Consider the following 115,343-nt stretch of genomic DNA (forward strand, 5'->3'; position numbering starts at 1 on the left):
AGCGACGTCGAGACCAACACCGAAACCAACACCGGCAACGACGTCGAAAGCGACGCCGAATCCGACGGACCCGACATGAGCGGCGGCCTCTTCGGGTCCGACACCGACAGCGACGTCGAGACCAACACCGAAACCAACACCGGCAACGACGTCGAAAGCGACGCCGAATCCGACGGACCCGACATGAGCGGCGGCCTCTTCGGGTTCGACAGCGACGTTGAGACCAACACCGGCGCCAACGCCGAGTCCGACAGCGACAGCGAGTCCGACAACGACGTTTACGTGGATGCCGAGTCCAACCCCGGCACCAGCAGCGACGTCGACTCCGACACCGACTCCTTCTTCGACGCCGAGTCCAACCCCGACACCGACGCCACCACGGACGGCACCCGTGGCGCGCCCCCGGCGAACGGCAACACCGACGTCAACCCCGACACCGACGTCAGGCCGAACACCGACACGAACAAGTCCGCGGACACCGACGCGCCGTCCCCGAACACCCAGCAGACCACCGGCAACGGCCCGGCGCCGACCAGGGACGCACCGGCCACCCCGCCGCCCGCGCAGAACGCCCCGCCGGCACCGCCCGCTCCCCCGGCACCGCCCGCTCCGGCCTCGAACCTGAACCCCGACGGCACCCGCAAGGACGTGCCGAAGGTCGGTGCGCCGCCGGCGATGACGCCGCCGACCCCGGAGTCGCACAAGGGCAAGGAAGTCCTCACCGACCAGTCGTGGCGCCACGACCCCGCCAGGACCGCGGAATGGTCGAACCCGAACAACCCGGCCGACCGCAGCACGTGGGCGGACCGCCGCAACGACACCGACGTGCGGACCGTCAACCAGACCGTGCACGACGTCCGCACGGACAGCACGCCGTCGAACATCAAGTCCTACCAGGGACTCATCAACTACGACCTGCGGCGCATCGAGACCAGCCCCGGCAACTTCGTGCAGGAGTACACCGTCAAGGTGCACATCGACCCTGCCGCGAACATGACGCCGGAGGCCATCGCGCAGGTCAAGGAGAACGCCACCAACGGCGTCAACTCCATGCTGAACCAGGGCCACCGGCTGCCCAGCGGTGACCAGTTCCACCTGAACCTCGAGTTCACCGACAACAAGGCCGACGCGCACACCAGCATCAAGGTCGACCCGAACACCACCAACCCGGACCAGACCCACTGGGGCACCGACACGAGCCCCGAGGTCCTGGCGCACGAGACCCTGCACTACCTGGGCATCCCGGACGAGTACAAGGACTCGAGCCGCGTCTTCCAGCAGCACGACACGAACTCCGGCGTGCACCAGAACGACGGCGGCATGATGGGCGCCGACATCCACCTGGACGACCCCGGCATCCGGCCGCGTCACCTGTGGCTGATCGAGAACAACGCCAACAGCCAGGTCGCGGTGCCCGACACCACGATCAACCCGGCCGGTCCCGCGACCGTGCCGCCTCCCGCGGACTGGACTCCCAAGCCCGCCGCGGACAGTACGCCCGCACCGTCCACTCCGGACACCGACAACAACACCCCCGGCCCCGACGTGCAGACGCGTCCGATGCCCTCGGACACGCCGAACCTGCCCGGTAGCTGGGACGTCGACTCCGACGTGGACGCCGACGTGCGGCCCAACAACCAGACGCACCTGCCGAACCTGGACAAGGTCGGTCTGGTCGAGTCGGTGCTGCGCAGCGCCGCGTTCCAGAACACGCCGGTCCCGAACGCGTCACCGGTGGTCGGCACCAGCGACGTCAAGTCCACTGTGGACGCCGTCCTCGACGACGTTCGGCAGAACCCGCAGAACCACAACCACCCCGGCCTGAACCCGCCCGCCCTGTCGAACTGGGTCGCGAGCCAGGTCGACCCGGACACGCTGGCGAAGTTCCACCCCGACCTGGAACCGAACGTGCCCGGCCTCACCGGTGACGCCAAGGTGGACCAGTGGCGGGCGAACCTCGCGAACGACCTCGCGAACGGGACGCCGAAGCGCTGGGACGTCGTCAACGCCGGCCTGAACACCGACGGCATGAAGCCCGGCGACGTCGACATGGTCAACCACGTCACGCAGGAGGTGAAGCAGAACGGCGCGCTGCCGACGTCGCCCGACCTCGTCACCCACGCCCTGCAGACGCCGTCCTGGGCCGACTCCCACGTCGGCTCGCACCTGCCTGACACGGTCGCACAGTCGTTGGGCGTGCAGCTCGTCGTCGACAACAACGGCGTGCAGACCGTCCACGGCCCCGCGGGCGCGCCGCAGGTGCAGGTCTCCTCGCAGAACGGCACGTTCGGCGCTCTCGGCGGCCCGACGCCGCAGGAGGTCCGCGCCGGCATGGAGGCCTGGCTCGGCGGCAAGTCCTCCGCGGAGGTCAACCAGACCGTCGGCGACCTGTACAAGGGGCGCCAGGACAAGGGCCTGTACGACGCGGCGCAGAAGATCCAGCTGATCAAGCGCGCGGCCGCGCACCCCGGCGGTCCGCAGGTCTTCACGAACGACCTGATGCAACGGTCGGCGGACCTGCAGAACCGGATCGACGACGCGAAGTCCAAGGGCTCCTGGAAGCCCGAGGCGATGCAGAACCCGCAGGAGCAGGCGCAGACGGCCGCCATCAAGGAGCAGGTCGCGACCCTCACCGATCTGCTGAACAACACCAACAGCCAGATCGACACCCTCAACGCCGAGGGCCCGAACGTGGGCATGACCCACATCATCGACACCCAGGTCGCGGGCCCGAACGCGGACGGGCTCGCGAGCATCAAACCGAGCGTGCTCCCCCAGCTCGACGCCCACCTGACCCAGCAAATCGCGGCGGCGGAGAACGCCGGGTTCGACGCGCAGAGCCTCAAGGACCTGCAGACGCGGGTGCAGAACGAGGCGGACGTCCGCAAGGTGCTCTCCCACGCCTCGACGCGCGGTCTGGACGGGTTGTCCACCCAGCTGGAAGACGCCAAGGTGGCGTTGGAGAACTACAGCGCCGGCAAGTCGGCGAACACCGGCGTCAAGGGTCTCCTGACCCGCATGTTCGGCGGCGAGGTCGACACCTCGGTCGACTTCGACCAGAAGATCGCCGAGGCCGAGGCCCAGGTGCAGCGGACGGAGCACAACCTGTCGTTCGTCGGCAACCCCGACTACGACAACCGCTTCGCCAAGGCCGCGGACATGTACGCGAACATCCAGGCCACGCAGGCCAAGATCGAGCAGATGAACGCGGACATCGAAGCGCGCGCGGAACGCCTGCGCGACCTCGATGCCAGGACCCGGGAGTTCAACAACCGCCAGTTCGAGCTGGAGCTGGAACAGCGCCGCCAGGAGCTGGCGAACGAGGCCGCCCTCAACGGTCCCGACTCCGACGTGCAGTCGGACGTGCAGTCCGATCTCGACGTGCAGTCGGACGTCGACGTGCAGTCCGATCTCGACGCGCAGCCGGGCAACCGCGGGCTCGACCCGCGACAGGAGTTCGCGGCGTTCAGGGCCTCGCTCTTCGGCAAGACCCCCGCCGAGCTCGCCGACCTCGCCGTGCAGCACCGCAACGACCCGTTCCACGTGCAAGAGATCAACCAGATGTCCCGCAACCTGGAGATCGCGCAGAAGCCCGGTGGCATCCAGCAGCATCTGAGCGACCTCCAGACCGAGATCAACGACAACCACCGCAAGGCGACCGACCTGAAGCACGTCACCGACGCGCTTCCGGACATGTTCAAGTCCGAGCTGATGCGCACGGACCAGGCCGAGCGCCAGGCCCAGCAGCAGGAGCTCAGGCAGCAGCAGTCGCAGCTCTCCAACGAGCTGATGACGCTGCAGTACGACCGCAAGGACGCGCTGACGACGTACGCGCTGAACCTGCCCCCCGACGATCTGGACGCTCCCGGCTGGCAGTCGGTGACGCCGCAGGACGTCGAGGTCCTCCAGGACCACGTCACGGACCTGATCCGCGACGCACGCATCGGTGGTCAGCCGACCCCGGAGCTGGATCGGCTGTACGGCCAGCTCCAGGACCTCCAGCTCACCGACGCCGCAGTGCCCTACCGGCCGGAGACGCCGCCGGCCGGAGTGGACGACGCCTCGTCCGTCCACTCGGACAACGACGCGCCGGCCCAGCCGGCCGGCGACGTCCGGGACCGCGCGGCCGACCAGAACCAGCAGGTCGGGCAGGCGCAGCCCGCACCGGCGCCCGCGCCCCGTGCCGAACCGGGCCCGTTCATGCAGGACCCGTCGGCGCGACCCTCGAACCCGGACGTGGACCTCGTCGTCCCCGGCGGCTTCGGTCCCGTCCAGGAGGGCACGCCGGCGCGGTCGTTCGCGGCGTCGCTGTACGGCCTGGACACCCCGGCGCTGCGTGAGATGCAGCAGAACTCGGCGTACAGCAACAACCCGGACCGTGCGGCCGCGATCCAGAACGCGATCGACATCTCCCGCCACGCCGGTCCCCCGCACATCTACGACCAGCGAACGCAGATCGCCGAGCAGGGCCTCGCCAAGGCCAAGGCCGACAGCACCCGGTGGAACGCCGCCGACATGGTGCCCGACGCTCTCAAGACCCAGTCGATGCTGGACGACCAGGCAGCCCGCCGCGAGCGGGCAGGCCGCGACGTCCAGTGGCAGCAGAACCGGGTCGACCAGTTCACGAACAACCGCGACGCGGCACTCACCACGTACGCGCTGCAGCAGCCCGCCGACCCGAACTCCTACGGCTGGCGCCAGTTCAGCGACGCCGACATCGCGTCCGTGCAGACCCACCTGGACCAGCAGATCCAGGACGCGCAGGCGGGCGGCCACAACACCGGCCACCTCGAGGCCCTCCGCGAGTTCACCAACGAGGTCCAGGCAGCGCGCCAGGAGGCGGACGCGGACACGCGCCCCGCTCCGCCCGCGCCCGACACGGACACGCGGTCGGCCCCCGACGCGGACACCAACGCCGACGTCGAGACCCGTCCCGCGCCGCCGAAGCCGACGCCGAACCCGGTCATCCCGATGACCACCGTGGCGCCGCAGCCGGTCGGCCAGGTGCCGGACACGAACCTGCCGAGCTTCTTCCAGGACAACAAGGCACTCGGGTCGATCACGCCTACCGAGGTGCGCGGCGCGGACGCCGTCGTGGCCGAGATCCAGGGCCTCAAGGCGGACGACCAGGCGCGCATCAAGAACGCGATCGAGAACGACTTCGAGACGTTCCTCGACGGTGGCCGCAACTTCCAGGTGAAGATCGGCAACGCCTGGTTCGAGGCGAACATCCGCGCCGAGATGCACGCGAACGCCGACACCAACGTCGCGACCGACGCCGACACCAAGGTCGACAAGAACTACCAGGCCGCCACGTCGACCACCACGACGAACACCATCTCCACGTCGAACGACGTCGGCGCCTCGGCCACGGCCGGTGTCGCGATGGGCCCGTACGGCACGGCGGGCGGCAAGGCCGCGCTCGCGACGCCCGCGGTGTCGCAGTCGAACACGAACAGCACCACCGAGCAGCGCGCGATCAAGGGATCCGACGACGGTTCCAAGAAGGTCACCGTCCCGGTCTCCTACGAGATCACGCTGACCGACGCGTCCGGCAACCCCAAGCAGTTCTCGACCCTGAGCACCGGCCCGGACGTCACGCTGCAGATCCCCGCGGACCTCAGCACGATCACCGACTCCGGCAAGACGTCCGACGTGAAGAAGCCGGACGACGCCGCGTGGGGCACGAAGCTCGAGAACGCCGTCCCGGAAGCCGTGGTGGTCAAGGACTCCGGCAAGGCGTTCACCGACGTCGCGGCCGGCCTGCACCCGTCCATCACGAAGGTCGGCTCGCCCGGCCGCGAGGCTCTGCAGAACTTCCTGAGCCCCACCTCGATCCGCAACAACCTGCCCTCGATGCTCGGCGGCTTCGTCACGTCCCCCGACCTGCTGAGCCCGCACGCCAGCAAGGCCGGCGCGGTGCAGATGACCGCGACGCTGAAGGAAGCGAAGCTGGTCGGCACGCACGACACGGCGCCACTGGACCTGAAGGACACCTCGTCCTGGGGCAGCAGTGTGTCCGCGTCCACCAAGACCGGGTTCGACGCCACCGTCGGAGGCGGCGGCAACATCGGCGTGCCCGGCCAGGTCGGCGGCACCGTCGGCGCGACCGCGACGTACTCCGCGCGCACCGCGGAGGGCGTGAACGCGGGGTCGAGCAGCAGCCACAAGACCGGCATCGGCGTGAAGAACGAGACCGGCATGTACGAGGTCACCGCCGAGGTCGAGGTCCGCACCCCGTCCGGTGAAAGCGTGAAGATGGAGGTCACCACGCACATGCGCATGGGCCTCCACGAGGCCGGTGCGGTAGGCCTGCCCACTCCGGACGGCACCAGGAACTCGATCACCGACCCGGCCACCGCCGGCACGAAGTTCCTGCCGCCGTTCGTCGCCGACACGATCGCCGCCGGAAACGCGAAGGTCGGCGAGTTCACGCCGGCCAACAAGGTGCAGGGCCAGGTCGAGGGCGCGCTGAAGGACATCCCCGGCATGGCCAAGTTCCTGCCGAAGTGGAACAACCCGGACGCGAACCCGCGCAGCAGCAAGGGTCAGGGCTTCGCCGACGTCGCCGAGCAGCTCGCGAACCAGCGCAAGATCGCGGCGACGCTGTCCCCGGCCGCGTTGAAGGCCAACATGGACAGTCTGCTCGGGCCGGGCGTCTCCGTGCAGCTGAAGAACTCCGGCAAGACGACCAACACCTACGTCAACGTCACGGTCAAGGCGAAGGTCAGCAACCCGAAGCACCTCGGCCAGGCCGACGCGCGCCCGGTCAGCGACTCGACCACGACCGGTCCGAAGCTCGACGCCAGCACCAGCACCACCAAGGGCTGGACCGGTGGCGTGCAGGGCAGGGTCAACATCCCGGTGAAGACCGGCGTCGCCTCGCTCACCCCGATGCCGCAGGCCGGTGTGTCCTACAGCCACTCGTGGACGGACAAGACCGCGGCGGGACCGGCGGTCAGCGCCACGTCGTCGAACCCCGGCAGCCCGGACGCCCAGGTGTTCCAGCAGGACGTCGAGTTCGAGGTCGAGATCACGACCTTCACCCGGCCCCGCACGTGGGTGCGCAACGTCGTGCCGGGAGCACCCGGCCAGCAGGCGCCCGAGGTGACGACGGTCGCCAAGACCGGCGCCGGCCTCGACAAGATCGACGGCAAGGTCAACCTGTGGGTGTCGGACGGCTCGACGCTCAAGAACGACCCGGGCGACGGCTTCAAGCCCGGTGACCCCAAGCCCACGCAGCTCGAGAACTCCCCGACCGTCAAGGACCTGCTCAACCCGAAGGACGCGCGGCCGAAGTCGCCGGAGTTCCTCAACGTCGAGGCGGTCGCGAACACGACCGCGTTGCGCGACCAGGCGATCGACGCGCTCAACCGCGCGGCCAACGGCGACTCGTCGCTCACCACGCCGGGCACCGCGTCCCGTGCCCAGATCGACAAGATGTTCGCCCCGGAGAACATCAAGGCGAACCTGCAGCGGCTCATCGAGACCGGCGTGCAGGAACAGGGCCTGAAGTACGACCGGCGCGTCACCGACCGTTCCGGCGCCATCGGCATGTCCGTGAAGCTGGGCGAGGCGAAGCTGGTGTCCATTTCGGACACCACCGGCTCCGACAACTCGGTCAGCGGCGGCTACAAGGCCGGTTCGTCGTCCTCGACCAGCCGGTCCGTCGACCTCACCGCGGGCATCAACATCCCGGTGCGGCCGAACGTCACCCCGCCGCCCGCGGGCACTCCGTCGAACCCGAGCGGGTCCGGCGGTGCCGCGGTGACCGGCAAGATCACGCCGTGGTCGGACAGCAAGACCACGTCGAACGAGGTCGGCGGCAACGTCGACCGCGGCCGGACCACCCCCGGTGACGCGCGGACCGTGCTGGTCCAGGTCGACGCCGAGTTCACCATCGTCGGCGAGAGCCGCGCGGGGAACTTCCTGCACGGCGGCACACCGAACGCCGAGGGCGTCAAGGTGGACATGCCGAAGTCGGTGTTCGTGCGGGTGTCCGAGGACGTCGCGCGCGAGATGGGCGTGCTGCCCAAGGTCGAGTCGAGCGTGCCCAAGCCGGACTTCCCGAAGATGGCTCCGCCGTCGACGGTGGCGACCAACGAGCCCGGCGCACTCGGTCTGTCCAATGTGGAGTCGGTGCCGAACCTCTCCGGCGTGGTCAACAACCTCACCGGCGAGCTCTCGGCGAAGACCAAGAAGTTCGGCAGCGACTCGCTGATCCCGGACTCGGTCCTCAAGGACTCGATGAGCAACCTGCAGCGCATCGTCGACCTCAACTCGCCGGCCAGCGTCAAGGCGATGATCGACAGCGCGCTGGACGGCGGCGTTCCGCTGCTGGTGCACCAGCCCGGCACGTTCGGCAAGGACTCGTACCAGGTCACGTTGCGCGCCAAGGCGGGCACGCCGCAGTTCGACCAGGTCGTCAACGACGGCGTGGACATGTCGCACAACGCCGGCGGCTCCCGCAAGGAGAGCGACGGCGTCGGCCGCGGCTCCGGCTGGGGTGCCGGCATCAGGGCACCGGGCCTGGCCTCGCCGGGCAGCGCGAACCCGGCCGTCTCGGGCACCGCGGGTGTCAGCGCGGGCGCGAACATCGGTGGCAGCAAGAGCAGTTCGGTGACGACCTCGACCAACGAGGCGTTCAGCCAGACCCGCACGGCCAGTGGCCCGGCGGCGCAGTACACCGTGCCGGTCGAGTTCGAGCTCGTCGTGGAGAAGGGCAACAAGCTCGTCGCGAAGGCGGAGAGCGGCCCGCAGGAGATGAAGGTCCGCACGCACGCGGACAACCAGAAGATCTCCCAGCCGACCACCGGTCACGGGAATCCGCAGCCGTACATGTCCGCCGCCAGCAAGCGCAGCGGCGAGTTCGGCACTCCTGAGGCGACGTTCGCGTTCCAGCAGGACACCCGTGCCTCGCAGCTGCCGCCGACCGCGTCGGTGGAGAACCTGCGCGGTGCCAAGGACCTGCGCGACGCCGCGGTGAAGGCGATGACGGACGCCGGTGCGGGCAAGGGCCTGACCGGCAAGGGCACTGGCTCGCTCAACGCCCTGTTCTCCACGCTCAGCCCGGAGAACCTGCAGCCGCACCTGCCGTCGATGCTGTCCGGCCCGCTCGACGTGCCCGGCCTGAAGGAGGCCGCGCTGACGTTCGGGCAGGACGCCGACGTCAAGGTCTACGCGAAGCTCGTCAACCCGCAACTCGGGTCGCTCAGCGACGATGTCAAGATCGAGACCCCGCTCGCCACGAAGACCACCGAGACCTCCAGCGAGGCCAAGGTGTCCGAGACCGCCGACGTGTCGGTCGGTCTCGCGCAGGGCGGCGCGGCGGTCAAGCAGGGCACCGACCCGAAGGACACCGTCAACTTCGGCACCGGCGGTGTCGAACTGCGGCACGCGGGTGAGGACTCCTCCGCGGTGTCCGGCGGTCCCGCGCAGGCCCAGGGCGGCAACGTCAAGCCGAAGGACGCCTCGCGCACGGGTCTCGTGCAGTTCGACGTCGAGTACCGCGTCGTCGCGACCATCGGCGGCAAGACCTCCGTCGTCGACCTGTCCGTGCCGAACTCGGCCGGCGTGCGCGTGCCGGCCGCCGAGATCAAGAATGTGCTGAAGCGCGATCACGATCTCAGCGACTCCTTGAAGGACGCCCAGACCGACGTCAAGAAGGCGGCCGACGACTGGCGGACCGCGGAGAAGGACGTCGAGAAGGCCCGCCACGACGCCCAGGACGCGATCAACGAGGCCGCGGCCGTGCTCGCGCGGACCGACCAGAAGCTGGGCGAGGCGTCGACGGCGCTGAACACGGCGATCGACGCGCACCTCGACGCCGAGGCCAAGGTCGCGCCGGTCCAGACGGCGTTCGACAACACGATCAGGGACGCGGGCCGGACCCGTGCCGCGATCAAGGACCTCAACGCGCAGGCCGTGTCGCTGAGCCAGGACGCGCAGATCGCCGACAACGCGGTGAACGACGCGCGGGACAACGGTGCGCCGCAGGCCGAGATCGACCGGCTCACGCAGGAGGCCGACGCGGCGCACACCGCGCTGGCCGACGTGCAGCAGCAGATCGCCGACGCGCGCGCGGAACTCGACGTCCAGCGTCAAGCCGCCACGGACGCCCGCACCGACCTGCAGGGTCCGAAGGAGGCCGCGGCCAAGGCCGAGGCCGCCCGCACGGCCGCCGAGGACGCGCGCCAGAAGCTCGTGAACGAGCAGACCGCGGCCGAGCAGGCGATCAAGGACGCGGAGACGAAGCTCGACGACGCCCGGCGCGAGGCGGACGCCAAGCAGAAGCTGTGGTGGGACGCCAAGGCCAAGGTGGACAACGAGGTCGACGCGTTCAACACCGCGGCGAACACCCCGCCGCCGGTGCCGCCCAAGCCGACGACGACCACCACGACGACCTCGAACGTCGACGAGCGGCCGTTGCCGCCTCTGCCGCAGGAATCCTCCGTGGCCGAGACCAGCCGCAGTGGCGCCGAGACTCGTCCCGCGCCGCCCGCGGCACCGCCCGCTCCCCCGGCGCCGGACACCAGGACCGACGCGCCGAAGAAGATCAAGAGCGGTGGCGCGCCGCCGAGGATGACCCCGCCGACCCCGGAGTCCCACCAGGGCAAGGACGTCCTCACCGACGAGTCGTGGCGGCACGACCCCGCGAAGACCGCGGACTGGTTCGCGCCGAGCAAGCCGGCCGACCCGAGCACGTGGGCCGATCGCAGGGCCGACGCGAACGTCAAGACGGTCGACGTGGTCGTGCACGACGTCCGCACGAACAGCACGCCGTCGAACCTGAAGTCCTACAAGGGCCTCATCAACTACGACCTGCGCCGCATCGAGACCTCGCCCGGCAACTTCGTGCAGGAGTACACCGTCAAGGTGCACATCGACCCTGCCGCGAAGACCGACCCCGAGACCGTCGCCGAGGTCAAGCAGAAGGCGACCAAGGGCGTCAACGATCTGCTCAACCAGGGCTTCCGGCTGCCCAGCGGTGACCAGTTCCACCTGAACCTGGAGTTCACCGACAACAAGGCCGACGCGCACACCAGCATCAAGGTCGACCCGAACAACCCGAACGTCGACCAGACGCACTGGAACGCCAAAGCCACCAAGGAAATCCTCGCCCACGAGACGCTGCACTACCTCGGCATCCCCGACGAGTACAGCGACACCACGCGCGTGTTCCAGCAGCACGACACCAACTCCGGCGTGCACAAGAACGACGGCGGCATGATGGGCGCCGACGTCCACGGCAAGGAGCCCGGTCTGCGGCCGCGGCACCTCTGGCTGGTCGAACGCACGGCCAACAGCCAGGTCATGGTCCCGGACACCAGGCTGGACGCGCCGGGCCCGGCCATCACGCCGCCGAGCACGACGCCGGACTCCACACCGGACGGGGACACCCGTCCGGTGGCGACGAAGCGCGATCGTTCCCCCGAGAGCGACAGCAACCCTCCGGTCGACGACCGCACCACCAAGAAGAAGCCGGAAGCCGACCGCTGGACCAACACCGAGGCCGGGCCGAGCAACACCGACACGGCGATGGACGTCGACTCGGACGTCCAGAGCGACTCCGACCTCGACAACCTGGCCGCGGAGCTGGACAGGCTCTCGCTGGGCGACGTCGACTTCGCCTACAACCCCGCGTTCGCGAAGCTCGCCAACGGTGTCGAGGTCGAGCTGCCGACCAGGGAGAACTACCTCGGCAACCTCAAGAAGAGCGTCGAGGAGGGCAGGCGCCCGTCGTTCGTGGTCAACATGATCGTGAGCCACAGCGCGCTGAACGACCCCAAGGCCGACATCAACAAGGTCATCGACGCGATCACCAAGGACGCCGGTCCGCTCGGCAAGGACATGGTGTTCGTGATCGGCGTGAACGGCCCGACCGGCGCGGACGCGATGATCGAGAGCCAGATCGCCAAGGCGAACAACGACGTGGCGAGCCGGAAGGAACCGATCGCCCTCGTGCCGCTGCCGACCTTCGTCCCGAAGGACGGCTTCCCGTTCGGCCGCATGCGCAACGGCACGATGCACAGCTCTGCCACGCAGTTCGCCATCGGCGCGATGAACGGCAAGGGCACGCATCCGTACATCTCGTTCCAGGACTTCGACACCGGCTCGCGCCAGGTGCAGACGCCGGACGGCGCGCCGCCGAAGGACATCTTCACCCACGTCGCCGAGTCCATGGGCTCGGACGCGGGCCCGATCCGTCCGCTGCTGTACTCGGGCGGCTACCGCGTCGGTGACCCGGCGAAGCTCGTCACGGACACCCAGGCGCGGATCGACGCCGAACGGGCGTCGGTCAAGAGCGATCCGAAGCTCACGCCCGCGAAGCGCAAGAAAGCGCTCGACGCGCTGAAGGTCGCGCAGGACTACCTCGCGAAGCCGGAGTTCGCCGAGAAGTTCCAGCAGGCGATGAGCGACGACATGGACGCGCGGAGCCGCCAGAAGGACTCGGCGCCGCTGCTGCCCTACTCGCCGGAGCCCAACCTGTTCATGGACGCGGCCGTCGCGGTCGTGGACCCGGACGTCAAGTTCAGCGACGGCGGCAACGAGTTCGGCGACCTGAGCGACTCGATCAACGAGTTCGCCGGCAAGGAGCTCGTCGACCTCCACGAGAACGAACTGCCCGCCCCGCCGAAGCCCAGCGAGTCGCTCGCCGAGGCCAAGGCCCAGTTCGAGGCGGACATCGCGGCGGAGGGCCGTACACCGACCCCGGCGGAAACCGTGACGCTGCAGCGGTTCCAGGCCGCGATCGACAAGGCCGAGGCGGACGTCGCCCAGCTCAGGTCCGAGGTCGAGGCGACCTACAAGGCCCAGCGCCCCGATCTTCCGCAGGCCACGATCGACTCGGCCGTCGAGGCGGTGGTCAACGGCTCCCTCACGAAGAACACCATCGAGTCGGCCATCGACGTCGACATGAAGAACAACCGCAACCCGTACCGCGGTGAGAACTTCACCAGCGACTTCGTCAAGGGCGCGGTCGGCACCGACCTGTCCCGCCTCGCGCTCGGTTTCGCGAAGACCGAAGGCAAGCAGTGGCCGCAGTCGCACGTCGCGCTCACCTCGGTGACGAACCGCGCGTACGGCGGCCTGCCGGACGCGGACGGCAAGGTCGACAACAAGGCGGACCGGGCGGCGAAGGCCGACGCGTCCGGCGCGAAGATCCGCGACGGCTACGGCGACAAGAAGCCCAGGGCGAACGGCGCGCCGAACCCCGGCAACAAGCCGCACTCGCGGCGCGAGGCCCAGCAGATCACCCAGCACACCTACAGCTACGACCCGCAGACCGGTGTCCGCACCGAGACGGGCACGTCCGGCGGCTGGCAGCCGTCCAAGCTCGACGCGCTGCACCTCGGCTGGGAGGACAAGAACACCCTCGGCGGCGCGATCTCCGCACCGATCCCCGGTCACGGCCACATGGGCGTGGACCCGCAGGTCGACCCCACCACCGTCTACCCGGAGAAGCCGGTGGTGGAGACGCCGGCCAAGGACGAGGACAGCGACAGCGACAGCGACAGCGACAGCGACAGCGACAGCGAGGCCGAGGAGAAGGCTCCGACCAAGAAGGCCAAGACCGAGGACGACGTCCAGCACATCGTTCCCGGTGACAAGCAGCAGAAGATGGCCACGATGCTCAACCTGGCCATGTCGGCCAACACGAGCAACATCACCCGCACGTTCGGCACGCTGGAACACGGGATCCTGCCGATCGCCGAGGCACCGCGCCCCGACGGCCTGTTCAACACCGTGCACGGCGTCCTGACGAGCCAGGCTCCGCCTGCGCCTGCGGCCGGTTCCAGCAAGAAGGGCAAGACGAAGGCCGCTCCGGCGATCAAGACCCCGGCGGAGCTGCGGGCCGGCGCGGTCCAGAAGGCCTCGATCTCGTCGCCCGCGATCAACAAGGAGATCGCGAAGTTCCGCCAGGAACACGGTCTCGACAACGGCCACCTGGTCACCGCGCTCGTCGAACCGGGCCCGCCGTCGGTCACCGACCCCGAGGCCGACCCGTTCGCCTTCGCGTACCCGGCCGACGTCGCCAAGCTCGCCAAGGCGGAGGAACTGGCCGCCAAGCTGCTCGCGACCGAGATCGGCCGTCCGCTGACGATCCACGGCCCGACCGGGCCCACGACCGTCGAACCGTTCTTCGAGCCCCGGCCGGAGACCAACTCCAAGTCGTCCGCCGCGGCCGTCAAGAAGGCGAACACCTGGACGAAGCCGGTGTTTCCGGCTCCGCTGGAGATCGACGCGCACCCGCAGGAGAACGGCAGGAGCAGGTTCACCCGGCACGACCCGGCGAACCCGCCGCGGCCGCTCGACGAGCCGATGGACCAGGACACCCGCCAGGCTCCTCCGCCGCCTCCTGCACCGTCCACTCAGGACGCTCCGGTGTGGACGGCGCCGGAGACCGAGGTGGAGACCGAGGTCGAGACGCGGCCGGCACCGCCGCCCCCCACGCCGAACCCGGCCATCCCGATGACCGTGATCGCGCCGCAGCCCGTCGGCCAGGTCATGCCGGGCACGCAGGCCCTGCCCGGCTTCTTCCAGGACAACAAGGCGCTGGGCACCATCGCGCCGACGGACGTCCGGGGCGCCGAGAACGTCACGAACGCGATCGAGAACCTCAAGCCCGCCGACGCCGCCCGCATCCAGCAGGCGATCACCGGCGACTTCGAGTCGTTCCTGGACAAGGGCCGGAACTTCCAGGTCAAGATCGGCAACAACTGGTACGAGGCGAACATCCGCGCCACCATGCAGGCGCAGACGGCCGTCGCACCGGTGGACGCGCCGGGCGTCAAGGTCGACGCGACCGCGCAGTCGGGCAACTCGTCGTCGGCCACGCACACCGTCGCCACGGCCAACGACATCGGTGGCTCGGCCTCGGCCAGCAACGGGTTCGGCGCGTACGGCTCGCTCGGCGGCAAGGCGCAGTTCGCCACGCCGGCGCAGTCGCAGAGCATGGCGTCGTCGCTCACCGACCAGCGGATCATCCGCGCGGGCGAGGGGTCGACGCAGGCCACGGTGAACGTGTCCTACGACATCACGCTGACCAACGCCAGCGGCGGGCTCAGGCCCGTCGCCACGGTCGACACCGGCACCGACGTCACGCTGCAGATCCCGAACGACCTCGCCACGATCACGAACTCGGGCAACACCTCCGCCGCGGTCACGCCGCCGGACGCCCAGTGGGGCGCCAAGCTCGAACACCCCGCGCCCGAGGCGGTGTCGGTCGACAACCCGGCGAAGGCGTTCTCCGACGTGGCGCGCAAGCTGCACCCGTCGATCGTCAAGGTCGGCTCGCCCGGCCGGGAGGCGCTGCAGAACTTCCTGAGCCCCACCGAGATCCGCAACAACCTCGGCGCGATGCTCGGCGGCGCCTACGTGACGTCGCCGGACCTGATCAGCCCGCACGCCAGCAAGGGCGCCGCGGTGCAGATGAAGGCGACGCTGCAGAGCGCGCAGCTCGTCGGCACGCTCGGCACCGGTCAGCTCCGCCTCCACGAGACCTCCGCGCACAGCAGTGGGGTGTCCTCGACGACCAAGTCCGGTGGCGACCTCAACGCCGGTGCCGGCTTCAACGCCGGTCTGCCGAACGTGGTGGGCGGTCAGGCCGGTGTCACGGTCGGCTACGCCGCGCGCGTCGCGGAGAACGTCAACGCGGGCATCAACACCGCGCACAAGAGCGGCATCCAGCTCAAGGGCGACACCGGTCTGTACAAGGTGACCGCCGAGGTCGAGGTCCGCACGCCCAGCGGCGAGAGCGTCAAGATCCCGGTCACGTCCTACCTGCGCGTCGGTCTGCCCGAGGCGGGTCAGATGGGCCTGCCGACGCCGGACGGCACGCGCGACAAGATCGTCGACGAGACCAACAAGGGCCAGAAGTTCCCGCCGCCCTACATGAGCGACGCGCTCGCCGCGGGCAACGCCAAGGTCGGTGAGTTCGCGGTCGCGTCGGAGGTCCAGACGCAGATCGAGGACGCGCTGCGGGACATCCCCGGCCTGGGCAACTTCCTGCCGAGCTGGAACGACCCGAACGCGAACCCGCGCAGCAGCAAGGGCAAGTCCTTCTCCGACGTGGCCGAGCAGCTCGCGAACCAGCGCAGGCTGACCTCGCAGCTCTCGCCGGCGGCGTTGCGGACCAACATGGACAGCCTCATGGGTCCCGGCGTCCAGGTGCAGCTCAAGAGCAGCAGCAAGTCCACCAACACCTACGTCAACGTGACCGTCAAGGCGAAGGTGACCGGCACCGAGCACCTCGGTCAGGCCGACGCGCGCAACGTCCGTGACGCGTCGTCGACCGGCCCGAAGCTCGACAGCGCGACCAGCACCACCAAGGGCTGGAGCGGTGGCGTCGAGGGCAAGGTCGTCATCCCCGCCGAGACCAAGGCCGCCAAGCTGACGCCGGCGCCGCAGGCCGGGGTGAAGTACAACCACTCGTGGACCGACAAGACCTCGGCCGGTCCGACGGTCAACAGCACCTCGCTGAGCGTCGGCAGCCCGAACGCCCAGGTGTTCCGGGGCGACGTGGAGTTCGAGGTCGAGATCACCACGTTCACCCGGCCGCGGGCCTGGGTGCGGCGGGTCGTGCCCGGCGCTCCCGGTTTCCACTCGCCGGAGCAGCACACGGTCGCGAAGACCGGCGACGGCGCCACCGACCTCAAGCCCATCAAGGGCCCGGTCAACCTGTGGGTGTCGGACAGCTCCACTTTGGACTCCGACCCTGGCAAGGGCTTCGAGCCGGGTGCTCCGGAGCCGAAGACGCTCAAGGACGCGCCGACCGTCAAGAAGCTCCTGAGCACCAGGCCCGCCGAGAAGGCGCCGGACTTCCTGCACGTGGAAGCCGTGGCGAACACGACGGCGCTGCGTGACCAGGCCATCGACGCGCTCAACCGCGCGGCCGGTGGCGACTCGGCGCTGACCGTGCCGGGCACCGCGTCGCGCGCCCAGATCGACAGGATGTTCTCTCCGGAGAACATCAAGGCGAACCTGCGCACGCTGACCGAGACCGGCATCCAGGAGCAGGGCCTCAAGTACGACCGCCGGGTCACCGACCGGACTGGCGCCATCGGCGTCAAGTTCGGGCTGAGCAACCCGAAGATCGTGTCCATTTCGGACAACACCGGTACCGAGAACGCCAGCACCGGTGGCTACAAGGCCGGTCAGTCGTCGTCGACGAACCGGTCGGTCGACGTCACCGGCGGCATCAACGTGCCGATCAAGCCGAACACCACCGCCCCTCCCGCCGGTGAGCCCACGCCCGCCAGCGGTGCCGGTGGCTTCGCGGTGGCCGGCAAGGTCACGCCGTGGTCGGACTCGAAGTCGACCGGCAAGGAGGTCGGCGGCAGCCACGACCGCAACTACGTGACGCCCGCGGGCGGCCGCACCGTGCTGGTGCAGCTCGACGCCGACGTCACCGTGGTCGGCGAGAGCCGCGCGGCGAACTTCATCGCCGGCAGCACGCCGAGGGCCGAAGGTGCGACCGTCAGCCTGCCGAAGTCCGTCTTCGTGCGGGTGACCGAGGACGTGGCGCGGGACATGGGGCTGCTGCCCGACGTGCAGCCGACCGTGCCCAAGCCCGAGTTCCCGAAGATGGCGCCGCCCGCGACGGTGGTCGAGGGTGAGCCCGGCGCGCTCGGTCTGTCCACTGTGGAGAGCGTGCCGGACCTGTCGAACGTGGTCGAGGACCTCTCCACCAAGGTCAACGCGAAGACGGCGAAGCGCTTCGGCGATCCGCTGCTGCCGGACTCGGTGCTCAAGGACTCGATGAGCAACCTGCAGCGCCTGGTCGACTTCAGCTCGCCGGCCAGCGTCAAGGCGATGATCGACAGCGCGCTGGACGGCGGTGTTCCGCTGCTGGTGCACCAGCCCGGCACGTTCGGCAAGGACTCGTTCCAGGTCACCCTGCGGGCCAAGGCGGGCACCCCGGAGTTCCAGAACGTCGTCAACGACGGCGTCGAGATGGAGTCGACGATCGCCGGCTCGCACAAGGTGACCGACGGCCAGGGCCGCGCCACCGGCTGGGGGCTCGGACTCAAGGCGCCGGGCCTCGCCCAGCCGGGCAGCGCGAACCCGAACGTCTCCGGCACCGCGGGTGTCATGGCGGCGGCGAACATCGGGCAGTCCAAGAGCAGTTCGGTGTCCACGTCCACGACGGACCAGTTCGCGAGCTTCCGCGCGGGCAGCGGACCGGCGGCGCGCTACACCATGCCGATCGAGTTCGAACTCGTCGTGGAGAAGGGCGACAAGCTCGTCGCGAAGGCGGAGAGCGGCGCGCAGGAGATGACCGTCCGCCTGCACGCGGACAACCAGAAGGTCGACGGCTCGGCCGCGCCGCAGCCCTACACGAAGGACCAGAACTCCCGCACCGCCGACCAGGGCACCCCGCAGGCCGTCTCCGACTGGCAGCAGGAGGGCAGCCCCTCCGCGCTGCCGCCGGGCGCGTCGGTGGAGAACCTGCGCGGCGCGCAGGACCTGCGTGAGGCGACGATCCAGGCGCTGAAGGACGCGGGCGCGAAGAAGGGCCTGACCGGCAAGGGCACGGGCGCGTTGAACAGCCTGCTGTCCACGCTGAGCCCGGAGAACCTGCAGCCGCACCTGCCCGGCATGCTGTCCGGCCCGTTGAACGTGCCGGGCCTGCACGAGGCCGCGCTGACGTTCGGTCAGGACGCGGACGTCAAGGTCTACGCCAAGCTGGTCGACCCGACGCTGGGCTCGCTCAGCGACGGTGTGGCGCTGGAGAACCCGAAGTCGCAGGTCACCGCGACCAGCACGGACTCGAAGGTCACCGAGACCGGCGACCTGTCCGTCGGTCTCGCGACCGGTGGCGCGGGCGTCAAGCAGAACACCGACCCGAAGGACAACGTCACCTTCGGCACGAGCGGTGTCGAGCTGCGGCACGCCGGTGAGGACGCCACGGCGAACTCCGGCGGCCAGACCGACAACAAGGTCAACAACCTCAAGCCGAAGGCCACGACCGGACTGGTGCAGTTCGGTGTGGAGTACCGCGTGGTCGCGACGATCGGTGGAAAGACCTCCGTCGTCGACCTGTCCGTGCCGAACTCGGCCGCGGTCCGGATGCCGACCTCGGACGCGCAGACGGTGCTGGGCAAGAACTTCAGCCCGGAGCTCACGGCCGCCCAGGCCGAGGTGAAGACCGCCGCGGACGCCTGGCGCACCGCCGAGGTCGAGGTCGACACCAGGCGGCACGACGCGCAGCAGGTGATCAACAACTCGGCCGCGGTGCTCGCCAGGGCCGACTCCGCCTTCACGCCCGTCCAGATCGACTACAACAACGCCATCCAGGCGCACCTGGACGAGCAGGCGAAGCTCCCGGACCTGGAGACCAGGGCCGAGAACGCCCGTCTCGAGGCGCAGCGCACGGTCGACGCGATCTCCGAGCTGTCGCCGAAGGTCGGCGGCTTCGGGGCGCTGGCGATGACCGCGCAGTTCGAGATCGACGACGCGAAGTCTGACGTCGAGGCCAAGGCCACGACGCTGCGGACGCTGGAGAGCCAGCTGGCCGCGACGCCGGGCAACGCGGCCCTGCAGGGCCAGGTCGAGGCGGCGCGGCTGGCGCACGCGAACGCCCAGACGACGTTGCGCACCGCGGAAGCCGCGTTCACCAGTGCGAAGGCGGGAATGCAGGACGCCCAGCACCGGCTGGACGCTGCCAACGCCGCGATCGGCGGCCTGCGCGCGGAGGCCGCCGCCCGGCGCGCGGACCTCGTGGCGCAGCAGCAGGTCGTGACCCAGTTCGAGGCGGCCCGCATCGCGCAGCAGGCCCGTCACGACCAGGCGGCGGCCCAGCTCGCCACCGACCACGCGGCGCAGAAGGCACTCGTCACGGCGGCCGAGACCAGGCTGAACGACGCCCGCACGACCGCGGACGGCCGGCAGCAGGAGTGGTGGGACAAGAAGGCGGCGGTCGACCAGAGGATCGCCGACTACAACACCCCGCCGTCGACAACCACGACGTCGTCCACTCCCCCGCCGCCTCCGCCGGCGCCGGAGACGTCCTCGTCCACCGAGGCCTCGACGAGCACGGATGCCGAGACCCGGCAGGCACCGCAACCGCCGGCGCCGGAAGCGTCGACGAGCAGGGACACCGAGACGTCCTCGTCCACCGAAGCCTCGTCGAGCAGGGACGTCGAGACGCGACCGGCACCGCAACCGCCGGCCGCCAGGGCGACCTCGTCCAGTGAGGCCTCGACGAGCAGGGACGTCGAGACCCGGTCGGCACCGCAGCCTCCGAACGCGCCGTCCACCGAGGCGACCACCTCGTCGAGCACCGGCACACAGGCGCCAGCCAGCGTGCCGGACGTCGTGGTGCGGAGCCATCTCCAGGCGTTGACGGCGGACGCGATGACGAACGCCTCGCCGCTCGCCCACGAGGTCGAGTCGGCGCTGCGGTCGAACCCCGGCCAGTACGTGCAGTCCGAGGCGGGCCTCGACCTGCTGCGGGCGTCGGTGGTGCTCGACACGAGGACCGACGACATCGCCGCGATGATCCAGCAGCACGGTGTCGACCAGATGGCGCGGGCGTTCAACGGGGAGTTCGGCCGCCCGGTCATCGAGTCGGCGCAGCTGGCGCAGTTCGGCGACCTGAGCACGCCGGAGAGCCGGGCCGCGTTCGACGGCTGGGCGCACCGGATGTGGGACACGATCGGCAACACGCCGTCCTACACCTCGAACCCGGACAAGCTCGCCGCCGACATCTTCAACCACGACAAGGGATACAACCGCGGCACGAACTTCGCACAGGAGACGGCGTTCGCGGACCTGGTCGGCGCACCGCCGCTGGCCGACGCCATCGCCGCCACCCCGGTCTACGGCACCGACTCCTACAGCCAGGCGCTGTGGGTGCAGAAGGTGCTGGGCGACGCGGAGATCATCCCGTCCGACGCGATCGTGAGCCCTGAGGTGTTCACGAGGTCCGTCACGGACCACAGGTCCGAGATCGGTGCGGCTCTCGGCGTCGAGGTGACGCCGGAACTGGTCACCGAGCTGAAGGAGCACCTGCAGGGCGACGGCATGGTCGCCGACGACCCGGCCCCGGCCGCCGAGCCCGTGCCGCCGTCTGCTCCCGCTCCCCGCAGCGAGGCCGAGACCCAGCTGGCGGCGTTGACCGACGACGCCGTGGAGAACGCCACCCCGCTGATGAAGCAGGTGGAGGCGGAGCTCAAGGGGAACCCGCAGAAGTACCTGGACCACAAGGCGGGCCTGGACCTGCTGCGTGCCTCGGTGGTCCTGCACACCCGCACCGGCGAGGTCGCGGCGCTGGTCGACCAGCACGGGCTGGAGGCCGTCCGGAAGGCGTTCAACGACCAGTTCGAGCGGCCGATCATCGAGAGCGAGCAGATCGCGGCGTTCGCCGACGACCCCGGCCACGGGAAGTTCGACGACTGGTCGCACCAGCTGTGGAACACCCTCGAGAACAGCCCGACGTTCGCGGCGGACCCCGCGAAGATCGCCTCCGAGATCTTCAACCACGAGAAGGGCTACAACCGGGCGTTCAACTTCGCCCAGGAGACCGCGATCATCGACGTGATGGGCGCGCCGCCGCTGTCCGACTCGATCGGTGAGATCGCGGTCTACGGACCCGACTCCTACAGCCAGGCGCTGTGGGTGCACCAGGTGCTCGCCAAGTCGATGCTCGTCCCGGAAGGTCTCGTCAGCCCGGAGAAGTTCACCCAGGCCGTCACCGACAACCAGGCCGAGCTCGGGCAGGCACTCGGCGTTCCGGTCGACGCCGCGCTGATCGCCGAGATGAAGGCGCACCTGCAGGAAGACGGCATGGTCGACGACGACCCGGCGCCGTCCGCTCCCCCGCTGGAGGCACCGACGTCGACCGTGCCGCCCGCCGACCCGAGTCCGTTGCACAGCACGGAGACGAGCGCGGCGTGGTTCGACCCGCAGAACCCGGTGTCCTCCCAGGCCATCGCGGACGCGCGTGCCACGACCCCGGCCACCAGCTGGGTGCGCGGCGAGGACGGCGGTGTCCTCGACTCGACGAAGGTCGGCCCGCACGGCATCTCCATGAACGCCTGGCGCGGCCCGATCGCGTACGACAACCGCGTGTTGAACGTGGAGGGTGTGCCGGTCCGCGACTTCACCGTCCGGCTGCACCTGAACGGCGGCGACGCCGACGTCCAGGACCGCACCCGCGCGGGCGTCGAGGAGCTGTACAACCAGGGCTACAAGCTGCCCACCGGCGAACAGTTCCACGTCACGGTCGAGTTCACCGACAACCCGGCCGACGCGCACGCCACGATCGACGTCACGAACGACCCGAAGGGCAGGGCCAACCAGCTCACCTGGCCCGCGCACACCGACTCCCGGCGCCTGGCGCACGAGGTCGGGCACTTCCTCGGGTTGCGCGACGAGTACCTGGAGACCGGCGACGTGAAGCCGATCTTCCAGCACCAGGACGGCCGGGGCCGCGTCGTCAACGACAACACCCCCATGACGCAGGGCATCGACAAGGCCGACGCCCGGCTCAAGCCGCGCCACCTCCAGCTGGTGCAGAACCGGATGGAGGCGCTGCAGTCGCACAACAGGCCGCAGCCCGTCGTCGAGGAGCGGTCCGAGCTGCCGCCGCCGAACATGCCCAAGCGCGGCAACGAACATCTCGGCGACGACCCGGCAGGGGACGCGGCCAAGCGCACCCGCGAGGAGCTCGCCGAGCTGTCCATCGAGGACAACGAAGACGTCGAGATGGCCGAGCAGGAAGCCGCGCCGTTCAACGAGAACGGCGTGCACAACGCGGCGTACGAGAACCTGGCCCGGGGCAACGCGCTCGCACAGGTCACCGCCGAGAACTACCTGCAGTGGACGCGGGCGAGCATCGAGGCCAACGAGAAGCCGTCGTTCGTGGTCAGCATGATCGTCCGGGCGAGCGAGCTCGGCCAGCTCGACACCGTGATCGACGGTGTCATGGCCGGCACCCAGGACATGGACGGCCGAGTGGCGTTCGTGCTCGGCGTGAACGGCGCGACGCAGGCGGAGATCGACGCCGCCATCGCCACCGCGACCCCGTCGGTCGCCGGCCGGCCGGAAGCGGTCGCGCTGGTGAGCGTTCCGTACGGACCGCAGGGCTTCAAGTTCGGCGAGACCCGCAACGCCACGCTGGAAAGCGAGGCGCACGTGTTCGCGGTGACCGCCCTGGCCGTTGCCGGAACGCACCCGTACGTCGCGGTCATGGACTTCGACGCGGGCGACCGCACGACCCGCGACGGCGTGCACGTCTTCGACCACGTCAAGCGGCTCACGGACGCCGACGAGGCCGGGCCCGCCGACGGTCCCGACGTCCCGGCGCCGCTGCGGCCGTTGATGATCGGCGGCGGCTACCGGGTCGCCGTCACGCCGGAACAACTGCACGCCGACGTCCTCGACCGCATCAACAGCGACTCGAAGACCACGGACGCGCAGAAGGAGGCCTACCGGGCCAAGCTCGACGATCCGGGCTTCCACGAGCGGTTCGTGCACGTGATCGACGCGGACATGCACGCGCGCCGCACCCAGCAGGGCATCCACCCGTTGCTGCCCTACACGCCGGAACCGAACCTGTTCGTCGACGGCCTGGTGCCGCTGGTGGACCCGAACGTGCGGTTCGGTCCCGGCCAGGCGGAGTTCGGACAGCTCAGCCAGTCGCTCAACCGGTTCTACGCCGCGGAGCTGGCCAAGCTGCACACGCCGGCCGACGCCGCGGACATGGACGCCGCCACCGAACTGGCCAAGGTGGACGTTCAGAACAACCGGCACCCGGTGCGCGGTCAGGCGTTCACGACGGACTTCGTGGCGGGCGACACCGGCACCGACCTGTCCAGGATCGCCTACGGGCTGATCACGGACGGCAAGCTGCCGCAGTCGCACACCGCGCTGCCGAACGTGTCGGAGCGGTTCCTCGACGGCAAGCCCGCCAAGAAGGGCACTAAGTTCGCCGACGAGCGCGACCGTCTCGCCACCGGTGAGCACGCCGTGGTCGAGCCGTTCCTGCCTCCTGCCGACGGGCAGACCACGAACACGTGGAACCCGCCCAGGAAGATGGAGACCCAGCTCGGGGCGCCGCAGAAGAACCGGATGAACCCGGCGGTGTCCGCACCGATGCCCGCGCCGTTCGACCAGATGCAGGCGGGCATCCAGAAGGACCAGAAGGTCGTCGCGGCGCACGGGCTCGTGGCGTCCGACCACGTGAGCAACACGCAGCGGCAGTTGCGGTTCCTCAGCGAGGACGTCCTGGTCCGCCAGCCCACGCCGCCGGTCACCACCAACGGCCTGTACGCGGTCGTCGCGCAGGCCCGCGGTCTCGACCCGGCGACGCTGCGCCAGCAGGTGGTCGGTCTGGCGGCGAGCCACCAGGCCGTCACGAAGTTCGTGGCGGAGTACACCGTCAGCAGGCCGATGCACCAGGGCCACCTGAACGGCGCGCTGGTGGAGAACGCGAACTGGCACATGAAGCCGGACGCCGCCGAGAACGTCGGCGCCGGCAACGCCCGTGACCTGGTCGGACAGCTGATCGCGACGCAGCAGGGCGTCAACATCCGGATCCACCAGGCAGGCGGCAACCCGGTGCTGCTGCGGCCGATGGGCCCGCCGTTCCCCGACACCGTCGACGTCGAGATGGTGATCGACGGACGGCAGGTCACCTACCGGCCGTACCAGCCGCCCGGAGGGGTGCAGCCGGACGTGCAGATGCATTAGCGTGGCTCGCGTGGACGAGTTCGCGCAGGCGCTCCGGACGGCGATCACGAATCGCGGTCTCGGTCTGGAGCGCCTGCGCGAGCACCTCTCGCAGAACGGCGTGTCGGTCTCGATGGCGACGCTGAGCTACTGGCAGACGGGCCGAAGCCGCCCCGAGCGGCAAAAGTCGCTGCAGGCCGTCGTCCACTTGGAACACATCCTGCAGCTGCCGCCGGGCCACCTCTCCGAGCTCCTGGGACCACCGCGTCCCCGTGGCCGCTGGCTGCGGCACGCCCCGGCGCCGATGTCCGCGTTCTGGCCGTCTCCGTCGCCCGTCGAGCACGCGTTGCACGACCTCGACACGCAGTGGGACGACCAGCTCCTGCGCGTGAGCCAGCAGGACTTCGTGACGATCGGGGCGGACCGCACCGAGCGGGCATTCCGGTCGCGGCAGGTGCTGTCGGCGTCGATGACCGGGCCGGACCGGTGGGTCGTGATCATGCACGTCGACTCGCACGACCGGCCGTTGCCGCTGGTCAACGCCCTGAAGAACTGCACCGTCGGGCAGGTGGTCCGGGAACCGTCCGAAGGCCTGCTGGTCGCGGAGCTGCTGTTCGAACGGCCGCTGCGCAAAGGTGAGAGCGTCGTGATCGAGCACGAGCTGGTGAACCAGGACCCGTGTCCACTCGCGACGAACTACGAGCGCAAGTTCCGCCTGCCGACGCGGGAGTACGTGCTGGAGGTGACGTTCGAGGGCGCCGCGCCCGCGTCCGTCGTCCAGCTCGCGGACGGTTCCGCCGTGACTCCCGGCCGCACGCTGCTGGACGTGGCGCTGGACGTGCGGCCCGGTGTCCGCGGGTTCAGCTGGACCTGGTGAACCCGCGCGACGACGGGATCAGTGCGGCGGCCGCAGGTGCGGCGAAGCAGATCACCGCGCAGACGCCGAGCACCGCGCTCGCGCCGAACCGGTCGATCGCCGGCGCGATGAAGGCCAGCCCGACCGGCGCCAGGCCGTAGGACAGCAGGAAGTCCAAAGAGGACACTCGGGCCAGCTTGCCCGGTTCGACCTCGCGCTGGATCGCGGTGAACCACGGGACGTTGAACAGCTCGATGCCGATCCCCGCGACGGCGTAGACGGCGATCAGAACGAACGGGTGCACCGGCGCCAGCAGGCCCAGCGGGATGAGGCCGTAGCAGGCGAGCCCGGCCAGCGAGGCCCATCCCGCCGCCCGCGGCCGCCAGCGGGCGATCAACACCGCTCCCCCGAGCGCTCCCAGGGTGTACGCGGTCGTCGCGGCGGCCAGCACCGCCTCGGTGTCGTAGCGATCCCGGCTCACCACCGGCAGCAGCACGGCCGTCGCGGAGTAGCCGAAGGCGATCATCGCGGTCAGCGCACCGAGTCCACCGAGCAGCCACGGGTGCCGGCGTGCTTCCCTGATGCCGTCGAGGAAGTCGGCGACGAACCCCGCACGGGCTTCGCCGGTCTGCGGCGGCTTGCCCGTCCCCTTCGGTGGCACGAGCGCGGCGCAGAGCCACAGCACGGCGGTGATCGCGAGCAGCGCGCGGGCGTCCAGGAGCAGTGCCGCGAGCGCGGTGAGACTCGGCGCGACCAGCGTGGTCACCCTGATCGCCAGGGTGGTCGCCGCGTTGGCCTGCTGCCGTCCCGCCTCCGGCACGACCTCGGCCACCAGTGCCTGGAACGCGGGCCGGCAGGCGCCCTGACCGGCACCGACGATCGTCGCGGCGACGGCCATGAGCAGCAGGGCCCTCCCCATCCCGAAGGCGATGACCGGGGTCATGACCGCGGCGACGAGGCACGACCAGAAGACCACGGCGCGGCGCGGGTGCCGGTCGGCCAGCACACCGGCGACGGGGACTGCGGCGACGAAACCCGCTGTTCTGGCGGCCAGGACGACGCCCAGTTCCACGGCGGTGATCGACCGTTCCAGCACGGCCAGGCCCAGTACGAAGGGCATGGCCCACATCGCGAACCCCGACGCGGTCGTGCCCGTCCACAGGCGCAGGAACGCGATGTTCCGGAAGACAGATGGTGCCGTTGCTTTCTCCGTCACGACGACCAAGGTCTCATCCTGGGCACGCTTCTGACCACCACGAGATGGTTATTCCCGGTGACCGCGCACGGACGGCACGAGGCCGGGTGTTCCCCCGCGCCTTGACGGGAACACCCGGCCTCGTGCCGTCCTTTGTGGACAGATCAGCCGATCTTCTCGATCTTCGCGTTGCGGATGAGGAACTTGCCGGGCTCGCGGACCTGTTCGAAGGCCGCGTTGTTCAGCAGCGCGCAGCTGCCGGACACCGACGCCACCTTGACGGTCGTGGACTTGTTGTTGTCCAGGTTCGTGACCTTCAGCGTGGTGCCGATCGGGAACGTGCCGCTCGACGCGGCGGGCTCGCCGCCCTCGCCGGACAGCGTCACGGTCGAGCCGTTGCAGACCTGCTGGCCGGTAGCGCCACCGGCGTTGTTGTTGCCCTGGTTCGCATCGGGCTGCTTGGTGGGCTGCTGGGCCGGTGCCTGGCCGGCGTTGTCGCCCTGGTTCGCGTTGCCCTGGCCGGCGTCGGCCGCGCCACCGTCACCCTTGCAGCCCGCCGCCTTGCGACGCTGCTGGATGAGGTCGACCACGGCCTGCCGGTTCGCGATGCGGGCCTCGGACTGGGAGTCCGGAGCGGACTTCTGTCCCGCGATGAAGGTCAGGTTGTTCTGCAACGCCTTGTCCAGTCCGCCGCAGTCCTCACCGGACGTGGCGGCCTGCCCCGCTTCGGGCTTCGCCTGGACGTTGTTGCCACAACCAGCCGCCGCACGCCGCTGGTTGATCAGGTTGACGACCGCCTGCCGGTTGGCGATGCGTGCGTCCGACTGCGCGTCGGGGTTCGCCTGCTGACCGGCGATGAAGGTCAGGTTGTTCTGGAGCGCGGTGTCGAGTCCACCGCAGTCCTCGGCCGCGTTCGAGTTGGTGCCACTGAAGGCGAAGATGCCACCGGCGACAGCGGCGACCGCCAGCACGGCGCCCGCGCCGATCATGGCGGGCTTGCGGTGTCGAGCGCCCATTCTGTGTCTCCTCGGGGGGTCGAACGGTGTTGTACCGATGACTACGGGGAGGTCACGGACGGGGTTCAAAGCGAACAGAACCCTGTTGGTTTTAAATGCCTTTAAGGTTTTCGGAGTGATGGTGATCTTGCTGGTCAGGCGGCGTTTTCGTGGCGCGAGGGGCCAGTTCGGCCTGGTGAGTGCGGTGAGGCCGAGTGACAGGACCAGTGAGGGTCGTGGTCTGGTCGCGGCCGGGATCCGCACCTGCGGCCGAGCGGGAAAAATGAGAAAAGGCGTGCCGTTCAACCGCGAAATCCGGCACTTTCCCGGCGACGAATTCACGCTCGAACAGCCGATCCCCTGCACCGCGCGGGCGGAATCTGCGACGATCAGCGGCATGGACGCGGGACACGCGCGGTACGGGGTCTTCCTGGACCCGCGGGCGCCGTCGGACGGGCGCACGGTGCTCGACGTCAGCGACGCGGACGTGCCGGCGGCCGCGGTCGCCCAGGCGCTCATCGCCCTGTACCGCGCCGAACCCGGGCTCGACCAGGTGACGCTCACCGTGGGGACGAGGCCGATCGGTGCCTGCACGCGCACGTGGTTCGCGCGGCTGTCCGGCGAGCCGCTGCACCGGCTGGGCGAGGGCGACCGGGCCGGCCGGGCCGGCGTCTCCAGCGCCGACAACGTCCGCGCCCGCCACGGCCCCTCGACGTCCGTGGACCGCAGCAGCGCGATCGCTTCGTCGTGGTGGCCGGAGATCCGCAGCACGTCCGCCAGCGCCAGGAGGTGCAGGGGCCGGTCCGGGTGGTCGGCGGATGTCCGGGCAGCCAGTCCGCGCAACAACTCCACGGCTTCGGCGGGCGGCGAGATCCCGGTCCGGGCGTCCAGCACCGCACCGAGCGCGTAGATCCGGCTGTCGTGCAACGGGCCGTCCTCGGCCGTCAGTCCCAGTGCGCGCCGGGCGGCCACGACCGATTCCTCCAGCAGCCACAGCTGGTCAGGCCGCGCGAGGAACTGCCGGTACACCACCGCGACGAACGCGTCGAGCAGCCGGGGATCGGGCAGCACCGAGATCCGGGCCCGCAGGTGGCCCGCGGCGGAGGCCAGTTCCTCCTGCTCACCGGACTGGTCGAACCGCGCGGCGAGGTGCCGCGCCCACTGCACGGCCGCGTCCACGGTGTCGAGCGAAGCTCGTTCTTCCCCGCCGACCTTCAGGCCGACGGTGATCTGACCGGGATCGTCGAACCCGATGGCCCGCGCCAGGGAGATGCCGCGCAGGTAGTCACCTTCGCACTGCCCCTTGGAAGCGCGGTGTACCGGAACCAGTGCACCAGCGCGGCGCACGCGACGGCGTCGCGGTCGAGCACCTCGGCCTGACCGTCCGGACCGGCCCGCAGCGCGGCCTCCAGCACCGCCTGGGCCTCGTCGACCGCGGCGTCCTCCAGCAACGGGCCGGGGTCGCCGCCCGTCGTGAACCACCAGAGCCGTTCCGCCAGCCGCGACAACGGATCCACGGGCCTCCCCCGATCGGCACCCTGCACAGGCACGAGAGCTGGTTACATGATCCCATGCCCCAAGACCTGGAGCACTGGCGTGCCAAGGTCCGTGACGCCGCACTGGGCTTCGCGGACGACCCGATCACCCTGTCCCTGACTTTGGCCCTGCCCGCCCTGTTTCCCGTGCACGACAGGCGATCGACGGAAGCGCTGCTCACCGCGTTGCCGGGCTTCCGCGCAGGGCTCTACGACGTCCAGCGCACCGCGGACTTTCTCTCCCCGGTGGAATCAGGCGACGAGCTGGTACGGGAAGCGCTGAACGCCTACGGGGAACCGGACAGGGGCGCCGACGTGCTCGTCGACGCCCTGCGCGCCGTCGCTGCACCAGATCGTCCAAGTGCCGTGGAATCCTTGTGTCGCTTGACATCTGTGCCGGGGATCGCCGCGGAGGCCGCGGACCTCGCGCTGTCGCAGGCGTTGACCGACGACCCGGACGCCTACCTGCCCGCGCTCGCTCAGGCGACGACCTCGGCCGAAGACCCCGCGCGGCTCGTCGAACTGCTGCGCCAGGCGTTCCCCGCGGCGAGCTACGAGGTCGCCGTCGACGCCTACCTCAGGCTGCCCCGGCAGGACTCGCGGCTGGCCTCGGCCATCGCGCACATCGCACTGGACCTGTTCTCCCGCAACACCTTCGACATCGAGCCCGATCCGGCGGACGAGCCCAGCCCCATGCTCGACCTCGACCTCGCCACCCGGATGCTCGACGGCGAGCGACCCGAACAGGCCGCCGCGTTCGCCCACCGCGCCGCCGGCAACGCACACAGCCAGGACCTCCGCGTCCGCGCGCTGGTCATCCTGTCCCAGGCGGTGGCCCTGCTCGGCCACCACTGGTACGCCCGGGAGAAGGCCGACGAGGCCGTGACCGTCGCCCGTGGCGTCGGCGACAAGGGCCTGCTGTTCGACGCGCTGCAGACCGTCGTGGCGAGCAACCACGCCGTGAGGGACCGTGCCCGCGCGGCGGCCGCGTCGCTCGAAGCCCTGGAGCTGTCCCGGAAACTCGAGCCGGAGGACCAGGCGATCGCACTGGGTCTCGCCTGCGCGGCCCACACCGGAGAGCCGGGCCGGGCGGCCGAGTTCGCCGCCGAGTCGGTCGCCCTGCTCCGCGGCATGGCCGACCGCGACCCCGGCCGGCACCTGCTGCGCTACATCGCCGCGCTCGACACGTACGCGACCGCGCTGAGCGCGGCGGGCCAGGACGCGTTCGACGTCGGCCAGCAGGCCTTGCTGCTGATCCAGGACCTGCACCGGCGCGACCCGGACCGGCACGGCCCGCAGTACGCCCAGGTGGTGCTGAACTTCTCGAACCGCCTGGCCGCCCGCGGCGATCACGCCAACGCGCTGGAGGGCTACCTGACCGCGACCCGCGTGCTGTACGCGCTGGTCCCGCAGTCACCGCACGCCTATGCCGCCAAGTGCGCCATCGCCACGTGGTCGATGGCCAACGCGTTCGCCTCCCTGCACCGCTGGAGCGAGGCGGAACAGGCGATCCTGGGCACCATCACGCTGCAACGCGGCTGCGTCGCCGAGTCCCAGCCGTGGGTGATCCCCGACCTGCTCGACTCGCTGGAGTTCCTGAAGCTCTGCCTGTCCCGCGCCAAGCGGTTCGCGGAACTCCCCGTCCTGGAAGAAGAACAGCAGGTGTTGCGGCTCGTGCACGCGCGCTACCAGAAGCTCAGCGGGTCAGCCGTTGCACCTGACGGGTGACGCGGTCGAGGCCGGAGTTCGTGAGCGGCAGCGTGTGCAGCTTCCTCGGCTTGCTCGCGGGCAGCCATTGCCCTTCCTGCCGCAGCGTCTCCCACTGCTGGGCGCCGTCGACGCGGAGGAGCGAGCGCGCGTTGTCCAGATCCATGACCTCGTGCAGCTGCTCGAAGACGGCGAAGTAGAAGTGGCCGTCGATCGGCTGCGCTTCCCTGCGGGCGTTGCGGAGGTGCAGGCGGGCGGTGAGGCGGGCCTTCTCCGAGGCGTTCAGCGGCACGGCGAACTCGCCCTGGGCCTCCGGCACGACGTCGTACGCCGAGTCAACGTCGAGGACGTCGGTCAGCTGGTGGAAGACCGCGTACCCGGCGGTCTCGCCCGCTCGTGCCTCGGTCCGCCACCGCAACGAGAGCCGTGCCATCGTCTCGACGGCGGTCGCCATGGACGTCCGCACGGCGTCCATCCGCGGCTCGCGCGTGGCCTGGGCGAGCAACCTCGACGGCTGCGGCTCCGGGTCACCGGTGAACGCGAGCTCGCTGTCCGGGTCCTTGGCCACCTGGGTGACCACGGCGACCGGGCGCTTGTCCACGAGGACGACGTGGTGGGTGCAAGCCCGGTCCCACTGCGCGTCGATCAGCTTCTTGACGTGAGCGGCCTCGACGAGGCTGAGCGCGACGTACTCCTCCTGCTTGTCGAGACCCGAGTCGATGCGGTGGAGCTTCTCGCTGCGCTCCCACGTCCGATGACCGGCGTACTCCTCCTCGACACCGCCCTCCGGCCGGCGGAGGAGCCGGTCCGCGGTGTCGAGGTCGAGCACGCCGAGCGCGTCCTTGAACGACGCGTAGTACTTGTAGTCCGTCAGCTCCGACTCGTGGTCGCGCGACCGGATGGTGCGGATCATCTCGACGAGGAACCCGTTCGCGTCGCTGACGCCCACCTCGCGCACCGTCCAGTCCGGTTCGGACGGAACGCGGCCGAGCAGATCCGACGGCTCCCAGCGCAGGTCGTGCGTGAACGCTTCCTCGACAGCCCCGGTCAGCCGTACGACGGCGAGCGGAAGCCCTTGTCCTTCAACGAGAATGATGACGTGACGGGCTTCCGGGCTCATGCGGGCAGTGTACGTCTACCGGCGCATCAGCGTGCGGGCGGCCACCGTGATCCACGCGACCACCAGCACTCCGTACAGCACAACGGAAACCCCGGAGAGCACCGCCGAGGGAACCCGGACCGCGAGCGCGCTCGTCCCGGTCACCAGGGTGCCGAGCGGGAAGACGAAACTCCACCACGTCAACGCGAACGGCAGCCCGCGCCGTGCGGTCCGCACGGTGACGGCCGTCGCGAGCGCCACCCACAGCAGGGCGAACCCCCACGTGACCGTGCCGTAGAGCACACCGAACGCGGCCTGGCCCGGCAGCACGGGCACACCCGCGAGCAGGTTCGCGGCGGTGATCGACTGGCCCAGCGGCCCGAGCACGATCCACAGCGTCGGCACGGTCGAGGCGGCGCCCAGCCCGTGCTGCACCAGCCGCTGCCAGATCTGCGGCACGATCACCATCGTCGCGAACAGACTGACGCCGAACAGCGCGTAACAGCCGAGCACCATGGTCTGCCGCGCCGGCCCTTCCGGCAGGTGCTGGGCCAGCAGGGCACCGGAGGCCGCGGACACCATCGGCGGCACCACCGGCATCAGCCAGCCGGCGAACGCGCGCTCACCGCTGCCGATCATCCGCAACGGCACCAGCACCGAGGTCGCCAGCCCGAGCAGCGTGCCCGCCGTCCACAGTGTCCAGTCGAGCGCCAGCGCGGCGGGCAGCCCGATCCAGTCGGAGCCGAGCAGCAACGCGCCCGTGCCGACGGTCATCAACGCCATCGGCGGCGCGCCCCAGAACTGGGCCATCACCGGATCGGCGAGCTGCGAGCGCACCGTCGACCAGGTCCAGCGCCTCAGGGCGGCGGCCACGAGGAAGATCAGCAATGCGGCGTCGAGCGCCCACACGTACGTGGCGGCGGTGCGCAGGCCGGGCATCGAGGCTCCGGCCGTGGCGACGATCCCCGTCCCCATCACCGAGGCGAAGAGGTTCGGGCCGAATGGTGCCGCTCGTCGCACCCCGACGGGCACGGTGTGTTGAGGTGCGAGAGCGGTCACGACATGACGATCCCCCGCGCCCGCCTGCCTCGGTAGGCACCAATCGCCGAGGTGGGCATAGGCTGTCCCTATGCCTCTGCCGTCCAGGGTCACCGACCTGACCAGCTTCGACCTGCTGCGCAGCGTCGCCGAGCTGGGCAGCATCGGCCGCGCGGCCCAGGCTCACGGCATGTCCCAGCCCAGCGCCAGCGAGCGGCTCAGGACGCTTGAGGCCCGCGTCGGCGTCACGTTGCTCGAACGCACCTCGCGCGGCGCCCGGCTCACCACGGCAGGTCAGCTCGTGGCCGGCTGGGCCGCCCAGGTGCTGGAACGCGCGGCCGACCTCGACGCCGGCATCACCAGCCTGCGCGCGGACCGGCAGAGCCACCTCAGGATCGCCGCGAGCCTCACCGTGGCCGAGTACCTGCTGCCCGCGTGGCTGATCGCGCTGCGGTCGGTGAGCCCGGACACCGCGACCGTGTTGTCGGCGGGCAACTCGGTGCAGGTCGCGGAGCAGGTGCTGGCCCAGAAGGCCGACCTGGGGTTCGTCGAGAGCACCGACGTGCCGGCGGGCCTGGCCAGCCGCGTGGTCGCGAACGACGAACTCGTGCTCGTCGTCGCGCCCGGCCATCCCTGGGCCGGGCGTCGGCGCGTCACCGCCGCGAAGGCCGCCGCGACGCCGCTGGTCAGCAGGGAGTCGGGTTCGGGCACGCGGCAGGCGTGGGAGCACGCGCTGAAGGCAGCGGGCATCACCGAGTCCGCGGGGCCGTTGCTCGACATGTCGTCGACCACGGCGATCAAGGCGGCCGCGATCGGCGGCATCGGCCCCGCCGTCCTGAGCATTCACACGGTGGCCGCCGACATCGCCGCCCGCACGCTCGTCCGGGTCGAGGTCAGCGGCGTGGACCTGCACCGCGCGCTGAGGGCGGTCTGGCCGTCCGGGCGGACACCCCGGGGCCCCGCCTCCGACCTGTTGACCATCGCGACGCGTAGTCTCACCGATCGTGCCGACCGGCGGTAGCAAACAGGTTCGCGCCGCGCGCAAGCGCAAGAAGCGCATGGCCCGCGTCATCAACGACCTCACCGACGAGCAGTGGGACGCCCTCAGGACGGCCTGGGGCGGTTGCGCCTACTGCGCCGCTCCCGCGAGCTCGTTGCAGAAGGACTGCGTGCAGGCCCTCTCCCGCGGCGGCCGGTACACGCTCGGCAACGTCGTGCCCGCGTGCGGATCGTGCAACGCGAGCAAGTGCAACGCCGAGGTGACGGGCTGGCTGCGGCGCAAGAAGCTCGACGAGCGCACGTTCCTGGTGCGCCACTACGAGATCTCGAACGAGCTGACGGCGCGTTTCGCCGAGGTCGTCGAGGCCGTCGAGTCCACAGTGGAACCGGGCTAGGCGGAGTTGCGCACGGCGCTGTAGCCGTCGAAGAGCGCGTCCCAGGCCTTCCTGCAGCGGGCGTCGAGCTGCCCGTCCGCACTCGCCCCGCCGGCCGCGAACCACGGCTCGCACGGCGCGATCTCGGCGAGCTGACGGCGCACCTCGGCGAGGGCGGTCTGGCCGGAGGGTGGCAGCTTGGCCGACTGCTTCTCGACCTCGTCGACCACCCCTGTCACGTCGGGCATGACGTGCGTGCAGTTGTCGGCCGGGGCCACGGGCTCGCCTCGCAGGCGCGCCGCGCACTCCGTGAGCAGGACGCCGATCGCGTCGAGCCTGGGCTGCAGGTCCGGCAGCGGTGAGCCGGTCGACGAGGTGGGGGCCGGCTTGATCGTGGGCAGGGACGACGTCCCGGTGCCGCACCCGAGCAGGAGGAAAGCCAGCGCAATGGCGGAGTAGCGCATGCGGGCAGCGTAGCGAGCCCGAAAGGCCGCCTGAGCTGGGGTGCTCCGGCGGCCTCCGCGTTCACCCGATCAGGTTCACGCGCGGATGAAGGACTTCACACCGTCGGGGAACCCGAGCGCGGCCGTGTCCGCGACGTCGTCGCTCACGACGGTGGACTTGCCCTTGCAGCCCGGCTCGGACCAGATCTTCACGGCGCCGTCCGGGGACAGCGACCTGAAGCCGCCGCGCAGGTCGGCGCACTTGGCCTCGACCTTGACGCCGGTCGCGAAGTTGTCGCCGCTGAAGTCGTCGAAGTTCTTGCCGCTGAAGAAGGTCACGGAGTTCGCGGGCTTGGCGCCGGGAGCGGGCGGGGCGGGCTGGGTGGCGGGAGCCTCGGCGGGGGCGACGGCGCGCTTGCCTTCGGGGTTGATGACGAACCACTTGTTGCCGACGTTCTGGCCCAAGATGTCACCGGCCTTCTCGTCCTTGCTGAACAGGTAGATCGGGCGGCCGCCGATCGTCACCTGGGTCGTGCCGTCCTGACGCTTGACGAAGCCGATGTTCTCCCGCCTGATGCCGGGGAAGAAGAGCTTGGTGCCCTTGGCGACGGTGACGGGCGGCCACGTCTTGGCGCAGTCACCGTTGCAGTTGGACACTCCGCCCTTCACCGGGTCGTCGCTGAACCAGTAGACCGAGAGTCCCTTGCCGTTGACGACGGCGGGCTCCAGGCCACCGGCGTTGGCGACGCGCAGCTCGACCCACTTCTGCTTCACCTCGGGCGACGCGGCCGCTGGAGCGCGGTCGCCGCTGTTCTGGTCGGCCTTGTTGGAGTTCGCCGATCCGCGCAGGAAGTCCACATCGGACTGTTCGGCGGAAGCCTGCTGCGTCTCCTGGGCCTGTTCCGTTGCGGGAGCGGCAGATCCGGACTGCGCGGCGCTCTGACCGCACGCCGTCAGAGCGATGACACCGACCGCGAAAAGGGCAGCAGAGAACCCAACTTGCTTGCGACGCATTGTTTTTCTCATTCCTGAGTGGACTTTCGCCAACCTGTTCACCCCCAATCACGTACGGTCTCTCCGATCGGTTCAGCCGAGTTCGAGGTGAGAGCGCGATCACACGCGCCGCGGCGCCCACCCGGTACCGTTGGGGGCGTGAACATCAGCCTGAGCAGCGACTTCGCCGACGCGGTGCCGGAGATGGCGGTCTCGTGGGAGGCCGTCCCGGTCGCCGAACCGGAACTCCTGGCGCTCAACGAGCCACTCGCGAAGGAGCTCGGCCTCGACCCCAGCCGGCTGCGCGCTCACGATCTGCCGTTTCTCGTGAGCGGGCGCGGTGTCGCCCAGGCGTACGCCGGTCACCAGTTCGGCGGCTACTCCCCCAGGCTCGGCGACGGCCGCGCGCTGCTGCTCGGTGAACTGACCGACGCCGACGGACGGCTCCGCGACCTTCATCTGAAGGGCTCCGGCCGCACCCCGTTCGCCCGCGGCGGCGACGGACTGGCCGCCGTCGGCCCGATGCTGCGCGAGTACCTGATCAGCGAGGCCATGTACGCACTCGGCATCCCCACGACCCGTGCGCTGGCCGTCGTGTCGACCGGGCACGCGGTCCAGCGCGAGGAACCGCTGGCCGGTGCCGTCCTGGCCAGGGTCGCCGCGTCGCACCTGCGCGTCGGCAGCTTCCAGTACGCCCGCAACACCGGCGACCTGGACCTGCTGCGCCGCCTCGCCGACCACGCGATCGCCCGCCACCACCCCGGCAGCACCTACCTGGAGCTGTTCGCGCACGTGGTCGCCGCCCAGGCATCCCTCGTCGCCCGGTGGATGCTGGTCGGCTTCATCCACGGCGTGATGAACACGGACAACATGACGATCTCCGGCGAGACGATCGACTACGGCCCGTGCGCGTTCATGGAGGCCTACGACCCGACGACGAAGTACAGCTCCATCGACCACCGCGGCCGCTACGCCTACGGCAACCAGCCGATCATCGCCGAGTGGAACCTGGCCCGCCTCGCCGAGGCCCTCCTGCCGCTGTTCGCCGAGAACGAGGACGAGGCCGTCTCGCTGGCCCTCGCGACGCTGCGGACGTTCGACGCGCACTTCGAGGAGACCTGGATCGGCGGCATGCGGGCGAAGCTCGGCGTGTCCGGCGACGTGAAGCCACTGCTGCAGGACCTGCTCGCGTTGATGCACGAGAACCACGTCGACTTCACGTCGTTCTTCCACCTGCTCGGCAAGGCGGCTCGCGGCGACGCGGAACCCGCCCGCTCGCTGTTCCTCGACCTCGCCGCCGTCGACGCCTGGCTCGCACGCTGGCGCGAACTCGGACCGGACGCCGAGACGATGGACCACGCCAACCCCGTCTACGTCCCGCGCAACCACCTCGTGGAGGAGGCGCTGGCCGCCGGGGCGGACGGCGACATGGGCCCGTTCGACCGTTTGCTGAAAGCGGTTACCTCCCCGTTCGGCGAACGGCCCGGCCTGGAATACTTCGCCGATCCCGCGCCGCGGGACTTCAGTGCCACCTACCGGACCTACTGCGGGACTTGATGAAGCTGCAGCCGATCGGCCACGTCGAATCGCCCCTCCTCGACCGCTCCGCCGCGCCCAAGCAGGCCGACGAGGGCGCGCCGGAGGCCTTGCTCGTGTTCGCGCCCGAGTACGCGCGGGCGATGCGGGAACTGGAAGAGGGCCAGCACGTCCTGGTCCTGACCTGGCTCGACCGCGCCGACAGGTCGGTGCTGGCCGTGCATCCCCGCAGCGAGGAGGACCGGCCGGAGACAGGCGTGTTCTCGACCCGGTCGCCGGACCGCCCGAACCCGATCGGCCTGCACCACGTCCGGATCACCGCGGTGGACGGCCTGAAGGTGCGGGTCGCGCACCTGGAGGCCATCGACGGCACGCCGATCGTCGACGTGAAGCCCGTGCTGGGGCCGGAACGCTGACCTACTGGGGATCGCGCGGGCATCCCCCGTCCTGCTCCAGCCCGGCCGCCAGGTCCTCGCGGAACGGCAGTTCACCGCACAACAGCCGAGGCGTCGAGGTCGTGTCCGTGTTGCCCTGCAACACCAGCACGGCCTTGTTCGCCGGCAGCCGCGTGCTCGCCCCGAACCCGATCGTCCCGGTGGCGCCCTGGATGGCGTTGTCCGGCCGGATGCTGCCGATCCCGGCGAGCAGGCCTTCGCGCACCCGCGCGCCCGGATCCGTCCGCCGCACCTGCCGGACCCCTTCGGCCAGCACCTGCATCGCGTCGTAGGCCGCGGCGGAACGCCCGTCCCCCAGCGTCTGGCAGGTCTTGCGGAACACGTCGAGGTAGTTCTTGTAGAACGGCACCTTCCCGCAGTCGGCCCACGCGGCGGGGCTCGCGAACGACAGGTAGTCCAGCCGTACGTTGGGGAACTGGGCCATGGTCCCCTCCAGGATGAACCGGGTGGACGAGTCGCTCGCGATCACCGGCGGCGTGCTGCCCTGGCACTTGCTGTTCATGCCGCGCAGGAACTCCGCCAGGTACTGGGCGCGGCCCGCGTAGAAGACCGCATAGCCGGGGGTGGCCTGCGCCGGGCACGCGCCCTGGCCGAGGCTCGCCGGCGCCAGGCCCTCGTCGTCGTTCGCGACCCGGTACGACTTGTACTGGCTGACCACGATTCCGCGTTCGGCGAAGGAGAGCCGGGCGTCCTCGGCCAGGTTCTGGCTGTACCGGTCACTCGTGTCGCCGGAGAAGAAGATCGCCACGTTCGTCACGTTCAGACGAGTCTGCATGTAGTAGGCGGCGACCTTCGACTCGCGCAGGTTGTTGGGCCCGACCTGGTAGTAGTACTCGTTGATGCTCGCCATGTCGTCCGCCGACGTCAGGGTGCCGATGATCGGCAAGGCGTTGCTGCCCAGGCGTTTCACCACGGACTTGGCGGTGTCGGAGCTGATCGACAGCCCGGTCACCGCGACGACGCCGCGGTCGCGCGCCGCCAGTTCGATGATCTTGTCCGCGGCGATGTCACCGGACGCCAGGCCACGGCCACCCGGTCCTTCGCCGCCGTTGGCCAGCAACATCCTGATGGGCACGTCGCTGTTCTTCTGCGCCACCCACACCCCGCGCAACTCCTCGACCAGGGCGTGGAAGCTGTTGGCGGTGCTCGGGGTCAGCACGCTGAGGAACACGATCGTGATCGCGTCCGGCCGCAGCGCCGCCTTGCGGTTCTCGGCCATGATCCGGCCGTAGACGTCCTCCAGCGCGGGCCGGATGTCGTCCGGTACCCAGTCGGGAACGAAGTGCCGCAGCGGATCCGCCGACACCCCGATGCACTCCGTGCCGACGCGTTCCAGCGGTGAGCGCAGCGACGGCGACCACCACTCGTCGCACCTGGCGTTGTTGAGGAAGGGCACGGCCACCAGTGATCCGGCGAGAACCAGCAGCACGAGGGGCGCGGCGAGGGCTCTGCGCAGACGCAGGGGCGGGAACTCGGACAGCGCGCCGACGATGCCGCGCGCGGGCTCGGTGGCGTCGGTGTCGAGCGCCAGCACCCAGTTCTCCGACCGCGACAGCTGCCGCAGCCAGTCGTGATAGCCCGCGAGCGCGTCCGCGGCGTGCGTCACCGGTACGTCGGCCGACTCCTTCGCCGCGACCACGAGCAGCGGATCCGGCCGGCTCAACGGGTTCGCGCGCCACGACTGTCCACTCCGGACGCCACTGCGCGCACGGCCGATGGCGTCCACCAGCCACTGTCCCGCACAGTCACCGTTGTGGTTGTCGAGCAGCAGCCACGGACGTCCTGTGCGCCGCCGGCCCGTTCCCCACAAGGTCCACCGGCGGTGCGAACGCCGCAAATCCTCCAACAGCGCGCGCACGAGCAGATCGCCGACCTCGTCCTCGTGGTGTTCTGCCAGGCGTTCCTTCACCACTGTGCGGGCGAGCCGGTAGAGGCCCTGGCGCGACCGGCCGCCCAGCGACTGCTCGCCCACCCACTTCGCCGGGCGCCACAGCAACGCCATCAGCGCCAGGCCGACGCGCGGCATCACCCCGATGATCAGCCGGATCCACCAGGGGAAGTCCTGCGCGAGGTCCTGCATCCCGTCCCGCGTCACCCGCATGCGCCGCCGCAGGTGCATCCGGAACTCCCGGGCGATCTCCCGTTCCTCTTCCTCCGCCTCGACCCCGGCGGGCAGCGTCAGGTCGAGCAACCACCCGACGAGGGCGAACCGCGGGAACCGCAGCCGCGCCACGCCCCGCACCTCGCTCGCGAGCTGCCCGACCACGTCGTCGAGGAGCCTGCGCCGGGATTCCGCGGCACCGTTGACCAGCGCGTACGGGACCCGGCGCCCGCGCGCGTCCGCGGGCCGGTTCACCAGTGCCTCGAGCGGACCCTGCGCACCGGGCGGGCGGCGCAGGCAGACGATCGGCAGCGGCACGTCGCGAGACGGCCAGCGCGGGCGGGTGGCCAGGCGGTCGAGCAGCCGCAGCAGCTCGATCGCGCCGCTGAACTGCAGGCCGCGGGTCTGCTCGGAACCGTGGAACCACCCCTGCGTCGCCCTGGACAGCGTCAAGTCCCCGCCCCGTTCTGCCGGATCCAAACAGAATCTGGACGAATTGTCGGCCAGGCAGGACGGTTCATTAGCGGAAACGGACTTAATTCGACGCAGACGAGAATCGGGTGGGAAGGGTGTGACCGGCGGGTACCCACCGGTCATGAGCCAACCGATTCCACCGGCGGAACCCGTGCCGACCACGCCGGGCCCGGACCAGCCGCAACCGATCGGGCCGGACCAGCCACACCTGCCCGGCCCGGACGCCGACCCGGTGCGGCCTCCCGGGCCGGACGACGATCCGCTTCCTCCGCAGCCGAAACCGGTTTGAACCGCTGAGCCGCTGGGTATGCGGCTCTTCTACCGGCCGGACCGACCTGGGGAGCGGGCATGCTCAGTGCTCAGGAACAGCAGCGGCTCAGCGATATCGAACGGTGGCTTCGTGCGTCCGACCCGGACCTGGCTCGCGCGCTGAGCCAGGGTCCGCTGGCCCAGAGGAACGTGGGGCAGCGCGTGGCGGCGTTCTTCAGGAAGCCACCGCGATCGGCCGACTGACCGCGTTCGGCGGCGCCTCGGCCCGGTTCCAGCGCATCCGCGACCACGGCAGGTCCATGTCCGCGAGCCTGGCGATCTGGCGTGGGCGGAGTTCCTCCGGCATCGGCACCTCCGCGTGCCGGGAGTACGCGGCGTCGACGTAGCGATGACCGGTGTCCGGGGCCAGCACGACCACGTGCCGTTCCGGGTCCAGCCGCTGCTCCCACCGCGCCGCCAGGTACGCCGCTCCCGCCGACAGTCCGGCGAAGATCGCGTGCTCGCGCAGCAGAGCCACACTGCCGGACAGAGCCGCGTCGAAGCCGAACCAGTGCACGGTGTCGTAGAGCGTGTGGTCGACGTTGCCGAACGGGATCGAGCTGCCGATCCCGGCGATGATGATCTCCGGGTCGTGCACGTGCTCGCTGCCGAACGTGACGCTGTCGAACGGCTGCACGCCGACCAGTTCGACCTGAGGCGCCGTCTCCCGCAGGAACGTGGTCAGCGCACCGGTCGACGCTCCGGTGCCGACACCCCCCACGACGCTCAGGTGGTCGCAGTCGGCGTGCTCGCGGATGAGGTCGGCGATCGGCCGGTAGCCGCGGTAGTGGACGTCGTCGTGGTACTGGCGCATCCAGTGGTGCCTCGGGTGATCGCGCAGGATCTCCCGCACCCGTGCCACCCGCCGGCTCTGGTCGAGCTTCAGGCTCGGGGACGGCGGCATCGGTTCCACGGTCGCACCGAGGATCTCCAACTGCGTGCGCAACGTCTTGTCGACCGTCGTGGAGGCGACGATGTGGCAGTGCAGGCCGTAGCGGTGGCAGGCCAACGCCAGAGCGTGCGCGTAGATGCCACTCGAACTGTCGACCAGCGTGTCCCCCTGCGCGATGGTTCCGCGTTCGAGGAGGTACCGGACGGCTTCGAGGGCGGAGGCGACCTTCATGGTCTCGAAGCGCAGGCACAGGGTGCGGGAGTCGAGGCGTACCAGGGCGGGACGGCTCAGCGCGTCGGCGATGTGGTGGTCCACGTCTTCTCTCATGCTCGGGCCCGGTAGCGGTACAGCGCGGATTCGTCGGCGCTGAACTGCGAGAACGGGAACGGTTCCGCGGACAGGGCCGTGACTCCCTCACCGAGGAAGTGGCGGGCGACGGCACTGGCGGTCTGGGCGTAGACGATCAGCGGGATGTCGCGTTCGCGGCAGGCGCGCAGGATCTCGTCGAACGTGCCGTTGCCGATCGTCATGCCCGTCGCCACCACGGCGTCCGCGACCCCGAGGACGTCGCGCATGTCCGGGGTCACCGGGTCGCCCCACTGCGTCGTGCGCAACGAGAGATCGCATGGCAGGCACTCGGCGCCGCGCTCGCGGATGGCTGCCACCAACGGGTTCACCACGCCGATCAACGCGACCTTGGCGCCGGGTTCGACGTCGAGCAGGCCGGCGACGGCGGCATCTCTCGCCCGCGCCCGCTCCTCCGGCGTTCCGGACGGCAGCACGACTCGTTCGGCATCGGAGGTCCGATGTGGACGAACGCTGCCGAGGTAGGCGTCGAGGGCCGCCACCCGCACGGGAGCCGGGGCCTCGGTGAGCAGGCGGGCGACGGGAGCGCCGGAGTAGTTCGCGGCCACGGCCGGATCGGCGTCGCCTTCCGCGAACGCGCAGGCGCCGAACGCCGTTCCGACGCGGACCAGCACGTACTGGTTGCGGTAGGTGGTGTCGCCGCCGGCCAGCCTGGTGCCGTGATGCACCCAGAACACGCTGGTGGCAGGTAGTTCTCGCGGATCGGGGCCGTGCCGGCCCGCCAGCACCTCTGCTATCAGATCATCCACAGTGGACATGTCTCCCCCTTCTCAGCGGACCGGCTCGCGATAGCCGACGGCCAGGTGGCCCAGGCTGTCGCGGCCGATCTCGGCTTCCACGTCGAACACCTCGCGCAGCAGTGGCGTGGTCAGCACGTCGGCCGCCTGGCCGTCCGCGACGACCGTGCCGCCGTGCATCAGGACCAGCCGATCGCAGTAGCGGGCGGCCAGCGCGAGGTCGTGCAGCGCCACGACGACGGTCTGCGGCGTGCGCCCGGCCAGTTCCATCAGTTCGAGCTGGTGGCGCACGTCCAGGTGGTTCGTGGGTTCGTCCAGCAGCAGTCCGGACGTGCGTTGCGCCAGCGCCCGCGCCAGATGGGTGCGCTGTCGTTCGCCACCGGACAGCTGCTTCCACGGCCGGTCGGCCAGCCCGGTGAGGTCGAGCCTCTCCAGTGCGGCGGCGACGATCGCGTGATCACTGGCGTCCGGCCCACGCCATCGCGACCGGTGGGCGGTGCGGCCGAGCATCGCGACCTCGGCCACCCGCAGGTCGCTGTCGGTGTCGGCGGTCTGCTCGACGAACGCCAGCCTGCGCGCTCTCTCACGGGCGGACCACGACGTGATCTCCACGCCGTCGAAGCGCACCTCGCCGTTCGCCGGAGTTCGCAGCCCTGCCACGCACCGCAGCAGCGACGACTTGCCGGAGCCGTTCGGCCCGATCAGCCCGACCGTCTCCCCCGGTTCGACCGTCAGGCTCACGTCCCTGACGATGGTCTTGCCGGGCACGCCCCAGCTCAGGTTCCGGACGTCGATCCTCACAGCTCACCCCGCTTGCGCAGCACCAGCAGGAAGAGCGGCACGCCGAGCAGCGCGGTGAACACGCCCACCGACACCTCCAGCGGCGAGAACACCACGCGGGTGAGCGCGTCCGTCCAGACCAGGAACACCGCGCCGACGACGGCCGACAGCGGCAGGAGTTTGCGGTGCAACGGCCCGACGAGGAATCGGACGCCGTGCGGGACGATGAGCCCGACGAACCCGACCGCGCCCACGGCGGCCACCGCGACGGCCGTCAGCACCGAGGTCGTGACCAGCAGGACGATGCGTGTCGTCCGGACGTCGACCCCCAGCGAGGACGCGGTGTCGGTGCCGAACGCGAACCCGTCCAACGCGGCCGAGCACAGCCACACCACGAGCAGCCCGAACGCCAGGACCACCGCGCACACCACGACGGACGTCCACCGGGCCGACGCGAGCGATCCCAGCAGCCAGTTGGTGACGGCGCGGATGCTGTCGGCGTCCCCGGACGTCAGCAGGATCAACGAGGTGAGCGCGGCGAACAGCTGTCCCACGACCACACCGGTGAGCACGACGCGCGACGAGTCCAGGCCGGTGCGCCGGAGCAGCAGCATCAGCAACCCGAACGCCACCAGCGCGCCGATCAACGCTCCACCGGTGACCCCGAGCTGCGAGCCGGCGAAGCCCAGCACCACCACGACCACCGCGCCCGTCGAGGCGCCGGACGACACCCCGAGCAGGTACGGGTCGGCCAACGAGTTCCGCGTGACGCTCTGCAGTACCGCGCCGCACACCGCCAGCGCCGCGCCGACGAGCGCCGCGAGCAGCACCCGCGGCACCCTCAGATCCCAGATCAGCGAGTCCAGCAGGCGCGGCAGCGGAACGACCGGCAGGCCGAGGCGTCCGCCCGCGGCCCTGCCGATCTCGGCCCAGCCCGCGCCCACGCCGATGCGGACGGCGAGCACCATCGACACCACGAGCACGATGAGGCTCAACACGACCACGAGCGTGTTCTTCCCGCGCTGAACGGTTTCCGGAGCTTCCAGGACGACCGGGTCGAGAAGAGCGGCGTCAGCCACGGCCGGCGATCTCGTCGAGTCCGGCGCCGAACGCCTTGAGCGCGTCGACCGTGCGCACGGACGGGTCCATCTCGATGCCCGGCAGCTCGATCACCTTGTTCTCCCGCAACGCCTTGAGCTGCGAGACGACCGGGTGCTCGCGCATCATCGCGAGCTTCTCGCTCGCCCTGTCGCCGGGGTTGCCGCGTTCGGACAGGTCGCCGATCACGATGACGTCGGGGTCGCGGCGGGCGATCTCCTCCCAGGACGCCTCCGGCCACTCCTGGCTGAGGTCGTCGAACACGTTGACCGCGCCGGCGATCCTGCTCATCTGGCTGGGCATGCCGTCCTTGCCCGCCACGTACGGGACGCCCTTGAACACCGAGTAGACCCAGACGACCTTCACCGGATCCCGTTTCACGGCCTGGACTTCCGCGACGGCCGCGCGTTGCTCGGCGGCGAGCTGGTTCGCCTTCTCGGTGATGCCGAAGATCTTCCCGAAGTTCTCGTAGTCCCGGAACAGCCGGTCGAACGGCGCGGTCGTACCGTCCGGGCAGTTCACCGCGCTCACGAACGTGGGCACCCCCAGGGTTTCCAGCTCGTCGCGCGTTCCGGCGCGGTCGGCGGTGAAGAGCTCCTTGAACGACGCCACGACGACATCGGGGTTGGCCGCCCTGAGCGGTTCCGAGGTGAGGATCTTGGGCGACAGCACCGGGATCTTCGCGTAGGCGTCGGCGAACCGGGGCGCCACCTTGGTCTTGACGTTCGCGGTGCCGGCCATCCGGTCCTGCATTCCCAGCGCCAGCAACGTTTCCGTCGAGTTCTGGTCCAGCGTCACCACCCGCTGCGGCGTGCCGGTGAACGTGAGCTGCTTGCCGCAGCTGTCCACCACCACCGACTGGGCCGTCGGCGCCTGGGCGCCTCCCGGTGTGGCGCAGCCCGCGGCGAGCACCGCGACCAACGCCAGGCCGAACCGGGCGGGGTGAGACATCGGATCCTCCAGAAAGTTCACTCGAACGGTGTGCGCTACTGTAACGACAATCATTTTCATTGCAACCCTGCTGGAAGGTCGATCGCGTGGCCCACGACACAATGCGCAGCCCGTCGGTGTTGCGCAGCACCACTTTTCTCCGTCTCTGGACCGCGACGACGGCATCGGGCATCGCCACCTGGGCGCTGCCGTTCGTGCTGGGCCTGGCCGTTCTCTCCCGGTCGCTGACGGCCGTGGAACTGGGCGTCCTGCTCGCCGCGCGCACCGGGGGCTTCCTGGCCGCCGTCCCGGTCAGCGGTGTCCTGGCCGACCGCTACGCGCGCCGCCAGGTGGTCCTGTGGTCCGGTCTCGTGTCCGCCGTCGCCGCACCGGCACTCGCTGCCTTCGTGGGCAACTCGCTGGTGTTCGCGGCCGTGGCGGCCGCGGCGATGGGGGCGGGTCAGGGCGCGTGCCGGCCGGCGTTCCAGGCGTTGACCGCCGAGGTGGTCGCGGCCGGCCAACGGCAGCAGGCCAACGCCGCGATGACCCTGTCCGTGCGGGTGACGACGTTGGTGGCGCCGGGCTTGACCGCGTTGCTGGCCCTGTTCCTGAACACGCAGGTGCTGCTGCTCGGCATCGGCGCGCTGTGGCTGGTCGCGGCCCTGGTCCCGCCCGCGGGAACCGGCGGCACGGCCCCTGGCGGCGGTTCGGGCTTCGTGGCGGACTTCTGGGACGGCGTGCGCGAAGCCCGCAGGCACCCGTGGTTCCTGGCCGGGCTCGGCGCGCTGACCGCGGTGATCGCCACCGGCTACTCGGCGACCGGCGTGGTGCTCCCCCTGGTCAGCCGCGACCGCTACGACACGGAGGCGGTGCTGGCGGGCGCGTTGACCGCCTACACGCTCGGTGCACTCGCCGGCGCCCTGCTCATCGCCCGCTGGCGGCCGCGCCACGCGGGCTGGACCGCGCTGTTCGGCCTCGCGCTGTACGGGTTCGCGCCGCTGAGCCTGCTGCTGCCGGTGCACCCGTTCGTCGTGATCGCCGCCTACGCCGTGGCGGGACTGGGCATCGAGCTGTTCAACGTGCCGTGGTTCACCGCGACCCAGCGCGAGGTCGAGCCGTCGAAGCTCGCCCGCGTGTCCTCTTTGGACTTCCTGATGTCCTACGGCCTGGCGCCGATCGGCCTGGCGCTCATCGCCCCGGCCATCTCGGCGTTCGGTGCTCCTGTGGTGCTGGCCGCCTGTGCGGTGATCTGCTTCGCCGCGCCCGCGCTGGCCGCGCTGGTGCCGTCGTCACGGGACTTCGGGCCGCGCCGATGATCGTGCCCCGCCTGCAGGCGCTGGATCCGGCCGCGCGCAGGGTGTTGACGGACACGGGTGCGGTGATCCTGACCGGCCTGCCGAACTCCCCGGACTCGCTGCCCGTGGCCGCTTCCCTGCTGTTCGGCACGTCGTTGCGCGAGCTGTTCCCGTACCGGACCCGGCGGTCGGTGGACGGCGAGGTCGTCGGGTTGCACGCGGACAGCTTCGACGTGGTCGTCGACATCGCCGGAAAGCCGGTGCGGCGCAGGCATCCCGACGAGGACCACGTCCTGGTGCTGCTCGCTTCCCAGGCGCCGTCCGGAGGTCAGTCGTTCGTCCTCGACGCGCACGAGTTCACCGACTCGCTCGACGCGGAGCTGAAGGACTTCCTCACGGGGTCCGATGTGGACCTGTACGGACGCTGGGCACCAACGCGCGGCCTGCCCGCGACACCGCGGGTAGGCCGTCACATCGAGTACACCCGTACGGGCAGGCGCATCAACCGGCGCACGGACGGGGTCGCGGCCCTGCACCGCGACCCCGCCGCCGAACACGTCATCGACATGCTCGCCCGCTTCGACACCGAGGTCGAGCGGGTGCAGCGGACGTTGCCGAGACTCAGGCTGAACGAGGGCGAGCTCCTGGTCCTCGACAACTACCGCTGCTGGCACGGCCGGGACGCGCACACCGGTGCCCGGACCGTGCACGTCCAAACCGTGCGGACCGACGACGCTTAGGAGGACGCCGCCTTCTCCAACTCCTTGCGCAGCTGCTCCTTGGTCATGTTCGACGCACCCGTGACGCCGAGGTTCTGCGCCTGGGTGAGCAGTTCCTCGCGAGTGGCCTGGCCGGGCATCTCACCGAGGTGGTCGGCGCGGCTGCGGGCGAACGCCTCGCCGAGCTCGTAGCGGCGCTGTGCGCTCAGGCGCTTGCGCATGCCCGGCAGCACCGTCTTCTCCTCTTCCTCCACGTGGTGGGTGATGGAGTCGACGACGTCCTGCAGCGCCTTCTCGTACTTCGGCGAGTCGTACTCGCAGTCGAGGAGCTTGGCGAGCAACTGCTCGGCCTCGGCGTGCTCCTCCTGGCTGTGCTCGACCTCGTCGTCGCCGCCCGCGTCCTTCGCGGCCGGGTAGACCTCGGACTCCTCCGCGCGGCTGTGGGCGACGAGCAGGCCGCACATCACCGGGGTGAGCAGCGGCCGTTTCTCGGGGTGGTTCTTCAGCTCGTCGAACAGGCGCTCCACCTCGCGGTGGTCCTGCATGATCAGGTCGACGACGTCGTACTGCATGGTGGTTTCTCCTTCAGTTCGGGTCTTTCCTCGGGTAGCGCGTGGCGATGGGGGCGAGGCCGCGCCGTCCGATCCGGCCGAGTGCCACGCCGAACGCGCTGAACACCACTACCGCGCCGATGGCGCCGATCACGATCGACCACGTCAGGCCCGCGTTCAGCAGTCCTGCCGCGGAGCCCGCGATGACGCCGGCGACGAGGCCGTTCACCAGGTTCACGAGGCCGGACACGCCCAGCGTCGTGCCGACCAGCCGCGGCCGCCGGGTGTTGCGCCAGCCGGTCTGGCCGCCGTCCGCCTCGACGCCGAGGGTGTCGTCGTGGATCTGCCGCACGAAGACGTCCCTGGTCGACGGCTCGAGGTCACCGTAGACGTGCCGGATGCGGTTGATCCCGAGGCCGGCCTGCACGTCCTCGATGGTCAGCTCGACCGTGCGGAACAGCGTGGCGAGGCCGATCAGGAACAGCGCCGAGAAGATGACCAGCATCAGCGTCAGCAACACCGTCAGCGGCACGACCTGCGCGACGAACCCGAGGGCGATCATGGACGCCGAGATCGTCGTCAGCAGGTGGCCTGCCCGGCCGGTCGCGTCGGTGATCGTCGCCGTGCGGATCATCTGCAGCGTGTTGTGCTCCATGGTCAGAATCGTCAGCGCGGAGGCCTTGTCCACTTCGGACACGTCAGCGGCCGAGCGCGTCGGCGAGTTCCTTCTTCGTCATCTTGGAGCGCCCCTTGATGTTGCGCTGCTTCGCCTCGTTGTACAGCTGGTCGTACGTCGGCCCCTGCGCACCGCTGTGCGACCGCTGCCCGCCGCGCTTCTGCGGCGACATGTCCTTGATGGACGATCGGCTCGCGGTCTTGGACTCCCCGGCCTGCGCGCGGTTCTTGTTGACCGTCCGCGCGGCGATCTCCTTGGCGCGCTTGGGCGAGGCGCCACGGTCCTCGGCGGAGTCCTTGATGTGCTCGTACTGACGTTCACGCTTCGCGTTCGATCCCGCTGGCATCACGACCTCCTTAATCGGTGCTGGTCAGCGAATACCCCCGGTCAGGACGATTCACACTCCGAGGACCGGGTAGCCGAACGGCATGGCGATCTCTTCCCGACTCGACACCGCCCGCGTCCTGGGGACGGTGCTGCTGCCCACCCTCGCCAAGGGCGTCATCGTCCGCAGGCCGGGCGTCATGGCGGCCGCCGAGAGGCTCCAGTCCGACACCAGGGCGATCGACACCATGCGCCGCCTGCGTGACCGCTACGGCCCGGAGCCGGTGCGGCTGCGCATCACCGGCCGCAGCGTCGCGATGCTGGTCGATCCGGCCGACGTCGGCAGGCTGCTGGCCGAGTCACCGGACCCGTTCGCGCTGGCCACCCGGGAGAAGAAGGCCGCGCTGAAGCACTTCCAGCCGCACGGCGTGCTCATCTCGGAAGGATCGGAGCGACAACCGCTGCGCGAGCTCAACGAACGCGCGTTGCGGCCGGAGAACGTGCCCGCCGAGGCGATCGTGCGCGACGAGGCCGACCTGCTCACCAGGCACGCGATGAGCACCGGTGAGCTGACCTGGGACTCGTTCGCCCAGGTGTGGTGGCGGATCGTGCGCAGGATCGTCCTCGGGGACGGCGCCCGCGGTGACGACCAGCTCACGGACGACTTGAAGGCGCTGCGGCAGAACGCGAACTGGGCCTTCCTCCATCCGAGGCAACGTGACCTGCGCGAACGCTTCCAGCGCAGGCTCGACGAGCATCTCGCGCGGCGGGAGGAGGGCAGCCTGGCGGCCCAGCCGGGCGATCTGTCCGGTCAGGTGCCGCACTGGCTGTTCGCGTTCGACGCGGCGGGCATCGTCACGATGCGCGCGCTGGCCATCGGCGCGCGGGGCATGCACGGCATCCTCGAATCGGCACGGCTGTGGCCCACCACGCCGGTGATCCTGCGGGAGAGCACGAAACCCACCCGCTGGCACGGCACGTGGCTGCCGGAGAAGACCGAGTTCGTCGTGTTCACCCCGTTCTTCCACCGCGACCCCGACCGGCTGCCGTTCGCCGACCGGTACGCGCCGGAGATCTGGGACGGGCCGCGCGACCCCGCGATCGTGCCGTTCAGCGCGGGTCCCGGCGAGTGTCCCGGCCGTGACCTGGTGCTGACCACCGCCGCCACCATGCTGGACACGCTCAGCGAGCACCTGTCGTTCCCCGCGCTCAGCGATCCGCTGCCGGGCACGCTCAACCACTTCGGCATCCGGATGCCCGCGACTCCGACGGGTACTCGAGTGTCATGAACGCACCCCTGTACGCCGTCGTGACCGGTGCGGACTCCGGCATCGGCAAGGCCGTCGCCGTCGCGCTCGCGGGTGGTGGCGCCGACGTGGGCATCACCTACCACGAGGACGCCGACGGAGCCGCGAGGACCGCCGACGAGGTCCGGGAGGCAGGAGCCCGTTGTGCCGTGCGGCAGCTCGATCTGACCAGGCTCCCTTCCGCGGCGGACGTCATCGACGAACTGGCCGAGGAACTGGGCGGTGTGGACGTCCTGGTGAACTGCGCCGGCACCGGCAGCAGCGAGAAGGCACTGGACATGTCGTTCGACACCTGGCGCTCGGTGCTCTCGGTCGACCTGGACGGCGCGTTCCTGTGCTGCCAGCGGGCGGCCAGGCACATGATCGCCGCCGGGCGCGGCGGCCGGATCATCAACATCACCTCGGTCCACGAACACCTGCCACGGGTCGGTGCCGCGCCTTACTGCGCCGCGAAGGCCGGGCTCGGCGCGCTCACCGAGGTGCTCGCGCTCGAACTGTCCGAACACGGCATCACGGTCAACTCGGTGGCACCGGGCGAGATCTCGACGCCGATGACCGGCCAGGAGGACGTCGACCCGCACACCCAGCCCCGGCCGGGCGTCCCGCTCGGCCGTCCCGGTCACGCGAAGGAGGTCGCGGCCGTCGTCGCGTTCCTCGCCACTCCGGCCGCGAGCTACGTGACCGGAGCGTCGTTCGTCGTGGACGGCGGAATGTCCCTGATGGGCCCGCAGGCGAGCCAGCTGGTCGCCGACGAGAAGTGGAGGAAGCCCTGATGCGTGCCGTTGTGCTCAACTGCACCTTGAAGAAGTCCCCTGACCCGTCCAACACCGATCTGCTCGCCCAGGTCGTGATCGACGAGCTGACCAATAAGGACGTCGAGGTCACGTCGTTCCGCCTGGCGGACCACGAGATCCCGCCGGGCGTGGTGACCGACCTCGGCGGCGGCGACGAGTGGCCGAACGTCCACCGGTTGCTGCTCGACGCCGAGATCCTGGTGTTCGCGACCCCGACGTGGGTGGGCCGCCCGTCCTCGCTCGCCCAGCGGGCGCTGGAACGGATGGACGCCATGATCTCCGAGACCGACGACGAGGACCGGCCCGTCGCCTACAACCGCGTCGCGGGCGTGGTGGTGACCGGCAACGAGGACGGCGCGCACCACGTCATCAGCGAGATCTGCGGCGGACTCGGCGACATCGGCTACACGATCCCCGGCCAGGCCTGGACCTACTGGAACCGCGGTCCGGGGCCGGGCCCGAGCTACTCGGACACCGACGAGGGTCACGAGTGGTCGGAGAAGACCGGCCGCACCATGGCCGCCAACCTGCACGCCGTCGCCCTGGCCCTGGCGGAGCGCCCGATTCCGGCCTGAGCCAGCGCCACCACAGCGCCGATCGCCAAGCCGCCCAGGACGTCCGTGGGCCAGTGCACACGGGTCCTGAGGCGACTGTAGGCGACCAGCAACACCACCGGCGTCACGAACACAGCGGCCTCGCGGTCCACGAGCGCGGTGGCGGTGCCGAACGCGGCCGCCGTCACCGCGTGCTTGGACGGGAACGAGGACGAGTCGGGATGCTCCGGCAGCGCCCGGCGCGCGGGCATGGCCGGGACCCGCGGCCGCCGACGGTGCACGAAGAGGCTGACCAGGTGCCCGAGCGGCATGGCGACAATGGCCGCCGTGAGTGCGTGCTTCGCGGCTTTTTCCCTGCCTGCCAGCACGAGCAGCCCGGCGACGGGCAACCAGAGCACACCACCTCGCGCGGTCAGGCTCGCGGCGACGATGATCGGGTGCGGGCGTCTGGTGGGTAACTCCTCGCTGTCGTGCAGCGACTCCTCGTCCAGTTCGTTCTCACCGTTCACGCGACACCGGATTTCCTGACACGACCGTGCCGACCTTCAAGGATCCTCCAAGGTGGACTCGTCGCTCAGACGATTTCGAGCGACGGTCTGTCAGACGGGGTTCCACCGGACCGCGATTTCGAACCCATGGCTTCTCTTGCGGTGGTCGATTTCCAGACAATGCTCACTGAAACGGACAAAAAGCTCGTATGCGCACGAGCCGACTTGATCGACACCTGTTCGGCGGGCAATGTCGGACTGAGTTTCAAGGGGAAAACGCCGGGTATTGCTTTTTCGTGAATCGCATCGCCGACGTATGGGGAGCACGTACTCCGCACGAACGCGGGACACCCTGGCCGGTCCGGGTCGACCAGCGGTTGGCGGAAGGCGTCGAGGAGTCCGATGTGGACCGCTGGGTCCAGTCGGCGTGCGTGCTGTGCAGCAACGGGTGCGGTTGTGACATCGCGGTCAGGGACGGCAGGATCGTCGGAGTTCGCGGTCGTGCGGCGGACCTCGTCAACCGCGGCAGGCTCGGCCCGAAAGGCCTTTACGGTTCGTGGCAGGCGCATGGCAAGGACCGCCTCACGAAACCGTTGATCCGCCGTGACGGCGAGTTGCGGGAAACCGACTGGGACACCGCGATGAGCGAGGTGGTCCGTCGCTCCCAGGAACTCCTCTCCGAGATCGGGCCGCTCTCGCACGGCTTCTACACCAGCGGTCAGCTGTTCCTGGAGGAGTACTACACGCTCGGCGTGATCGGCAAAGCCGGCATCGGCACCCCGCACATGGACGGCAACACCCGGCTCTGCACCGCCACGGCCGCGGCGGCGCTCAAGGAGTCGTTCGGCTCGGACGGCCAGCCCGCCTGCCACGCGGACATCGACCTGTGCGACGCGCTGTTCCTGTTCGGGCACAACATGGCCTCGACGCAGACGGTGATGTGGGCACGGGTGCTCGACCGGCTCGAAGGACCGGACCGGCCGCGCGTTGTCGTCGTGGACCCGCGGCGCACCTCCACCGCCGAGGCCGCCGACGTGCACCTGGCGCCGTTGCCCGGCACGAACCAGGCGTTGCTGAACGGCCTGGTGCGCGCGGTGATCGACCACGGCTGGCTGGACCGCGAGTACGTCCGGGCGCACACCCTGGGTTTGGACGAGCTCAAGGCGACCGTGGAGCCGTACACGCCGGAGCACATCGCCGAGATCTGCCGCGTCTCGCCCGTCGACCTGCTGCGCGCCGCCGAGATCTTCGGTACCTCCGAGCGGGTGCTCTCGACCGTGCTGCAGGGCTTCTACCAGTCACATCAGGCCACCGCGGCGTCGTGCCAGGTCAACAACCTGCACCTGCTGCGCGGCCAGATCGGCAGGCCCGGCAGCGGCGTGCTGCAGATGAACGGCCAGCCGACCGCGCAGAACACCCGTGAGTGCGGTGCCGACGGCGACCTGCCCGGCTTCCGCAACTGGGACAATCCCGAGCACGTCGAGCAGCTCGCGCGACTGTGGAACGTCGACTCGCTGACCATCCCGCACTGGGCTCCGCCGACGCACGCGATGCAGATCTGGCGGTACGCCGAGCAGGGCTCGATCAAGTTCCTGTGGATCTCCGCCACGAACCCCGCCGTCTCGTTGCCCGAACTCGGCCGCATCCGGAAGATCCTGCGCCGGCAGAACCTGTTCGTCGTGGTGCAGGACGCGTTCCGCACGGAGACCACCGAACTGGCCGACGTCGTGCTGCCCGCGGCGATGTGGGGCGAGAAGGAGGGCACGTTCACGAACCTGTCCCGGGTCGTGCACCTGTCCGAGCAGGCCGTCGCACCGCCCGGCGAGGCCCGCAGCGATCTGAACATCTTCCTGGACTACGCCTCCCGCATGGGTTTCCGCGACCGCGACGGCGATCCGCTGATCAAGTGGAAGGATGCCGAGGGCGCGTTCGATGCGTGGCGCGAGTGCAGCCGCGGCCGACCGTGCGACTACAGCGACCTGTCCTACGAACGGCTGCGCGGCGGCAGCGGCATCCCCTGGGGCAGCGGGGAAAGACTCTACACCGACGCCGTCTTCCCCACCGCCGCCGACTACTGCGAGGACTACAGCCACGACCTGCTGACCGGCGCTTCCACGACTCCCACCGACTACCGGGCCCAGCGGCCTGACGGGCGGGCGTTCCTCAAAGCCGCCGAGTACACGCCCGCCTCGGAACAGACGAGCGACGAGTATCCGTTCCTCTGCACGACCGGCCGCTCGGTCTACCACTTCCACACCCGCACCAAGACCAGCCGCGCCCCGGAACTGCAGAAGGCGGAGCCGGATCCGTGGGTCGAGATCTCCGCCTCCGATGCCGCCGAACTCGATGCGACAGAAGGAGATGTGGTGCGAGTCGAGTCCGAACGCGGTGGCGTCGAGGTGCCGGTCCGCATTGGACGGTGCCGTGACGGCGTGGTGTTCCTGCCGTTCCACTACGGGTTCCAGGCCGCCAACGAGCTGACGCCCACCGAGTGGGACCCGGTCTCGAAGCAACCGCTGTTCAAGATCAGCGCGGTGCGGATCAGGAGGGTCTGATGCATCTCGCGACCTATCTGGGCCTCCTGCACACCTCGCTGCGGACGCTGGCCGGCGCGTTCCGCGAAGTCGCGAAGGGCCACGGCGAGGAGCCCGACGTCCGGCGCACCTGCCTCGTGCTCGCCGGCCGCGTCGACGGCCAGAGCGAGAAGCTCGGCCCGATCGTCGAACGGTACGGCGAGCACCGCGAAGCGGAGCCGGAACGCCTGCACGCCGCCGAGTTCGAGCAGACCCGCACCGGCGGCGTCGGCCTGCTGCGCGACCTGCAGGACCTCTACGCGCTGGCGTCGTTCACCGACATCACCTGGACCGTCGTCGGGCAGGCCGCGCAGGGCCTGCGCGACGAGGAACTGATGGACGTCGTGAGTGCCTGCGAACAGGACACGGCACGGCAGCTGGCCTGGTTGAAGACACGGATCAAGCAGAGCGCGCCGCAGGCGCTCATCGCGGTGAGGGGCTGAGATGGCCGACGGTGTGAGCACGCTGATTCCCGCCAGGATCGACCGCCTGCCCTGGTCGCCGTTCCACACGCGCATGGTCGTCGCACTGGGCGTCGCGTGGATCCTGGACGGCCTGGAGATCACGGTCGCCAGCGCGATCGCCGACACGCTGACCAAACCGGAGACGCTGGGGCTGTCGTCGACCGCGGTCGGCCTGCTCGCCACCGTCTACCTGATCGGCGAGGTCGTCGGCGCGCTGTGGTTCGGTCACCTCTCGGACCGGCTGGGACGCCGCAAGCTGTTCATGATCACGCTGGGCGTCTACCTGGTCGGCTCCGGCCTGACCGCGCTGACGCTGGGCAACGGCACTGGCTGGCTGGTCTTCCTGTACCTGACCAGGTTCATCGCCGGCATGGGCATCGGCGGCGAGTACGCGGCGATCAACTCCGCGATCGACGAGCTGATCCCCGCCCGCTACCGGGGCCGCGTCGACATCGCGGTCAACGGCACGTACTGGGCGGGCGCGGTGCTCGGCACGCTCGGCTCGTACATCCTGCTCAACCACGTCGAACTGTCGCTGGGCTGGCGGCTCGGGTTCCTCATCGGACCGGTGCTGGGCCTGGTGATCCTGGTGGTGCGCAGGCATCTGCCGGAGAGCCCGCGCTGGCAGATCATGCACGGCCGCGAGGAGGCCGCCGAGAAGACGATCACCGGCATCGAGCGCGAGGTCGAGAAGGAGTCCGGCGCGGAGCTGCCGCCCGTCGACGAGAAGAAGGCCATCGAGATCAAGCCCGCCGAGGAGATCGGCTACTTCGCGCTGGCCCGCGTGCTGTTCCGCGAGTACCCCAGCCGCGCGGTGCTGGGCGCGACCCTGATGATCACGCAGTCGTTCCTCTACAACGCGATCTTCTTCACCTACACGCTGGTGCTGGGCAAGTTCTACGGCGTGCCCTCCGAGGTGACGCCGCTGTACCTGATCGCTTTCGCGGTCGGCAACCTCGTCGGTCCGTTCACCATCGGGCACCTCTTCGACACCATCGGCCGCCGCCGGATGCTGTTCCTGACCTACGCGATCTCCGGCGCACTGCTCGCCGTCACCTCCGTGCTGTTCTACACAGGAGTGCTGAACGCGATCACGCAGACCATCGCGTGGTGCGTGATCTTCTTCTTCGCCTCGGCCGGCGCCAGCGCCGCCTACCTGACGGTCAGCGAGATCTTCCCGCTGGAGGTGCGGGCGAAGGCGATCGGCGTGTTCTTCGCGATCGCGCAGTGCTTCGGCGCGCTCGGCCCGGTGATCTACGGCGCGTTGATCGGTACCGGGGACCAGCCGGTGCGGTTGTTCATCGGCTACCTGGTCGGCGCGGCGATCATGGTCGCGGGCGGGCTGGTCGCGCGGTCGCTCGCGGTGGACGCGGAGAACAAGTCCCTGGAGGACGTCGCTCTGCCGCTGTCCGCGACCGCGCGGCGCAGCCACACCCGTGCCGAGGGCGCCGGATCACCCTTCAAGACGTGAGACCAGCACTCCCCCGCGATCCACGAACGACTCCGGCAGCCACGGCTGCTCGACCTTGCGGCCGTTCCACCGGGTCTCGTTCACGTGGACGCCCGGCGTGCCGGCGGCCAGAATCGTGATGTTCTTCTTGGTGATCCGCGCCTTGGGGAACATCGGGCTCGACACGTGCAGTTCGGAACTGCTCGGCGTGCGCGGGTACAGGCCCAGAGCGGCGAAGACGTACCAGGCCGACATCGTGCCCAGGTCGTCGTTGCCGGGCAGTCCGGACGGGCCGGTGCGGTAGACCAGCCGCGCCATCGCGCGCACGGTCTCCTGGGTCTTCCGCGGCTGGCCGAGTTCGTTGTAGATCCACGGGGTGTGGATGCCCGGCTCGTTGGTCGGGTCGTACCGCAGCGCGTCGCCGCCCGTCGCCCACGAGCCGTCCGCACGGTGGAAGAACGCGTCGAGCCTGGTCGCCGCTGCTTCGGGACCGCCCATCACCTCGGCGAGGCCCTGGACGTCGTGCGGCACCATCCACGTGTAGGTGGCGCTGCTGCCCTGCGCGAAGCCCTGGTCGGAGGCCGGGTTGAACGGCGTCACCCAGGTGCCGTCGGCCTTGCGGGCCTGCTGGTGGCCGGTGGCCGGGTTGAACGTGTTGCGCCACCAGCCCGCGCGCTTCCGCATCTCCTCGCTGGGACGGCCGAGCCTGCGGCCCAGGTCGGCGAGCGCCTGGTCGGCGACGGAGTCCTCCAGCGTCTCGGCGGCGCCGCCCCAGCAGTGACAGGTGTCCTGCGGCGCGTAGCCGAGGCGCAGGTACTCGGCGAGGTTCGGGCGCTGGCCCTCGCACTGGCCGGGGCAGCCCTTGTCGGACAGGCCGTCCGGGTGCGGGACGGTGGCCTGGCGCAGCAGTGAGTCGTAGGCCGCCCGCACGTCGAAGTTCCGCGCGCCCATGGCGTACATGCCCGCGACGGCCGGGGCGGACGGGTCGCCGGTCATGACGTGCGTCGGACCGGTGATGTGGACCCAGCGGTCCCACACGCCACCGTTGCGGCGTGAGATGTCCAGCAACGACTGGGCGTAACCGCTCGCCACGTCCGGTGCCAGCAGGGCGAGCAACTGGGTGTGGGCGCGGTACTGGTCCCAGCCGGAGAAGTTGCCGTACCGCACCTCGCCGCCGACGTCGCTGATCACGTTGGGCTGCAGGAAGGTGTGGTAGAGCGCGGTGTAGAAGATCGTGCGCTCGTCCGCGGTGCCGCCGTCGATCTCGACCGCGCGGAGCTGCTTCGCCCACGCCTTCCTGGCTTCCGCCGCCACGTCGGCGACGGTCGCGCGCTTCGGGATCTCCGTCGCGAGGTTGCGCTTCGCGGCGTCGAGGCTGGTGTAGGAGATGCCGACCCGCATCCGCACCGCACTGTCCGCAAAGGACACGTAACCGCCGGAACCCTTGCCCGCACGGTTGGTTCCGGTCAGGTAGCCCTCGCCGCCGGAAGCGGACGTCGTTCCGGGCCGCAGTTCGCTGTTGACCCACGTGCCGTAGGCCGAGATCGGACGGTCGAACGACGCGGTGAAGTGCAGGCGGTAGTAGGTCTTCTGGTTGTTCGCGCCACCGTTCGCACGCCGGCCGCAGAACGCGCCGGTCAGCACCGAGCCCGACACGGTGTTGGTGGCCGGGTCGATGGTGATGTCGGCGTCCTCGCTACCGTTGAGCGAGTTCGAGGTGCGGAACAGCAGCGATCCGTTGACGGGGAACGTGAACTCGCCGATGCCCGCCCGCGTCGACACGGACAGGTCCGCCGTGGCACCGGACTTCAGGCCCACCCGGTAACGACCGGCCTCGGCCTTCTCGTCGGCGTGGGAGAAGTCGCTCGCGAAGATCTGGTCCTTGGTGTCCGCGGTCGGCGACGAGGTGATCTCACCGACGTGCGGCATGATCGGGACGTCTCCCGCGGCACCGGGATGGCAACCCGCGCCGTTGACGTGCGTGAGGCTGAAACCGCGCACCCTCGTCGCGTCGTAGGCGTAACCGTTGGCGGCGCCCGTGTTCGTCTGGTCGCCGCGGGTCGACGTCGGACTCCACGAGATCATCCCGAACGGCCGCACCGCGCCGGGATAGGTGTTGCCGCCGCCCGCGGAGCCGATCAGCGGGTCGACGTAGCGCGTGTCGTCTCTCACCGCCGCACTCGCGGGAGTCGCCAGCGCGGCGGTGAGGACAGTGACCAGGAAGACCGGGAGCGCTCTCACGTCCCGGGACACTAACCGGTTGTCAGTAAACGCAGGGTGGCCGGTAGCCGTCGATCTTCAGGCTCTGGAACTCCAGGTCGTTCTTCGTGTTGCCGACGAACACCAGGCCACGGGCGTCGTCGAGGGCCTCGGCGAGCGGGTAGGACGGCTTGCCGAGCGCGGGCAGATATGTCCAGTCCTTTGTCCTGAAGCTGAAGAACCGCTTCACGAGCCGGCCGCCGGTGGACGGGATCTTCGTGACCCACTTGTCGCCACCGCTCCAGAACTCCGCGGGTCGCAGCTGGACGTAGAGATCGTTGGTGGCGCGGTAGGTCATCCAGAAACCGGCCGAGTGGGACAGGTCGGCCTGGGCCTCGAACTGGTTGCCGAGCCACACGACCATGACAGCCCAGTCGTCTGCCAGGAACTTGATCTTCGCCGTGTGGTCGTGCCGTCCCTTCGGCACGAGGATGCTGCCGGTCGCGGGTTCCGTGGCACCTTCACCACTGGCGATCCACTGCTGATACCGGTCGATGGACGGGGTGGCGCACTCGCGGCCGGGCGAGGCGTTCGCGACCGCTGTCGAGCCGAGGGTGAACAGCAGCGCGTACGCGATCACCGCGACGCGGCCGAACGTCGATTTCAGGCGCATCTCGCGGACCGTAGCGGAAATTGGTATAAACCATTTCCGTTCACCGTTGACAGGGTCTCATCTGGCTACCTGGACAGCGGATTGTGAGGACCGTCCGCCAGGTTCACAGTGAGCCTGGTGCACCCCGCCAGATGCATCGCATTCATAGGTGTCGTAACGGTTCTCTCCCTCCAACTGACCGCGCCGGCCGTCGCGTCGACCGACTGCTCCCCTGCCGTCGACGACCGGTCGTTCGCCTCCGCCGCCCGGTTGCGCGCTCTCAACGCCACCGTCGCCGGGTTCGGCGTCCGCGCCACCGGCAGCCCCGCCCACGACCGTCTGATCTCCTGGCTGGAACGCCGCGTGGACCGGCTGCCGGGCGTGTCCGTGCGATCGGAGCCCTTCGCGATCCAGCGCTGGAAGCCAGGTCCCGGTTTCCTGCTCTCGGGCGGCGTCGTGCCGGTCGCCGGCGCCATCCCCTACTCCGAGCCAGGCCTGCGCGGCGGCGAACTGGTCAGGTTGCCCGCCGGCACGCCGATCACCGCCGAGAACGCCCGCGGCAAGATCGTCCTGCGGGACTTTCCCGCCCTCGACCGCGGCTACCTCGCCGAGCCGTTGCTGGACGAGGACATGGTCGACGCGGGCAAGGCGGGCGCCGCCGGGGTCGTCGTCGCCTTCCCGTTCCCGCACGAGCAGGTGAAGGGCTACTGGGACCCGCACCTCGGCACCCACTACCGCGTGCCGGGCGTGTTCGTCGGCTCCGACGCGGCTCTCCGGCTGGTCCCGGGCACGCGAACGACGATCGGCGTCCTGGCCGGGCGCGCACCGGCCGTCACGCGCTCCCTGATCGCCACGCTGCCGGGCCTGAGCAGTGAGCGGATCGTCCTCGACACCAACACCGACGGCGTGGGGTGGGTGCAGGAGAACGGCACCGTCGCGCTGCTGGCGCTGGCCGAGCACTTCGCACGCCTGCCGCTGCGCTGCCGGCCGCGCACGATCGAGTTCGTCTTCGCGACCGGGCACCTGCACCGCCCGGCGGAGGGCAGCGAGTTCCGGGCCCGCGCGCTCGACGCCGAGTACGACTCGGGTTCCGTCGCGTTCGCGTTCGTGCTGGAACACCTCGGCACGCGGGAGTTCCTGCCTCAGGACGGTTCGCTGCGACCGACGGGCCCGGCCGAGCTGTCCGGCTGGTTCGCGGGCAGTCCGGTGCTGGCCCGGAGCGCGCAGACGGCACTGACGGGGCGCGCGGTCGATCGCACATTCGTCCTGCCCGGCAGCGACCCGCCGGTGCCGGGCCGGGTGCCGGCGCAGTGCTCGTTCGGTGGCATCGGCACGCACTTCCACTCGCACCTGATCCCGACGATGGCGATGATCTCCGGGCCGTGGACGCTCTGGGCGCCGTCGTTCGGCTCCGCGGCCGTCGACCACGAACGGATGCGGCGCCAGGTGCTGGCCGCGGGTGACGCGATCACGGCGCTGGCCCCGGTGTCCCGGGACCAGATCGCCGGGCCGTACCTGGAGCAACGGCAGGCGCGCGCGGCCGGAGCACCGACCTGTTCGCACGACCTGCCGCCCGAGTGGGCGCCTAGAAGGTGATGTGTGCCTGAACAGCGAGGTGGTCGGACGGGAACTGGCCATCTCGCTGGAAGGTGTTGATCGCGGCGGCCTCGACGCGCGCGCCGCGGGTGAGGATCCAGTCGATGCGCGGGCCGTCCGGCACGAGCGGGCCGTAGCCGTGGAACGTCCCGTACGCCGGGGTGGTCTGCGGACCGGCGAGCCACGTGTCGGCCAGACCGGCCGTGAGGGCGGCGTAGGGCGGTGAGCCGGGGACGTCGTTGAAGTCGCCGGTGAGCACGACCGGCAGGGTCTGGGCCTGGAGGCGGTCGCGGACGAACTCGGCGCTGCGCAGCCGGGAGTTCGCCGACTCGTGGTCGAAGTGGGTGTTGACGGCCACGAACTGCCTGCCCGTCAGGCGGTCCGCGAACCGGACCCAGGTGACCATGCGGATCACGTTGTTGCCCCACGACCGGGAACCCACGACGTTCGGGGTGGCGGACAGCCAGTGGTGGTCGAATTCGAGGGGTTCGAGCCGGAGGGTGTCGAAGAAGATCGCCATGAACTCGTCGTGGCTGCCGCCCGCCCGGCCCAGGCCGATCCAGTCGTAGTGGGCGGGCAGATCGTGGGCGATGTCGAGGAGTTGCCCGTAGAGACCCTCCTGCGTGCCGAGGACGGCCGGCAGCTCGTTCAGCAGCAGCTGGGCCATGACCGGGCGTCTGACCGCCCACGAGTTCGGCTCGGCGGCCGAGGCGTACCGCAGGTTGAACGACATGACGCTCAAGGTCGACATCTCACCGAGCATGGCACAGGCCCGCCCTGAGCCAGGGCGGGCCTGCTCTCACTGCGTTGCATCACACACAGCAGGAAGCGATTGTTGGGCGAGTCGACGAAAAGCGTGTCGACTCGCCCAACATTCACGCCGGCGCGTAACCGGTCGGGGTGGCGGTGAAGCTGCCGCGGCCTTGCGTCCGGCTGCGCAGACGAGTCACGTAGCCGAACATCTCCGCCAGCGGCACGCTCGCCGTCACCACCGTCGTGCCGGTCCTGGCCACCGAACCGAGGATCCTGCCCCGGCGCGAAGCCAGATCACCGAGCACACCACCGAGGTACTCCTCCGGCACGGTCACCGTGACCTCGGCGATCGGTTCGAGCAACGTCATCGCGCCGGCCTTCAGCGCGTCACGCAGCCCGAGCCGTCCCGCCGTGCGGAACGCCATCTCCGACGAGTCCTTGACGTGCGTGGACCCGTCGACCAGCGTCACCCGCACACCGGTCACCGGGTGCCCGAGCGGCCCTTCGGCCAGCGCGTCCCGGCAGCCCTGTTCGACCGCGCGGACGAACTCCTGCGGCACCCGCCCGCCGGTGACGGCCGAGCGGAACTCGAAACCGGTCTCCAGCGGCTCGGCGTCGAGCACGATGTGCGCGAACTGCCCTTGCCCTCCGTCCTGCTTCACGTGCCGGTAGACGAATCCCGTCACGCCCGAGGCGACGGTCTCGCGGTACGAGACGCGCGGGCGTCCCATGGTGATCTCGATGCGGTGCAGCGTGCGCGCCTTCTCCACCGAGACCTCCAGGTGCAGCTCGCCCTGGCCGGACAGCACCGTCTGGCCGGTCTCCGGGTCGGTCCCGAACCGCAGGGACGGGTCCTCGTCGACCAGGTGCGCCAGCGCCTCGGTCAACTTGGCGTTGTCCGCGCTGGTCCGCGCTTCCACCGCCACCGACACGACCGGATCGGCCGACACCGCGGGCTCGAGCAGCAGCGGAGCCGTTGGCGCGCACAGGGTTGTGCCCGTGCGTGCCGACTTCAGCCCCACCAGCGCCACGATGTCACCCGCGACGGCCTGGTCGACCGGCGTGTGCCGATCGGCCTGGACGCGCAGGATCCGTCCGATGCGCTCGGTGCGGCCGCCCACCTGGACCGTCTCTCCCTTGTGGAGGGTGCCCGAGTAGACGCGCACGTACGCCAGCCGTCCGGTGGCGGTGGCGTTCACCTTGAACACCAGCGCCGCGAACGGCGCGTCCGGGTCCGGCTGCCGTTCCTGGCCGTCGACGCCGCGCACCGGTGGAACGTCCACAGGGGACGGCAGGTACGCGATCACCGCGTCCAGCAACGGTTCGATGCCGCGGTTGCGGTACGCCGAGCCGCACAGCACGACGGTGGCCAGACCTCGCCGGGTCAGTTCCCGCAGTGCTTCGACGAGCGTCCGCTCGGACAGGCCCTGTGCGAAGAACTCCTCCAATGCCTCGGGGTGCAGTTCCGCCACCGCCTCTTCCAAGGCGCGGCGACGTCGTTGTGCCTCTGCCAGCAGCGTTTCCGGCACAGGCCCTTCGGTCATGCCGTCGTCCCAGGTCAGCGCACGCATGCGCACCAGGTCGACGACACCGCGGAACCCGTCCTCCACGCCGATCGGCAGTTGCACGACGAGCGGCACGGTGTGCAGCCGGGTGCGGATCGACTCCACGACGGCGTCGAGGTCCGCACCTGCCCGGTCGAGCTTGTTGACGAACGCGATCCGCGGCACGCCGTAGCGATCAGCCTGCCGCCACACGGATTCGCTCTGCGGCTCGACACCCGCGACGCCGTCGAACACCGCTACGGCCCCGTCCAGCACGCGCAGGGATCGTTCGACCTCGTCGGCGAAGTCGACGTGCCCCGGCGTGTCGATGAGGTTGACGCGGTGCCCGTCCCACGTGCAGGTCACGGCCGCGGCGAAGATCGTGATGCCACGGTCGCGTTCCTGCGGGTCGAAGTCGGTGACGGTGGTGCCGTCGTGGACCTCTCCGCGCTTGTAGGTGCTGCCGGTCGCGAACAGGACGCGTTCGGTGAGTGTGGTCTTGCCCGCGTCGACGTGGGCGAGGATGCCGAGGTTGCGGACAGCGTTCAACGTGATCGTGCGCATGGCTGTGTGCCTTTGGTGTCAAGGACTTACGGGGGTCAGCGCGATGACCCGACGAACACCTGGAACGGGTTCGTCAGACACTCCGGTACCCGGCGCGCAGCGGGCAGCCGGGGTGCGGAGACACGAGGATCACGTCGAAACGGGACGGGAGCACGGCGGTGGTGCGCATGGCCGGTCCCCTCTCGTCGTTCACTCGGTGATGATGATCGTGGAGTGTAGACAGATCAGCACTCGCACGACAGCGGTTTACTCACATCAACATCCGCTCACAGCGGATTGTTCCCCGGAACACCACCTCAACGCCTGTCGTTCAACAACCATGCGCCTCTGTTTGCTCGGCGACTCGATCGCCGCGGGAGTGGGCAGCACGCGCCGGGAGGACACGCTCGGCCCGTTGCTCGCCGAACGCCTTCGGGCGATGGGACACCAGGTCGATCTCAGCGTGCGAGCCTTCGCGGGCGCCCGCTCGGCCGACCTGCGCGCCCAGGTTCGGGCAGCGGGCAAGGTCGACCTCGCGGTCGTGGTGATCGGCGCGAACGACCTGACGAGGTTCGTCCCTGCGCACGTCGGCGCGCAGCAGTTGCACGACGCGGTCGCGGAGCTGCGGCGGGCGGGCGCCGCGGTCGTCGTCAGCACCGCGCCCGACCTGAGCGTCGTCGCGCACGTGCCGCCCGCCCTGCGCGACGTCGTGTCGGCGGTGAGCCGTGACTACGCCCAGGTGCAGCAGCAGGCCGTCATCCGCGCGGGCGGCGTGGTCGCCCACGTCGAACGCGCGGTGACGCCCCAGTTCGCCGCGGATCCCTCGCTCTTCGCGGCGGATCGCTTCCACCCGTCGGCCTCCGGCTACCGCGCGATCGCCGCGGCTCTCGCCCCCGCGGTCGAAGCGGTCGCCGCGGAACTTCGCGCCTGAGCGATTGCGATCAAGGCCGTGGCGTCGTACTGTCCGCACTAAGTTCAAGCATTGAACGAATGAGGTGGATGATGAGCACGCCCACTCCGGCGGACAAGTTCTCCTTCGGTCTCTGGACCGTGGGCTGGCAGGGCCGTGACCCGTTCGGCGAGGCCACGCGCCCCGAACTGGACGTGGTCGAGGCGGTGCACCGGCTCGCCGAACTCGGCGCGTACGGGCTGACGTTCCACGACGACGACCTGTTCGGCTTCGAGGCCACGAACCGCGACCAGCAGATCAGCCGGCTGCAGGGCGCGCTCGCCGAAACCGGGCTCGTCATCCCGATGGTGACGACGAACCTGTTCAGCCACCCCGTGTTCAAGGACGGCGGCTTCACCAGCAACGACCGCGGCGTGCGGCGGTTCGCGCTGCAGAAGGTGCTGCGCAACGTCGAACTGGCGGCGGAGCTCGGCGCCAAGACCTTCGTGCTGTGGGGCGGGCGCGAGGGCTCCGAGTACGACGTGGCCAAGGACGTGCGGGCGGCGCTCGAGCGGTACCGCGAGGCCATGAACCTGCTGACGCAGTTCGTCACCGACCGGGGCTACGACATCCGGTTCGCGATCGAGCCGAAGCCGAACGAGCCGCGCGGCGACATCCTGCTGCCGACGGTCGGGCACGCGCTGGCGTTCATCACGTCTCTCGACAAGCCCGAGCTGGTCGGCGTGAACCCCGAGGTCGGGCACGAGCAGATGGCCGGTCTCAACTTCGTGCACGGCATCGCGCAGGCGTTGTGGCACGGCAAGCTCTTCCACATCGACCTCAACGGCCAGCGCAGCATCAAGTACGACCAGGACCTGGTGTTCGGCCACGGCGACCTGATGAACGCGTTCGCGCTGGTGGACCTGCTGGAGACCGCCGGTTACGAGGGTCCGCGGCACTTCGACTACAAGCCGTCGCGCACCGAGGACATCAAGGGCGTCTGGGACTCGGCGAAAGCGAACATGGCCACCTACCTGCTGCTTCGCGACCGCGCGGCAGCCTTCCGGGCCGACCCGGAGGTGCAGGAGGCGCTCGCGACGGCGGGTGTCGCCGAGCTGTCGCAGCCCACGCTGAACGCCGGCGAGTCCTACGATGACCTGATCAAGGACACCGGTTTCGACCCTGACCAGGCGGGCGAACGCGGCTACGGCTTCGTGCAGCTCAACCAGCTCGCCATCGAGCACCTCACGGGAGCACGCTGACATGACGCTCGTCGCCGGCATCGACTCGTCCACGCAGTCGTGCAAGGTCGTGGTTCGTGACGCGGAGACCGGCAGGCTCGTCCGGGAGGGCCGCGCCGCTCACCCGGACGGCACCGAGGTCCACCCGTCGCACTGGTGGTCGGCGTTGCGGTCCGCGCTGTCCGACGCCGGCGGGCTGGACGACGTGTCGGCGGTGAGCGTCGGCGGTCAGCAGCACGGCATGGTCTGCCTCGACGAGGACGGCGAGGTCGTGCGCGAGGCGCTGCTGTGGAACGACACCCGTTCCGCGGCGGCCGCCGCGTCGCTGACCGACGAGCTGGGCGCGGCGGAGTGGGCGTCGCGGATCGGCCTCGTGCCGGTCGCGTCGTTCACGATCACGAAGCTGCGCTGGCTCGCCCAGCACGAACCGGCCAACGCCAAGCGCACCGCCGCCGTCTGCCTCCCGCACGACTGGCTGACGTGGCGGCTGCGCGGCACCGGTGACCTGGCCGACCTCGTCACCGACCGCTCGGACGCGTCCGGCACCGGCTACTTCGACTCGGTGACGAACGCCTACGTGCCGGAGCTGGTCTCGCTGGCTCTGGGGCGCTCCGACGTGGTGCTCCCCCGAGTCCTGGGACCGGCGGAGTTCGTGGACGGCCCGGTCCGGCTGGGCGCGGGCGCCGGGGACAACGCGGCGGCCATGCTCGGTGTCGGCGGAGGCACGGACATCCTGGTGTCGCTCGGCACGTCCGGCGTGGTCACGGCCACCAGCGACGTCCGGGCGCAGGACCCGTCCGGGATCGTGGCGGGGTTCGCCGACGCCACGGGCCGCTACCTGCCCCTGGCCTGCACGTTGAACGCCGCCCGCGTGCTGGACGCGACCGCCCGGATGCTGGGCGTCGACCTCACGAGGCTCAGTGAGCTCGCCCTGTCCGCGAAGCCGGGTGCGGAAGGCGTCGTGATGGTGCCTTACCTGGAGGGTGAGCGGACGCCGAACCTGCCGGACGCGACGGGTGCGCTGCACGGCCTGACGCTTGCCAACGCGACGCCCGCGAACATCGCGCGTGCGGCTGTGGAAGGCATGCTGTGCGGTCTCGCCGTGGGACTCGACGCACTCGCTGAGCAAGGTGCGGACGTCACGGGCGTGCGGCTCGTCGGAGGAGCGGCGGTTTCTCCAGCGGTGCGGGAGATCGCGCCGGTGGTGTTCGGGGTGCCGGTGACGGTGCCCGCGCCTGGTGAGTACGTCGCCGACGGCGCCGCGAGGCAGGCCGCGTGGACGCTCACGGGCGGTGCGACGCCGCCGGAGTGGACGCTCGCGGACAGCACCCGCTACGAGGCGCAGGCGGTGCCGGAGATCCGGGCGCGGTACGGCGATGCCGCGCGGAAGTACCTGAACCGATGACCACCCGGAGGCCGGGAGTCCGCGTGCGGGCTCCCGGACCCGCGCAGCGATACTTGAGCCGATGACCACCGTCGACCACCTCCGCCAGGTCCGCCTCGGCAACCTGCGGACGGTGCTGCTCGCGCTCGTCGACCGCCCAGGCTCGCGCGCCGACCTGGCCGGGCGCACCGGCCTCACCAAGGCGACGCTGTCCAACCTCACCGAACCGTTGCTGACCAACGGGATCCTGGTCGAGGAACCGGCCACGCTCGCCGGCATGGGCAGGCCGTCCAAACCGCTGCGCTTCCACCCGGACGGCCCGGTCGCGGTGGGCGCGGAGATCAACGTCAGCCACCTCGCCGTCGAGACCATCGGACTCGACGGCGAGACGCTCGAGCGCCGTCTCGTGCCCGCCGACATGCGCAGGGCCACGGCGGACGAGGTGCTCGACCGGATCGCCGAACTGATCCGCGAGGTCACCGGGCCGCGCCCGTTCCTCGGCGCCGGCCTGGCGATACCCGGTGTCGTCCACGACGGCGTCGTCATCAGGACCCCCAACCTGCCGAACCTCGTCGGCGTGCGGCTGGCCGAGAGACTGAGCCGGCGAACGGACCTCGACGTCCAACTGGACAACGAGGCGAACCTCGCCGCGCTCGCCCACCTGTGGCCTCGGCACCTCGCGGGCGAGGACTTCGTGCACGTGACCGCGGACGTCGGCATCGGTGCGGGCGTCGTGCTGAACGGCGAGGTCTATCGCGGCGTCAGCGGGTTCGCGGGCGAACTCGGGCACGTCGTGATCGAACGCAACGGCGTCCTCTGCACGTGCGGCAGCCGCGGTTGCGTGGAGCGGTACGCGGGCCTCGACGTCATCCTGCGCGAGGCCGGACGGCGGCGGCTCGACTCCCTGTGCAAAGCACTCGACGCGGGCGACCCGAAGGCGCTGAAGGCCGTGCGGAACGCCGGCGAGGCGCTCGGGGTCGGGCTCGGGACCCTGATGAACCTCTTCGACGTCCCGACGGTCGTGCTCGGCGGCAGCTACGCCGTGCTGTACGACCACCTTCGCGAGGCCGTGCAGTCCGAAATGGATCGCAGGGTGCTCGCGGGCGGCGAACGGCACACCAGGCTGATCGCCTCGCCCCTCGGCGAGTTCGCGGTGGCGCGGGGCGCGGCGGGACTGGTCACGAGGCGCGCGGTGCAGCAGCCCGAGCGACTCTTCGCCTAGCCAGCACGCCGAGCACGACGGCGGCGAGGCCCACCACCAGCGACACGTAGCCGCCGACGATGCCGTAGCCGGTGCCGGGACCGCCCTTCGCCATCAGCACGACCACCACACCGAGCACCACCGCGACCCCACCGGCGATCGCGGCGACCAGGCCGCTCCGGCCTCGCCTCAGGGCCAGCACGCCCATCACCACGCCGAAAACGCCGGCGGCAGCGCCGATCAGCGACCACATGCGTCCGGCGGTCATCTCGTAAGCAGCTGAGAGCAACATGGCCCCAGCCTGTCCCGCGCACCGCGATCGGTCGTCGTGCGTGCGCAGACAGCGACTACCGCGGGCGCGGTAGTCCCGAAGTCATCCCAGCGCAGGATCTACCAGCGCCGACACCGGATTACTGTGCACGCATGAGCAGGCGCTGGCTGGACTGGGCGATCGCCGCCGGGGTCGCCGCGAGCCTGGTGGTGGCCGGGCACCCCGCCACCGGACCGGGCTACGCGTTGCTGGCCGCGAGCGGGCTGGCGCTCGTGGCGCGCAGGACGGCCCCGATCGCCGTGCTCGCCGCCACCGGCCTCCTCGCGCTGGGCTACCAGGCCACCGGGGCCGACGTGCCCGTGATCGCGTTCCTGTTCGCCGTGTACGCGACCATGCGGGCGGGCCATCGCGTCGTCACGCTCATCGGTTCCGTGCTGATGCTCGCCACGCTCCCTCTCGCGGCGCTCCTGTCGCCCCGCGATCTCACGGTGTACGAGGCGTTCGGGCAGACCAGGGACGTCCTGCAGATCGCGTGGCTGATCGCCGCCGCGGCCGCCGGTGAGGCGCTCAGGCAGGCCGAGCGCAGAGCGGACGAGGCCGAACGCACCCGCGAGGAGACGGCGCGCAGGCGGGCCGGCGAGGAACGCCTGCACATCGCCCGCGAACTGCACGACTCCCTCACCCACCAGATCTCCGTGATCAAGCTGCAGGCCGAGGTCGCCGTCCACCTGGCCCGCAAACGCGGCGAGGACGTGCCAGAGCCGCTCCTGGTGATCCGGGACGCGGGACGCGAAGCCGCCAGAGAGCTGCGGGCGACGTTGGAGGCGCTCAGGGACGACGACAAGAACCCGCCGCACGGCATGGACGACGTCCCCGCGCTCGTCGAACGCGCGAGGTCGAGCGGCCTGGACGCCCGGCTCACGATCGAAGGCCGCCACGACGACGTCCCCGCCGCGGTCGACCGGACGGCGTACCGGATCGTGCAGGAGTCGCTGACGAACATCGCCCGCCACGCCGTGGCGGCCACCGCTCAGATCCACATCGACTACCGGCCGGACGCGGTGGTCATCAAGGTGGACGACGACGGCACGGCGACGCCGAGGAACCCGGAGCCCGGCGTCGGGCTGCTCGGCATGCGGGAACGGGTCACAGCGCTCGGCGGCCACCTGCGCGCCGCGCCACGCACTGAAGGCGGTTTCAGCGTGCAGGCCGAACTTCCCGTGGTGCAGCCATGATCCGCGTCTTGCTGGTGGACGACCAGCCGCTGATCCGCAGTGGTTTCCGCGCCTTGCTGGATGCCGAGGACGACATCGAGGTCGTCGCCGAGGCCGCGAACGGTGTGGAAGGGCTCGGCCAGGCCCGCAGACACCTACCGGACATCGCGCTGATCGACGTCCAGATGCCCGGGATGGACGGCATCGAGGCGACCAGGCAGATCGCCGCCGACCCGGCCCTGACCGGCACGCACGTCGTGATCCTCACCAACTACGGCCTGGACGAGTACGTCTTCCACGCCCTCAAAGCGGGCGCGGCCGGGTTCCTCGTCAAGGACGTGCAGCCGGAGGACTTCCTGCACGCCGTGCGGGTCGCGGCCCGCGGTGACGCGCTGCTCGCCCCGTCGATCACCCGCCGGCTGATCGACCGGTACGTGAGCCAGCCGCCGCAGCGGAACCAGAGCCTCGCCCACCTCACCAACCGCGAACGCGAGGCCGTCACGCTGGTCGCGCGCGGCCTCTCGAACGACGAGATCGCCACCGCCATGGTGATCAGCCCGCTCACCGCGAAGACCCACGTCAACCGGGCGATGATGAAGCTGCACGCCCGCGACCGGGCCCAGCTCGTGGTGATCGCCTACGAGTCGGGCCTGGTCGTACCGCAGGCCTCGGAACGCGGATAGCCCTCGGCGCAGATCCGCGCCTCGGCGTCCGCGGTGGACAGTGACCAGCGGATGATCCGCGCGTCGTTCGCACCCGACACCAGCTCGTCCTCCCGCGTGAACGCGACGGCCTGCACCGGACCGGTGTGCCCGGTCAGCGTGGTGCCCGCACGGGTGCCGAGGTTCCACACGACGACCGAGTCGTCCTCTCCCCCGGACGCCAGCGCGTCGCCGGACGGGCTGAACGCCAGCGCCACCACCGCGGCGGAGTGGCCGGTCAGCGTCATCAGCTCCGCACCCGTGGCCACGTCCCAGACCTTCACCGTCCGGTTGGCGCCCGCCGTCGCGAACCGCGTGCCGTCCGGGCTGACCGCGACGTCCCGCACGTCGCCCTGACCGGTGCTGACCCGTCGTTCCAGCTTGTCGCCTGCGAGGTCCCACAGCATCGCGCCGCCCGCCGGATCAGTGGAGATCAGCAGGCGGCCGTCCGGGGTGAACTCGACGGCGCTCGCGATGTACGGGCCGCCGGAGAACGAGCCCTGCGTCAGGCCGGGCAGGCTCCAGCGGAACCGGCCGAGCGACGCCGTCACGATCCCGCGCCCGTCCGGCTGATAGGCGATGTCGGTCGACGCGCCCAGACCGCTGTAGGACAACGACGACAGCCGTTCCCGCCGGGCGACGTCCCAGAGCGAGATGGTGTGGTCGCGGGTCAGCGCGGCCAGCCGGGAGCCGTCCGGGCTGAAAGCCACCGACTCCACCCGGTCGGAATGACCGTCCAAAGTGGCCACCGCGGCGCCGTCGAGATCCCACAGTCGCACGGTTCCGTCGTCCCCGGCCGACGCGACCAGCCCGCCGTGCACGTCGATGTCGTTGATGCCGTCGGCATGTCCGGTGAACGGCGGCACAGCGTCCTCGCGCACCGCCACGATCCGGCCGAAGCCGCCGGAGACCAGCAGCGTGCCGTCGCGGCCCAGCGCGATCGCCCTGGACTCGGTGCGGCCGCGGTCGCGGTAGGTCGTGATGGGACGGCCGGTGCGGATGTCCCAGATGGTGATGAGGCCGTCCTCGTCCGCCACCGCCATCCGGCCGCCCACCGGCCCGGACGCCTCCCACGCGTACGCGCCCTGCTTCGGCAGCTCGGACAGCAACTTCCCGCTGACGTCCCAGAACTTGACGCCGTCGCGCAGCGTCGAGGTGACGATCGCCGCGCCGTCGAAGCCGACGTTGTTGACCTCCAGCGACGGGATCTCGCCGATGCGCGCGCCGGACGCGACATCCCACACCAGCGGACGCTCCTTGCCGTTCGCGGTGATCAGCAGCGAGCCGTCCGGGCTGAACGCCAGCGCGTTCACCTCGTTGGTGTGTCCCTGGAAGATCCGGCTGGTTCTCGTGGCCACGTCCCACACCTCCACGGCGCCACCGGCGACGCCGACCGCGAACGACGTCCCCGCCGGGTGGAACGCGAGCCCGGTGGTGATCACGTCGAACTGGTGGGAGAACACGGCGGTGCCGCTCGCCAGTTCCCAGACCACGACGTCGCCGCGGCTTCCGCCCAGCGCGGGCAGTGACGCGTTCGAGGCGAGGAACCTGTCGTCGGCGCTGAACTCGGCCTGCCTGGCGTAGCCACCGTCGGTGAACCCGTTGTGGTCGGCCAGAAGGAGCTTGCGGGAGCGGGTCTGCGGGTCCCACAGCGTGACGTGGCCGTCCCGATCGGCCGTGGCGATCACGTCCCCCTGGTGCGACACGCTCACATCGAGCACCGGCGGGCCGTCCGCGTTGAGCTCGATTCGCCGTCGCGGTGCGGAAGCGGCGCTCAGCAGCGCGCCTCGGGTGTCGTCGTCCGCGTGCAACCGGTAGGCCGACACGGCGAGCTGTCCGGCGAGGTCGGGGGCCGTGTCGACGAGGCCACGAGCGGACAGCGCGATCTGATGGGCCTGCTCGATCCGTTGCTGGAGCTGGGCTTCCCGTGACTGCCACCACGCGACGCCACCACCGCCCGCGGCCAGCAGGAGCAGCACGCCCATGATCGAGACGAGCCTGGTCAGCAAGCGGTTGCGGCGTTTCACCGTCACCTGCTCTGCCTCGTCGTGCTCGCGACTCGCTCCGAGGAACGCCTCCTCCGCCGCGTTCAGCTCGCCGGGATGGTCCTGCGCCCAGGCCGACGCGGTGACGAGCTGGGTGCCCCGGTAGAGCGCGCCCTCGTCCCGGTCCAGCTCGCTCCAGGTGTGGGCGGCGGCGGTCAGCCTGCGGTGGACCAGCAACGTCGAGCGGTCGTCGGACAGCCAGCGCTGCAACCGGGGCCACGCGCGGATCAGCGCTTCGTGCGCGATCTCCGCGGTGTCCTCGTCCACCACGATCAACCGCTCGGCGACCAGACGGCCGAGCACACCGTCGATCACGCCCGGCTCGGCGATGCCGTCGAGTTCGGCGCGGCGGATCGGCCGGCGGGTGTCCTCGGTGCCGTCGCCGAACGCGGTGAGCCGCACCAGGATCCGGCGCATGGCCTGCCGTTCGGTGTCGTCCAGGTCGTCGTAGGCGCGTTCGGCGGTCTGGGCGATCGCCCCGCGCACCCCGCCGCCGGCCCGGTAGGCGGACAGCGTCAGTTCGGTGCCGGAGCGTTGCCAGGTCTCGACGAGCGCGTGCGACAGCAACGGAAGCGCGCCCGGTTCGGCGTCCACGTCGGCGAGAACGGTCGCGAGCAGGTCGGCGGCGACGGACAGCCCGCTCATCGTCGCCGGGCGCAGCACGATGTCCCGCAGGTCGGCGCTGGACGGCGGTCCGACCAGCACTGTCGCCTCGTCCGCGAGCGCCTGCACCAGGCCGGGGTGCTGCGTGACGTGGGCGAGGAAGTCCGCCCGCACGCCGAGCGCGACGTGGGTGCGGCGGTGCGGTCCCTGCGCCGCGTCCAGGAGCACGCCGATGAACTGTGAGCGCTCACTTTCGCTGGTGCACAACGTGAACAGCTCTTCCAGCTGGTCCACCACGAGCAGCACGCGGACGTCGTCCGGGCCGTTCGCGAGCGCGTTGCGGACCTCGACGTCGAACGCCGCCGGGTCTGCGCCGAGGTCGGGCCGCTTGCCGGTGAACAACGCGAGCGCGTTCGTGAGCGCTGCCATCGGGTGCGCGGTCGGCGTGATGACGATCGGCCGCCAGGTCCGGTCGAGCCCGCCGACGACACCGGCACGCAGCAACGAGGACTTGCCGCTGCCCGAAGCACCGAACACCCCGACGACGGGATGGCGGTCGATCCGGCGCGTGAGCAGGTCGACGAGGTGATCGCGGCCGAAGAACCACGGGTGGTGCTCCGGCTGGTACGCCATCAGGCCGCGATACGGACAGTCCGCGCGAGCGCTCCGCGGCGGCGCGGGTTCGTGCAGCGGCGCGCCCTGCAGCATCGTCTCATGCAGGCCGCGCAGTTCCGGGCCGGGTTCGATACCGAGGTCGCCCACGAGCCGTTCACGGGCCCGGCGGAACACCTCCAGCGCCTCTGCCTGCCGTGACGCGCCGTAGAGGGCGGTCATCAGCTTGGCGTGCAACGGTTCGCGGTACGGATTGGCCTGCGCCAGCTCGGCCAGGCTTCCGATCACCTCGGCGTGCCGGCCGAGCGCCAGTTCGGCCGCGGCACGCGCTTCGGCCGCCCGCAGCCGAGCCTCGTCCAGTCTCGCGGCGAACTGGCCCGGCAGATCCGGATAGGCCGGGCCGCGCCACAGGCCGAGCGCCTCGGTGAGCAGGTCGGCCGCCTTGGCGGGGTCGCCGTCCGCGAGCGCCCGTTCGCCGTCCACGGTCAGCTGATCGAACAGGTCCGCGTCGAGCTCGCCCAGGTCGATTCTCAGTTCGTACCCGGCCGGTTCGCGGGTGATCCGGTCGCCGAGGCCCAGCGCGCGCTTGAGCTGGTAGACGTACAGCCGGACGTTCTCCTGCGCGGAGGCCGGCGGGACCTCCCAGAGCACCTCGATCAGCCGTTGGGGGGAGACGGGTGTGTTGGCGTGCCGCACCAGCATCGCGAGCAGGATGCGCTGCTTCGCCGACCGCAACGGGGTCTCTTCCTCGCCCGCCGCGACGACGATCGGACCGAGCACCCGGAACCGCACGCACCCTCCCCCGACGATCGGCGGAACGGTAACAACGACCTGCCGTTATACGCAGCCGATACGCGGAAATACGGTCCTTTCCCGACTGTTCCGGGATGTGCCGACCATCCATGTCTCCCTGTCGCTGCGCAGCACGTTGCTGGCCGACCGGATCTCGTCCCGCCTCACCGCCGTGCCGTGGGCTGTCCCAGGCACTCCCGCCGACGTGACCGTCACCGACGCCGCTGCCGCCGCCGGGCCGCGCACGGTCGCCGTGCTGTCGTCGTTCGACGCCGTGGAAGGACTGGTGCGGCTGGGCGTGACGGGGCTCGTGCTCGCCGACGACCCTCCCGAGGACATCGTGCGGGCCGTGCACGACGTACACCGGTTCGGCGGCTGGGTGTCGCCGCGGCTGGTGTCCTCGTTGCTGCCCGGTCCCCCGCCGGCGTCGCTGACCGTCCGCGAGCGGGAGACGTTGCGGCTGGTCGCCGAGGGGCGGGAGAACGCGGAGATCGCCGCGGCCATGTTCATCACCGTGAGCGCGGTGAAGTACCACGTGTCGAACCTGCTGAGGAAGTTCGGGTGCCGTGACCGCACACAACTGGTCTCGCGACTAGGGCGCCCGCTGGCGGTGCGTTCCTAGCGTGCTGGGCATGAGAATCCTCGTTGCCGCCCTGATCTCGTTCGGGGTTCTGATAGGAGTCGTCAGCCCCGCACAGGCGGCGCTGCCGTCGTGGCCGAACGTCAAGGAAGGCCAGAACGGCGCGACCGTGCTGACCGCCCAGCACCTGCTGCGTCACCGCGGCTACAACATCAGCGCCGACGGCGACTTCGGCCCGGCCACCGAGGCGGCGGTCAAGCAGTTCCAGACCGCCAACGGCCTGTCGTCCGACGGCCAGATCGGCCCGAACACCTGGCCGAAGCTGATCGTCAGCGTCCAGCAGGGCAACAACAGCAACGCCGTCCGCGCCGCCCAGGTGCAGCTCAACCGCTACGGCTACGGCCTGGACGAGGACGGCGACTTCGGCGGCGGCACGCACAGCGCGGCCGTGGCGTTCCAGAAGTCGAAGAGCCTGTCGGCGGACGGCGTCGTCGGCCCGAACACCTGGCAGACGCTGGTCGGCGGATCGGGTTCCGGCGGCGGTGGCGGCGGCACCTTCAGCCTGCCGCTGGCCAAGAGCGCCCTGCCGCGCAGCGAGTACGACGACCCGCACCACGACTACCCCGCCATCGACCTGCCCGTGAACAGCAAGCCGGCGTACGCGATGGTCACCGGCACCGCCTACCGCATCAACGAGCCCAGCGGCTGCGGCAACGGCCTGCGAATCGTCAAGAGCGGCGTCGACTACATCTACTGCCACTTCTCGTCGTGGTCGGTCTCGAACGGCACCTCCGTCAAGGCCGGTGACCGCGTCGGCACGACCGGCAACACCGGCAACTCGACGGGCCCGCACCTGCACATCGCGATCAAGATCAGCGGAACGTCCTACTGCCCGCAGAACTTCCTGCTCGCGCTGTATGACGGACGGACGCCGCCGGCGCCGTCGTCGCTGCCCCGCACGGGTTGCTTCTACTGATCCACGCTCTGAAAGGCTTGACCTGGATCGCCGAGCCTCTCGGCGATCCAGGCCCGGCCAGATCTCGGCCTCACGCACGAGACGGCTGGCCGCGTCGTAGGCCCGGATCCAGGCAGGCGACCACCGCTGCCAGACTTCGCTTTCAGAGGCGCGCAACCTCCGACGTGGCGAGCAGGAACGCCCCGACGGCGAAGTTCGACGTGTCGTTGACACGCACGGGCTGGTGGTCGGACGGCTGCTGCCCCACGCCCTGCACATACCCGAGCCGGCCGCTGGACTGCAGGGCGAGCCTGGTCAGTCCGTCCCAGCCCTTCGTCACGACCGGGCGGTAGGTGGTGGTGTTCAGGAGCCCGGACCGCACGCCCCACGCGAGGCCGTAGGTGAAGAACGCCGTGCCACTCGTCTCCGGACCCGGATAGTCGTCGGGATCACCCAGGTTGACGTTCCAGAACCCGTCCGAGCGCTGCACCTGCGCGAGCCTCGCGGCCATCTGCCGGAAGTCCGCCTCGTAGGCCGCGCGGTAGGGCGACTGCTGTGGAAGGACCTGGAGCACCTTGGCGAGCGCCGCGATCGCCCAGCCGTTGCCGCGCGACCAGTAGATGTTCTTGTTCACGAACTTGCCGTCCCGCCACCACACTCCGTTGTTCCACAGCCGCTGCCGGGTGTAGCGGTAGAGCCGGTCGCCGTAGTCCATCCTGCCGAGCCGCGCGAAGAGTGGCAGCGCCATGTGCAGCGCGTCGACCCACCACCAGTAGTCGGTCCTGCCGGTCGCGATGGTCGCGTCGATCTCTCGGGCGATGGCCGCCCTGCGCCGCGGTTCCGGGTCGTCCTCGTAGAGGTCGAGGTAGGCCTGACCGGCCGCCTGGTGGGCGGCGAAGTGCGGGTTGCCCGACGAACTCCTGAGCGCGAACCCGTGCCGGTTCGCCCAGCCCAGCGTGTAGTCGCGGTACCTGGTGTCATTCGTGGCCCGGTACAGCGCCATGACACCGCTGTGCAGGGTCGCGTCCTGCCAGTCGTTGCCGCCGGCGGCCTGCGTGCGGATCCAGTGGTCCGCGGCCAGCCGCCCGGAGTCGAGCGGTCCGGAGTCGAGCGGTCCGGAGTCGAGCGGTCCGGAGTCGAGCGGTCCGGCCGACGCCTCTGCCAGGGCCGCACCAGGGCCGATGAGAGTGGCAGGGCTGATGCCCCGAGCAGGAACGAACGCCGCCTCACCATCAGGTTTTCTCCAACCTGTGACATGGGCGGCGTCATCGTCCATTAGAGCGGTGGGTCACCCCCGCCAGGCCAGGGTTTCGCAGGATCCCGGTACGCGGTGAGCGACCACACAGCCCGTTCAGGAAACACTGCGGGCTTGGGGGCCGTTATACGTGTTGGTCGGTGCGATCCGTGTCCCCCGGGCCTCACCTCAATGCCTTCGCGGAAGACCGTTCGGCTGGTACCGCGTAGAGCCACTCGCCGAGAGGCCACCGATCGCATCGGCCTCACCAACTCGTCCTCAAGGCGTCGCTCTCCCCGACAGACGTCTTGAGGGCGTCCGGTCGGCGCGGAGCTCTCCTGCCGCGCCGACCACCCGGTTTCTTCTTGCCCCGGAAGGTCTTCCGCGTTCGTGACGGTGACCGGCCACACAGGTTCCCCTGGAACACAACGGATCCCCGCGCCGTTGAACGGGGTGGTCGGTGCGGAACGAGTCCCCGGGCCCCAACACAAACGCCTTCGCGGCATACCGTTCGGCTGGAACCGCGTCGTGCCCACCGCCGAGAGGCGACCGCCGCACCGACCACAAGCTCGGCCCTCAGGCTGCACACCCCCCCGGACAGCTTGAGGGCCTTCCTCTTCACCCGCACGCGCCTGACTTTCCTGCCAGAGAAGGAAGTTCAGCGGACACCGGCTTCGCCCACCACCGGACACGCTCAATCCCTTGCGACGCCAGGAACTCAGCAGCCCGCGCGGTGAGCGAGCACACAGATCACCAGGAAACACAACGGAACCCCGCGCCGTTGTACGAGACGGTCGGCGCGGAACGAGTCCCCGGGCCCCAACACAAACGCCTTCGCGGAGCACCGTTCACCCGGAGCCGCGTCGTGCCCACCGCCGAGAGGCGACCGCCGCACCGACCACCCAACTCGCCCCCAGGCTGCCGTCCTCCCCCAGGCAGCGTGGGGGCTTCTCGCATCTAGGGTCGGACGGGTCAGGCGACTCCTGCGGCGATCAGCTTCGTCCAGATCTCGCCCTGGTCGACGACCTCGACGCCGAGCTTCTCCGCCTTCGTCAGCTTGCCGGCGCCCACGCCTTCGCCCGTGATGAGCAGGTCGGTGGTGGCCGAGACCGAGGAGGCTGCGGTGGCGCCGGCGCGTTCGCACATCTTCTGGAACGTCGGGCGGGTGACCTTCTCGCCGGAGCGCGGGTCGCTGATCGAACCCGTGATCACGACGGACTTGCCCTCCAGGGGCGCGCCGGCGACGACGACCGGTGGCAGGTCCTCCGAGCGGACCTCCAGGGAGACGCCGCGGTCCCGCAGGCGTTCGAGCTCCGGGCGCAGGCGGGACAGGTGGAAGTTGATCGACTCGGCGACCTTCTGGCCGATGTCCTCGACCGCCACGAGCTTCTCGACGCCCGCGTCGGCCACCTCTTCCAGAGAGCCGAAGCCCGCTCGGCACAGGCGGGCCGCGGTGCCTTCCGAGGCCATCGGGATCGAGAGGCCGATCATGGCCCGGCGCAGGCCCACGGAGCGGCTGCGGTCGATGGACTCGATCATGCGGGTCGCGGAGACCTCGCCCACGCGGTCGAACTCCAGCAGGCGTTCCTTGGTGAGCGTGTAGAAGTCGGACGGGTTCACCAGGTCGCCGGTCTCGGCGAGGCGCTCGATCCACACCTGGCCGATGGCGTCGATGTCCGCCGCGGCGCGGGACGACCAGTGGATCAGGCGGCGCACGGTCTGGGCGGGGCAGACGGCGTTCGTGCAGAACAGCTCGCGGCTGTTGCCCTGCTCGGTCAGCGGTTGCGAGCACGACGGGCAGTCGGAGGGCGGGATGATCTCGCGTTCGTCGCCCGTGCGCTTCGACTCGTCCAGGACGCCCGCGACGAACGGGATCACGTCGCCCGCGCGGCGGACCAGGACCGTGTCGCCGATCTTGATGCCGCGCGAGCGGATGACCTCCTGGTTGGCCAGCGTCGCGCGGGTGACCGTGGTGCCGCCGACGAACACCGGCTCCAGCCACGCGACCGGGGCGATCTTGCCGGTCTTGCCCACGTCCCAGACGACGTCCTTCAGCACCGTCGTCTTCTCCTCGGCCGCGAACTTGTACGCGATCGCGCCACGCGGAGAGGACGACCGGGTGCCCGCGGCGGCGAACGCGTCACGGTTCGCGAGGCGCAGCACAGCGCCGTCGAGGTCGTAGTCGAGCTTGTTGCGGGCCTGCTCGATGCCGCCGATCAGGTCCTGCGCCTCGGCCGCGGTGGAGCAGTGCTTCATCTCCGCCACGCTGAAGCCCAGCTTGCGCAGGCCCGCGTCGAGGTCGGAGTCGGCGCTCTCCGGCTCGGTCGTCAGGTCGAACGCGAAGAACTGCATGCGCCGGCCCTCGACCGCCTTCGGGTCCTTGGCGCGCAACGTGCCCGCGGCGGCGTTGCGCGGGTTGATCAGCGGCTTGTCCGGGTGCGCCGCGTTGTAGGTGTCGAACGTCGAGCGCAGCATCACGCACTCGCCGCGCACCTCGACGCGCCCCGGCGCCTCGACCTTGTCCGGCACCCCGTCGCACAACGCGCGCGTGAGGAAGGTGACGTCGTCCCCCGTCGTGCCGTCGCCACGGGTGACAGCGCGCGCGAGCCTGCCGTTCTCGTACACCAGCGCCAGCGACAGTCCGTCGAGCTTCGGCATGACGACCACGGGCTGACCGGGGAACCGCGAGAAGAACGACTCGACCTGCTCGGGCTTGTTCGCCTTCTCGAGCGAGAGCATCGGCCGTGAGTGCCGCACGGGCGCGTGCAGCACCGACGGCGCACCCACGTGGTCGAGCGGGTTGTCCTTCGGCGCCAGTTTCGGGTGCTTCGCGACCAGACCGCGGAACTCGTCCTCGATCGCGTCGTACTCGGCGTCCGCCACCAACGGCTCGCCCTGGTAGTACGCGTCCCGCAGCTCGACGATCCGCGCCGCCAGCTCCTGAATCCGATCCCCCGCAGCACTCATGGACAGGACGTTACCGGGCACCCCTGACAATTCCGTGCAGCCGCGATCGAGCACCGCTCAAGCCGTGTGCTCCACCAGAGCGTCGACGAACTCAGGCCACACCGGACGTGGCAGATCGTGCCCGACCGAGTCCAGGACCAGCAGCGACGCACCCGGCACAGCGTCACGCAGAGCTTCCCCGTGCTCCGGCGGATAGACCGGATCGAGCGAACCGTGTACCACCAAAGTGGGCGCGACGATGTCACCGAACCCGCCCCCACGCGGAGCGTCGAACTCGATGCGGAAGTGGTTGGTCATCGCCGACGCCACGTTCACCGTCCGTGCCACGTCCTCCACTGCCAGCAGACGCACGGCTTCCTCGTCGAAGTACGGCGACGTACCCGCGTACGCCCGCAGCACAGACACGATGGACTCCACATCGGACGAGGCCTGCGCACCCGAAGCCTCCAGAAAGGCCTCGGTCATCGGCGGCAGGTCCGGATCACCGGTCGTGGTCGCCACGAACGTCAGCGACAGCACCCGGTCCGCGTGATCGACGCCCAGCGCCAGTGCGATGGCCCCGCTCATCGATCGTCCGACCACATGAGCACGATCGACGCCCAACGCGTCCAGGATCCCCACGGCGTCCAGCACCAGGTCGGACAGCGCGTACCCCGGCTCGCCAGGCGGATAGCTCACGGACAACCCGGTGTCGCGGTTGTCGTAACGGATCACGAACCGCCCACGCGCCGCGATCGCCGCACACAACTCCGACTCCCACCACAACATGGACGCGCACGCGCCGTGAATCAGCAGCACCGCCGGATCGGCAGGATTCCCGAAAGTCTCGACGCACAACTCCACCCCGTTGACGCGCATCACCGCACCGCCGGTCCATCGCGCAGCACGCCGCGCACGTGATCCACGGACAAGGCAGCCGGATCGAAGGCGGTCAGGCACCAGGTGGCCCCGGCAGAGGCATACGGCGCGACGTCCTCACCAGGAGAAACCTCGCAGACGTAGTCGAACGGCCCGTCACCGGTCCGCAGCGCCTCCACCTGCCCCACCGCGTCAGCGAACTCGCCGGCCGACGACAGGTTCACGGGGAAGAAGCCGTCCAGACCGGCGGCCCGACGCATCGGCCGCACCTTCCCGGGAAAGCCGGCGGCCCACACCGGAACTCCGGGCCGCTGCACGGGCCTAGGCAGGAACGTCACACCGTCCACTGTGTAGTGCGCACCGCGGTGATGCACGGTCTCGCCTGACCACGCAGCCCGCAGGATCTCCAGCGACTCGTCCAGCATCTGCCCGCGCACCCGGTCGTCGCACTCCTCCCCGGTCCGCGAGAACTCGCCCGCGAACCGGTCGCTCCCGAGGCCCACGCCCAGCACGAGCCGTCCACCGCTGAGCAGGTCCAGCGACGCGGTCTCGCGGGCGAGCTTCACGGGCCGCCGGCGGGCGACAGCCGACACCATCGGCCCGAACCTCAGCCGCGAGGTGGCCGAGGCGACGGCGGCCAGCGTGATCCACGGATCGGCCACGTGCGTGACCGGCTCGCGCCACCGGACGTGGTCCCAGACGAACACCCCCGCCCAGCCCACCTCCTCCGCCTCCGCGGCGAGGCGGGCGACGAGCAACGGATCGGCGAGCGCGTCGAACAGCGGCAACCAGAGAGCACATCGTGGGTTCATGAGAGCAACGCTAGAAACGAATGAGCATTAACAAAAGCGATAGATTCTGCTTACAACAACAAGCCGCGCTTATAGTCAAAGCCGTGATGGACCTCCGCCACCTGGCAACCCTGGACGCGGTGGCCGCCGAAGGCACCTTCGGCAAGGCCGCCGACCGCCTCGGCTACACGCAGTCGGCCGTGAGCCAGCAGGTCGCCGCGCTGGAGAAGGCCGTGGGCGGCGCCGTGTTCGACCGTCCCGGCGGCCCGAAACCGGTCCGCCTCACGCCACTGGGCGAGGTGGTGCTCGCCCACGGACGCGAACTCCTGGCCAGAGCCGCCACCACCGAGGAGGCCGTCGAACGGTTCAAGGCAGGCGAGGGTCGCGTCGACATCGGCACCTTCCAGAGCGTCACCAACGTCATCCTCCCGACGGTGGTGCGCCAGATCCTCACCGAACACCCCGCCGCCGACATCCGGCTGTTCGAGGAGGAGACCGACCAGCCCAGCGCCGACGGCCTGGACCTGGTCTTCTTCGACGGACGGGTCAAGGACGCCGAGCAGGTCAAGATCCTCGACGACCCGTACGTGCTGGTCGCCCGCCACGGCCAGTTCCCCCGCGGCCCGGTCCCGCTCCAGGCCCTGCACGGCGCCGCGATGGTCGCCCAGCCGCCGATCTGCGACCAGGCCAGGGTCGAACGGGTCTACGCCGAGGCCGGGGTGGCGCCGCTGATCGTGTTCCGCACGGCCGACAACCGGGGCGTGATCTCGATGGTCCGCGCCGGCATGGGCGTCGCCGTGATGCCGCGACTCGCGCTCGACGTGCCCTCGGACGACCTGTCCACGCACGAAATCGAACCCGCGCTGGCCCCGCGCGAGATCTACCTGGCCTGGCGGTCCAACCGGACGCTGTCGCCGCTGGCCACCCGCGTCATCGAACTGACCAGGCAGACAGCGGGGCGGCTCTAGTCACTCGGCCCGCGCAGCATCAGCACCACCCGCAGGACGTGCTCGACGGCCGCCGGGAACACCGCTCCCCGCAGTTCGTCGCGGTGCACCAGGGTCTGCCCGGCGAACTCGACCATCCGTTCCGGCCCGCCCCTCCGGACCACGAGCGCGGCGACCTCCTCCAGGTCGAGGCCGGGGTGATCGAGGCGGGTCAGCGCGAACTCGACGATCAGCTCCTCGTCGCTCATCCGGCACCTCCTCCCAACCCTTCGGATTCTTCCACTGATACACGTCGAGAACATGTGCTGGACCGATGATCCGCGTTACCAGCACGCTGTCGTTCATGAAGTTCTCGCGGCCAGACGCCCGCAGCTGGCGATGCCCGCCCGCACCCACCGAGGTGCGGGACTTCCACGCCCGGCTGCCTGGCTACGCTCCCACGCCGCTGACCGAACTGCCGTCCCTCGCCGCGGAGCTCGGGATCGGCCGTCTGTTCGTCAAGGACGAATCCTCCCGGCTCGGCCTGCCCGCTTTCAAGGCCCTGGGCGCGTCCTGGGCCGTTCACCGCGTTCTTCAGCACCGAACCGGGCCGGTCACGCTCACCACCGCGACCGACGGCAACCACGGCCGCGCGGTCGCCCGCATGGCCCGGCTGCGCGACCAGCGGGCCCACGTCTTCGTGCCGAACACCGTGCCCGCCCAGGCGATCGAGGCGATCAGGGCCGAGAACGCCGAGGTCACCGTCGTCGACGGCACGTACGACGACGCGGTCGCCAGAGCCGCCGAAGCGGACGGGATCCTCGTGCAGGACATGGGATGGCCCGGTTACGAGGAGATCCCGGCCTGGATCGTCGAGGGGTACGGCACGCTCTGCCACGAGATCGACGAACAGCTCGACGCGGAACCCGACCTGGTGGTCGTCCCCGTCGGCGTCGGCTCGTTCGCCCAGGCCGTCATCACGCACTACCGCAGCCGTGACTCGCGCACGAGACTCCTCGCCGTCGAACCCGACAGTGCCGCCTGTGTCCTCGAAAGCCTGAAAGCGGGCGAACGCAGGACCATCCCCACCGGCGACACGATCATGGCCGGTCTCAACTGCGGCACCCCGTCCGCGACCGCCTGGCCGTACCTGAGCAACGGCCTGGACGCCGCTGTGTCCGTCTCCGAAGCCGAGTGCACGAAGGCGATGCACGACCTCCACGCGCAGAACGTCCACTCAGGACCGTGCGGCGCCGCCTCTCTCGCCGGGCTGCGCGCGATCCGCAGCGAGTTCGGCGACCTCGCCACCGTCGTGCTCATCAGCACCGAAGGACGCCCGTGAACCCCAGTGACCTGCTGGCCGACCTGATCTCCATCGACTCGGTCAACCCCGACCTCGTCCCCGGCGGCAACGGCGAAACAGCGATCGCCGACTTCTGCGCCACCTGGTTCCAGCGCAACGGCTTCGAGGTCCACCGCCTGGAGCGACGACCGGGCAGGCCGTCGCTCGTCGCCGTCAGGAAGGGCGCCGGCGGCGGGAGGTCGTTGATGCTCAACGGCCACCTCGACACGGTCGGTCTCGCGGGCTACGACGGCGACCCGCTCAAGCCGGAGATCAACGACGGCAGGATGTTCGGCCGCGGCACGTTCGACATGAAGGGCGGCATCGCGGCCATGATGGTCGCCGCCGCCAGAGCCACCGAACGCCCTCTGCGCGGCGACGTGATCGTCGCATGCGTGGCCGACGAGGAGCACGGCAGCTCCGGCACGGAAGAGGTGCTGGAACACTTCACCGCCGACGCCGCAATCGTCACCGAACCCAGCCACCTCGAAGTCACGCTGGCGCACAAGGGTTTCGTGTGGTTCGACGTCGAGGTCCAGGGCAGCGCCGCCCACGGGTCACGGCCGGAGCTCGGCATCGACGCGATCGCCAAGGCAGGCCACTTCCTCGTGGCACTGGAACAACTCGGCCGAGACCTCGCCGAAGGCCCGAAACACCACCTGCTCGGCACCGGCACGGTCCACGCGTCGCTGATCAGCGGCGGCGAGGAGGCCTCCACCTACCCCGCGACCTGCGGGATCACCCTCGAACGCCGCACGGTCCCGGGGGAATCCCCGCAGCAGACCGAGGACGAGCTGCGCACGATCCTCGGCCATCTCACCGCGACGGTCCCGGACTTCACCGCCACGCTCACCCAAGGCCTCGCCAGGGAGCCCTTCGAGGCCGACCCCGAAGCCGAGATCGTCCGCACGCTGATCGCGAACCTGGGCGAGCCGCCCGTCATCCGCGCCGAGCCGTTCTGGACCGACTGCGCCCTGCTGGACCGCGCCGGCATCCCCTGCCTGCTGTTCGGCGTCGACGGCGCGGGTGCCCACGCGGCCACCGAGTACGTCGACCTGGCCTCCCTGGACCGCCTGACCGAGGTGCTGACCGCCACGATCGCGGGTTTCTGCCGCTAGGTGGTCTCCCGCCTCGCGATCTTGACGTTTCTCGAACACAGCCCGAACCACGCCCGGTTCCCGCTCCGGCACCGTATCGACCCGAACGGTTCTAGCCGATCTTGAGAGGGGACTTCTCGTGAAGCTGAGACAGGTGGTCTTCGGGTTATCCACCGCGGTCGTGCTGCTGCTGGGCGGTGTGCCCGCGAGCGCTGCCGCACCGGCACGGCTCTCGGTGTCCGGGGCGGACGTGGTCGATCCGGCCGGGAACCCGATCGTGCTGCGGGGCTACAACTGGGGGCAGTGGGGCACGGTCCAGCCGCAGGACCCGGCCGACAACGTGGCGGCGGGCGCGAACTCGGTGCGGATCCCGTTGCGCTGGTGGGGTGAGTGGAAGGACGGCGTCGACAGCCGCGATCCGGACCCCACGAACCTCAGCCACATCAAGGCGGGGCATCTGACGTTGCTCGACCAGACCGTCGAACAGGCGAGCGCCGCGGGCATGTGGATCACGCTGTTCGTGGACTCGGACTACGGGCAGGGCGCGGGTGGGCGCCCTGACAACTTCTGGACGAACGCCGCGATGAAGCAGGAGTTCAAGGAGGTGTGGCAGTTCCTCGCGCGCCGCTACAAGACCAAGGCGTTCATGGGGGCGTACGAGATCCTGCCGGAGCCCAAGCCGGTCGGGGTGAACGACGCCGGGGTGAAGGCGTTCTACGACGAGATGATCAGCGTGCTGCGCGGGATCGACCGCAGGACCCCGATCGTCGTGGGACCCAACGACAACTACAGCTGCGCCCACCTCGAAGGCGCGTACACGACGATCGACCCGAAGGTCGTCTACACCTGCAACTACTTCATCTTCGCCGAGCCGCTCAACCGGATCGGGCAGATCACCGGGTTCCGGGAAGCCCACCACGTGCCGGTCTGGATCAACCAGGTCGGCATCGAGAGCGGAGACGACGACGCGAAGTCGAAGGCCCGCAAGGTTCTGGGGGCCTTCGACGACAACGGCATCGGCTGGGCGTGGTGGACCTACCGGATCAGCGGCACGAACCCGGACACGCACGGCATCTACTACGCCGACCCCTCCGAACCGGACGGGTGGCACCTCAAGCCGGCCTGGCTCGCTCTGGTGAACGGCTACCTCGCCGCATGACCGGTTCCTCGACGTAACGCCAGCTGAGCGCCGCCGCCACGATCGTGAGCACCGCCGCGATCGGCCCGGCGGCGGCGCCCAGCTCCGGCCGCAGCCACAGCGTCAGCGGGTAGTTCCACAGGTAGGCGCCGTAGGACAGGGTGCCGAGCGCCACCAGCGGGCGGATCGGCGTCGCCACCTGCTCCCACTTCGACCAGACCAGCAGCAGGACGGACGTGCAGGCCGCGATCGCCGGGCCCGCCACGAGGTAGGTCAGCGCGTGGCCTCTCAAAGGCACCACCGACAGCACCGCGAGACCGGTCAGGGCGATCGGCACGGCCCAGCGCGGCGCGGTGGTCAGCTTCAGCCTGGTGGCGGCGCCGATCACGAAGCACACGAACCACGACGTCGGCAGCGCGTAGGCGTTGTCGGCGTTCGGCCACAGCCAGACGAGCGTCGCCGTGCAGGCCGCGAGCGCGCCCAGTGCCGTGACGACCAGAACCGCGCCGGTCCGGTTGCGCACCCAGGCGAACGCCAGCAACGCGGGCCACAGCAGGTAGAACTGTTCCTCGGTCGCGAGCGTCCAGCCGTGGAACGCCGCCGGACTGACTCCGCTGACGGGCAGGTTGCCGGTGAACGTCACCAGCACGACCACGGTCCTGAGCAGCTTGTCGCGCTCCCCCAACGGGTCGAACACGAGGGTGACGATCGCGAAGATCAGGGTGAGCGCCAGCAACGCGGGCAGCAGCCTTCGCGCCCGGCGCAGGTAGAACCGTTTGAAGTCGACGCGTCCGGTGTTCGTCAGCTCTCGCTGCAGAACGCCGGTGATCAGGTAGCCGCTGAGCGTGAAGAACACGACCACACCGACCACGCCCGCACCGGGGAACGCGTCAGGGAACGCGTGGCGCAGCATCACCAGCAGAATCGCGATGCCGCGCAACACGTCCAGCCCGGCGATCCGCTTCACCGCATCGCTCCCCGGACGAGCTTGTCCAGCAGGTCCGAATAGGACAGTCCGGCGGCCGCGAACATCTTGGGCACCTGCGACTCCGCCGTCATGCCCGGCATGGTGTTGACCTCGTTGAGCACCAGGCCGTCCTGGGTGAGGAAGAAGTCGACCCGCGCCAGTCCACGGCAGCCGAGCGCCTCGTAGACCCTCAACGCCGCGTCTTCGAGCGCTTTGAGCTCCGTGTCCGCCAACGGGGCCGGAATCACGAACTTCGCGCTGCCGTCGTACTTCACGGCCGTGTCGAAGAGTCCGGGCACCTGGATCTCCAGTGGTGGCCCGGTCCTGCGACCCTCCTCCGGGTCGTCCAGGACCGCGATGTCGATCTCCCGGCCGTCCAGGACCTCCTCGACCAGCACGCGGTCGTCCAGTTCCAGCGCGTGGCGCACGGCCGGTTCGAGATCCTCCTCGCGCTCGACGAGCTTCACCCCGAAACTCGATCCCGCCGCCACCGGCTTCACCACGACAGGACCGGTGAAGTCCACAGTGGACGCATTGGTGACGAGCACGCCCTTCGCCGTGCGGACCCCGACGGCCTCGGCGACGAGCTTGGTGGCCCACTTGTCCATCGCGAGCGCACCGGCGCGCAGCGGTGAGCCCACGTACGGCACGCCCGCCAGTTCGCACAGGCCCGCCAGCGTGCCGTCCTCGCCCAGCGGCCCGTGGACCAGCGGCAACACGACGTCGCAGGTCGCGATCACGTCGAGCGCGGCGGCGAGGCTGCCGGACGTCAGCGTGTCGAGCACCTGGCCGTTCTGGCCGTACCACCGGCCGTCGCGGCCGATCGTGAGCGCCACGGCCTCGTACTTCGCCGGGTCGAGCGCCTCGCGCACCGACGCCGCCGACGCCACGGAGACGTCGTGCTCGCAGTTCTGCCCGCCACCGATCACGGCGACGCGGATCCCCCTCATCGAACGTTCCTCCGCACCCTCGCCCCGATGCCCGTCACGATCTCGTGCGGGATCGTTCCCGCCCACCGAGCCCAGTCCCCCGCCGTCGGCTCGCCGTCGTCCCCCGGCCCGAACACCACCGCCTCGTCCCCCGGTTCCACCACGTCGTCCCCGACGTCGACCACGACCTGGTCCATCGAGATCACCCCGGCGACCGGCCGGCGCCGTCCCGCCAGCCACACCTCAGCCCGCGTGGACGCGTTGCGCGGCAAGCCATCCGCATAGCCCACCGGCAGCAACGCCAGCGTCGTCGCGCGTTCCGTCACGTACGCGTGCCCGTAGCCGACGCCGGTTCCCGCGGCGACCCGGCGCACCTGGACCACCGGCGCCGTGAACCGCAACGCGGAGCGCAGCCGGGTGGTCCCGGACGGGTCGATCCCCACCAGCCCGGCCCCGATCCGGACGACGTCCAGATGGGTGCCGGGGTCCGTCAGCGCGGCGCTCGTGGCCGCGAGGTGCCGCACGGACGGCCGCAGTCCCGCCTGGCGCGCCATCGCGACTCCCCGCAGCAACGCCCGCTTCCCTGTCTCATTCGCTCCAGGAATGTCGGCACAAGGCAGATGTCCCATCACTCCGACGACCGAGACCCTCCCGGCCAGTTCCGCGCGACGTGCCGCCGACATCAGCGACAGCCAGGTCTCCGGCGCGGCCCCGTCCCGCGCCATTCCCGTGTCCAGTTGGAGGTGCACGCGCACCCCGGCCTCCATCGCGGCGAGGTGGCCGAGACTCGGCACGCTCAGGTCGATCCCGTACCGGACCGCTGTCCGCACGTCGGCGTCCACCTGGTTGAGCCAGCTCAGCACCGGAACGTCCACACCGGACTCCCGCACCTGCACGGCCTCGGCCAGGGACGTGACCCCGATCCAGGTGGCGCCCGCGGCCACCGCCGTGCGGGCGACGTCGCCCAGCCCGTGCCCGAACCCGTCCGCCTTCACCACCGCCATGACGCCACCCCGGGCCAGCGAGACGAACCGCCTCGTGTTGGCGGCCACCGCGGCGAGGTCGACCGAGAGCGACGGCCCGGCCGAAACCTGACGCAGGCTCGTCACGCGCGCGCCCACGCAGGCACCTCCACTGGTCCGTAGACGGCGTGGTCGGCCCCGGTCAGCAACGCCCAGTAGCGGTCGCCGTAGGACCAGTGCCACCACTCGGTCGGATAGTTGATCAGGCCGGCCGCACTCAGCGCGTCGGCCAGCACCGTCCGGTTGCGACGGGCCTCGTCGTCGACCGGCGCCGCGAAGAAGCAGGCGCCGTCGCTCTCCTCGGGAGTGGCGTCGACCGCCGTGCCCATCCACAGCTCGGCACCCGACGTCGTGACCAGCGTCAGGTCGACCGCGGCACCCGCGACGTGCGGCGCGACGGCCAGCGGAGCCACGAACCGGCTCGACAACCGGCCGAGTTCGACGGCATCGGCCGCGGGGTGCAGTTCGAGCAACTCGGCCGTGTACCGCTCGATGATCGCGCTCTGGTCGTCGATGCTGCGATGTCCCTCGATCACCCGGAGGTCCACACCGGACGGAAGCAGCGCGCGGGCCACGTCGAGCCGCCGCGCGAGCCCTTCCCGCACCCACACTCCGGGTGCGCAGTCCAATGGCACCAAAGGATCCCCGTTGTCGAGCACGCGGACGGCGCGCACGACCGGATCGGCTAGCAGGATGGTCATGCAGCCAACCTAGGAACGGGCGTCCACTCCGGACTCCTCCTCGCGGTCACGCCCGCCCGCCGAACGGCCGGTTCGCAGGCGTGCGGATCAGCCGTTCGGACGAGGGGCGCACGTCCGCCCGGAATTCGGCAGACTGGCGTCGTGACCCGACAGAGGACGAACTGACGTGCACGCCGCCGGCCTGGTGCTGCACCCGCAACGAGACTCCGCCGCCGCCGTCGAGGCGGTCCTCGGCTGGGCGACCCTCCGCGGTGTCGAGATCCTCGGCATCTCCGACGAGATCCAGCGCCTGCGCTGCGAGGCCACCCCGGTCACCGCGGAGGAACTGGGCCGCCGCGCCGACCTGCTCGTGAGCCTCGGCGGCGACGGCACGATGCTGCGCGCCATGCGCATGGCCGACGGCGAACGAGCCCCGGTCCTCGGCGTCAACCTGGGCAAACTCGGCTTCCTGGCCGAGGTCGACGTCCCGGACCTGCCCGCGGCCCTCAGCGCCATCGACGCCCACGACTTCACCGTCGAACCCCGCCTCGCCGTCGACGCGCACTTCAACGACCAGAAGGTCACCGCGTTCAACGACATCGCCGTCGTCCGCATCCCCGGCGAGGGCAGCGCCCGCGTCGCCGTCCGGGTGGCCGGCCAGCCGTTCGTGAGCTACGCCGCCGACGCCGTCATCGTCGCCACCCCGACCGGTTCCACCGCCTACAGCTTCTCCGCGGGCGGCCCGATCACCAGCCCGTCCGTCGAGGCCCTGCTCGTCACCCCGGCCGCCCCGCACTCCGCCTACAGCCGGGGCATCGTGCTGTCGGTGAACGACCACGTCGAACTGGACCTGCTCCCGTCCAGCGGTCGCCTGGCGGTCGAGGTGGACGGCATGGTCGCGGGTTACGTCGAACCGGGCCAGCGGGTGTCGTTGCGCGGCAGGGCCGGCGCCGCTCGGGTGGTGCGGCTCGGGATGACGACGTTCTACCAGCGGGCTCGCCGCAAGCTGCGGCTCACGGACAGCGCCGAACTCGGGTGAGGCTGCGCGAGTGGACCGTCGAGGACGCGGCCTGGTACGCGGAAGCCACCAGGGATCCGGAGGTCCAGCGCTACACGACCGACCCGCCCACGATCACCGAGGCACAGGTCGCCGACGCGATCAGGTCGTTGTCCACCAACCCCGCCACCGCGTCGTTCTGCATCGAGGACGCGGGTGAACGCTGCGGCAACGTGGCCGCCGACTTCGAGGACGGCGTCGGCCACGTGTCGTACCTCGTGGCCGCTCACGCACGCGGCCGGGGACTGGCGACCAGGGCGCTCACCGAGTTCGTCGCGTGGATCCTCGCCCATCGCACCGTCGGCGAGCTCAGGTTGTGCCGGGACGACATCGGCTCCCGCAAGGCCGCCGAACGCGCCGGGTTCGTCCGCGATCCCGCCCGCGACGAGGACCGGGAGATCAAGGGCGGCATCTGGCCGACGGTCGCCTACCACCTCGTTCCCTGATCTCCAGTCGTGCTCGAGCGCCGCTTGTTCGGATGTCCGCGCCGAGCAACGGATGGGGGCAAGGGACATGGAGCTGAACAGGCGCAGAGTGTTCGCGCTGGGTGCGGGCGCCGCGCTCGCCGCGGGAGCCGGGACCGCCGGTGCGGACGCCGAGAGGAAGGTCGCCGAGCCGGACCTCCCCGGTTTCAAGCACAACTACGCGCAGGTCAACGGGGTGCGCCTGCACTACGTCACGGGCGGCAAGGGCGAGCCGCTCGTGCTGCTGGCGGGATGGCCGCAGACCTGGTGGCTGTACAACAAGATCCTGCCCGCGCTCGCCGCGAGGTTCCGGGTCATCGCGGTCGACATGCGCGGGCAGGGCGGCTCGGACAAGCCGGCCGGCGGGTACGACAAGAAGACGATGGCGACGGACCTGCGCGAGCTCGTCAAGAAGCTCGGGTACGACAAGGTCAACGTCGTCGGGCACGACCTGGGCAGCATGGTCGCGTTCTCGTTCGCGGCCAACTTCCCCAACGCGACGAAGAAGGTCGCGTTCATGGACGTGCTGCACCCCGACGAGAGCTTCTACCAGATCCCGCTGCTGCCCCCGCCCGGCGTGTTCAGCGTGTGGTGGTTCGCGTTCAACCAGGTCATGGGGCTGCCGGAGCAGCTGCTGGCCGGGCGGTTCCGATACCTGATCGACTGGCTGTTCGCGAACACCGCGTTCACGCCGTCCGCCATCGACGAACGCTCGCGGCGGATCTACGCGCAGAACTACAACTCGGCGGACGCCATCCGCGCCAGCAACGGCTGGTACCAGGCGTTCCACCAGGACATCGCGGACGGCAGGACGTACGCCAAGCTCGTGCCGCCGGTGCTGGGCCTGGCCTCGATCTCGTCCTACGACCAGTTCCTCGGGGCGCTGCCGAACGTCGCGAACCAGTTCGAGGTCGTGCGCGTCGACGGGTCCGGCCACTGGCTCGCCGAGGAGCAGCCGGACTTCGTCACGGGCGAGATCGTCCGGTTCTTCAGCTGACCTGCCTCACCGGACGTGCCGAGGGGATGAACGCCGCGACCACGACTGCCAGCAGCGCGGTCGCGGCGCCCAGGCCCAGGATGAGCTGGAAGCTGAACGGCGGGCCCACCTGCGTGAGCACCACACCCGCCACCGCGCTCGACACCGACGTGCCGATCGCGCGCATCAACGCGTTGAGGCTGTTGGCGGCGGCGGTCTCCGACGTCGGCACGGCACCCATGATCAGGGCGGGCATGGCGCCGTAGCCCAGGCCGATGCCGGCACCGATCACGGCCGAGATGATGACGAGCTGCCACACCGCGGTCAGCATGAAGATCCCCGCGCCGTAACCGAAAGCGACCACGAGCGTGCCGAGGATCAGCGTGGTGCGCGGGCCCCGCGCGTTCGAGATCCGCGCGGCGATCGGTGACGTCGCCATCATGACCAGTCCGGACGGCACCAGCACCAGGCCCGTGACCAGCAGCGACTGCCCGAGGCCGTGGCCAGTGGAGACCGGCAGCTGCAACACCTGCGGCAGCACCAGGGACTGCGCGAACATGGCGAACGCGAACACCAGCGACGAGATGTTGGTCAGCAGCACCTGACGCCGGGCCGTGGTGCGCAGGTCGACCAGCGGCCGCGGTGACCGCAGCTCCCACCAGCCCCACAGCCCGAGCACGGCCGCCGCCACGACGAACAGGCCCGTGACCGTGCCGCCGCTCCACAGGGACGCCTTCGACACCCCGAGCAGCAGGCAGACCAGCGCGACCGACAGGCCTGCCGCGCCGAGGACGTCGAACCGCCCGCCGCTGCGGACCGGTGACTCGGGCACGCAGACCAGCACCGCGGCCAGCACCAGGGTGCCCACGCCCGCCGACGTCCAGAACAGCATGTGCCAGTCGGTCTGCTCGACCAGGATCGCCGCCGCAGGCAGGCCGAGCGCACCGCCGACGCCGAGCGAGGCGCTCATCAGCGCGGTCGCCCCTGCCAGCCGTTCCACCGGCAGTTCGTCCCGCATGATGCTGATGCCGAGCGGGATGACACCCACCGCCAGCCCCTGCACCACGCGTCCGATGACGAGCGGCACCAGCGAGTAGCTCAGCGCGGCGATCACCGAGCCGGCGACCAGCAGGATCAGGCTGACGAGGAGCATGCGGCGCTTGCCGTACATGTCACCGAGCCGGCCGACGACGGGGGTCGCGACTGCGCCGGCCAGCAGCGTCGCCGTGATCACCCAGGTGGTGTCGCCCGGCGACGAGTTCAGCAGTGCCGGGAACCTCGGCAGAAGCGGGATGACCAGGGTCTGCATCAGCGCGACCGTGATGCCGCCCAGTGCGAGGACTGCCACGACGACGTTCGGACGGGTCACCGGAGGCGTTTCTTCGAGGAGCACGTCACCGAGTCTAAGTCAGTCACTTGACTTAATCTGGAGTGGGCGGGCATCTTGAACGGCCCGCGCGAAGGATGTCCGCGATGTCCGGAGCAGCTCCCGGTGGAAGATGGTGACGTGATGAGCAAGGTCGACAACCCGACGAGGGCCGAACGGGCGCACGCCACCCGTGAGCTGATCCTGACCGCCGCGGAGCGCCTGTTCGCCGAGCACGGCGTGCTGGCGGTGTCGAACCGCCAGGTCAGCGAGGCGGCGGGCCAGGGCAACAACACGGCCGTCGGCTACCACTTCGGCACCAAGGCCGACCTCGTCCGGGCCATCGCCCGCAAGCACCTGGCGCAGGTCGAGGAGATCCGGCAGCGCATGGTCTCCGAGCTCGGCGACTCCCCCGGCATCCGGGACTGGCTCAGCTGCCTCGTCCGCCCGGTCACCGAGCACCTGGACGCGGTCGGCAGCCCCACCTGGTTCGCCCGCTTCGGCGCGCAGGTCATGACCGACCCGACGCTGCGGCCGATCATCATCGAGGAGACGCGCTCGTCACCGTCGCAGGTGCGCATCCTGGCCGGCCTGAACGCGTGCCTGGCCGACCTGCCGGACGACGTGCGCGCCGAACGCCACGACATGGCCCGCCAGCTGCTGGTGCACATGATCGCCGAACGCGAGCGCGCCCTGGCCGACGACACCCCGACCCCGCGCGCCAGCTGGCACGACACCGCGACGGGCCTGGTGGACGCCCTGGTGGGTCTGTGGCGGGCGCCCGTCAGCGGTTAGGAAACACCGCGGAAGAAGGTGCGGATGTCGTCCGCGAGCAGCTTCGGCTCCTCCATCGCGGGGAAGTGACCGCCCTCGGCGAACTCGCTCCAGTGGCCGATCGCCTTCCACGGGTCCATCGCGCGCCGCACGAGCGGGTGGGTGTCGAACACGGCCCATCCCGACGGCACGCCGGCGGCCAAGACCAGGTCGAGTCCGGAGTGCTCCGACTCGTAGTAGAACTGCGCGCTCGACGCGCCGCTGCGGGTGAACCAGTACAGGCTGACGTTCGTGAGGAGCTGGTCGCGGTCGACCGTCTCGTCCGGCGTCCGGTAGCCGCCGCCGGTCCTGGTCCTGAACTTCTCCGCGATCCACGCGAGCTGGCCGACCGGCGAGTCGGTGAGCGCCGCGCCGATCGTGTCGGGACGGTGGTCCTGCATCAGCAGATACCCGCGATCGGCCGCGTCCTCGGCGCGCACAGCCTCGATCTGGGCGATCTCGTCGTCGGACAGGCCGTCGGGGAAGGGGAACTTGTCGCCGAGAAACCCGAGCAGCCGGGGGTCGACGCCGATGTGCGTGCCGATGACGCGTTCGGGGTGGATCGCCGCCAGCCGGCCGGTGGTGCCCGAGCCGACATCGGTGCCGTGGGCCCCGAACCTCTCGTAGCCCAGACGCGTCATGATCTCGGCGTAGGCCTCCGTCGTCCGCGCCAGCTCCCAGCCGGTCCCCGACAGCGGGGTGGAGAACCCGAAACCGGGCAGGGCCGGGATGACCACGTGGAACTCGTCGGTCAGCAGCGGGACGAGGCGCTGGTAGTCGACGAACAATCCGGGCCAGCCGTGGTTCAGGACCAGCGGGGTGGCCTCCGGGTTCGCCGATCGAACGTGGACGACGTGGAACGTCTGGCCGTCGACGACCGTCGTGAACTGGTCGTGCTCGTTGAGCTTCGCCTCCTGCGCACGCCAGTCGAATCCGTCGCGCCAGTACTCGGCGAGCTCCTTCAGGTACACCGGCGGGATGCCGCGGCTGAAGTCGCTGCGATCGTCGCGGCCCGGTACGGGGATCGGCCAGCGCGTGCGTGCCAGCCGGTCGCGCAGGTCGTCGACGTCCGCCTGCGGGATGTCGACGCGGAACGGCGTGAGTGCGTTGTTCTCGTTCATGGCACTGACGTTTTCAGGTAATGCGGCAGGTTGGCTTCCGCAATTGCTGGAATGATCGAGAACATGCTGGAGACCTCGGCCCGTCTGCTCGAACTGCTGTCGTTGCTGCAGCTCAAGCGCGACTGGACGAGCACCGAACTCGCCGGCCGGCTCGACGTCAGCACGAGGACCGTGCGCGCCGACGTCGGCAAGCTGCGGTCGCTCGGTTATCCCGTGCAGGCACGCCCTGGCGTCGCGGGCGGCTATCGGCTGGCCGCCGGGACGGCGATGCCCCCGCTGCTGCTCGACGACGACGAGGCCGTCGCCGTCGCGGTCGGACTGGGTGCGGTCGCGACCCAGCGGCTCGGGGTCGAGGAGACGTCGCTGACCGCGCTCGCGAAGCTGGAGCAGGTGCTGCCCTCGCGGCTGCGTCGGCGTGTGGAGGCGGTGCGCGAGGCGACGAGCGTTGTTCCAGGGGCCGGCCCGCCGCTCGACGTCTCGGTGCTCGGCGCGGTCGCCGCCGCGATCCGCGGCCACGAACGGCTCCGGTTCGGGTACACGAAGCCTGGGGCTGAGGAAGAGCCGCGCCACACCGAACCACAACGGCTGGTGAGCTGGGGAGCGCTCTGGTACCTGCTCGCGTGGGATCTCGACCGTGACGACTGGCGGGTCTTCCGCGTCGACCGCATGGTCGCGCACGCACCGACGGGTGCGCGGTTCCGGCCGCGGGTGGTCCCGGAGGACGATGCCGTCGAGTACGTCCTCGGACGCGTCAGCAAGGGGGCCTCGAGGTACCGCGCCCTGGTACTCGTGCACGCGCCCGCCGCCAAGGTCGCCGCGAAGATCCAGATCCCGGTCGGCATCGAGGCGGTCGACGAGTCCACGTGCCGGGTCGAGGTGGGTTCCGACGACCCGGACCGGGTCGCGCTGTGGATGGCCCAGCTCGACCTCGACGTCGAGGTGATCGACGGAGACGAACTCGCGGCGGCGTTCGACCGCCTCGCGACGAGGTTCCGCCGTGCGGCGGGGACCTAGGGCGTGTCCCGCAGGCGCCGCAACATCAACGCCAGGTGGAGCCGGAACCGGCCGGCCGAGTCGAGTTCGAACCCGAGCACCGACTCGGCTCGGGCGAGTCGGACGGTCATCGTGCTGTGGTGCCGGTGCAGCACCGCAGCGGCCTTGCGGACCGAACCGGTGGCGCACAACGCGTCCAACATCGTGATCATGCCCGGCTCCGCGGCCAGCCGGTCGAGCGCGCGCACGTCCGGCAGCGCCGCGATGTCGGCGGAATCGAGCTGTTCGGCGAGAAGTGCCAGCCCGCCGAGCCTTTCCCACCACACCACCGGTTCGCTGTCCGACGTGTACCGCAACGCCGTCCGCGCGGCGTGCCAGGACCGCGCCGCCTCGATCGCGGGCAGCAGCGGCCCGACGCCGAGACGCCCGTCCATGTCAGGGACCTCGGTGCTCAGCACCGCCCGCACGTTGCCCAGCAGCACCGACCGGCCCGGCACGTCTCCGTTCGCCGCCAGCACGCGCAACGGTGCCGTGGCGGCGATGCCGAGCAGGTGCAGGGCGCGGGATCGTTCCGCTGTGCCAACGCTTTCGGACAACACCAGTTCCACCAACGCCGGATCGCCCAGCTCCGGCAGCGGCACGCTGGAGTGCTCCAGCAGCACGGCGGCGGCGATCGCGAACCGTTCCAGCAACATGTCGTCCAACGGGGCGGGCGTGCCCTCGCGCGCCACCCACACCTGCACGCCGCCTTCGAGAGCACGGACGGCGGCGCGCGCGGGCACCGGTCCCGCCGTGACGGCACCACCGGCGTCGGCCCGCAGCGCCAGGCCCTGTCCTGGCGCGCTCAGCCCGACCGGGCACCCGGCCAGTTCGGACGTGCTGCGCACCAACGCGTCCAGGCCCGCGCGCTCGGTGATCAGGCGATCGAAGAACCCGATCACCCTCACCGCGCTCTCGGCGTCGGCGTCCAGCCCGGACAACCTCAGCAGCAGGCCTCGCATCACGTCACCATAGCCCCGACAGGTGGCTGGCCGGGTGCCCGAATCTCCCGCCACGTGTCGGCTGTCCACGCCGTCGTCCCACCCCTGAGGATCAGTGCATGAGCTACAACGTCGATCCCGAACTGCTGCCTTGGCTCGACATGCTGCCGTTGGTGGCCCTGCCCGACTACGAAGCACTGCAGGCGGCGCGCGGCCAGCAGTCACAACTGAGCGATCTCATGCCGGCCTACGAACCGGCGAACCCGATCGACATCCGGGACCTCACGGTGCCCGGCCCGTCCGACGCCCCGGACGTGCCCGTGCGCGTCTACAGCCCGGCGAACCGCCAGGGCCTGGTGCCAGGACTCGTCTACGTCCACGGCGGCGGGTTCGTCCTCGGCGACCTCGACACGTTCCACGCCCATGTCCTGCGCCTGGCCGACGAACTGGGCATCGTCATCGTGTCGGTGGACTACCGGCTCGCGCCCGAGCACCCCTTCCCCGCTCCGGTCGAGGACTGCTACGCGGCGCTGAAGTGGACCGCCGAGAAGGCGGGCGAGCTGGGCATCGACCCCGCACGACTCGGCATCGGCGGCGAGAGCGCGGGTGGCGGCCTCACCGCCGGCACCGTGCTGATGGCACGCGACCGTGGCGGCCCCGAGCTGTGCTTCCAGTTCCTCGGCATCCCCGAGCTCGACGATCGGCTCGGCACCGAGTCCATGACCGACTACGTCGACACCCCGATCTGGAACCGCCCCAACGCCGTCTACAGCTGGACGGCCTACCTCGGCACCGAACCGGGAGGGGACGACGTCTCGCCCTACGCCGCTCCCGCCAGGGCGGCAGACCTCCGCGGCCTGCCGCCGACGTTCGTGTCGACGTGCCAGTTCGACCCGTTGCGCGACGAGGGTGTCGAATACGCGCGCCGCCTCGCACACGCCGGCGTGCCGGTCGAGCTGCACCTCTACCCCGGCACGTTCCACGGTTCGTCGATGGTGGCGAGCGCTGAGATCTCAGCCCGGATGTTCGCCGACGAGATCGAGGCGCTGCGGCGCGGCCTGAAGGTCACAGGCTCCCCGTGACCGCACCGCCCGACCTGGTGACGTAGTAGGTGACGGTGGCGCCACTCCAGTAGTGGAACGTCAGCGTCACCCGCGCGTTGTCGTTGACCTCGGCGAAGAACTCCGGCGTGAGCGTCGTGGCACCGGTGGTGTAGTTCGGCGCGAACGCCCGGTCGAACTCCTTGAAGGAAGTCCAGTTGTGCGGGCCGGCGTTCGACCCGTCCGCGTACTTCGCCTCCATCGTGGCGAGCAGGTCGCCGCGGAAGGTGGTCGGGATCGAGAACGCGGCGGTCGTGCCGGTCGCGGCGGACAGCACCGGAACGTCGTGGGTGATCAGGTTGATCCGCCACGGCACGCCCGCCGAGAAACTCGCCGTGAGGACGGCGTTCGTGCCGTAGCTCCGTGATCCGCTCAGCCGGGTCATCGCCGCCGCGGTCAGCGTGAGCTGGTCGCCCGCGATCGTGTAGTCGGTGCCGCGCACCAGTTCCGTCGTGCCCTGGCGCAGGCCGGTGAACGTGGTTCCGTTGGTGTTCAACGTGATCGTCTTGGCGGTGACGGCACTCGACCGGGCGCTGAACACCTGGTCGCTCGACGCCGTGCCGGAACGGGTGACCCAGCTCGACCTGATCTGCGCGATCAGCTCGGGATCGCTCCACTGGAACGAGGTGCGGCCCAGGTGCTGGCCGTTGTCCCACAGCATGGTCGTGATCTTCTTGGTGCGCGCGTAGTAGCCGAGGTGCTCGAAGAACTTCAGCTTCTCGCCCTGTTCGATCGTGCCGGTGTGCCGGTCGAATCCGAGCAGGCCGTACTCGCCGAGGATCACCGGGACGCCGCGTGCGACGAAGGTGTTGTAGACGCGGTCGAACGAGTCGGTGAGGTCCTTCTGCGCGGTCGCGTCGTAGCGCGTGCCGCCGGCGACGTTCACGCTGAACGGCCAGTAGCCGTAGTAGTGGAAGGTCGCGATCAGGTTGGGGTCGTTGAACCCGCTGATCGACGTCGCCAGCTCGTCGAGCCGCGCCTGGTCGGACGACGTGTGCAGGGTGGGCAGTACCAGGAGACGGCTCGCGTTGTTGCCACCGGACCGCCGCACGATGTCGCGGAACGACGAGTTCAGCTCGTGCAACAGCTGAGCGCTCTGGGCGTCACCCGAACTGCCGGTGAACTGAGGCTCGTTCACGCTCTCGAACACGAGCTTTCCCGGCGAGTCCTTGAAAGCGGCTGCCAGCTGCGTCCAGATCGCGTTGTAACGGCTGAGCACGCCGGTCCTGTTGGACGGCATGGCCGAGATCCACTGCCACGAGTCGTGGTGGATGTTGATCATCACCTGGAGGTCGTCGGCCAGCGCCCAGCCGACGACCTCCTTGACACGACTCAGGTACGCCGCCTCGATCGTGTGGTCGGACGCCTGGTGCTGGCCCCACGTGACAGGGATGCGAATGCTCTTGAAGCCCTGCGCCTTCACGTTGTCCAGCAAGGCTTCCGTGACGCGCGGGTTGCCCCAGGACGTCTCGTCGCTCCCGGTCGCGTCCAGCGAGTTGCCGAGGTTCCACCCCGGTTGCATCGCCGCCACCTGCGCCATCGCGTCGCCCGGCACGGGATTTCCCGTGGTGGTGGTCGTGGTCGTGGTCGTGGTCGTCGTCGTGGGCGTGCCGGGACTTCCGGTGCAGGTGACCCCGTTGAGAGCGAACGACGCCGGGGCGGTGTTGGCGCCCGACCAGCTGCCGTTGAAGCCGAACGAGACCTTGGCGTTCGGCTCGATCACCTTGTTGTAGCCCGCATCCGCGGCCGTGACCTGGCTGCCTGACGACGTGACGGTCGCGTTCCAGGCCTGCGTCACCTGCTGGCCGGACGGCCACGTCCAGGTCAGCCGCCAGCCGTCGACCCGGTCGCCGACGTTGGTCACGGACACGTTCGCGGTGAACCCGCCCTGCCACTGGCTCGGTACCGCGTAGTCCACCTTGCAGCCCTGCGCGGCCGCGGCGGGAGCCACGACCGCCAGGCCGATGCTCGCGGCCACCGACACGAACGCCGCCGTAAGCGCGACGATGCGCCTTCCGGTCATGCCACCCACCTCCACGGCCTGGGAGCGTTCCCAGTTCGGAGCCGGACTGTAACCAGCATCAACACGCTCGAAAAGTGAGCCGTCGAACTGTGGTCGATGTGCCGTCGAACGAGTACGGACCCCTGTCGGAGCGCTTTCATGACCGTTACAGTCCGAAACCTGGGAGCGCTCCCAGACACAGTCCGTACCCCTGTCATCGGAGGCTGACGTGCACCGTCGCATGTCGAGAGCTGTGGCAGCCGTCCTCGTCGCGCTGCTCGCGGGGATGGTCGGCCCACTGGCGCCACCATCGGCCGCCGCACCCGCGTTCAACTACGCGGAGGCGTTGCAGAAGTCGGTCTGGTTCTACGACGCCCAGCGGTCGGGGGCATTGCCCGCGAGCAACCGCGTGAGCTGGCGTGCGGACTCGGCCCTGCGCGACGGCTCCGACGTCGGACTCGATCTGTCGGGCGGCTTCTACGACGCCGGCGACCACGTCAAGTTCGGGCTGCCCTTCGCGTTCAGCGTGTCGATGCTCGCCTGGGGAGCCATGGAGAACCGGGCCGCCTACGCCGGTTCCGGCCAGCTGCCGCACCTCCTGGCGAACCTGAGGCACGGCACGGACTGGATCATCAAGGCGCACCCGTCCCCGAACGTCGTCTACGGGCAGGTCGGCGCGGGCAACCCCGACCACGCCTGGTGGGGATCGGCGGAGGTCATGCCGATGGCCCGACCGTCGTACAAAGTGGACAGTTCGTGTCCCGGCTCCGACCTCGCGGGCGAGTACGCGGCGGCGATGGCGTCGGCGTCGATGGTCTTCAAGGACACCGACCCCACCTACGCGGCGACTCTGCTCACGCACGCCAAGCAGCTCTACAGCTTCGCGGACACCTATCGCGGCAAGTACAGCTCGTGCATCACGGACGCCGCGAACTACTACAACTCCTGGAGCGGCTACCAGGACGAGCTCGTCTGGGGTGCGATCTGGCTGCACCGCGCCACCGGTGACGCGAGCTACCTGACCAAGGCGAAGACGGAGTACCAGAAGCTCGGCACCGAACCGCAGAGCTCCGAACGCTCCTACAAGTGGACCATCGCGTGGGACGACAAGTCCTACGGCGCCTACGTCCTGATGGCCAAGCTCACCGGCGAGCAGACGTACATCACCGACGCCAACCGCTGGCTGGACTTCTGGACCACCGGCTACAACGGCAACCGCGTGCGCTACTCCCCCGGCGGCCAGGCGGTGCTCGACAGCTGGGGATCGCTGCGCTACGCCGCCAACACCGCGTTCGCCGCCCTGACCTACTCCGACTGGCTGTCCACTCGCGACAGCGCTAGAGCGAGGACCTACCACGACTTCGGCGTGCGGCAGGTCAACTACGCCCTCGGCGACAACCCGCGCAACTCCAGCTACGTCATCGGCTTCGGCACCAACCCGCCGCGCAACCCGCACCACCGCACCGCGCACGGTTCGTGGGCCGACAGCATCCAGGAACCGACGACCAGCAGGCACGTGCTCTACGGCGCGTTGGTCGGCGGTCCCAGCACCAACAACGACGCCTACACCGACAGCCGCAGCGACTACGTCATGAACGAGGTCGCGCTCGACTACAACGCCGGTTTCACCGGTGCGCTCGCCCGCCTGTACGGGGAGTTCGGCGGCACCCCGCTCTCGAACTTCCCGGTGGCCGAGACGCCGGACGGCCCCGAGCTCACCGTCCAGGCGTCGGTGAACCAGAGCGCCGCGCAGTTCACCGAGATCAAGGCGTTCGTGCTCAACAAGAGCGCGTGGCCCGCGCGGACGTTCAACGGCACGCTGCGCTACTACTTCACGCTCGACGGCGCCACCACACCGAGCCAGATCACCGTCACCACGAACTACAACCAGTGCGGCACACCGAGTGCGCCGGCGCAGTACCGCGGCGCGGTGTACTACGTGGAGATCCCGTGCCCCGGCGTGGCTCCGGCCGGGCAGTCCGCGTTCCGCAAGGAGGTCCAGTTCCGCATCGCCAGCACCGGCACGTGGGACCCGGCCAACGACTGGTCCCACGCCGGTCTGGGCAGCGGCAACACCGTCGCCCAGACCGACAGGATCGTGCTGCGCCAGGACGGCAGGACGCTGTGGGGCAACGAACCCGGCGGCGTGGTCGAGGACAGCGAGGCACCGTCGGTCCCGGGTGGACTGACCGCCTCCGGCGCCACCGCCACCGGCGTCACGCTGAGCTGGACGGCGTCGACCGACAACGTCGGAGTCGCCGGATACGACGTGCTCAACGGAACCACGGTCGTCGGCACGACGACCACGACCAGCCTGCAGGTCACCGGGCTGACTCCGGACACGCCGTACTCGTTCTCCGTGCGCGCAAGAGACGCGGCGGGCAACGTCTCCGCGGCCGGCACCTCGGTCGCCACGCGCACGCTCCCCGGCACCGCGAGCACGCTCTCGGTGCAGCACAAGGGATCCGGCGCGGCCACGTCGAACCAGATCGGCGCCACGCTCCAGCTGACGAACCGGGGCACCTCACCGGTCAGCCTGGCCACCACGACGATCAGGTACTGGTTCACCGGCGAGGCGCCGGCAGCGACGTACCAGACCTGGTGCGACTGGGCGCAGATCGGGTGCGCCGGCGTCCAGGTGCGGGTGGTCAAGCTCACGACCGCACGTGCGGGAGCCGACGCGTACCTGGAGGTGTCCTTCACCTCCGGCAGCCTCGCCGCGGGCGCGAGCACGGGCGAGATACAGGTGAGGATCGCGAAGTCCGATTGGTCCACTTTCGTCCAGTCCGACGACCACAGCTACCGGATCAGCAGTGCTCTCACCGACTTCGACAGGGTGACCGCCCACACCAGTGGCGCCCTCGCGTGGGGTGCCGAGCCCTGACGACTTCGGGGCGGGACGTTCTGCGCGGCAGGCGTCCCGCTCCGACCCCAGCCGCGTTCATGACACAGCGTCGTGCCATGAACGCGCTCTCACAGGCCTCTACGATGAACGTCATGACGGAGATCGACCGGCAACGACGGCCCGGCCCCCGGATCGAGGAGGTCGCCCGACTGGCCGGGGTGTCCAAGTCCACGGTCTCCAGGGTGATCAACGACGAGCCGTACGTGAGTGCCAGGGCCCGTGACGCCGTGCACACGGCGATCACCCACCTGAAGTACAGCCCGAACCAGGCCGCCCGCTCCCTCGCGGGCAGCAAGGCGAACGCCATCGCGCTGATCGTCTCCGAGCAGAGTGGCCGGGTTCTCGGCGACCCGTTCTTCGCCGGGGTGCTGCGCGGGGTGCACGCCGAACTGACCGGGCGGCAGATCCAGCTGCTGCTCATGCTCAGCCAGCCGGAGGACCACGACGACCTCCTCGGCTACCTGGCGAGCGGCCACGTCGACGGCGCGTTGCTGGTGAGCCTGCACGGCGACGACCCGCTGCCGCGCCGGCTGCAGGAGATCGGCCTGCCGGTCGTCGCGGGCGGACGCCCCCTGGGCTCCGGCTCGGTCCCGTTCGTCGACTCGGACAACTTCACCGGCGGCCTGGACGCGGTGCGGCACCTGGTCTCACTGGGACGCACCAGGATCGCGACCGTCGCGGGCCCGCGCGACATGGCGGCGGGCCTCGACCGGCTCAGCGGCTGGCGGCGCGGGCTCGGCGAGGCGAGGCTGCCCGCCGACCTCGTCGCGGAGGCCGACTTCACGCCGGAGAGCGGCGCTCGCGCGATGAGCGACCTGCTCGACCGCGCACCCGACGTCGACGCGGTGTTCGTCGCCGCCGACATCATCGCCCTGGGCGTGCTGCAGGTGCTGCACGCACGCGGCAAGCGCGTCCCGGAGGACGTGGCGGTCGTCGGGTTCGACGACTCGCTGCTCGCGTCCACCGCCACTCCCCCGCTCACCACCGTCCGGCAGGACGTCGAGCAGCTCGGCCGCACGATGACGTGGCGGCTGCTGGGCGAGCTGGCCGGCGAGGACGGCCTTCCGCCGTCGCTCTTGCTGCCGACTTCTCTGGTGTTTCGCGCGAGCGCTTGAAGCCCGCTGAAGTCCGGTGCGCGGAGAGTCGCGCTTGCGGTGGTTGCCGCAGATGCGGCCGGACGGCCCGCACACCGGTACCTCCGGATGCCGCCCCGAACCCGGCTGTCGCGGACCGGACTTCGGCGCGGGCTCTGACGCTTTGCGTGCCGGGCTCAGCACGCAGTGTTAACCCTTCGGACATATTTCCGGGAACGCTCCCAGGTTTCCCAACCGTGACCTGAGTCATGAATGACGAGGTCACCCGGTCGAGTGACGTCGAAAACGCCTGGTGTGGGCCGAAGTGTGTCTTGACACACGTTCGAAGCCAGTACGACACTCCCCTGCATCTGGGAGCGCTCCCAGAACCGCCGCCGAGACCAGAGGAGTTCTCCCGTGCGACACCGTTGGATCAGCGTGCTGATCTGTGCCGCCGTGTCCGCCGCCGCCACCACCGCGTGCGGATCAGGTGGGGCCAGCCAGTCCTCAGACGGAAACACCGAACTCACGATCGCGACGTTCAACGAGTTCGGCTACGAAGACCTGTTCAAGGAGTACGAGGCGGCCCACCCGGACGTCAAGATCACCCAGCGCAAGACCGGCCAGGGTCAGCCGCACCACCAGAACCTGTTCACCAAGCTGGGTGCGGGATCCGGCCTCGCGGACATCGAGGGCGTCGAAGAGGGCTACCTCAGCCAGTTCATGTCGAAGGCCGGGCAGTTCAACGATCTCAAGGAGATCGGCCCGAAGGTCGAGGACGACCGCTGGCTGAAGTGGAAGACCGAGGCGGTCACCACCAAGGACGGCAAGCTCATGGGCTACGGGACCGACATCGGCCCGCTGGCCATGTGCTACCGCAAGGACCTGTTCGACAAGGCCGGTCTGCCGTCCGACCCCGAGGGCGTCAAGGCGCTCTTCGCCACCTGGGACAGCTACTTCGCCGCCGGTGACCAGTTCATCGCCAAGGTTCCGGGTGTCGCCTGGTTCGACAGCGCCGCACAGGTCTACAACGCGATGCACAACCAGCTCGAGACGGGCTACTACGACAAGTCCGACAAGCTGGTCGTCGACACCAACGCCGCCATCAAGGCCAACTGGACCACGGTGACCGCCGCCGTCGGCAAGGGGCAGTCGGCCCGGCTCGCCGCGTTCAGCAACGAGTGGAACACCGGCTTCAAGCTCGGCAAGTTCGCCACCAAGACCTGCCCGTCGTGGATGCTCGGCGTGGTCGAGTCGCAGGCCGGCCCGGAGAACAAGGGCCAGTGGGCGGTCACCGACGCGTTCCCGAACGGTGGCGGCAACTGGGGCGGCTCGTACCTGACCGTGCCGAAGCAGAGCAAGAACGCGAAGAAGGCCGCCGAGCTCGCCGCCTGGCTGACCGCTCCGGAACAGCAGATCAAGGCGTTCAAGGCCAAGGGCACGTTCCCGAGCCAGACGAAGGCGCTCGACGCTCCGGAACTGCTGGAGCAGACCAACGCCTACTTCGGTGACGTGAAGGCCGGCGCGCTGTTCGCCACGCAGGCCAAGAAGATCAAGGCAGCGCAGTACAAGGGTCCGGCCGACGGCCAGATCCAGGAGACGGTGTTCAGCCCGGCGCTGCAGTCGGTCGAGCAGGGCAAGAACGCCGACGAGGCCTGGACGACCGCCGTCGAAGGCGCGAAGAAGGCGGCCAAGTAGTGACGGCCACTCTCTCCAAGGTTGACCGCGGGCGAGCGCAGGAGACTCGCCCGCGGCCTCCGCGGCGGTACCGGCTGTCCAATCTGGACACGAAGGCGTCGCCGTACCTCTTCGTCGCACCGTTCTTCGTGCTCTTCGGGGCCATCGGGCTGTTCCCGTTGCTCTACACGGCCTACGTCTCCCTGTTCGACTGGGAGGTCGGCGCCGACGAGCCGCTGTTCATCGGTCTGGAGAACTACCGGACGCTGTTCGAGGACGACCAGTTCTGGAACGCGCTGTTCAACACCTTCAGCATCTTCGTGCTCTCCAGCGGCCCGCAGATCGTCGTCGCCGTGGCCCTGGCAGCGTTGCTGAACGCGAACCTGCGGGCCCGCACCGGGTGGCGGATGGGCGTGCTGCTGCCCTACGTCGCCTCGCTGGTCGCGTTGACGATCATCTTCGGCAACCTGTTCGGCCCGCAGTACGGCCTGGTGAACGACGTGCTCACGCTGCTCGGCATCGGCCCGATCGACTGGCAGGCCAGCACGTTCGGCAGTCATGTCGCCATCGCGTCGATGGTCAACTGGCGGTGGACCGGCTACAACGCGCTGATCGTCCTCGCCGCGATGCAGGCGATCCCCCGTGACGTCTACGAGGCCGCGCTGGTGGACGGCGCGAGCGCGCTGCGGCGGTTCTTCAGCATCACGCTCCCGTTGCTGAAGCCGACGCTGATCTTCGTGGTCGTCACCTCGACCATCGGCGGTCTGCAGATCTTCACCGAGCCGAAGTTGTTCGAGCCCTCGGGCGGTAGCGGCGGCGGCACCGAGCACCAGTACCAGACCGTCGTGCTCTACCTGTACCAGTCCGCGTTCCAGGGCCTCGACCTCGGCTACGCCTCCGCCATCGCGTGGGTGCTGTTCATGATCGTGATCGCCGTGGCGGGCCTCAACTTCTTCATCACCAGGAGGGCCGTCCGATGATGAAACGACCGTCCTTCGCGATCTACGGGATCCTCGGCGCGTTCGTGCTCGGCTCCGCGTTCCCGTTCTACTGGTCGTTCCTGGTGGCCAGCCGGGACAACTCGGTGCTGACAGGGGACTTCACGCTGATCCCCGGCGGCAACTTCTGGACCAACGCCACGCGCGTGTTCGACACGATCCCGTTCTGGAAGGCCCTGGGCAACAGCTTCCTCGTGTCCGGCACCGTGACGTTCTCGGTGGTGCTGCTGTCGACGCTGGCCGGGTTCGCCTTCGCCAAGCTGAAGTTCCGCGGCCGGGGCGTGCTGTTCCTGTTCGTCGTGGCAACGTTGGCAGTGCCGACCCAGCTCGGGATCATCCCGCTGTACATGGCGATGGCCGAGTTCGGCTGGGCCGGCGAACTCGAAGCCGTGATCGTGCCGAACCTCGTCACCGCGTTCGGCGTGTTCTGGATGCGCCAGTACCTGCTCGACGCCATTCCGGACGAGCTCGTCGAGGCGGCGCGGATGGACGGCTGCAGCCTGTGGCGTGCGTTCTGGCACGTCGCGCTGCCCGCCGCCCGGCCGGCCGCCGCGATGCTCGGCGTGTTCACGTTCATGCAGTCCTGGAACGACTTCCTGTGGCCGCTGGTCGTGCTCAACGCCGACAACCCGACCCTCCAGGTCGCACTGGAGAAGCTGCAGAGCGGCTACTACGTCGACTACTCGCTCGTCCTCGCCGGAACCACGCTCGCGACGGTTCCGGTGCTCATCGTGTTCCTCGTACTCGGGCGGCAGATCGTCGCCGGTGTCATGCAGGGCGCCGTCAAGGGGTGAAAATGGAGAACATTCTTTTCCCACAGGGTTTTCTGTGGGGAGCCGCGACCGCCGCGTTCCAGGTGGAAGGTGCGACCGACGTGGACGGCCGCACCGACTCCATCTGGGACGAGTTCTGCCGGCAGCCCGGCAAGGTGGTGGGCGGCGACTGCGGTGAACCCGCCGCCGACCACTACCGGCGTTTCGAGCAGGACGTCGCCATGATGGCGGACCTGGGGCTGAAGGCCTACCGGTTCTCGATCGCCTGGCCGCGCGTGCGGCCGGACGGCGGGAAGGTCAACCAGGCGGGGCTCGACTTCTACAAGCGGTTGATCGACTCGCTGCTGGCGCACGACATCGCGCCGTGGCCCACGCTGTACCACTGGGACCTCCCGCAGAAGCTCGAGGAGACCGGCGGCTGGGCGAACCGCGACACCGCGTTCCGGTTCGCCGACTACGCGGCCGCCACCGTCGAGGCGCTCGGCGACCGGGTCGGCACCTGGACGACGATGAACGAGCCGTGGTGCTCGGCGTTCCTCGGGTACGCGGGCGGAATCCACGCGCCCGGCCGCACCGAGCCCAAGGCCGCCGTCGCCGCCGTGCACCACCTGCTGCTCGCGCACGGGCTCGCGGCCGACACCATCCGCGCCGCCCAGCCGGATGCCAAGGTGGGCATCACGCTCAACATGTACCCGATCATCCCCGTGGATCCCGGCAACCCGGCGGACCTCGACGTCGCGCGCCGGCTCGACGGGCTGCAGCAGCGGATCTTCCTGGATCCATTGCTGCGCGGGGAGTACCCGGCCGACATCCTCGCGGACCTCGAGCCGTTCGGGTTCGGCGAGCACGTCAAGGACGGCGACCTCGGCGTCATCTCGGGGCCGATGGACATGCTCGGCGTCAACTACTACACCGAGCACTACGTCAGCTCCACGCCCAACGGCGAGACCGGTCCGTCGCCGTGGGTCGGCGTGCAGCACGCCTCGTTCCCGGCCAGGGACGCACCCATGACCGACATGGGCTGGGAGGTCAGGCCGGACGGCCTCACCGCGGTGCTGATGCGGGTGCACCAGGACTACCCGCGGCTTCCGTTGTACATCACGGAGAACGGCGCCGCGTTCCGCGACGACTTCTCCGGCACCGGCGCGATCGACGACGTGGACCGCACCGGTTTCATCGCCTCCCACCTTCGTGCCGCCCACGCGGCCATCGAGGCGGGCGTCGACCTGCGCGGCTACTTCTGCTGGTCGCTGCTGGACAACTTCGAGTGGGCAGAGGGGTACGCGAAGCGGTTCGGCATCGTCCACGTCGACTACGACACCCAGATTCGCACGCCGAAGATGAGTGCGAGGTGGTACAGCAGGGTGGCCCGGGACAACGCGTTGGTCGCCGTCTCATGACAGAAGGCAGGAGTCGCCGCCCCGGCCCGCGCATCGAGGAGGTCGCGCGCGTGGCCGGGGTGTCGAAGTCCACGGTCTCCAGGGTGATCAACGGCGAGAAGTACGTGAGCGAGCGGTCGCGCCAGGCAGTGCACCGCGCCATCGCGCTGCTCGGGTACAGCCCGAACCACGCCGCGCGCACCCTGGCCGGCAGCAAGGCGAACGCGATCGCCCTGGTCATCTCCGAGCAGGGCAGCCGGGTGCTCGCCGACCCGTTCTTCGCCCAGGTGCTGCGCGGGGTGCACGCCGAGCTCGCCGGACGGCACGTGCAGCTCCTGCTGATGATGAACCAGCCGCTCGACGGTGAGGACCAGATCGCTTACCTCACCGGCGGGCACGTCGACGGCGCCCTCGTGGTGAGCCTGCACGGCGAGGACCCGTTGCCGAGGACGTTGCACGAGACGGGGCTGCCCATCGTGGTGGGCGGCCGTCCGCTCGCGGGCGGCTCCGTCCCGTTCGTCGACGCCGACAACTTCAACGGAGCTCTGGGGGCCGTGCGGTTCCTCATCTCGCTGGGCCGCGAGAAGATCGCCACGATCGCCGGGCCGCTCGACATGGCGGTGGGCATGGACCGCCTGAGCGGCTGGCGGTGCGGGCTCGCGGAACACGGCATGGCCGTGGAACTGGTGGTGCACAGCGACTTCACGCCCGACAGCGGCGCGCTCGCGATGGAGGAGCTGCTGCGCAGAGCACCCGATCTCGACGCGGTCTTCGTGGCGGCGGACATCATGGCGCTCGGCGCGTTGCGGGTGCTCCAGGCGAGCGGCCGCCGGATCCCCGACGACGTGGCGGTCGTGGGGTTCGACGACTCCGTGCTCGCCGCGACGGCCGTGCCGCCGCTCACCACCGTGCGGCAGGACGTCGAGGGGTTCGGCCGCACCATGACCTGGCGGCTGCTGGCCGAGCTGGCGGGCGAGGAGAAGCTGCCGCAGTCCATGCTGCTGCCCACGTCACTGGTGCGCCGCGCGAGCGCCTGATCGTGCTTGCACCCCAACGGTTCGATCGCCCTCGGGTCGAATCGACTCGAAACCATTCGACGCGGAAGTAATTCCTCCCGAGCCTGAACCAGAGCCAGGACCAGGCCGTATTACGACATGCGAGGGAGAGAGAGCGGGGGTTGCGATGCAGGCGGGCCGATTCTTCGACGATTCACCGGACGAGTCACCGGACAACGGTCCGGAACTGCCGGACACAGCGGTGCTGCGCGTGCTGTGGATGACCGCGCAGGGCATGGTGTGGCCGTGGCTGCTGCAGAGCATGTGCCGCGGCGACGCCATCGAGCAGGCTCTGAAGAGCGAGCTGATCTGGGCGCCGGTCGGCGACCACCTCGGCTACCACATCACGGACGCCGGGCGGCGGCGCATCATGGACTGGTACCAGGAGAACCGCCCCGGCAGGGGTGCGCAGGACGACTCGGCGCACTGGCGCGCCGTCACCATGCGCTGAACGGCGCCTATCGGTCCGATGCGAACACGCGCACGTCGCGTTCCCCGAGTGCGACGCGCTCGCCCGCCGGAACGCCGTCGCCGCCCAGCAGGTCGGTGAGCGCGACCGGCGTGACGACCTCGGCGCGGTCTCCGCTCCAGTTGTGCACCACGTGCAGACGGCGTCCGTCCGGCGAGGTGCCGGTCGTCACGGTGACCGTCTCCGGGAGATCCATCCAGCCCGACACCGGCGCGGGCGCGAACCACCTCGCGAGCGCGGCGGCGAGAGCGCGGCCTGGCACCGTGCCGACGCACGTGACGCGACCGGCGCCGTGCCGCCGGGTGGTGACCGCGGGCCAGCGTCCGAAGTGGTGGTGGTCGTACTCCACCAGCACGTCCGCGTCGGTGACCACGTACCCCTCGACCCACCGGGTGGCGACCGCGTCCGCGGGCAGGTGCAGCGCGGATCCTTCCGCGGCGTGCACGCGGAGGTCACGCGACAGGTTGCTGAACTCGTCGTAGTGGACGCCCGCCACCTCGGTGAGGCGGCCGGGAGCGGGCTCGTGGCGTGCCCTGCCCTCGTGGTCGGCGTAGGCGGTGCGAGGTCCGATGACCAGGTGGCCGCCCGAGTGCGCGTACTCCGCCAGCCAGTCGATCGTCGCGTCGTCGGCGAGGTAGAGGGCGGGTGCGATCAGTACGGGGTGTCGGCGCGCGGCCTCCTCCAGGCCGGCCAGCTGACCGGCGTGGATCATCCGCACCTGCCGTCCCGCCTCGAACGCGCCGCGGTAGAACGAGTCGAAGATCCGCTGGTACGCGGCGGCGTCCGGGCCACCGTCCGGAGTGGACAGCGGAGGGTACTTCTGCATGTACCACTTGCTGGGCAGCGAATGGACGATCGCGATGTCGGCGTCCGGCTCGACGCCCGCGACCGCCGCGCCCGCCGTCTCGAACTCGGCTCCCAGCCGTGCGAGCTCGGCGTAGGCGCGACCGGGCCGGCTGCTGTGCGGGAGCACGCCGCCCCAGTAGGTCTCCGCGCCGAAGTGCAGCGTGTGCCAGTGCCAGTACTCGATCATCCGCGCGCCGCGGGCGACGAACGCCCAGGCGGCCTGGCGCCACTGGCCGTCGAAGGCGGGACGGTTGTCCCAGGGCGTGCCGATGTTCCCGGCGTTGGTCTCGGTGACCAGGAACGGTTCCTGGCGGGACGAGAAGATCCAGTCGGCACCGCGGTAGAACGCCCAGACTCCCCTGGTCTTCCAGCCCTGCTCGTGGTCGTCCGGCGTGGGATCGGGCAGCGTGAGCCCGTCCTGCATGTCGTAGTAAGGATTTCCGGCGGTGACGTCCACGTGGCCGGTCAGCCCGTCGTCGTCCAGAGCCATGTGCGGGTAGTGCAGGCAGGTGGTGACGAACTGCTCCGGCCGCGCGTACTCGCGGACGACGTCTGCCTGCCACGCGACGAACTCCGTGGTCTGCCGCGCCTGGAACGCCCGCCACGCGATGTCGTACTGCGGCTGGGCGTTGCCCTCCGGCGTCCACAGGTCGGCCCAGTCGGACAGCCGATGCGACCAGTACACCAGGCCCCACGCGCGGTTCAGGTTCTCGACGTCGCCGTAGGTGGCACGCAGGTGGTCGACGAAGCGCTGGAACACGCCGTGGTTGTGCAGCAGGTGCACGCCCGGTTCGTTGTCCACCTGGAACCCGATGACCGAGGGGTGGCCGGCGTACCGCCCGGCGATCCTGCGCGCGACGCGTTCGGCGTGGAAGCGGAAGGCGGGATGGGTGAAGTCGGCCTCCTGCCGGGCTCCCCAGCCGACACGCCGGCCGTCGGCCCGTTGCGCCGCGATCTCCGGGTACTGCCGGGCGAGCCACGGCGGCACCGCGTACGTCGGCGTGCCGAGCACGACGGCGATCCCGCGTTCGTGCGCGCCGTCGAGCACCGGTTGGAGCCAGTCCAGCTCGAACCGCCCGTTCTCCGGCTCCCACGTGGACCACACCGACTCGCCGACCCTGATGACGGTGAAACCGGCCTGCACCATGAGGTCCAGGTCGGTTTCGAGCCGCTCGCACGGCTGGTACTCGTGGTAGTACGCGGCGCCGAACAACACCCGCTCTGGCAGGACAGCCATCAGGAGACCTCCGAGGTGAGCGGGACGCTCACGTGATCATCGGAGGCTTTTCCGGACGGCGCAACGGAAGTCGGCGTTTCCGTTGCGCCGCTGGGCCTTTCGGGGCACGTTCGAGTCGAATCGACTGTCGAACGGGTCAGACGGTGGCGGCGGCGCGAGCGGCGAGGCCCTCGACCACTCCGGCCAGCTTCTCGGTGACCTCGGGGTCGTCGACCGGGTGGAGGTCGGCGAAGCGCACCACCGAGGAGGGGATCGAGAGGGTCAGGTCCTCGGCGACCGCGCCACCGGCGATCTTGACCGCCTTGCGGGCCTCGTCCTGCGCCCACACGCCGCCGTACTGGCCGAACGCGGTGCCCACGACGGCGACCGGCTTGCCGGACAGGGCGCCGGCGCCGTAGGGACGCGACAGCCAGTCGATGGCGTTCTTCAGCACGGCGGGGATGGTGCCGTTGTACTCGGGCGACACCAGGAGCAGGGCGTCCGCCTCCGCGGCGGCCTCCCGCAGCCGGGCGGCGGGGGCGGGCACGGTGCCCTCGGCGTCGAGGTCCTCGTTGTAGAACGGCACGGTGTCCAGGCCCTCGAAGAGCCCGACCTCGACGTGCTCGGGCGCGATCTGCACCGCGGCCTCGGCGAGCCTGCGGTTGTGCGAACCCGAACGGAGGCTGCCGACGAGCGTGAGGATGCGGACGGCCATGAAGTGACTCCCAGGTGCGGTGTGTGCTTGAACGACTACACCCTAAACGGGACGCGGCCCGGTTATCTTCCGGCTACGCTGCCGAGGTGATCGACAGCACACCCCTGCCCCTCGCCGACGCGGAGCCGCCCCTGCGTGCGGACGCGGTGCGCAACCGGGCGTTGTTGCTGGAAGCGGCCGCTCGGCTGGCGGCGCGACGGGGCGCGGCGGCGATCACGATGGAGGCGGTCGCCGCGGAGGCCGGGGTCGGCAAGGGCACGGTGTCGCGGCGCTTCGGTGACCGCAACGGACTGCTCCAGGCCCTGCTGGACCGCTCGGAGAGCCTGTTCCAGGAGGCGTTCCTCAGCGGACCGCCGCCGCTCGGACCGCAGGCCGATCCGGCCACGAGGCTCAGGGCGTTCGGCCCGGCGCTGCTGCGCCACGAGCACGCCGACCTCGAGCTCTACCTGGCGGCCGAGCCGTCACCGAGCCGCCGGTTCGCGGTCCCCGCCCGGCAGTTGCGCCACCGGCACGTGGCCCTGCTGGTGCGCGCGCTCCTGCCCGACGCCGATGCCGACCTGATCGCCCACACCCTGCTGGCGTCGGTGGACGTCGTGCTGACCGACCACCTCGTCCGCGGCCACGGCATGCCGCTGGCACGGGTGGAGGCCGGGTGGCACGACCTGGTTGACCGCCTGCTGACCTGACCGCTACCGCTCCAGCCGGCTGGGATCCCCCACATCGCTGCGGCGGACCAGCCAGGCCTCGGTGATGTGCGTGAACATCGCCTCGGCGGCACCGGTGGGGTCGTGCGCGGCGATCCGTTCGCACACTCGGCGGTGGCCCTCGTTGGAGGCGGCGCACAGGGCGCGGTCGCT

Annotated in this window: 84 protein-coding genes (1 of these 84 running past the window's edge); 45 read left to right on the forward strand and 39 right to left on the reverse strand. The window is 70.1% G+C overall.

All coding sequences use genetic code 11. The features are described 5' to 3' along the window. The first annotated feature begins 75 nt into the window (after positions 1–75). Positions 76–24,696, forward strand: coding sequence for a hypothetical protein (locus tag ACIRG5_RS02570; protein WP_402899002.1), 24,621 nt, complete (start codon positions 76–78; stop codon positions 24,694–24,696). Positions 24,697–24,706: 10 nt separating this feature from the next. Further along, the gene (locus ACIRG5_RS02575) at positions 24,707–25,552 is read left to right on the forward strand and encodes an XRE family transcriptional regulator (protein ID WP_402899005.1); all 846 of its coding nucleotides are present in this window, start codon (positions 24,707–24,709) and stop codon (positions 25,550–25,552) included. On the opposite strand, the gene ACIRG5_RS02580 is transcribed toward ACIRG5_RS02575, so the two are convergent. The 3 genes from ACIRG5_RS02580 to ACIRG5_RS02590 form a co-directional block, all read right to left on the reverse strand. After that, positions 25,536–26,747, reverse strand: coding sequence for an MFS transporter (locus ACIRG5_RS02580; RefSeq protein ID WP_402899008.1), 1,212 nt, complete (start codon positions 26,745–26,747; stop codon positions 25,536–25,538). The genes ACIRG5_RS02575 and ACIRG5_RS02580 overlap by 17 nt on opposite strands. A 143-nt stretch (positions 26,748–26,890) precedes the next feature. Continuing rightward, positions 26,891–27,508, reverse strand: coding sequence for a hypothetical protein (locus ACIRG5_RS02585; protein WP_402900863.1), 618 nt, complete (start codon positions 27,506–27,508; stop codon positions 26,891–26,893). Positions 27,509–28,935: 1,427 nt separating this feature from the next. Next, positions 28,936–29,238, reverse strand: a complete 303-nt coding sequence (locus ACIRG5_RS02590; protein WP_402899011.1) for a hypothetical protein — start codon at positions 29,236–29,238, stop codon at positions 28,936–28,938. Between the two features lie 54 nt (positions 29,239–29,292). Here ACIRG5_RS02590 and ACIRG5_RS02595 point away from each other — a divergent pair, with 54 nt between their 5' ends. Then, positions 29,293–30,984: a hypothetical protein gene (locus tag ACIRG5_RS02595; protein ID WP_402899013.1), complete on the forward strand. Its 1,692-nt coding sequence runs from the start codon at positions 29,293–29,295 to the stop codon at positions 30,982–30,984. Here ACIRG5_RS02595 and ACIRG5_RS02600 read toward each other — a convergent pair. After that, positions 30,953–32,083, reverse strand: coding sequence for a hypothetical protein (locus tag ACIRG5_RS02600; protein WP_402899015.1), 1,131 nt, complete (start codon positions 32,081–32,083; stop codon positions 30,953–30,955). The two genes, ACIRG5_RS02595 and ACIRG5_RS02600, sit on opposite strands and share 32 nt — an antisense overlap. 15 nt (positions 32,084–32,098) lie before the next feature. Then, a complete protein-coding gene (locus ACIRG5_RS02605; protein ID WP_402899018.1) occupies positions 32,099–33,121 on the reverse strand; it encodes a TDT family transporter in 1,023 nt (340 codons plus the stop codon). A 70-nt stretch (positions 33,122–33,191) separates the two neighbouring features. Here ACIRG5_RS02605 and ACIRG5_RS02610 point away from each other — a divergent pair, with 70 nt between their 5' ends. Both ACIRG5_RS02610 and ACIRG5_RS02615 read left to right on the forward strand, forming a co-directional pair. Continuing rightward, positions 33,192–34,121 carry a LysR family transcriptional regulator gene (locus ACIRG5_RS02610; protein WP_402899021.1) on the forward strand — a complete coding sequence of 310 codons (930 nt, stop codon included), beginning with the start codon at positions 33,192–33,194 and terminating at the stop codon, positions 34,119–34,121. Next, a complete protein-coding gene (locus ACIRG5_RS02615) occupies positions 34,105–34,494 on the forward strand; it encodes an HNH endonuclease (protein ID WP_402899024.1) in 390 nt (129 codons plus the stop codon). Before ACIRG5_RS02610 ends, ACIRG5_RS02615 begins: the two co-directional genes overlap by 17 nt. On the opposite strand, the gene ACIRG5_RS02620 is transcribed toward ACIRG5_RS02615, so the two are convergent. Next, a complete protein-coding gene (locus ACIRG5_RS02620) occupies positions 34,491–34,937 on the reverse strand; it encodes a hypothetical protein (protein ID WP_402899027.1) in 447 nt (148 codons plus the stop codon). The genes ACIRG5_RS02615 and ACIRG5_RS02620 overlap by 4 nt on opposite strands. Positions 34,938–35,012: 75 nt before the next feature. Next, positions 35,013–35,930 (reverse strand): hypothetical protein, encoded by a 918-nt coding sequence (locus tag ACIRG5_RS02625; protein WP_402899029.1) that lies wholly within the window; start codon positions 35,928–35,930, stop codon positions 35,013–35,015. Between the two features lie 138 nt (positions 35,931–36,068). Between ACIRG5_RS02625 and ACIRG5_RS02630 the strand changes: the two genes are divergently transcribed. Both ACIRG5_RS02630 and tsaA read left to right on the forward strand, forming a co-directional pair. After that, positions 36,069–37,466 (forward strand): YdiU family protein, encoded by a 1,398-nt coding sequence (locus ACIRG5_RS02630; protein ID WP_402899032.1) that lies wholly within the window; start codon positions 36,069–36,071, stop codon positions 37,464–37,466. Then, a complete protein-coding gene (gene tsaA, locus ACIRG5_RS02635) occupies positions 37,466–37,861 on the forward strand; it encodes a tRNA (N6-threonylcarbamoyladenosine(37)-N6)-methyltransferase TrmO (protein ID WP_402899035.1) in 396 nt (131 codons plus the stop codon). Before ACIRG5_RS02630 ends, tsaA begins: the two co-directional genes overlap by 1 nt. 1 nt (position 37,862) lies before the next feature. Here tsaA and ACIRG5_RS02640 read toward each other — a convergent pair whose 3' ends face one another. Further along, positions 37,863–40,454, reverse strand: coding sequence for an ABC transporter substrate-binding protein (locus ACIRG5_RS02640; protein WP_402899038.1), 2,592 nt, complete (start codon positions 40,452–40,454; stop codon positions 37,863–37,865). 142 nt (positions 40,455–40,596) lie between these two features. Between ACIRG5_RS02640 and ACIRG5_RS02645 the strand changes: the two genes are divergently transcribed. After that, on the forward strand, positions 40,597–40,764 hold the full coding sequence (locus ACIRG5_RS02645) for a hypothetical protein (protein ID WP_402899041.1): 168 nt from the start codon (positions 40,597–40,599) through the stop codon (positions 40,762–40,764). Positions 40,765–40,823: 59 nt separating this feature from the next. After that, a complete protein-coding gene (locus tag ACIRG5_RS02650) occupies positions 40,824–40,988 on the forward strand; it encodes a DUF3040 domain-containing protein (protein WP_402899044.1) in 165 nt (54 codons plus the stop codon). Here the strand turns inward: ACIRG5_RS02650 and ACIRG5_RS02655 are convergent. The 5 genes from ACIRG5_RS02655 to ACIRG5_RS02675 are packed head-to-tail and all read right to left on the reverse strand — an operon-like array spanning position 40,960 to position 45,608. Then, positions 40,960–42,003, reverse strand: a complete 1,044-nt coding sequence (locus ACIRG5_RS02655; RefSeq protein ID WP_402899047.1) for a pyridoxal-phosphate dependent enzyme — start codon at positions 42,001–42,003, stop codon at positions 40,960–40,962. The two genes, ACIRG5_RS02650 and ACIRG5_RS02655, sit on opposite strands and share 29 nt — an antisense overlap. Beyond that, on the reverse strand, positions 42,000–42,800 hold the full coding sequence (locus ACIRG5_RS02660) for a Rossmann-like domain-containing protein (protein WP_402899050.1): 801 nt from the start codon (positions 42,798–42,800) through the stop codon (positions 42,000–42,002). Before ACIRG5_RS02660 ends, ACIRG5_RS02655 begins: the two co-directional genes overlap by 4 nt. Before the next feature lie 12 nt (positions 42,801–42,812). Then, positions 42,813–43,580, reverse strand: coding sequence for an ABC transporter ATP-binding protein (locus tag ACIRG5_RS02665; protein WP_402899053.1), 768 nt, complete (start codon positions 43,578–43,580; stop codon positions 42,813–42,815). After that, positions 43,577–44,638 carry a FecCD family ABC transporter permease gene (locus ACIRG5_RS02670; protein ID WP_402899055.1) on the reverse strand — a complete coding sequence of 354 codons (1,062 nt, stop codon included), beginning with the start codon at positions 44,636–44,638 and terminating at the stop codon, positions 43,577–43,579. Before ACIRG5_RS02670 ends, ACIRG5_RS02665 begins: the two co-directional genes overlap by 4 nt. After that, the gene (locus ACIRG5_RS02675; protein WP_402899058.1) at positions 44,631–45,608 is read right to left on the reverse strand and encodes an ABC transporter substrate-binding protein; all 978 of its coding nucleotides are present in this window, start codon (positions 45,606–45,608) and stop codon (positions 44,631–44,633) included. Before ACIRG5_RS02675 ends, ACIRG5_RS02670 begins: the two co-directional genes overlap by 8 nt. Before the next feature lie 101 nt (positions 45,609–45,709). Between ACIRG5_RS02675 and ACIRG5_RS02680 the strand changes: the two genes are divergently transcribed. Together ACIRG5_RS02680 and ACIRG5_RS02685 are read left to right on the forward strand one after the other, a co-directional pair. Next, complete coding sequence (locus ACIRG5_RS02680) at positions 45,710–46,903, forward strand: MFS transporter (protein WP_402900865.1); 1,194 nt, start codon at positions 45,710–45,712, stop codon at positions 46,901–46,903. Continuing rightward, on the forward strand, positions 46,900–47,622 hold the full coding sequence (locus tag ACIRG5_RS02685) for a TauD/TfdA family dioxygenase (RefSeq protein WP_402899061.1): 723 nt from the start codon (positions 46,900–46,902) through the stop codon (positions 47,620–47,622). The genes ACIRG5_RS02680 and ACIRG5_RS02685 overlap by 4 nt, the downstream gene beginning before the upstream one ends. Here ACIRG5_RS02685 and ACIRG5_RS02690 read toward each other — a convergent pair. From ACIRG5_RS02690 to ACIRG5_RS02700, 3 genes are read right to left on the reverse strand one after another with little or no spacing between them, the layout of a single operon-like run. Continuing rightward, positions 47,619–48,173 (reverse strand): hemerythrin domain-containing protein, encoded by a 555-nt coding sequence (locus tag ACIRG5_RS02690; RefSeq protein WP_402899064.1) that lies wholly within the window; start codon positions 48,171–48,173, stop codon positions 47,619–47,621. The two genes, ACIRG5_RS02685 and ACIRG5_RS02690, sit on opposite strands and share 4 nt — an antisense overlap. Before the next feature lie 13 nt (positions 48,174–48,186). Then, positions 48,187–48,840, reverse strand: coding sequence for a hypothetical protein (locus ACIRG5_RS02695; protein WP_402899067.1), 654 nt, complete (start codon positions 48,838–48,840; stop codon positions 48,187–48,189). Positions 48,841–48,850: 10 nt separating this feature from the next. Further along, a complete protein-coding gene (locus ACIRG5_RS02700; RefSeq protein ID WP_402899069.1) occupies positions 48,851–49,174 on the reverse strand; it encodes a plasmid stabilization protein in 324 nt (107 codons plus the stop codon). A gap of 82 nt (positions 49,175–49,256) precedes the next feature. Between ACIRG5_RS02700 and ACIRG5_RS02705 the strand changes: the two genes are divergently transcribed. Genes ACIRG5_RS02705 through ACIRG5_RS02715 form a run of 3 tightly spaced genes read left to right on the forward strand, consistent with a single transcriptional unit; the run spans position 49,257 to position 51,828 of the window. Next, the gene (locus ACIRG5_RS02705; RefSeq protein ID WP_402899072.1) at positions 49,257–50,441 is read left to right on the forward strand and encodes a cytochrome P450; all 1,185 of its coding nucleotides are present in this window, start codon (positions 49,257–49,259) and stop codon (positions 50,439–50,441) included. Further along, entirely contained in the window at positions 50,438–51,232 is a 795-nt protein-coding gene (locus ACIRG5_RS02710) for an SDR family oxidoreductase (RefSeq protein WP_402899074.1), read from the forward strand. Before ACIRG5_RS02705 ends, ACIRG5_RS02710 begins: the two co-directional genes overlap by 4 nt. Beyond that, a complete protein-coding gene (locus ACIRG5_RS02715) occupies positions 51,232–51,828 on the forward strand; it encodes a flavodoxin family protein (RefSeq protein ID WP_402899077.1) in 597 nt (198 codons plus the stop codon). The genes ACIRG5_RS02710 and ACIRG5_RS02715 overlap by 1 nt, the downstream gene beginning before the upstream one ends. Here the strand turns inward: ACIRG5_RS02715 and ACIRG5_RS02720 are convergent. Then, positions 51,738–52,316 carry a phosphatase PAP2 family protein gene (locus tag ACIRG5_RS02720; RefSeq protein ID WP_402899080.1) on the reverse strand — a complete coding sequence of 193 codons (579 nt, stop codon included), beginning with the start codon at positions 52,314–52,316 and terminating at the stop codon, positions 51,738–51,740. The two genes, ACIRG5_RS02715 and ACIRG5_RS02720, sit on opposite strands and share 91 nt — an antisense overlap. Before the next feature lie 275 nt (positions 52,317–52,591). On the opposite strand from ACIRG5_RS02720, the gene ACIRG5_RS02725 reads away from it, so the two are divergent. The 3 genes from ACIRG5_RS02725 to ACIRG5_RS02735 are packed head-to-tail and all read left to right on the forward strand — an operon-like array spanning position 52,592 to position 56,803. After that, positions 52,592–54,850 (forward strand): molybdopterin oxidoreductase family protein, encoded by a 2,259-nt coding sequence (locus tag ACIRG5_RS02725; protein WP_402899083.1) that lies wholly within the window; start codon positions 52,592–52,594, stop codon positions 54,848–54,850. Then, on the forward strand, positions 54,850–55,311 hold the full coding sequence (locus tag ACIRG5_RS02730; protein WP_402899086.1) for a hypothetical protein: 462 nt from the start codon (positions 54,850–54,852) through the stop codon (positions 55,309–55,311). Before ACIRG5_RS02725 ends, ACIRG5_RS02730 begins: the two co-directional genes overlap by 1 nt. A 1-nt stretch (position 55,312) precedes the next feature. Further along, complete coding sequence (locus ACIRG5_RS02735) at positions 55,313–56,803, forward strand: MFS transporter (RefSeq protein ID WP_402899088.1); 1,491 nt, start codon at positions 55,313–55,315, stop codon at positions 56,801–56,803. Here ACIRG5_RS02735 and ACIRG5_RS02740 read toward each other — a convergent pair. Beyond that, complete coding sequence (locus ACIRG5_RS02740) at positions 56,786–59,023, reverse strand: GH92 family glycosyl hydrolase (protein ID WP_402899091.1); 2,238 nt, start codon at positions 59,021–59,023, stop codon at positions 56,786–56,788. The genes ACIRG5_RS02735 and ACIRG5_RS02740 overlap by 18 nt on opposite strands. Before the next feature lie 22 nt (positions 59,024–59,045). Further along, on the reverse strand, positions 59,046–59,654 hold the full coding sequence (locus tag ACIRG5_RS02745) for a hypothetical protein (protein WP_402899093.1): 609 nt from the start codon (positions 59,652–59,654) through the stop codon (positions 59,046–59,048). A gap of 117 nt (positions 59,655–59,771) precedes the next feature. Here ACIRG5_RS02745 and ACIRG5_RS02750 point away from each other — a divergent pair, with 117 nt between their 5' ends. Continuing rightward, a complete protein-coding gene (locus tag ACIRG5_RS02750; RefSeq protein WP_402899096.1) occupies positions 59,772–61,229 on the forward strand; it encodes a hypothetical protein in 1,458 nt (485 codons plus the stop codon). Here ACIRG5_RS02750 and ACIRG5_RS02755 read toward each other — a convergent pair. Further along, entirely contained in the window at positions 61,219–61,980 is a 762-nt protein-coding gene (locus ACIRG5_RS02755; RefSeq protein WP_402899099.1) for an endonuclease/exonuclease/phosphatase family protein, read from the reverse strand. The two genes, ACIRG5_RS02750 and ACIRG5_RS02755, sit on opposite strands and share 11 nt — an antisense overlap. A 124-nt stretch (positions 61,981–62,104) precedes the next feature. Continuing rightward, positions 62,105–64,090 carry an elongation factor G gene (gene fusA / locus ACIRG5_RS02760; RefSeq protein ID WP_402899102.1) on the reverse strand — a complete coding sequence of 662 codons (1,986 nt, stop codon included), beginning with the start codon at positions 64,088–64,090 and terminating at the stop codon, positions 62,105–62,107. Positions 64,091–64,409: 319 nt separating this feature from the next. On the opposite strand from fusA, the gene ACIRG5_RS02765 reads away from it, so the two are divergent. The 4 genes from ACIRG5_RS02765 to ACIRG5_RS02780 all read left to right on the forward strand — a co-directional run bounded on the left by ACIRG5_RS02765 (position 64,410) and on the right by ACIRG5_RS02780 (position 68,805). Next, on the forward strand, positions 64,410–65,000 hold the full coding sequence (locus ACIRG5_RS02765; protein ID WP_402899105.1) for an SGNH/GDSL hydrolase family protein: 591 nt from the start codon (positions 64,410–64,412) through the stop codon (positions 64,998–65,000). A gap of 68 nt (positions 65,001–65,068) precedes the next feature. Beyond that, positions 65,069–66,220, forward strand: coding sequence for a xylose isomerase (gene xylA, locus ACIRG5_RS02770; RefSeq protein WP_330278094.1), 1,152 nt, complete (start codon positions 65,069–65,071; stop codon positions 66,218–66,220). Between the two features lies 1 nt (position 66,221). Continuing rightward, entirely contained in the window at positions 66,222–67,604 is a 1,383-nt protein-coding gene (gene xylB / locus ACIRG5_RS02775) for a xylulokinase (protein WP_402899108.1), read from the forward strand. Positions 67,605–67,665: 61 nt separating this feature from the next. Then, positions 67,666–68,805: an ROK family protein gene (locus tag ACIRG5_RS02780; RefSeq protein WP_402899111.1), complete on the forward strand. Its 1,140-nt coding sequence runs from the start codon at positions 67,666–67,668 to the stop codon at positions 68,803–68,805. Here ACIRG5_RS02780 and ACIRG5_RS02785 read toward each other — a convergent pair. Next, on the reverse strand, positions 68,762–69,076 hold the full coding sequence (locus ACIRG5_RS02785) for a DUF6223 family protein (protein ID WP_402899114.1): 315 nt from the start codon (positions 69,074–69,076) through the stop codon (positions 68,762–68,764). The genes ACIRG5_RS02780 and ACIRG5_RS02785 overlap by 44 nt on opposite strands. Before the next feature lie 131 nt (positions 69,077–69,207). On the opposite strand from ACIRG5_RS02785, the gene ACIRG5_RS02790 reads away from it, so the two are divergent. Both ACIRG5_RS02790 and ACIRG5_RS02795 read left to right on the forward strand, forming a co-directional pair. Beyond that, positions 69,208–70,290 (forward strand): sensor histidine kinase, encoded by a 1,083-nt coding sequence (locus ACIRG5_RS02790; protein WP_402899116.1) that lies wholly within the window; start codon positions 69,208–69,210, stop codon positions 70,288–70,290. After that, the gene (locus ACIRG5_RS02795) at positions 70,287–70,952 is read left to right on the forward strand and encodes a response regulator (protein WP_402899119.1); all 666 of its coding nucleotides are present in this window, start codon (positions 70,287–70,289) and stop codon (positions 70,950–70,952) included. The genes ACIRG5_RS02790 and ACIRG5_RS02795 overlap by 4 nt, the downstream gene beginning before the upstream one ends. Here ACIRG5_RS02795 and ACIRG5_RS02800 read toward each other — a convergent pair. Continuing rightward, positions 70,907–75,022 (reverse strand): BTAD domain-containing putative transcriptional regulator, encoded by a 4,116-nt coding sequence (locus ACIRG5_RS02800; RefSeq protein WP_402899122.1) that lies wholly within the window; start codon positions 75,020–75,022, stop codon positions 70,907–70,909. The genes ACIRG5_RS02795 and ACIRG5_RS02800 overlap by 46 nt on opposite strands. A 97-nt stretch (positions 75,023–75,119) precedes the next feature. Between ACIRG5_RS02800 and ACIRG5_RS02805 the strand changes: the two genes are divergently transcribed. Next, a complete protein-coding gene (locus ACIRG5_RS02805; RefSeq protein ID WP_402899125.1) occupies positions 75,120–75,644 on the forward strand; it encodes a LuxR C-terminal-related transcriptional regulator in 525 nt (174 codons plus the stop codon). 10 nt (positions 75,645–75,654) lie between these two features. Then, entirely contained in the window at positions 75,655–76,578 is a 924-nt protein-coding gene (locus ACIRG5_RS02810) for a peptidoglycan-binding protein (protein ID WP_402899128.1), read from the forward strand. Positions 76,579–76,720: 142 nt separating this feature from the next. Here the strand turns inward: ACIRG5_RS02810 and ACIRG5_RS02815 are convergent, their stop codons facing one another. The 4 genes from ACIRG5_RS02815 to ACIRG5_RS02830 all read right to left on the reverse strand — a co-directional run bounded on the left by ACIRG5_RS02815 (position 76,721) and on the right by ACIRG5_RS02830 (position 82,428). Then, the gene (locus ACIRG5_RS02815) at positions 76,721–77,833 is read right to left on the reverse strand and encodes a glycoside hydrolase family 88 protein (protein ID WP_402899130.1); all 1,113 of its coding nucleotides are present in this window, start codon (positions 77,831–77,833) and stop codon (positions 76,721–76,723) included. Positions 77,834–78,763: 930 nt separating this feature from the next. Next, positions 78,764–80,758, reverse strand: coding sequence for an NAD-dependent DNA ligase LigA (gene ligA / locus ACIRG5_RS02820; RefSeq protein ID WP_402899133.1), 1,995 nt, complete (start codon positions 80,756–80,758; stop codon positions 78,764–78,766). A gap of 57 nt (positions 80,759–80,815) precedes the next feature. Next, a complete protein-coding gene (locus tag ACIRG5_RS02825) occupies positions 80,816–81,616 on the reverse strand; it encodes an alpha/beta fold hydrolase (protein ID WP_402899136.1) in 801 nt (266 codons plus the stop codon). Next, on the reverse strand, positions 81,616–82,428 hold the full coding sequence (locus ACIRG5_RS02830; protein ID WP_402899139.1) for an LLM class flavin-dependent oxidoreductase: 813 nt from the start codon (positions 82,426–82,428) through the stop codon (positions 81,616–81,618). Before ACIRG5_RS02830 ends, ACIRG5_RS02825 begins: the two co-directional genes overlap by 1 nt. A gap of 86 nt (positions 82,429–82,514) precedes the next feature. On the opposite strand from ACIRG5_RS02830, the gene ACIRG5_RS02835 reads away from it, so the two are divergent. Next, complete coding sequence (locus tag ACIRG5_RS02835) at positions 82,515–83,375, forward strand: LysR family transcriptional regulator (RefSeq protein WP_402900868.1); 861 nt, start codon at positions 82,515–82,517, stop codon at positions 83,373–83,375. Here the strand turns inward: ACIRG5_RS02835 and ACIRG5_RS02840 are convergent. Then, on the reverse strand, positions 83,372–83,602 hold the full coding sequence (locus tag ACIRG5_RS02840) for a hypothetical protein (RefSeq protein WP_402899142.1): 231 nt from the start codon (positions 83,600–83,602) through the stop codon (positions 83,372–83,374). The two genes, ACIRG5_RS02835 and ACIRG5_RS02840, sit on opposite strands and share 4 nt — an antisense overlap. 65 nt (positions 83,603–83,667) lie before the next feature. Between ACIRG5_RS02840 and ACIRG5_RS02845 the strand changes: the two genes are divergently transcribed. From ACIRG5_RS02845 to ACIRG5_RS02855, 3 genes are all read left to right on the forward strand, one after another. After that, positions 83,668–84,675: a pyridoxal-phosphate dependent enzyme gene (locus ACIRG5_RS02845; protein ID WP_402899145.1), complete on the forward strand. Its 1,008-nt coding sequence runs from the start codon at positions 83,668–83,670 to the stop codon at positions 84,673–84,675. After that, positions 84,672–85,793 (forward strand): ArgE/DapE family deacylase, encoded by a 1,122-nt coding sequence (locus ACIRG5_RS02850; RefSeq protein ID WP_402899148.1) that lies wholly within the window; start codon positions 84,672–84,674, stop codon positions 85,791–85,793. The genes ACIRG5_RS02845 and ACIRG5_RS02850 overlap by 4 nt, the downstream gene beginning before the upstream one ends. Before the next feature lie 118 nt (positions 85,794–85,911). After that, complete coding sequence (locus ACIRG5_RS02855; RefSeq protein ID WP_402899151.1) at positions 85,912–86,931, forward strand: glycoside hydrolase family 5 protein; 1,020 nt, start codon at positions 85,912–85,914, stop codon at positions 86,929–86,931. On the opposite strand, the gene ACIRG5_RS02860 is transcribed toward ACIRG5_RS02855, so the two are convergent. Genes ACIRG5_RS02860 through ACIRG5_RS02875 form a run of 4 tightly spaced genes read right to left on the reverse strand, consistent with a single transcriptional unit; the run spans position 86,885 to position 90,529 of the window. Beyond that, positions 86,885–87,877: an acyltransferase family protein gene (locus ACIRG5_RS02860; RefSeq protein ID WP_402899153.1), complete on the reverse strand. Its 993-nt coding sequence runs from the start codon at positions 87,875–87,877 to the stop codon at positions 86,885–86,887. The two genes, ACIRG5_RS02855 and ACIRG5_RS02860, sit on opposite strands and share 47 nt — an antisense overlap. Further along, positions 87,874–88,827 (reverse strand): D-alanine--D-alanine ligase, encoded by a 954-nt coding sequence (locus ACIRG5_RS02865; protein ID WP_402899156.1) that lies wholly within the window; start codon positions 88,825–88,827, stop codon positions 87,874–87,876. Before ACIRG5_RS02865 ends, ACIRG5_RS02860 begins: the two co-directional genes overlap by 4 nt. Then, positions 88,824–89,927: an alanine racemase gene (alr, locus tag ACIRG5_RS02870; RefSeq protein WP_402899159.1), complete on the reverse strand. Its 1,104-nt coding sequence runs from the start codon at positions 89,925–89,927 to the stop codon at positions 88,824–88,826. The genes ACIRG5_RS02865 and alr overlap by 4 nt, the downstream gene beginning before the upstream one ends. Continuing rightward, the gene (locus ACIRG5_RS02875) at positions 89,912–90,529 is read right to left on the reverse strand and encodes a M15 family metallopeptidase (RefSeq protein WP_402899161.1); all 618 of its coding nucleotides are present in this window, start codon (positions 90,527–90,529) and stop codon (positions 89,912–89,914) included. The genes alr and ACIRG5_RS02875 overlap by 16 nt, the downstream gene beginning before the upstream one ends. A gap of 166 nt (positions 90,530–90,695) precedes the next feature. On the opposite strand from ACIRG5_RS02875, the gene ACIRG5_RS02880 reads away from it, so the two are divergent. From ACIRG5_RS02880 to ACIRG5_RS02890, 3 genes are all read left to right on the forward strand, one after another. Then, a complete protein-coding gene (locus tag ACIRG5_RS02880) occupies positions 90,696–91,547 on the forward strand; it encodes an NAD(+)/NADH kinase (protein WP_402899163.1) in 852 nt (283 codons plus the stop codon). Further along, positions 91,544–92,011, forward strand: a complete 468-nt coding sequence (locus tag ACIRG5_RS02885) for a GNAT family N-acetyltransferase (RefSeq protein ID WP_402899166.1) — start codon at positions 91,544–91,546, stop codon at positions 92,009–92,011. Before ACIRG5_RS02880 ends, ACIRG5_RS02885 begins: the two co-directional genes overlap by 4 nt. A gap of 67 nt (positions 92,012–92,078) precedes the next feature. Further along, positions 92,079–93,026: an alpha/beta fold hydrolase gene (locus ACIRG5_RS02890; protein ID WP_402899168.1), complete on the forward strand. Its 948-nt coding sequence runs from the start codon at positions 92,079–92,081 to the stop codon at positions 93,024–93,026. On the opposite strand, the gene ACIRG5_RS02895 is transcribed toward ACIRG5_RS02890, so the two are convergent. Beyond that, positions 93,019–94,398, reverse strand: a complete 1,380-nt coding sequence (locus tag ACIRG5_RS02895; RefSeq protein ID WP_402899171.1) for an MFS transporter — start codon at positions 94,396–94,398, stop codon at positions 93,019–93,021. The two genes, ACIRG5_RS02890 and ACIRG5_RS02895, sit on opposite strands and share 8 nt — an antisense overlap. Positions 94,399–94,515: 117 nt before the next feature. Here ACIRG5_RS02895 and ACIRG5_RS02900 point away from each other — a divergent pair, with 117 nt between their 5' ends. After that, positions 94,516–95,166, forward strand: a complete 651-nt coding sequence (locus ACIRG5_RS02900) for a TetR/AcrR family transcriptional regulator (RefSeq protein ID WP_402899173.1) — start codon at positions 94,516–94,518, stop codon at positions 95,164–95,166. Here ACIRG5_RS02900 and ACIRG5_RS02905 read toward each other — a convergent pair. Next, complete coding sequence (locus ACIRG5_RS02905; RefSeq protein ID WP_402899176.1) at positions 95,163–96,305, reverse strand: epoxide hydrolase family protein; 1,143 nt, start codon at positions 96,303–96,305, stop codon at positions 95,163–95,165. The genes ACIRG5_RS02900 and ACIRG5_RS02905 overlap by 4 nt on opposite strands. 63 nt (positions 96,306–96,368) lie before the next feature. Here ACIRG5_RS02905 and ACIRG5_RS02910 point away from each other — a divergent pair, with 63 nt between their 5' ends. Then, positions 96,369–97,319, forward strand: a complete 951-nt coding sequence (locus ACIRG5_RS02910; protein WP_402900871.1) for a helix-turn-helix transcriptional regulator — start codon at positions 96,369–96,371, stop codon at positions 97,317–97,319. Here the strand turns inward: ACIRG5_RS02910 and ACIRG5_RS02915 are convergent. After that, complete coding sequence (locus ACIRG5_RS02915) at positions 97,316–98,299, reverse strand: helix-turn-helix domain-containing protein (RefSeq protein WP_402899179.1); 984 nt, start codon at positions 98,297–98,299, stop codon at positions 97,316–97,318. The genes ACIRG5_RS02910 and ACIRG5_RS02915 overlap by 4 nt on opposite strands. 98 nt (positions 98,300–98,397) lie before the next feature. Between ACIRG5_RS02915 and ACIRG5_RS02920 the strand changes: the two genes are divergently transcribed. Then, positions 98,398–99,360, forward strand: a complete 963-nt coding sequence (locus ACIRG5_RS02920; RefSeq protein WP_402899182.1) for an alpha/beta hydrolase — start codon at positions 98,398–98,400, stop codon at positions 99,358–99,360. Here the strand turns inward: ACIRG5_RS02920 and ACIRG5_RS02925 are convergent. Beyond that, complete coding sequence (locus ACIRG5_RS02925; RefSeq protein ID WP_402899185.1) at positions 99,344–101,401, reverse strand: cellulase family glycosylhydrolase; 2,058 nt, start codon at positions 101,399–101,401, stop codon at positions 99,344–99,346. The two genes, ACIRG5_RS02920 and ACIRG5_RS02925, sit on opposite strands and share 17 nt — an antisense overlap. Positions 101,402–101,621: 220 nt before the next feature. Between ACIRG5_RS02925 and ACIRG5_RS02930 the strand changes: the two genes are divergently transcribed. The 8 genes from ACIRG5_RS02930 (at position 101,622) to ACIRG5_RS02965 (ending at position 111,691) form a co-directional block, all read left to right on the forward strand. Next, entirely contained in the window at positions 101,622–104,264 is a 2,643-nt protein-coding gene (locus ACIRG5_RS02930; RefSeq protein ID WP_402899188.1) for a glycoside hydrolase family 9 protein, read from the forward strand. Between the two features lie 113 nt (positions 104,265–104,377). After that, entirely contained in the window at positions 104,378–105,400 is a 1,023-nt protein-coding gene (locus ACIRG5_RS02935; RefSeq protein WP_402899191.1) for a LacI family DNA-binding transcriptional regulator, read from the forward strand. A 375-nt stretch (positions 105,401–105,775) separates the two neighbouring features. Next, the gene (locus tag ACIRG5_RS02940; protein ID WP_402899194.1) at positions 105,776–107,056 is read left to right on the forward strand and encodes an extracellular solute-binding protein; all 1,281 of its coding nucleotides are present in this window, start codon (positions 105,776–105,778) and stop codon (positions 107,054–107,056) included. Next, a complete protein-coding gene (locus ACIRG5_RS02945; RefSeq protein WP_402899196.1) occupies positions 107,056–108,015 on the forward strand; it encodes a carbohydrate ABC transporter permease in 960 nt (319 codons plus the stop codon). The genes ACIRG5_RS02940 and ACIRG5_RS02945 overlap by 1 nt, the downstream gene beginning before the upstream one ends. After that, the gene (locus ACIRG5_RS02950; RefSeq protein WP_402899199.1) at positions 108,012–108,827 is read left to right on the forward strand and encodes a carbohydrate ABC transporter permease; all 816 of its coding nucleotides are present in this window, start codon (positions 108,012–108,014) and stop codon (positions 108,825–108,827) included. Before ACIRG5_RS02945 ends, ACIRG5_RS02950 begins: the two co-directional genes overlap by 4 nt. Positions 108,828–108,829: 2 nt before the next feature. Continuing rightward, a complete protein-coding gene (locus ACIRG5_RS02955) occupies positions 108,830–110,206 on the forward strand; it encodes a GH1 family beta-glucosidase (protein ID WP_402899202.1) in 1,377 nt (458 codons plus the stop codon). Then, positions 110,203–111,222 (forward strand): LacI family DNA-binding transcriptional regulator, encoded by a 1,020-nt coding sequence (locus ACIRG5_RS02960; RefSeq protein ID WP_402899205.1) that lies wholly within the window; start codon positions 110,203–110,205, stop codon positions 111,220–111,222. The genes ACIRG5_RS02955 and ACIRG5_RS02960 overlap by 4 nt, the downstream gene beginning before the upstream one ends. 145 nt (positions 111,223–111,367) lie before the next feature. Beyond that, entirely contained in the window at positions 111,368–111,691 is a 324-nt protein-coding gene (locus tag ACIRG5_RS02965) for a hypothetical protein (RefSeq protein WP_402899208.1), read from the forward strand. A 7-nt stretch (positions 111,692–111,698) separates the two neighbouring features. On the opposite strand, the gene ACIRG5_RS02970 is transcribed toward ACIRG5_RS02965, so the two are convergent. Both ACIRG5_RS02970 and ACIRG5_RS02975 read right to left on the reverse strand, forming a co-directional pair. Next, the gene (locus tag ACIRG5_RS02970; RefSeq protein ID WP_402899211.1) at positions 111,699–113,792 is read right to left on the reverse strand and encodes a beta-galactosidase; all 2,094 of its coding nucleotides are present in this window, start codon (positions 113,790–113,792) and stop codon (positions 111,699–111,701) included. 136 nt (positions 113,793–113,928) lie between these two features. Next, positions 113,929–114,486 (reverse strand): NAD(P)H-dependent oxidoreductase, encoded by a 558-nt coding sequence (locus tag ACIRG5_RS02975; protein ID WP_402899214.1) that lies wholly within the window; start codon positions 114,484–114,486, stop codon positions 113,929–113,931. A gap of 86 nt (positions 114,487–114,572) precedes the next feature. On the opposite strand from ACIRG5_RS02975, the gene ACIRG5_RS02980 reads away from it, so the two are divergent. Further along, positions 114,573–115,172: a TetR/AcrR family transcriptional regulator gene (locus ACIRG5_RS02980; protein WP_402899217.1), complete on the forward strand. Its 600-nt coding sequence runs from the start codon at positions 114,573–114,575 to the stop codon at positions 115,170–115,172. Positions 115,173–115,175: 3 nt separating this feature from the next. On the opposite strand, the gene ACIRG5_RS02985 is transcribed toward ACIRG5_RS02980, so the two are convergent. Then, on the reverse strand, positions 115,176–115,343 hold the 3' end of the coding sequence (locus tag ACIRG5_RS02985) for a FadR/GntR family transcriptional regulator (protein WP_402899220.1). 597 nt of this gene lie beyond the right edge of the window; only the last 168 of its 765 coding nucleotides appear in the window; its start codon lies beyond the right edge, outside the window; it ends in the stop codon at positions 115,176–115,178.

The sequence above is a fragment of the Lentzea sp. NPDC102401 genome, assembly GCF_044765805.1.
Lineage (GTDB): Bacteria > Actinomycetota > Actinomycetes > Mycobacteriales > Pseudonocardiaceae > Lentzea > Lentzea sokolovensis.

Coding starts and splice junctions, on each gene's coding strand:
- ACIRG5_RS02710 (WP_402899074.1), top strand. CDS start 50,438: ATGAACGCACCCCTGTACGCCGTCGTGACCGGTGCGGACTCCGGCATC.
- ACIRG5_RS02765 (WP_402899105.1), top strand. CDS start 64,410: ATGCGCCTCTGTTTGCTCGGCGACTCGATCGCCGCGGGAGTGGGCAGC.
- ACIRG5_RS02825 (WP_402899136.1), bottom strand. CDS start 81,616: ATGCGCGTCAACGGGGTGGAGTTGTGCGTCGAGACTTTCGGGAATCCT.
- ACIRG5_RS02745 (WP_402899093.1), bottom strand. CDS start 59,654: ATGCGCCTGAAATCGACGTTCGGCCGCGTCGCGGTGATCGCGTACGCG.
- ACIRG5_RS02965 (WP_402899208.1), top strand. CDS start 111,368: ATGCAGGCGGGCCGATTCTTCGACGATTCACCGGACGAGTCACCGGAC.
- ACIRG5_RS02845 (WP_402899145.1), top strand. CDS start 83,668: ATGATCCGCGTTACCAGCACGCTGTCGTTCATGAAGTTCTCGCGGCCA.
- ACIRG5_RS02755 (WP_402899099.1), bottom strand. CDS start 61,980: ATGTCGACCTTGAGCGTCATGTCGTTCAACCTGCGGTACGCCTCGGCC.
- ACIRG5_RS02865 (WP_402899156.1), bottom strand. CDS start 88,827: ATGAGGGGGATCCGCGTCGCCGTGATCGGTGGCGGGCAGAACTGCGAG.
- ACIRG5_RS02790 (WP_402899116.1), top strand. CDS start 69,208: ATGAGCAGGCGCTGGCTGGACTGGGCGATCGCCGCCGGGGTCGCCGCG.
- ACIRG5_RS02570 (WP_402899002.1), top strand. CDS start 76: ATGAGCGGCGGCCTCTTCGGGTCCGACACCGACAGCGACGTCGAGACC.
- ACIRG5_RS02950 (WP_402899199.1), top strand. CDS start 108,012: ATGATGAAACGACCGTCCTTCGCGATCTACGGGATCCTCGGCGCGTTC.
- ACIRG5_RS02935 (WP_402899191.1), top strand. CDS start 104,378: ATGACGGAGATCGACCGGCAACGACGGCCCGGCCCCCGGATCGAGGAG.
- xylB (WP_402899108.1), top strand. CDS start 66,222: ATGACGCTCGTCGCCGGCATCGACTCGTCCACGCAGTCGTGCAAGGTC.
- ACIRG5_RS02705 (WP_402899072.1), top strand. CDS start 49,257: ATGGCGATCTCTTCCCGACTCGACACCGCCCGCGTCCTGGGGACGGTG.
- ACIRG5_RS02625 (WP_402899029.1), bottom strand. CDS start 35,930: ATGCGTCGCAAGCAAGTTGGGTTCTCTGCTGCCCTTTTCGCGGTCGGT.
- ACIRG5_RS02680 (WP_402900865.1), top strand. CDS start 45,710: ATGCGCAGCCCGTCGGTGTTGCGCAGCACCACTTTTCTCCGTCTCTGG.
- ACIRG5_RS02920 (WP_402899182.1), top strand. CDS start 98,398: ATGAGCTACAACGTCGATCCCGAACTGCTGCCTTGGCTCGACATGCTG.
- ACIRG5_RS02735 (WP_402899088.1), top strand. CDS start 55,313: ATGGCCGACGGTGTGAGCACGCTGATTCCCGCCAGGATCGACCGCCTG.
- ACIRG5_RS02930 (WP_402899188.1), top strand. CDS start 101,622: ATGTCGAGAGCTGTGGCAGCCGTCCTCGTCGCGCTGCTCGCGGGGATG.
- ligA (WP_402899133.1), bottom strand. CDS start 80,758: ATGAGTGCTGCGGGGGATCGGATTCAGGAGCTGGCGGCGCGGATCGTC.
- ACIRG5_RS02925 (WP_402899185.1), bottom strand. CDS start 101,401: ATGACCGGAAGGCGCATCGTCGCGCTTACGGCGGCGTTCGTGTCGGTG.
- xylA (WP_330278094.1), top strand. CDS start 65,069: ATGATGAGCACGCCCACTCCGGCGGACAAGTTCTCCTTCGGTCTCTGG.
- ACIRG5_RS02905 (WP_402899176.1), bottom strand. CDS start 96,305: ATGAACGAGAACAACGCACTCACGCCGTTCCGCGTCGACATCCCGCAG.
- ACIRG5_RS02675 (WP_402899058.1), bottom strand. CDS start 45,608: ATGTCTCACCCCGCCCGGTTCGGCCTGGCGTTGGTCGCGGTGCTCGCC.
- ACIRG5_RS02975 (WP_402899214.1), bottom strand. CDS start 114,486: ATGGCCGTCCGCATCCTCACGCTCGTCGGCAGCCTCCGTTCGGGTTCG.
- ACIRG5_RS02970 (WP_402899211.1), bottom strand. CDS start 113,792: ATGGCTGTCCTGCCAGAGCGGGTGTTGTTCGGCGCCGCGTACTACCAC.
- ACIRG5_RS02910 (WP_402900871.1), top strand. CDS start 96,369: ATGCTGGAGACCTCGGCCCGTCTGCTCGAACTGCTGTCGTTGCTGCAG.
- ACIRG5_RS02620 (WP_402899027.1), bottom strand. CDS start 34,937: ATGCGCTACTCCGCCATTGCGCTGGCTTTCCTCCTGCTCGGGTGCGGC.
- ACIRG5_RS02645 (WP_402899041.1), top strand. CDS start 40,597: ATGAGCCAACCGATTCCACCGGCGGAACCCGTGCCGACCACGCCGGGC.
- ACIRG5_RS02875 (WP_402899161.1), bottom strand. CDS start 90,529: ATGACCATCCTGCTAGCCGATCCGGTCGTGCGCGCCGTCCGCGTGCTC.
- ACIRG5_RS02890 (WP_402899168.1), top strand. CDS start 92,079: ATGGAGCTGAACAGGCGCAGAGTGTTCGCGCTGGGTGCGGGCGCCGCG.
- fusA (WP_402899102.1), bottom strand. CDS start 64,090: ATGCGCACGATCACGTTGAACGCTGTCCGCAACCTCGGCATCCTCGCC.
- ACIRG5_RS02795 (WP_402899119.1), top strand. CDS start 70,287: ATGATCCGCGTCTTGCTGGTGGACGACCAGCCGCTGATCCGCAGTGGT.
- ACIRG5_RS02960 (WP_402899205.1), top strand. CDS start 110,203: ATGACAGAAGGCAGGAGTCGCCGCCCCGGCCCGCGCATCGAGGAGGTC.
- ACIRG5_RS02730 (WP_402899086.1), top strand. CDS start 54,850: ATGCATCTCGCGACCTATCTGGGCCTCCTGCACACCTCGCTGCGGACG.
- ACIRG5_RS02595 (WP_402899013.1), top strand. CDS start 29,293: ATGCCCCAAGACCTGGAGCACTGGCGTGCCAAGGTCCGTGACGCCGCA.
- ACIRG5_RS02685 (WP_402899061.1), top strand. CDS start 46,900: ATGATCGTGCCCCGCCTGCAGGCGCTGGATCCGGCCGCGCGCAGGGTG.
- ACIRG5_RS02835 (WP_402900868.1), top strand. CDS start 82,515: ATGGACCTCCGCCACCTGGCAACCCTGGACGCGGTGGCCGCCGAAGGC.
- ACIRG5_RS02900 (WP_402899173.1), top strand. CDS start 94,516: ATGAGCAAGGTCGACAACCCGACGAGGGCCGAACGGGCGCACGCCACC.
- ACIRG5_RS02655 (WP_402899047.1), bottom strand. CDS start 42,003: ATGAGAGAAGACGTGGACCACCACATCGCCGACGCGCTGAGCCGTCCC.
- ACIRG5_RS02915 (WP_402899179.1), bottom strand. CDS start 98,299: ATGCGAGGCCTGCTGCTGAGGTTGTCCGGGCTGGACGCCGACGCCGAG.
- ACIRG5_RS02815 (WP_402899130.1), bottom strand. CDS start 77,833: ATGGACGATGACGCCGCCCATGTCACAGGTTGGAGAAAACCTGATGGT.
- ACIRG5_RS02955 (WP_402899202.1), top strand. CDS start 108,830: ATGGAGAACATTCTTTTCCCACAGGGTTTTCTGTGGGGAGCCGCGACC.
- ACIRG5_RS02660 (WP_402899050.1), bottom strand. CDS start 42,800: ATGTCCACTGTGGATGATCTGATAGCAGAGGTGCTGGCGGGCCGGCAC.
- ACIRG5_RS02840 (WP_402899142.1), bottom strand. CDS start 83,602: ATGAGCGACGAGGAGCTGATCGTCGAGTTCGCGCTGACCCGCCTCGAT.
- ACIRG5_RS02830 (WP_402899139.1), bottom strand. CDS start 82,428: ATGAACCCACGATGTGCTCTCTGGTTGCCGCTGTTCGACGCGCTCGCC.
- ACIRG5_RS02715 (WP_402899077.1), top strand. CDS start 51,232: ATGCGTGCCGTTGTGCTCAACTGCACCTTGAAGAAGTCCCCTGACCCG.
- ACIRG5_RS02650 (WP_402899044.1), top strand. CDS start 40,824: ATGCTCAGTGCTCAGGAACAGCAGCGGCTCAGCGATATCGAACGGTGG.
- ACIRG5_RS02600 (WP_402899015.1), bottom strand. CDS start 32,083: ATGAGCCCGGAAGCCCGTCACGTCATCATTCTCGTTGAAGGACAAGGG.
- ACIRG5_RS02810 (WP_402899128.1), top strand. CDS start 75,655: ATGAGAATCCTCGTTGCCGCCCTGATCTCGTTCGGGGTTCTGATAGGA.
- ACIRG5_RS02780 (WP_402899111.1), top strand. CDS start 67,666: ATGACCACCGTCGACCACCTCCGCCAGGTCCGCCTCGGCAACCTGCGG.
- ACIRG5_RS02785 (WP_402899114.1), bottom strand. CDS start 69,076: ATGTTGCTCTCAGCTGCTTACGAGATGACCGCCGGACGCATGTGGTCG.
- ACIRG5_RS02700 (WP_402899069.1), bottom strand. CDS start 49,174: ATGCCAGCGGGATCGAACGCGAAGCGTGAACGTCAGTACGAGCACATC.
- ACIRG5_RS02690 (WP_402899064.1), bottom strand. CDS start 48,173: ATGCAGTACGACGTCGTCGACCTGATCATGCAGGACCACCGCGAGGTG.
- tsaA (WP_402899035.1), top strand. CDS start 37,466: ATGAAGCTGCAGCCGATCGGCCACGTCGAATCGCCCCTCCTCGACCGC.
- ACIRG5_RS02610 (WP_402899021.1), top strand. CDS start 33,192: ATGCCTCTGCCGTCCAGGGTCACCGACCTGACCAGCTTCGACCTGCTG.